Here is a 113,333-nt window from a genome sequence, read left to right as displayed (position 1 = left end):
CCGGGCTGCTGGAACTTGAGGATAGGGTCTAGCTGAGCAGCCGGCGTATTGGTGCAGGCAGTCCGGCCTCCAGAGCATTCTGGCGCGGGAGCCACTGATGACGGCCGTTATCCGAAAGAACGCGCGTTCTGATGGCGGTCAGCTTTACCGGCTGGATCCAGAGGTGATAGTGGCTGAATGTGTGGCGGAAAGGCGCCAGTGTTTCGGGCTCGGAGGTCTGCAGCCCGAGCGAGGTCTCGCAGTGCTCGGGCAGCTCCTCCGGCTGCAGTGCCGGATCAGCCTCCGGGAAACTCATCAGACCGCCCCATATCCCGCTGGGTGGGCGCTGTTCTAGTAGAATCCGGCCCTCGCCGTCTTCGATCACCAGCATCCAGACGCTTTTTTCCGGCTTTTCTTTTTTGGGCTTGCTGCCAGGGTAGGCGTCGGGGTTGTTGCGGGCGTAGGCAAGGCAGCCTTCGCGCACCGGGCAGGCCGCGCATCCCGGGCGCCGGCGGGTGCAGACCATGGCGCCGAGGTCCATGATGGCCTGGGTGTAGGCTTGGATGCGTTCATTCGGCGTGTGGGTCTCGGCATGCTGCCAGAGCTGGTTGGCGACGGACGTGCGCCCGGGCCAGCCCTCCACCGCGTGGTAACGGGCCAGTACGCGCTTGGCGTTGCCATCAAGGATGCTGGCACGTTGAGCATGGGCCTGAGCAACGATGGCTGCGGCGGTTGAGCGGCCAATGCCAGGGAGCTTCTGGAGTTCGTCCTGCGCCTGGGGGAAGGTGCCTGCATGGTCTTCCACAATGGTCATCGCTGCCTTGTGGAGGTTGCGCGCCCGAGCGTAGTAACCAAGACCGGACCAGTAGCTCAGCACCTCATCCGTGCTCGCGGTGGCCAGATCCTGAACCGTTGGGAAGCGTTCCATGAAACGCTCGAAGTAGGGGATGACGGTCGTAACCTGGGTCTGCTGCAGCATGATCTCGGAGATCCAGATCCGGTAAGCGGAAGGGGATCGGTGCCAGGGGAGATTCCTGCGGCCATGCTGGTCATACCACTGAAGCAGCTGTTGCGCGAACCAGTCTGTCATGATCAGTTGAGTAGATTCCGGATTCTGTTCTTGGTCTCGTCGTCCACGCGTTCCTTGATCTCTTCCTCAACGCGTTTGCGGGCCTTTTCCTTGGCTTCTTCTTTCTTGCGGTCGACTTCCTGGCGCGCCATGGACTCGAGCACGTCACCGAAGCGGCGGCCATCAAAACCACAGAGCCCGGCCGGATTATCCCCGAAACCACCCTGGCAGCGCACCGGGATGACCACATTCTGGATGCGTTCGTTCACGCGGCAGGCGTTGTCACGGTGGACCTCGCCCACAACACGCAGGCCCACGCGGTAGTCCAGTATGGACTCAATCAGGTCCACCACACCGTCACCCTCCAGGCGCAGTCCGGCAAGGTCGGCGGTCAGGTTTTCATTTTCCAGTACCCCGCTGTTGATGGTGAAGTTGCCACTCATGTCATTGAAGGGCGTGCTGTCGCCCCAGTCTTCCACGCTCAGCGATTCCCCGTGCGCCTGGCTGATGCCTTTGCAGGCCATGCGCGTCATGTTGACGTTCTCAATGGCGCCTTCCTCGATGCGGAAATCGGCTTTGCCATCGGAATTGTCCAGCAGGGAATCAATACTGTTGCCCTGTGAGGAGGCATTGGCGCTGACATTCACAGCGCCTGACAGCAGGTCCAACTCCGCCAGATCCATCAGCAGGGGCTGGGTCTGAACACCGGAAAGCTGTTTGCTGAACTGCCATTGCGGGTTGTTGCTGCGTGCATCCAGCGCTGCCGTCATGTTGAAGCTGCCCTCGTACAGGTTGGCGCTGAGCTCATCCAGTGATAGACGCCCATCGCCGCCCGTTATCCTGGCAAGCAGGTCAGTGAGCGTGAGATTGCTGGCTACAAGCTCGCCCAGGCTGAGCCGGATATCGAGGTTGAGGCTGCGTAGCGCCTCCAGTGGCAGAAGGTCGCTGTCACCGGCTGTTGCGGTCTGGCTGTTGGGAGCCTCTTTGGCGGTGTTGTCCTCGCTCTCTGTCCTGGGAGGCAGGTAGCGGTCGAGGTTGAGGCGGTTGCCCTCAAGATCCACAACCAGGGCTCCGTTTGTCAGCCCGTAGCCGAGCTCGCCGTTGAATTCAGTGTCGTCCAGCTGCAGGCGGGTTTTCTCAAGATGGACCATGTCATCGCGGGTGGCCAGGGCTGTTTGGAAAGCCGCCCGTGACAGCACAGCCTCATCACTTGTTTTAATCGCCGGCTGGCCAAGCCGCTTCAGCAGCACTGCGGGTGAGAATTCGGCCAGTTTCAGGTTACCGCTGATGTCGGGCGTAGCACTGAACCCCTGCATGTGAAGGTTGGCGGTCACCGCCAGGTTTTCCAGGCTCGCTACCAGATCGCTGACGCGAGCGCTCTGCGCCTCAAGGTCCGCTTTTGCCGAACCGTTCAGTCCGGCACTGATGGTCTCGCCGTTGAAGGCGGCGCCGGCGAGCGTGAAGTCGCTATCAAGGCCGCTAACGCTGAACTGCTCCAGGTTCCGAGCGGCGTTAAGCTGCATGCTGAGCGTGCCATCCACATTCAGCTCAGGCTCATTGAGAGACACACTGAAGCCCAGCTCCAGGGGGAAGTCCTGTCCCAGTGCAATGTCACTGGCTTCAAGACGGGCGTTACTGAGCTGTAATGATTGGCCGGACCGACGATCTTCGACGTTCACCTGAGCGTTGGTGATCCGCACCTGCTGCACATTGAAGCTGATCATCTCGTCGCCGGATTCATCGGTCAGGGTCTGCTGTGTGTCTCCGTTGGTGGCTTCTTGCTGCTGCTCCGCTTCCGGCATGACCCGGGTCCAGTTGCCGGTGCCATTGTCATCCATTATGAGGTTGGCCCTGAAACCATCCAGCTGAAAGGTGTGTACCGCCGGAGCCATCCGGATCAGCGACCAAAGGTCCACGCTGGCGACCAGCTCCTTCAGTGCCACGAAGTCCTCTCCTTTAAGAGAAGCCGTCACATCCGCCACAGACAGTCCCAAGGGCATGAACGACCACTGGATTTCGCCGTTGAGACTGAGTTCCAGATTGGTGTTGTCCGTGGCGGCCTGTTCGATGTGCCCTTTATAGTCGTTCGGGTCGATCACCATCATGGCCGCGCCCACGCCAGCGACAAGCAGGAGAACCAGTGCGACAATGACAATGAGTGCGATGCGGAGGGCTTTCATTCGGCGTTCTCTGACAGTGGCTTCAACGGCTTAAGATAACTCATGCCGGGGGATTGACCAAGGTTATGGAATTGGAGAAGGTGCGCGCACACTGAACAGCTCCGGACCACAACAACAGGAAATCAACCATGTCCATTACAATAGCCATCGAGATTCAGCGCGAGTTTACGCTGGACGCGGACTACGACGCGGTGTTTGAGCTTCTGGCCGATGTACCGCGTTCTGTGTCCTATTTCCCCAAGGTGCACGCGTTGACGGATCTGGGCGACAACACCTACCGCTGGGAAATGGAGAAGGTCGGTGTGGACAAATACAGCATTCAGACGGTCTACGCCTGCCGCTATGAGGCCGACCGGGAACACGGCGTGATCGAGTGGACACCGGTGCGTGGCGACGGCAACGGCCTGGTTGGTGGCCGTTGGGCTATACGCGATGCGGGTGAGGGGCAGACCGCGCTGGCCTTCCAGACTGATGCCGAGTTGACCCTGCCGTTGCCCAGGGTGATGAAGATGGCCGTCTCGCCCGTGGTCAAGCATGAGTTCAACGGCTTCGTTGATACCTATATCGACAACCTCAAGAACGCTTTCCGCGACGCCTGAGGCGCTGAAAGAGGGCGTGGTTTCGGGCTATAATGGCGGCTTTGAACGCCAGTGGATGAATAACATGGCTGATCGGACGGCGCTTGTTGAGCGCGATACGCTGGAAACCCGGATCTGTGTAAGCCTGAATCTGGACGGCACCGGGCGGGCGGTTTTCAGTACCGGGGTGCCTTTCCTCGAGCACATGATGGAGCAGATCGCCCGGCACGGCATGGTGGATCTCAATGTCCAGGCCAGCGGGGATCGTCAGATTGACGACCACCACACTGTGGAAGACATCGGCATCACACTGGGGCAGGCACTGGCCCAGGCCGTGGGTGACAAAAAGGGTATCAACCGTTATGGCCATGCCTATGTGCCGCTGGACGAGGCCCTGTCGCGAGTGGTTCTGGATCTGTCCGGTCGGCCGGGCCTGACGATGGAAGTGCCTTTCACGCGTCCGCGAGTGGGGAACTTCGATGTGGACCTGTTCGAGGAGTTTTTCCGTGGTTTCGTGAACCATGCCATGGTCACCCTGCATATCGATAACCTGCGCGGCACCAACAGCCACCATCAGATCGAGACGGTGTTCAAAGCCCTGGGGCGTGCCCTGCGTATGGCGGTAGCCGAGGACGAGCGTGCTGCCGGGGCCATGCCTTCCACCAAGGGAACGCTCTAAGATGCATGAAGTCGCGATCATCGACTACGGAATGGGCAATCTCCATTCGGTGGGCAAAGCTATTGAACGCGTGGCGCCAGAAGTGCGCGTCTCCATCACGGATCAGTACGAGCGCGTGCGTGCGGCGGACCGTGTGGTTCTTCCGGGTGTCGGCGCCATGCGCGACTGCATGGCCGAGATTCGCCGCTTGGGCGTGGACACCTGGGTGCGCGAGGCGGTGTCGGAAAAACCTGTGCTTGGTATCTGCGTGGGTATGCAGGCGCTAATGGCCTCCAGCGAAGAAAATGAGGGGACCGAAGGCATCGGGCTGTTGCCGGCCAGCGTGCGCTTCTTTGGTCATGACCTCATGGCGGAGGGGCAGCGCCTGAAGGTGCCTCATATGGGCTGGAACCAGGTGTTCCAGACAGCGGTGCCGGCTCTCTGGCGCGATATTGACGATGGCACCCGCTTCTACTTCGTGCACAGCTATTACGTGGAGGCCGAGGGCAACGCCAACCTTGCCGGGCGTTGTCATTACGGCGTTGATCTTGCCGCCGCAGTGGCCGCACCCAACCTGTTCGCGGTGCAATTCCATCCGGAGAAGAGCCATGATGCCGGACTCCAGCTTCTTCGCAACTTCATTGACTGGGATGGTGCTGTTTAATGCTGATTATACCCGCTATTGACCTCAAGGACGGCGAATGCGTGCGCTTGCGCCAGGGCCGCATGGAGGATTCCACAGTCTTCTCCCGGGATCCGGTGGAGGTGGCCGGCCGCTGGGCGGAGGCTGGAGCCCGGCGCCTGCACTTGGTAGATCTCAACGGCGCCTTTGAGGGCAAGCCGGTCAACGGAGACATTATCAATGCCATTGCCCGCAACTACCCGAATCTGCCCATTCAGATCGGCGGCGGTATCCGCTCCCGTGAAGTGGTTGAAGCTTATCTGGACGCAGGCGTGCAGTGGGTCATCATCGGTACCCAGGCGGTACGGGAACCGGATTTCGTCACCGCCATGTGTCATGCTCACCCCGGGCGCATCATTGTAGGGCTGGATGCCCGTGACGGTATGGTGGCCACCGAGGGCTGGGCTGAGACCTCGAGCGTGGAGGCCACGACCCTGGCCCAGCGCTTTGCCAACGATGGTGTGGACGCCATTGTTTATACCGACATCACCCGGGACGGCATGATGGAAGGGGTGAACGTGGATGCAACCCGACGGCTGGCTGAGTCCACGTCGATTCCCGTGATCGCCTCTGGTGGTGTTTCCAGTATGGTGGACGTGCGGGCTCTGGCCTCAGTGGCGGACTCCGGGATTACCGGTGCGATTACCGGCCGCGCCATCTACGAGGGGACGCTGGATCTTGCCGAGGCCCAGCGCCATTGCGACTCGGTGGCCAGGACATGAGTCTGGCGCGGCGTATTATCCCCTGTCTGGACGTGGACAAGGGGCGCGTCGTGAAAGGCGTGAACTTTGTCGAGATCCGTGATGCCGGTGATCCGGTGGAAGTCGCGCGGCGTTACAACGAGGCCGGTGCGGACGAGATTACGTTCCTGGATATCACCGCCAGCCATGAAAGCCGCGATACCACCTATGAGACCGTGGAGCGCATGGCCGGTGAGGTGTTCATCCCGCTGACCGTGGGGGGTGGCGTGCGCCACGTTGATCATATCCGCAATCTGCTCAATGCCGGGGCGGATAAGGTCAGCATCAATACAGCGGCCGTGCATCACCCTGAGTTTGTGCGCGAGGCGGCCGAGCGCTTCGGCTCCCAGTGCATTGTGGTGGCCATTGATGCCAAGCGCGTGAGTAATGAGAGCGAGGCGCCGCGTTATGAGATCTTTACTCACGGTGGCCGTAATGCCACGGGGCTGGATGCGGTTGAGTGGGCCCAGCGGATGGCTGACTACGGCGCGGGTGAGATTCTTCTGACGAGCATGGACCGGGATGGTACCAAAAACGGCTTCGATCTGGGCCTGACCCGTGCCATCAGTGATGCTGTGCCGGTGCCAGTGGTTGCCTCTGGTGGTGTCGGCGATCTGCAGCATCTGGTGGATGGTGTTCTGGAAGGCGGAGCTGATGCGGTGCTCGCGGCGTCCATCTTCCACTTCGGAGAGTACACTATCGTCGAGGCCAAGGATTACATGCGCGACCACGGTATCGTGATGCGCTGAATCAGTCCTGCTGCTGGACCAGGCGTGGATTCGGCAGACTTGGAAAAACGGGCTGGTTGTCATGGCGCATGGACCAGACCGTGCTCACCGTGGCAATGGCGTAACCGTGGCGGTCCAGTTCCGGAAGCACCGCTTCCAGGTAATCCAGAGTTTCCTCATAGGGATGACCAATAGCGATGGCGGTGCCGTTGTCGCGTGCTTTTTTAAGGAGCAGGCGGAACTGCTCGTGGATGCTGGCCGTGTCCCGTCGGTTATCCAGGAAGACATCCCGGCTCATTGCGGGCACATCCTGTGACAGTGCTCTGTCTTCAGCGACCGTGGCCGATGTGGTCCGGCTGTCGATGAACAGAAGGTTGCGCCCCGCGATTGCCTCCATCACCCAGTCCATGGGTTTCCTTACCTGTGTGAGCAGACTTCCCATATGATTGTTGACGCCGGTGGCACCAGGTACTGAGGCGAGGGCCCTTTTAAGCGTGGTATGCACTTGCTTTCGCGACATGTCGGCAGCCAGACCGCCCGGACCCAGGCCGATGCGAGCTTCATTGGCCATGGGGGCGTGCAGAAGAACCTGCTTGCCGTTTGCGGCGGCTGCTGTGGCCTGCTCACGGGTATAGGGCCGGTGTGGCAGGAACGCCAGCGTCAATGGTTGATCCATAGCCAGCAGACGTTCCCCGGCGCCCCGATTGAGGCCAAGGTCATCGATGATGATGGCGATGGTTGGCGGCGGCCCCTGGCCTGCAGCGGTCCCGGAACCGCCCAAAAGCACGGCGCACAGGACGAGGACAAGCACAGACCGCATGGTCGCTTCAGTCCTTCCCGGTATTGCTGCTGCGTTCCGGGTTAAGGATCCGCATGCCTTTGAGCAGGTTCAGAGCCGAACGCAGCTGGTAGTCGCGGCGCTGGGCCTCGTCCTTGCTTTCATCACTGCTGCTGTTATTTGAGTCTTCAGCCTGGCCATTCTTGAGATGGCCGGGCAGATCCGACTCGCTGAAGCGGCGTGCGGCTTCCACGTCGCGCAGCTCCGCGGGCCGTACCTGGATGTCCGGTTCGATGCCCTTGGCCTGGATGGAGCGCCCGTCCGGCGTGTAGTAGCGCGCGGTGGTCAGCTTGATGCCATGGTTGTCGCCAAGCGGCATGACCGTCTGCACCGATCCCTTGCCAAAGGACTGGGTGCCCATGATGACGGCGCGGCGCTGATCCTGGAGGGCGCCCGCCAGGATCTCTGAGGCGGAAGCGGAACCTGAGTTGATCAGCACCACGATGGGTACATTCTCCGCTATGCCGCCAGCGCTGGCGTCGAAGCTCAGCTGGCTGCTCTCAATGCGGCCCTCTGTGTAGACAATCCGACCTTCATTGAGCAGCGAATCCGCAACGTTTACAGCCGCTTCCAGCACACCACCGGGGTTGTTCCGAAGGTCAAGGACCACGCCGTCAAGGTTCTCGCCATGGTCTTTGACCAGTTGCTTGTAGGCGTTACCGAAATCCTTGCCGGTGTTGTTCTGGAACTGGCTGATGCGGATGTAGCCATAACCGGGTTCGAGCATGCGTGAGCGCACGCTGTCGACTTCAATAATGGCGCGCTCAATGGTGACCTCGAGGGGGCTGCTTTCGCCATCACGCCCGATCGTCAGGTTGATCTCGGTGCCCGGCTCCCCGCGCATTTCCTTGACCGCCTCTTCCAGGCTCATGCCTTTCACCGGGGCACCATCGATCTCGATGATCATATCGCCTGCCTGAATACCGGCTTTCTTGGCCGGGGTACCATCAATAGGGGAGATGACACGCACAAAGCCATCCTCCATGCCGACCTCGATGCCTAGGCCGCCGAATTCGCCTGAAGTGCTCTCCTGCAGCTGGGAGAAAGCATCGGGTTCCATGTAGGCGGAGTGGGGATCAAGACCGGATAGCATGCCCTCAATGGCTTTGTTCAGAAGCTTGCGGTCACTGACTTCTTCAACGTAGCCACGCTTGATGCGCTCAAAGACCTCAGTGAACTTGCGCAGCTCGTCCAGCGGCAGCTGTTTCTCCGGGTCCGCGAGCTGGACTTCCAGCTCACTGGTCTGGCCGTCCACGGGCGGCTCTTTCTCGATGTTCTGCGTAGGATTATTGCCGTCGCTGTCGATGGGCTCGGCTGCGATGGCGCTGAGGGCGGTGAGCGCCAGTGCCAGGCTGATACTGACGGCGGTGATGGAGTTCCGGGAGCTGTGTCGCATGGGCGCTGCGTTCCTGTTCAGTGCTGTTCGAGCCAGGCTTCGGGGTTTTCCGGCTGGCCATTATGGCGTATCTCAAAGTAAAGACCGGATTGCGAACGACCGCCGCTGTTACCTGTCCGGGCGATCGTCTCACCGGCCTGTACCCATTCACCCGCCGAACGGCTCAGGGTGTCGTTGTTGCCGTACAGGCTCATGTAGCCGTCACCATGATCTATGATGATCATGAGTCCGAACCCGCGCAACCAGTTGGCAAACACAACGCGGCCGTAATGAACAGCGCTGACGGGCGTGCCTTTGTCCGCGCGGATGCGGATGCCGTTGGCCTGCATGCCGCTGTTACCGACCGCATCGCCGAAATGGTTGCTCACCGTTCCTTTCAGCGGCCATGGCAGTTTAGCATGCAGATCGGCAAATGGCCGGATATCCTCTGGCGCTTCGATGCTTGATATCGACGCCGTCATCTCCTCGATCAGTTCTTCCAGACGTTGCCGGTCCTCACGGAGGGCGGCTAATCGGTTTTCCCGCTCATCGATACGTGCGCGCAGCTCTGTCAGCCGCTGTTCCCGTTCGCGGCGCCGTTGTTGCAGCTTGTCACGCTGCTGACGTGCCTGGTCGCGTTTCGAGGCCAGCTGTTCACGGGTGGTCTGCGCTTGCTGGCGGTTGCGTTCCAACGCTTTCAGAGTATCGGCGAGATCCGCCAGCTGCGCTCGCGTGTGGTCGCCCAGTTGCTGGTGCCACTTCAGCATGCGGGCGGCTTTGCCGGGATCCTGCTGGGAAAAAAACAGTTGAAACGCGGGCTGATCCCCTTGGCGCCAGGCCGAGCGGACGACATTCTGTAGGGTTTCCCGGCCACGCTCGGCCTCGGCTTCAAGTTGCTGATTGCGCTGTTGCAGTTCGGCCAGCTTGCCGTCCAGGTGATCAACCTCGGTGTTAAGCCGGTTGAGTCGCTTCTGGCTTTGGGCGACGGCTTGTTCAGCATCGCGCAGGCGGCTCAGGTGGGCATCCTCGTCAGCGCGGGCCGTTTCGAGCCAGTGTGACACCGACTCGATAGCCTGTTTTACCTCATCCAGTCGCTCGCGGGCGGCCTGCTCATCCTCCTGTGCCGGAGCCGCAAGCGCCGTTCCGAGCAGCATCGCCAGAACGACGCGTCGCATCTCAGGCCCCGGGCTGGATCAGCGTCTGGCCGGTCATTTCCGCGGGCTGTGGCTGATCCATAAGGGACAGCAGTGAGGGCGCGATGTCGCAGAGTGCACCGTCCTCCCGCAGGCTGAGCTCACGCTTGCCGACATAAACCAGCGGAACGGGCAGGGTGGTATGCGCCGTATGGGGCTGGCCGGTTGCGGCATCACGCATCTGCTCACAGTTGCCGTGATCGGCGGTGACCAGAGCCTGGCCGCCATTGGCTTCAAGGGCTTCCAGGACCTGGCCGACGCTTTTGTCCACGGCCTCAGCCGCTTTGGTCGCCGCTTCGATGCTGCCGGAGTGGCCTACCATGTCACAATTGGCGTAATTGCAGATCACCAGGTCGTACTGACCGCTGTTGATCGCCTCAACCAGGCGCCTGGTCACTTCCGGGGCGCTCATTTCCGGCTGGAGGTCGTAGGTGGCGACCTTGGGGGATGGGACCAGAATGCGCTCCTCGCCCGCGAAAGGTTCCTCACGCCCGCCATTGAAGAAAAAGGTGACGTGGGCGTATTTCTCGGTTTCCGCGATGCGCAGCTGTTTCAGTCCCAGATTGCTGGCGTATTCGCCTAGCATGTTAGGCAGCGGCTCGGGCGGGTAGGCACAACTGGTATCAAGGTTGGCCTCGTATTCCGTCAGCATCACGAAGTCCGACAGGCGTGGTTCGCTGCGGCGTTTGAAACCACTGAAATCCTGGTCCACAAAGGTGTGTGCCAGCTGGCGGGCGCGGTCAGCGCGGAAGTTCATGAACAGGACCGCGTCGCCATCATCAATGGTGACCGGCGATTCGTTTTGCGCCGCGATCACGCTGCTGGTGACGAATTCATCGTCCTCGCCCCGCTCATAGGCAGCTTTCAGTGCTTGCACGGCGGAATCGGCGCGGTGTTCGGCCTCGCCCAGGGTGAGCAGGTTGTAAGCCTTTTCGATGCGGTCCCAGTTGGTGTCTCGGTCCATAGCGAAGTAGCGCCCGATAACCGACGCAACACGGCCCACGCCGGCTTCACGCAGCAGCTCGTCCGCTTTTTCCAGCGATTGGCGGGCACTGCGCGGTGGCATATCCCGGCCGTCCAGAAAGGCGTGGATATAGACACGGCGCGCGCCCTGTTCCATGGCCATGCGACAGGCAGCGAAAAGGTGCTCCTCGTGGCTGTGTACGCCGCCAGGGGAGAGCAGCCCCATCACATGAACCGCGCCGTCCGCTGCAATGGCGCCGCGGATGGCGCCGCCCAATGCCGGGTTCTCTGCCAGGGCGCCATTATCAATGTCGCGGCTGATGCGGGTCAGGCTCTGGTAGACCACGCGCCCTGCACCCAGGTTCATGTGGCCGACCTCGGAGTTGCCCATCTGGCCCTCGGGTAGTCCCACGGCGAGACCGTCGGTATTCAGCAGCGTCCGCGGGCATTGCGACCAGAGCCGGTCCCACGCCGGGGTTTGGGCAAGACTGACGGCGTTGTCATCGGTGGGCTCGCGCTGGCCCCAGCCATCCATGATGATGAGCGCGGTTGTCTGACGTCTGTCACTCATGTCGTCGGGTTCCGGGTTGCCTCGAAAGGCCCTGATTCTAACCTGATTACGTACGCCCCGGCCATTGGCGCACCTGTCGTCGCCGCCGGGCCCTGTGTATAATCGCCGCTGAACGAACAGGGCCAGGTTGGCCCGCACACAGGTGTGGCGGAGAATGATCCAACAGATATTCGAATTTGCCCTCAATCACTGGATTCTTGTCAGTGCCTTTTTTGTACTGCTGCTGGCGCTTTTCTGGGTGGAAAGCAGTCGCGCGGGGCGTAAGGTGGCACCGCAGGAGGCCGTGCTCATGCTGAATCGGGATGAGGCCGTGGTGGTCGATGTCCGCGAGAAGAAAGAGTTTTCTGAAGGCCACATCCGTGGCGCCGAGCACATTCCCATGGCGAAACTTAAAGAAAGTGGGAACCAGCTCCGGAAACACAAGGACAAACTGATTATCCTCGCGGACAAGGCGGGCCAGCATTCGGGCATGGCCGTTAAGGAGATTCCCAATCGTGAGGAGCTTCAGGTGGCGAGGCTTACGGGTGGTATGGTGGAGTGGCGGAACGCCAATTTACCGGTCACCAAGTAAACAGCCCGCCGGTGACATAATGGGCCGGATCGGCGGCCCTGGCAGCAACAGCACACAGGAATAACGCAATGGCGGAGAATAACGAGACACAGGCTGGCGCCGCGGGTGCTCAGCAGGGCGATGACAACCAGCCACAATTCGCACTGCAGCGCGTCTACATCAAGGACAGCTCCTTTGAGGCACCGAACACGCCCAGTATCTTCCGGGAGCAGTGGAAGCCCGAGGTCAGCATGGACCTCAATACCAGCCATACCGCGCTGGGAGAAGACCAGTACGAAGTTGTACTGCAGCTGACCCTGACGGCCAAGATCGGTGAGCAAACCGCCTATATCGTGGAAGTGCAGCAGTCAGGAATCTTCGTGGTGCGCAACTTCGACGAGGGTCGCCTGGGCCAGATGCTGGGTGCCTATTGCCCCAACGTGCTCTTCCCCTATGCGCGCGAGTCGGTCGATACGCTGGTCACCAAGGGCAGCTTCCCGCCGCTGATGCTGGCCCCGGTCAACTTCGACGCCATCTATCAACAGGCGCTTGAGCGTCGCCGTCAGGAGCAGGCGGGCGAGGCGGAGCAGCAGAGCCACTGAGCCGCCTGCTCCGAGCCCGCGCACGTCTTCCCCATACCGGTGGCGTTAATGGCGGTCGTTAACTCACGATCGTTATTCAATCCGCCACACGGTTGCCGGCACTTCGCAGCTGGATCCGGCCGTACCAGGCGCGGGTCTGGCCTTTGTGGTTGTCGCAATCAGTCATGATGGCCAGAGCCGTAATGCGCTCCGGGACCTCGCCATGCTGTTCTTTGAAATCCGCCCGAAGGTTCCTTGTGACGGTCTGCCACTGATTCTCTCCGCCGGCTTTTCCTGAGTCGACCGCGATCATCCGGGCACGGGACTGGAAAGGGTTGGTCCAGCTGCTGCCTTCAGGCTCTGTGCTGGCCCATACGTAGTTGAGCGCTCGTGTTTTCCAACGCAGCCAGGTTGGCTCGTGGACCGCGTAGATCCGGGCAGGAAAGTCGTCACCGTCCCGGCTGCGTTCGTCGATGCCGCTATAGACGGATTCCACCCGCCAGCGCCACTCGATAATGGGCGTTTCGTCGAGATTGATCGATTCTTCAAGATAGAGCCCTGATGCCGTGCCAGCTTTGCAGGTCGCGCGCACCGCTTCGCGGCCATCCACTGTTACCAGCTCGTAATCGGTTTTGCCTGCGAAGCTGTGATGCTGCCACCCGGCAATGGCCTCGGGGGAAAAGGTTTGATCCGCCATACTGGGCGTACTGAGTAGAATCAGGATAATCAGTACAGCTCGCCCCATCCTCAGATATGCCCCTGGAGCCAGGCCCAGGCAATCCCCAGGTACTCATGGATGGCGCTCTCACTCATCTCCAAAGCCTGGGCGGAAGGCAGCCAGTAGGCGGGGTCATTCGCCACGGCAGTGCCTGCGGCACGGCGGGCGGTGGGCGCCGGAATCGGGTTAAGGCCAGCCTTGCGATTGAGCAGCATGGCCCGTGGCATATGCGACGCGGATGTGACCAAAAGGAAGGGGTCGTTGCCTGCGGCCTCGCGCATGAATTCAGCCTCCTCACGGGTGTTGCGGGGATTGGGGTGAATGCGCAGGCGCTCCGGATCCGCCCCCATAGCGATGGCAGCACGGCTCATGACGGTGGCGCTGGGGGCGCTGCCGAAGACGCTGCCCCCGGAGAGCACCAGGGTACTCTCGGGCAGTGCGCGTTGCAGTCGCAGCCCTTCGGCAAGGCGGAGACTGGCAATGCCGCTGAGTCGGGTCGTCGGTGGTGCGTCGGCATCCCCAGAGGCGCTGGACCCCAGAACCAGTATCCAGCGGATGTCGCGGAAGGCTTGCGGCTGGCTGACGGGATCGTAGCGGGTTTCGAGGGGCAGGATCAGCCAGCGGGCCAAGGGCTCGACAGAGAACACCAGAAACAGGATGACAGCCAGGCCGGCGGCGGTGGCCGCAAGACGAGTGCGTCTCAGCAGGCGCAGGAGACCTGCCATTAAAAGGATCAGGCAGACCAGTGGCAGGGGGCTTAAAAAGGCGGCAATAAGTTTCGTCAGCAGCATACGGGAAGGGTACCCGATCCTGTTCCATGCGGGAAATATTTGACACTACGGGTGGGCCCATCAGAATTGGGGCATGTCTAAGCCTCCGAACCGTCTCCCCAGCCTCGATGTGCTGCGTGGCCTGGCCATTCTTGGCATCCTCGTGGTCAATGTTCGTACCTTTGCGGAAGTGTCAACCGCCCAGCTGAATCCTGGCGTCACTGGCAGCTTTGAGGGCGCGCAATTCTGGGTCTGGTTCGTCTCCCACCTTCTGTTTGAATACAGTTTCATGCCATTACTGGCAGCGCTTTTCGGGGCAGGACTGGTCATTCAGGGTGACCGGCTTGCCGCTGAGGGGCTTCAAGCGGGTCGTTTGATACGACGTCGAATGGGGGCACTGGGTGTCATTGGGCTGGTCCATCTGGTGTTCATCTGGTACGGCGACATTCTGTTGTTGTATGCCGTTGTGGGGGTCATTGCAGCGCGATTCAGGCATCTGCCGCCCGCCCGGCTCATGGGGTGGGCATTGCTGTTCTATCTGGTTCCTTTCGCCTTTGGGCTGCTGATGAGCGGAATACTGAACTGGATTCCGGCTGATGAGTATCAGGCCTTCCGCGAACAGTTCTGGAGCGCCGACTCCACTCTCGTGCAGCAGGAGATTGAGGCTTACCGGGGAGGTTGGGCCGCTCAGTTTGAGCATCGGCTGATGGTCCTCTTCGAAAGCTGGCCGAGCATGCTGGTGACTGAGTCGGGGTGGCGTGTGCTGGCACTGATGCTGGTGGGTATGGCTCTTTACCGTAGTGGCTTTTTTTCCGGGAGCTGGCCGGAATCGCCCTATCGCCGCCTTGCGCTGCTGGGGTTCGGCCTCGGTCTGCCCTTATGTCAGTGGGGCGTTCTCTACAACATGACCCATGAGTGGCGGATGGCGGAATCGCTTTATGCGGGTCGTCAGTTCAATCTCTGGGCGGGGCCTCTGGTATCACTGGGGTGGGCATCGCTGGTGATGCTGGCGCTCCGGCGGGGGTTCCTGAAAGGGGTTACTGAGCGCGTCAGGGCCGTCGGCAAGGTTGCGCTCAGTGCCTACTTGCTGTGTTCCGTTCTGGGAACAGCGTTTTTCTACACTGGCGGGCGCTTTGAGGCCACGCCCCGGCTGGTTCAGCTGCAGTTCGTTTTAGCGGTCTGGCTGGTGTTACTGGTGCTTGCGCCACTGTGGCTTCGGTACTGGCGCACTGGACCTGCCGAGTGGCTGTGGCGGCGATTCACGTATCAGGTGGCGCGCCGGTAGGCGGGTCAGCCGTGGAACCCCCAGATCTGGGGGATCAGCGTGATGGCGGTGGCGGCAACCAACAGACTCAGTGGCACGCCCATACGCATGTAGTCCGTGAAACGGTACCGGCCAGGGCCGTAGACCATGAGATTGGTCTGGTAGCCCAGCGGTGTAATGAAGCTGGCGCTGGCGGCAAACATGACCGCGATGGCAAATGGCAGGAAGTTCACCCCCAACTGCTCGGACAGAGCGAGAGCGATTGGGAACATGAGTACGGCTGCTGCGTTATTGGTGATGACTTCGGTGAACAGCGCCGTCAGCAGGTAGACAATAGCCAGAGCGACCCAGGGTGAGAGGTCACCGCTTCCCAGAAGGCTGCCGGCCACCCACTGGGCAGCGCCGGTTTCATCCATGGCATTGCCCAGAGCGAAGGATGAGGCGATAACCACCAGCACTGGCAGGTCCAGACTTCGGCGGGCGCGCGAGGCGCTGGTGCAGCCGAACAGGATCATGGACCCTCCGGCCAGAAAGGCCGCTTCCATGATGCTGAGCAGGCCGCTGGCGCTCAGCGCCACCATGCCCGCAAGAATGGCCAGAGCTGCCGGGGCGCGGCTGAAGTCCGGCGGCGTCGAGTCGTTGAGCGCGCTTACCAGCAGGAAATCACGACGGAAGCGGTACTGTTCCACGAACTCGTGGCTGGCCTCAAGCAGCAGGGTATCGCCCATGCGCAGGCGGATGTCACCCAGCTTGCCGGAAACCCGCTTGCCTTCGCGTGAAACCGACAGAATGGCGGCATTGAACCGCGAGCGGAAGCGGCTCTCGCGCACAGTCTGCCCCAATCCTGCAAACTCTGGCCCGAGAACAACCTCCACGAGACAGCGCTGATGGTTGGCCAGCTCCAGCTTCTGAACATTGACATTGGCGGGCCGCAACCCCTGAATGCGGCGCAGCTCGCTGGCACATTCGGGGGCGCCCACGAAATACAGATGGTCTCCTCCCTTAAGGTCGCGCGTGGGTTCGACCGGCGAAATCAGGTGGCCGTCACGCTCAATCTCTGTGAGATAACCATAATTGAGGGCGCGGAGCCCCGCTGAGGCAACTGTTTTGCCGGTCAGCGGGCCCTTTTCATCGACTTCCACCTCGACGCCGTATTCGCGAACGGCGTCGAGGTCCTCGCTGATGCCTCCGCGGTCGGGCAACATACGGTTGGCGAAAAGCACCAGAAACGTGCCGCCGATCAGCAGCAGCGGCAACCCCACCCAGGCCAGCTCGAAGAGGCCAAGCTGGATCCCCAGCCGGGACTGGAGCAGGCCGTCGACCACCAGATTGGTACTGGTCCCGATCAATGTGCAGGTCCCGCCGAGAATGGCGGCGTAACTCAGTGGCAGCAGAAGCCGTGATGCGGGAATGCCCAAGCGCTGCGCCCAGTCCTGGACTGCCGGGATGAACATGGCCACTACAGCCGTGTTGTTCATGAAGGCGCTCATCAGGCCAGTGGGGACAACAAGCCGTGCCTGGGCCCGCCAGGTACCCGAGGGGTGACCCAGAAGGTGGCGGGCCAGCCACTGTATAGCGCCAGTTTCCTTGAGCCCGGCCGCGACGACATAAAGAGTGGCGATGGTGACCACCCCCGGGTTGGAAAATCCGGCGAGCGCCTGGGCCGGGGAAAGAATGCCCAGAATCAGCATGACCGCCATCGCCGTCATCAGCACGAGGTCCGCGGACAGACGAGTGAAGATCAGGGTGCTTAGAACCGTGACCAGGGTGGCCAGGGTAAACGCCGCTTCCCATTCCATAGTGGTCAGGTGTCATCCCTTTGTTTGAGCAGGTCACGCTCTTTGAGGTAGGAGAGCAGGTTGTCAACGCAGGCATCCACGCTCAGGTTGGAGGTGTCCAGCGTGATTTCCGGGTGCGCCGGCGCTTCGTAAGGGGAGTCAATGCCGGTGAAGTCCCGGATCTCGCCGCTGCGCGCCCGCTGGTAAAGGCCTTTGGGGTCGCGTTTCTCACAGGTGGCAAGCGGCGTGTCCATGAAGACCTCGATGAATTCGCCAGCAGGGAACATGTTGCGTATCAGCCGGCGGTCGCTGGCAAAGGGAGAAATGAAAGCACTGAGCACGATCAGGCCGGCGTCCGCGAACAGCTTGCTGACTTCCCCGATGCGCCGGATGTTCTCTTCCCGGTCCTCGTTGGAGAATCCGAGATCACGATTGAGGCCGTGGCGAACATTGTCACCATCCAGCAGGAAGGTGTGATAGCCCTGTTTATGCAGCGCGACGTCCAGGGCATTAGCTATTGTGGACTTGCCTGAACCTGACAGCCCGGTGAACCACAGCAGGCAGGGATGCTGGTATTTGATACTGGCGCGCTCGGTGCGCGAAATCTTGTGATCATGCCAGACAATTTGGTCGCTCACGATGGATCCTTCCTCAACTGATACCGGGGTCGCAAAGGCGAGTATTTTCATCCAGTGTCCATGCTCGGTGCAATGCCGGGGCGGGGCCGAGCCCTGCCGGCATCTGATAAACTATCGCAAAACCGGGTAAACAGGAGCACTCAACTATGCGTGATGTTGTCATTGCCGCCGCAAAGCGTACCGCCATCGGCACTTTTGGAGGGGGCCTTGCGGGTCAGAGCGCGGCCCAGCTAGGCGCCACCGTTATTCGCCAGTTACTTGGCGATACTGGGATTACCTCAGATCAGGTGGATGAGGTGGTCCTGGGACAGGTTCTGACCGCCGGCGTTGGCCAGAATCCCGCACGCCAAGCGGCGATCGGGGGCGGGCTTACTGAGGCTGTGCCCGCCATGACCATCAATAAAGTCTGTGGTTCCGGGCTCAAGTCTCTGCATCTTGCAACTCAGGCGATCCGCTGTGGGGATGCGGACCTGATTATTGCTGGTGGTCAGGAGAGCATGAGCCAGGCACCGCATGTGCTGCCCAACAGCCGTAATGGCCAGAAGCTCGGTCATTGGCAGATGCTCGATTCCATGATTCAGGACGGTCTCTGGGATGCGTTCAACGATTACCACATGGGAGTGACCGCCGAGAATATCGCCCGCGAATACAGCATCACCCGCCAGGAGCAGGATGCGTTTGCCGCTGCGTCTCAACAGAAGGCAGAAGCGGCCATCAACGACGGGCGCTTCAGTGATGAGATTGTTCCGGTCAGTATTCCTCAGCGCAAAGGTGATCCCAAGGTCGTGGATACGGACGAGAATCCCCGACCGGGTGTGACCGCGGAGGGGCTTGCCGGCCTTAAGCCAGCGTTTCAGAAAGACGGCGGGGTGACTGCCGGTAATGCCTCGGCTCTGAACGACGGGGCTGCTGCTGTGGTGGTGTGTTCCGCCGAAAAGGCTCAGGAGCTGGGGCTTGAGCCGTTGGTGACCATCCGCGGTTACGCCAATGCCGGCGTAGCGCCAGAGATCATGGGAACCGGCCCCATCCCCGCAACCCGTAGTGCTCTGGAACGGGCAGGCTGGGGGGTTGATCAGCTTGATTTGGTCGAAGCCAATGAGGCGTTCGCCGCTCAGTCGATTGCCGTCAATCGGGATCTTGGCTGGGATACCTCACGCGTGAACGTCAACGGTGGTGCCGTTGCCCTGGGTCACCCCATCGGCGCTTCGGGGTGCCGGATACTGGTGACCCTGTTGCACGAGATGCGTCGGCGCGAGGTGCAGCGTGGCCTCGCCACGCTGTGCATTGGCGGTGGCATGGGGGTTGCGCTTGCGGTGGAGCGCTGAATGCTGAACATTGCGCTTTATGAGCCCGAGATCCCTCCTAACACCGGCAATATTATGCGGCTGGCAGCCAACACTGGCTGCCGCCTGCACCTGATCCAGCCTTTGGGCTTTCAGCTGGACGACCGGCGAATGAAGCGCGCCGGGCTGGATTATCGCGAGTACGCCAGTGTCCAGGTGCATGACAGCTATCGCACCTTTCTGGAATCGGAATCCATTCGTGGGGGCCGGCTGTTTGGGATTTCCACCAGAGGTACGCAGGGTCACCATCAGGTGGCGTTCTGCTCCGGAGATACACTGATGTTTGGCCCCGAAACCCGTGGTCTTCCGGATGAGGTACTGACCGGCTTGCCGCAGGGGCATGTACTGCGCCTGCCGATGGTGCCTGAGCGGCGCAGCCTGAACCTTTCCAACGCGGTTGCCGTCGTGGTCTTCGAAGCCTGGCGGCAACTCGGTTTTGAGGGAAGTGCCTGATGGCGATCTATGAGGTGGGTGGCGCAGTCCGTGACCTGTTGCTTGGGAACCCCGTGAAGGACCGTGACTGGGTGGTGGTTGGCGCCACCCCGCATCAGATGTTGGAGGCCGGCTACCGGCAGGTGGGGGCTGATTTTCCCGTATTTCTTCATCCAGAGACGCATGAGGAATACGCGCTGGCTCGCACGGAGCGTAAGAGTGGTCATGGCTACCACGGGTTTGAGGTGCACAGCGCCCCGGATGTCACCCTGGAAGACGACCTGCAACGTCGGGACCTGACCATTAACGCCATGGCCCGGGATCCCCACGGAAACCTCGTGGATCCTTTCGGGGGTGAGCAGGACCTTGCGGACCGGGTGTTGCGCCATGTCTCTCCGGCTTTTGCGGAAGATCCGCTGCGTATCCTGAGGACGGCTCGTTTTGCTGCCCGTCTTGCCCCGATGAAATTCGCAGTGGCGGATGAAACCATGGCCCTGATGCGCTCGATGGTGGCAGCGGGCGAAGTGGATCATTTGGTGCCCGAGAGGGTCTGGCAAGAAACCCGTCGAGCCCTTCATGAGCCGTGCCCTCATGTCTTTTTTGAGGTTCTGGACGCTTGCGGGGCCCTGGCGGTGGTGATGCCGGAGATCGTCTCACACGCCGAGGTCCTGGAAGAGGGTCTGGCAGCGCTGGCGCAGGCCGTATGCCTTAGTGACGCCACTGAAGTGCGTTATGCGGCGCTGCTGGCCAGGCTGGATGAGGACACGGCTCAGAAATTCAGTGATCGGCTGCGGGTGCCCAACAGTTGCCGGGATATTGCGGTGAGCGCAGTGACTCTGCCGCGCTGGCCGCAACCACTGACAGCGGACTGGATCGCGCAGTTGCTGGAAAAGGCGGATGGCTGGCGGCGCCCGGAACGATTTGAACAGCTGTTGGTGGTGATGGAAGCCTGTGGTCTGGGCGAACAGGCAGCAGGCCGGGTGCGTGAGGCGCGCGCGTGGGCCGCTGCGGTGGATCCTCAGGCTCTGATGGCGGAAGGGTATCGCGGTAAGGCACTGGGGGAGGCCATATCGGCTAACCGGCGACAGGCGATTGAACGGGTGGTTGATGGAGACGCCGAGGATGAATGAATACCGGGGGGTGGCGCTGGTGACCGGCGCGGCGAGACGGCTGGGTGCCGCTACGGCAAGGGCTCTGCATGAGCGGGGCTATCGGGTGGTGGTGCATTACCGCAGCGGGGCCATTGATGCGCAAGCGTTGGTGGCAGACCTTAATGATGAGCGCGCTGGCTCTGCCGTGGCGCTGCAGGCCGATCTGCGAGACCCGGAGGCGGTTCAGGCGCTGGCTCGCGAGGCCGCAGACTATTGGTCCCGGCTCGACGTTCTGGTGAACAATGCCTCTGAGTTCTTCCCTACACCTGTGGGCGAGTTGAGCATGGAGCAGTGGGGGCGTCTGATGGACACCAATCTGCGTGCGCCTGTGCTCCTGGTGGAAGCGCTTGCCGCAGAGCTGAAACATCAGCATGGCTGTATCATAAACCTGATCGATGTGTATGCTGAGCGCCCGCTGCCGGATCACCCGGTTTACTGCGCCACCAAGGCGGCTTTGGCGTCGCTGACCCGTTCGTGGGCAAGAGACATGGCGCCCGCGGTGAGAGCCAATGGGGTAGCGCCGGGCGCGGTGTTATGGCCGGAGGGTGACGCTGGTGATGCGATGTCAGAGGAGACCAGGCAGACAATTCTCGAGCAGGTGCCTCTTCACCGAACCGGCCAGGCGTGGGACATTGCGAGCGCCGTGGCCTGGCTGGCGTGTGATGCACCCTATGTCACCGGGCAGGTTCTGAACGTGGATGGCGGCCGCAGCGTTTCCGCCTGACGTCTGGTTTCTAGCCCGGCTTGACCTGATCCAGATCCATGGATACCCGGTGCTGCTTCTGCAGGAAGTCGATTAATACCATGGCCCGGGTTTCCCCATCGTATTCCTGGAAAACCGCATTGAGCCCACGAAAGGGGCCTTCCAGAATCTCAAGTTTGTCGCCCTTGTGGATACCACCAGCGTTAGCGGCTGACTCCAGGCCTTTACGGATGCTCTGGATGATCTCGTCGGCGATCGGCGCGGGCTTGTTGCCGAAGCTCACCACCCGCACGACGCCCCGGGTTGAGCGCAGCTTGTGCCATACAGGATCCGTCAGGTCCAGGTTGATGAACAGGTAACCACGGAACAGCGGCTCGCGCCTCAGGCGGCGTTTGCCGCCCTGAATTGTCTCCACGTCGATCTGCGGGAAGAAGCACTCAATGCCCTGATTATCAAGGTTAGCTACGGCGCGCTCGGCCTGCGCGGGTTTGTGCTGTAAGGCGTACCATGCCATAGAAAGAAATCCCTTCCGTTACTGCTTAATACTTCATTCTAGTGTGCAATTGTCAGCAGGTTAAGACGGATATTGATAAAAGGGCCTTTTTCAGGGGCGGTCAGAGCCCTATGGTGGATTATATCCGCCGCAAGGGGCGGGGATATCGGTAGAAAGGAGGTGATCATCATGAGTGTTCTTCTATGGCTTCTGGCGGGGCTGGTACTGCTCTATCTCGGGGCCAACTGGTGGCTCGGTACTGCTGGTCTCGTTATTGCAACGGGCGTTGGGTTCTGGCTGGACGGCTGGCACTGGCTGAGTGTTTTCATCGGAACCGCGCTTTTGTTGGGAACGCTGGTGGTCATTATCCCCTCGCCTGTGCGCCGCAAGCTGATCAGCAGCCCGCTTCTGGGCGTGGTCCGGGGCATGCTGCCAACGCTTTCAGACACGGAACAGCAGGCTCTCAATGCCGGCAGCGTTGACTGGGATGGTGAGTTGTTCTCCGGCCGGCCCGACTGGAACCATCTGTTGAGCTTGCCGCATCCCAAGCTGACCGAGGAAGAGCAGGCTTTCATCGATGGACCGGTGGACGAGCTCTGCGCCATGCTGGACGACTGGTCCATTACCAATGAGCGTTACGACCTGCCACAGGAGGCCTGGCGGTTCATCCGTGAGAAAGGCTTCTTTGGTCTGGTGATTGACAAAAACCACGGCGGGCTCGGGTTCTCGAACACGGCGCACTCCGAGGTGGTGATGAAGCTCGCCTCCAGGGGGGTCTCCGCGGCGGTTACCGTCATGGTGCCCAACTCCCTGGGCCCGGGCGAGCTGATCACCTATTACGGCACGGATGACCAGAAGCAGTACTATCTGCCACGCCTGGCAAAGGGCGACGAAGTCCCCTGTTTCGCCCTGACGTCACCTGTGGCTGGCTCGGATGCGGGGGCCATTCCGGACCGGGGCGTCATCTGCCGGGGCTACTGGAACGGCCAGGAAGTGCTCGGTATGAAGGTCACCTGGAACAAGCGTTACATCACCCTGGCACCGGTGGCTACGCTGATCGGTCTGGCGATCAAGGTCTATGACCCGGATCATCTGCTGGGCGATGACCACGATCTGGGCGTGACCACGGTGATGGTGCCGGCGGAGACGGAAGGTGTGAATCACGGCGCCCGGCATCTGCCTATGAACACCGTTTTCATGAATGGCCCAACCTGGGGCGATGATGTCTTCATTCCCCAGGAGCAGGTCATTGGCGGGCGCGAAATGATCGGACAGGGCTGGCGCATGCTGCTGGAGTGCCTGTCCATCGGGCGCTCCATTTCGCTGCCGGCTTTGGGTACCAGCGGGGGCAAGATGGCCTGCCTGACGACCGGATCCTATGCGGCGGTGCGAGAACAGTTCGGGCGCTCGATCAGTGACTTCGAGGGTGTTCAGGAAGCGCTGGAGCCTATGGCCGGATACACTTGGATGATGGACAGCGCCAGACTCTTCACCTCCGGCATGCTTGATCGTGGGGTGAAACCCTCGGTGCCCTCGGCGCTGCTGAAGTATCGCAACACGGATCTGATGCGCAAGGTCGTGACCAACGCCATGGATGTGGTAGCCGGGCGTGGCGTCATTAAGGGACCGCGCAATTTCCTGGCGCGGATTTACCAGGCCATCCCCATCGCCATAACCGTTGAAGGGGCGAACATCCTTACCCGCAGCCTGATGGTCTTTGGCCAGGGCGCCATACGCTGCCATCCCTACATCGTGCAGGAGATCGAGGCAGCTGGCATGGACAATTCCGGTCAGGCTGTGCGTAAGTTCGACGGTGTCTTCTTCGCGCACATTGCCCATACTAGTCGTAACGTACTGCGCTCTGTGATCCTCGGGGTGACTGGCGGGCGTGTACAACCGACGCCCGGCGAAGGTGGCCTTCGGCGTTATTATCAACAGCTTTCGCGCTTCGCCGCCGCCTTTTCGGTGCTGACGGATGTCAGCCTTCTGACGCTTGGGGGCAGCCTCAAAGGGCGCCAGCGGTTCACCGGTCGCATGACGGATGCGCTGGTCGGGCTCTATTACGCGTCGGCCTCCATTAAGCAGTGGCATGAGGAAGGCTATGACGAAGCCACCCGCGACCTTGTTGAATGGAGTCTGCAGCAGTCGCTTTACGACATCCAGAGCGCGCTTTACGAGGCTGTGACCAATTTCCCAGTCAAGCCTCTTCGCTGGCCGCTGAAAGCGCTGGTGTTTCCGTTAGGCGTGCGCCTGCGCCGGCCTGATGATGAGCTGGGGCAGCGTGTGGCGTTGAGTATCGTGAAAGAAGGCGGTGCCAAGGAGCGGATTCCGCGTGGCGTCTATCACACCGAGGACCCGGAGGATGCGGTTGGGCGCATTCTGCATGCGCTGCGTCTGGCGCGGGAGACAGAACCCGCCCGCCAAAGGATCAATGATGCCATCCGCAAGTCGGACCCGGATGAGCTCCAGGACATCGAGATGCTGCTAGGCCATCAGCGTGAGGAGCTGCTCGATTGGGCTCAGGAGCGTGAGTTGTTGGATGATACGCAGCGTGAGCGCGTTTCCGAGGCTATGGCCGCCATGTACGACACCATCCGTGTGGATGCCTTCTCCAAGGAGAGCCTTGAGGCATTGGCCAAGGATTCAATCGGGCGTCTGGAGCTGGTTGAGCGGCCCAAGGCGGAAGATGAACCCATGAATTAGCGGGCGGGCTCGGGTAGCAGGGTCGCCCTGCTACCATCGTCTAATTCCCGTCGGTCTCCGGAGGCGTTAGGTTCAGGGTAAATGCGACCCGCCAACCACAACCGTTCCGGGGATGATGACCATGACCTCAATCTTCGATCAGAACCTCCCGCAGACAGCCGCTAACCACAGTCCGCTGTCACCTGTTGATTTCATTGCCCGCACCGCCAGCGTCTATCCTCAACGCACGGCCGTTATCCATGGTGAGATCCGCCGTGATTGGCAGGAGACCTTCCGGCGTTGTCGGCGCCTGGCCTCCGCACTTCAGGGTCGAGGTATCAGTCGTGGCGAGACTGTGGCTGCGATGCTGCCGAACATCCCGGAAATGCTTGAGTGCCATTTTGGCGTTCCTGCGACGGGGGCAGTTCTGAACGCGCTCAACATCCGGCTGGATGTGGATGCCATTGCCTATATGCTTGAGCACAGCGAGGCTCGGGTGGTACTGGTGGATCGTGAGTTCACGGCGGTGATCCGGGAGGCTGCAGCAAAACTTGAGACCCAGCCCCTGCTGGTGGATGTGTATGATCCGGAGTTTGGTCAGGGAGAACCGGTCAGTGACCTGAATTACGAGACCCTCCTGAGCGAGGGCGACCCGGATTTTGAGTGGACCCAGCCGGAAGATGAGTGGGATGCTATTTCACTGAACTACACCTCAGGTACTACGGGGAATCCCAAAGGGGTGGTTTACCATCACCGCGGCGCCTTCCAGAACGTGGTTGGCAATCAGATGATCTGGTCCATGGGTGAGAATCCGACGTACTTATGGACCCTGCCCATGTTTCACTGTAACGGCTGGTGTTTCCCTTGGACGGTCACCGCGCTTGGTGGCACCCATGTGTGTCTGCGCAAGGTAGACCCGGAGAAGATTCTCAATCTCATCCGTGAGCATCAGGTAACGCATATGTGTGGTGCGCCCATCGTGCTGAATACATTGCTGAGTGTGTCAGACGGGGCGCGACTGAGTATTGATCATCCGGTACAGGCCATGACCGCCGGCGCTGCTCCTCCCGCAAGTGTAATCGGCGCTATTGAGGCAATGGGCATTGAGGTGACGCACGTCTATGGCCTGACGGAAACCTATGGGCCCGTCACCGTCTGCGCCTGGAAACCCGAATGGGACGATTTGCCCCTGGAAGAGCGGACCGCAATAAAAGCGCGGCAGGGTGTGCGTTACCAGACGCTTGAGGGGCTGATGGTAGCGGACACGCAAACCATGGAGCCGGTCCCGAAGGATGGCGAAAGTGTCGGCGAAATCTGTATGCGCGGTAACACCGTGATGAAGGGGTATCTCAAGAATTCCAAGGCCACGGAGGAAGCGTTTCGTGGTGGCTGGTATCACTCTGGCGATCTGGCGGTTTGGCACGAAGATGGGTACATCGAGATCAAGGACCGTCTCAAAGACATCATCATTTCCGGTGGTGAAAACATCTCAACCATTGAAGTGGAAGGCGTACTCTACAAACACCCGGACGTACTTGAGGCTGCGGTAGTGGCGCGCCCGGACGAGAAATGGGGCGAGACCCCCTGCGCTTTCGTCACCCTTAAAGACGTAGCTGGCGAGGTTAGCGAAGAGGCCATCATTGAGTTCTGCCGTAAGCATCTGGCCGGTTTCAAAGTGCCCAGGACAGTCTGCTTCCAGGATCTCCCCAAGACCTCGACAGGCAAGGTTCAGAAGTTTGTGCTGCGGGATGAAGCCAGAAACGCCTGACGGCGGACTCAGGACGACTGCGCCAGCGGTGATCAGGATCCCGGACGCTGGCGTAATATGGCCTGGCAATTGCTTATTGGGGCATTGGTATGAGAATACTGGTCAGGCTGTTCGCCTTCGGGTGCCTTCTGGGCGCAGTCCAGGGGTGCAGTACGTTCACGGAGCAGCCCTCCTATGAGACCGTCAGACAGCAAGCGCCATTTGAGCTGCGGGATTACGACAGCGTGATCGTTGCCGAGACCCAGATTGAGGCAACACTGGAAGAGGCAGGGGGCGAAGCCTTCGAGCGGCTTTTCGGGTACATATCCGGTGAAAACAGGGTTGAGCAGGACATCGCGATGACCTCACCGGTGACTCAAACTGCTGCGTCAGAGGAGATCGCGATGACGGCCCCTGTTGGCCAGCGACGGGCTGAGGGGGGATGGGTCGTGTCTTTTGTGATGCCTGAGGCGTATACGCTCGAAACTCTCCCCGAACCCACTGATCCAGAAGTGACACTGCGTGCTGTCCCCGAGCGTCGTGTTGCGGTTATCGAATATTCCGGAACCTGGAGCAGCGAGCGCTATCAGCAACATCTTGCCAGGCTGACGGACTGGGTTGAGAAGGAGGGGCTTGAAGCTGACGGTCAGCCCATCTGGGCCCGCTACAATCCCCCCTTCACACCCTGGTTCCTGCGTCACAATGAAATAATGATCCCGGTTAAGCGTTGATAGCGTGAAACAAAGCGCTTGTGCCTTGTAGTTATGCTGTTAGCCTACCTACGAGTAGGTAGTTGGTTCATTAAATACCGAGAGAATTAATGGAGATTAATGCGGATTTTTCACGATCGGCTTTGATCCATACAGAGACTGAGCCCTGGGTCGGATCTCCGATGCCCGGGGTAGAGCGTCGGATGCTCGACCGTGTAGGCGAAGAGGTGGTGCCATCGGACGCCATTGAAATCCTGGTACTGGGGGGATCATTAACGGATAGCGATTACCAGGCAGTTGCGGGTCAGGATGGTGCCAGCCTCTGGATGAAGACAGGCCATCTGCAACGCATTCAGCAGTCAGGGGCGTAACGCATGGCATCTGAAGAGCATGGCGCCGCGTGCAGGAACCACACTCAGGTAGCCGTTGTGGGCGGCGGTCTTGCGGGGTTGGCTCTGGCTGAGCGCCTGCAGCAAGCGGGTTTTGATTTCCAGCTGTTTGAGGCGCGGGAGCGGCTGGGTGGGCGCGTCGAATCCGTGACCTGCATGGGCGTGGGCTTCGATCTTGGGCCGGCCTGGTTCTGGTCGACACAGCCGCGCATGGCTGGGCTTTGTGATCGTTTGGGACTTGCGGTCTTCGAGCAATACAGCACGGGGGATCTGCTGTTTGAAGACACACAGCGTCAGGTCCAACGCGGCAGAGGGTACGCCAGTATGGAGGGATCTCTTCGCATCGAGGGCGGGGCCGGCGCGCTTACTGACGTCCTGGCGTCGCGACTGCCGGAGCAGAAAGTGCATTTGCAGGCACCTGTTCGGAGGGTTTTCGCCAACGGACAGCTGACGTTGGATGACGGATCCTGCTGGCACGCTGATCGTATCGTGCTGGCATTGCCGCCACGGGTTGCCGCTGAGCTGCATTTCGAACCAGCGCTGGGTGCCAGTGAACGCCGGCTTCTGGCTGATACGCCGACCTGGATGGCGGGTGTCGCCAAGTTTCTGGCAGTCTACGATGAGCCGTTCTGGCGACAGGAGGGGCTTTCCGGTGACGTCATGAGTCGCAGTGGGCCGTTGATGGAGATCCACGATGCGACGCCACGCTCGGGCGGTCCTGGTGCTCTTTTTGGCTTCTATGGGGTGCCGGCTCACATCCGCCGTGATCACCCCGATGAGCTCGTCGCTGCTACCCAGGCGCAGCTGGAACGGCTTTTCGGTTCCCAGGCCCGGGCACCGGTGCAGACCTTTCTGCGTGACTGGGCGGTGGCACCCGAAACCGCGACAGAGGCGGATCAGATCCCTCCCACCCAGCACCCGACCTATGGCTTGCCACACTCGCTCACCGGTGCCTGGGAGGGGCGGCTGCTGTTTGGTGCGTCTGAGATGGCAGGCGTTAACGGCGGCTACATGGAGGGCGCTCTGGAGCAGGCTGAGGCCATCACGCGGGTATTGCTGGAGGCGTATTCGGATGGCTGACACTCGAACCCGTCTTCTGGAAGCAGCAGAACAAGCGGCGCGAGAACAGGGCGTTGACGGCTTCAGCTATGCCGATCTGAGTCGTGAGGTCGGCATTCGCAAGGCCAGTATCCATTATCACTTTCCGGCCAAGGCTGATCTTATTGCAGCCCTGGTGGCACGTTACCGGGGGCATATTCAGGCGGAACTGGTACGGATTCAAAGCACCAGCTCTACAGCAGCAGGGGCCATAAACGGGTTCCTGGATCTCTATCGCCAGGCGCTGGGCAATTGCACAACTCTGTGCCTGTGTGTGGCCTGCGCGGCGAATCCTCAGGCACTGGACGAGCGCGTCCAGGCCGAAATCAGCCAGTTCCGGCGCACAATGCTGGCCTGGCTCGAGGCCCGGTTCACTGCCGCCCTATCTGACACCAGTTTGGGGCTGACTCAGGGCAGTGACCAGGAGGCGGCAGGTGCACTGGCAGTCGCTGAAGGCGCTCAGATAGCTGCTCGGCTGGCGGGTGATCTGTCAAGTTATGACCAGGCGGTCGCGTCGCTGCGGTGCCGTCTCAGCTGAGTGGTTTGCCCGGTTCTACGGGCCAGTCCGCCGCATCCACCGTGTGACGCGCCGTGGGCCTGCCAGTGGTGTGGCCCTGCCAGCGTTCGATGAAGCTGCCGTCCGGATCGAACTGCGCCTGCTGCTTTTCCAGATTGAACCAGCGTTGGTCTTTGGCATCCGCACCAACGCCAGCGAGGTACTGCCAGTTACCCCAATTGCTGCCCACGTCGTAATCGACGAGCTGCTCCTGAAACCAGGCTGCGCCATAGCGCCAGTCCAGCTCCAGCTCATTCACGAAACAGCTGGCGACGATCTGGCGGGCACGGTTGGAAATCCAACCAGTCTCACGCAGCTGATTCATACAGGCATTAACCAGTGGCCACTCGGTGGTGCCCTGGGTCCAGGCCTTGTATCGGTGAGGATAGAAACTCGTCTGAACGCGACGACCTCTTACCCCAGAGCCGGTAAACAGTCGCTGATGATGCGCAAGCCCGTACCATTGGAAAAACTCCCGCCAGAGAAGCTCGAACCAGAGCCAATAGGTTGAGTCATTGGCATGATGCTCATCTTCATAGCGGGCGATCTCATTAGCGGTGCGTCGTGGCGATAGTGTGCCGAGAGCCAGCCACGGCGAGAGGCGGCTGGAAGCATCAACCTCATCCAGCGCATTGCGAGTCTGCTTGTAGGTGGTGATGCGATGACTTTCGAACAGGTAGTACCGGAGTCTTTCCTGAGCAGGTCGCTCCCCGCCTTCAAATAGCGGGCATGCGACAGGGTCAACGTTGGGCACTTGCGCGCGATTGTCCTCGCTTAACCCGGGCGGTGGCGGTAGTGCCGTTGGCGGGGCGACCGAGGGTGTATGCTTCAGATTCTGGGTCTCGACGGCTTTGCGGAACTGCGAAAAGGTCCCTGGCAGCTGACCCAGTGAAAAAGGCAACGATGACTCGTTGAACAGGCTTGCCGTCTCAACGGTATGCAGCTGCACTCGGTCTGTTAGGGTCTGTTTCACATACTCTTTTTGGCTGTGCTCCTCAGTCCCTGGCTGTTGGGATACAAATACGTCATGGATACCGTGCTGGCGTGCCAGGCGCGTTATGACCGATGAAGGCTCGCCGATGGCGATGTGAAGACGTTGACCGTATCGGCGCAGATTCAGGTCAAGCGCATGCAGCGACTGCCACAGGAGCCGCCAGCGATGCCGGCCCATGGGCTTGGCTTGCCATTTCGTCTGCTGGAACCAGTAAGAATCAATCACAAACACACACAGCAGCATATCGGCTTGCGCTGCCCGCTGAAGTGCCGGCTGGTCATCCAGGCGCAGATCCCGCGTAAACCACATCATTGATCGCAAGGCGGCCTCCGGTTCGCCAATCCAATGTCATTGGTACGACAGAGCGCCTGACACAGTTCTTCTGGAAACAGCGTCCAAGCATCTGAGCTAGCGGCAGACAGCTCCCATCTACCGGCCAACGTTTTCTTGATTCGGGCCGGCGGGAAGTCATGCAAGTGATCTGGCCCGAGGAATGCTAATCAGGGTTTTCAAACCAGGTGTCGCCCTCCGTCCAGGCTGATGCTCCGGCCCGTGAGGTAAGGGTTGTCCAGAAGAAACTGCAGGGTTTGCACCGCCGTTTCCGCGCCGGGTTCAATGCCCAGAAGCGATTTATTGAGCGTCTTCTCGCGATAAGCGTCACTGTCGTGTTCGTTGAACACGATCAACGAAGGGGCGACGCTGTTTACCTTGACCCCCGGGGCCAACAGACGGGCAAAGGAAAGGGTCAGGTTGTCCAGCGCCGCTTTACTGGCGGCATAGGCGATGTGTTTGGCACTGCCTTTTTCTACAACATAATCGGTCATGTGCACAATGTCAGCGGTACCACCACTGTGTTCCAGCAATGATTGGCATGCCAGATTGATTCGATAGGGAGCCATGGCGTGAATCTGCATCATCGCCGCCATTACCTCTGCGGGATCGGAGTCCGGGTGCTCGGGCAACCAATCTGAGGCATTATGGATAATCGCCCTCAATGATGATGTCTCATCCTTTAATGCGCTGATGAACGCATCAACGCCTTCGTTGGTGGCAAAATCGGCACAGATACAACTGGCCCCAGCCTCTCGCAGGGTATCGATCGCTGGTCGATGCTTGCGGTATGTAGCGATGACGGGTGTGCCATTACTCAGGCAGTGTCGCGCGAATGCCAGCCCGATGCGCTGACCGGCCCCGGTAATCAGAATGGGTGAACTCATTGCATCCTCATCAGACAGTCTGTAATAAACATTTACAGCTACGACGATGACGGCTTGAAAGCTCACCTGCGTCATGCGTAAGCGAGGCTGACCGCCAGCTTCTCCGGTCCAGCTTCGCCTTCCGATCCAGAGCTGACTCGTACTGTGGAGGCTGATCTGGTGGCGTAAAAGGGGTAAATCACTCGGAGCGTTCTCGTTGTATACCCTGCAACACGACACTGCGGCGTATCGGTCGTGATTGTCTGATTTCAGGGTATTATTGAAGCAGCAGCAGTGCTCTGTGGTGGCTGCATGGGAGGGGTGGTGGGCCTGGCTTCCACCTAAAAATTAATTCAAGCTCTTGAAAATAAATGGGTTATTATCGTGCTTATAAAGCCTTGTACCCCTAATTATACCCCCAAAATTTTTTACTCTTTCGCTTTTAGGTGACAGTAATTCTGGCCAGTCGACCACAGCGAGTCTGACCTGTTACCGCTTTTGTGGTAGCGCCCTTGCTATTTGACGTACTGGTAGTTGTCCGGCAACGCTGGGTGATAATCTGAAATCGCCTCCATCCGTTTTCTTACACTGTCATGGATACAGGCACCGGACGGGATGCTCCTTGGATTACCGCCATCCCACGAGTGTCCTGCGAGCCGCGCTAGCAGCTGCCACTTCAAGGTTAGAGAAGTGTGCAAGTCTTCGTGTGGGTTGGAGTGGAACTGAAAGTCCGATCGGTTGAGTACTAGGCCAGCATGCTCGGCTTTGTCGAGCATCCATTCCAGTGCAATATCAGAAAGCCCTTTGCGCGCGTATCCACCTCCAACATCAGAGTGGACGCCGGCAAACCAGACCTGCTCAATTGTCTGATCCGCCTCAGCTTGTTCCTCATCCCATAAGCTTACTGGAAACTGTGGGCGTTTCTCGTCTATTGAGATGGCATGGTAGCCATATCTGACGCCTGAAGTCAGTTTTTGGTTAAAGAAGCGCAGGCGGCTGTACAGAAGACCTAGGCTCGATACGGTATCGAATACGCCAATCATGTGAGGGGTACATGAGAGGGCGAAGTGTTTCTTAAAAAAGGCGGCGGTCTCTTCGTTGTTGGTCTCGTTATATAGCCTGGCCGCATATGGAATAAGGTTTTCGCTTCCTGTCGTCGGGAGGCCGCATTTTTCGAGCATTCCGGAAAGTGCTCGGACGGTGAAAGCACCGCGGCTGAAGCCGAACAGGTAAACGTAGTCACCCTCTTCATAGGTGTTCATGAGATAGCGGTAGGCATCGTTGATGTTTTTCTGGACACCCCAGCCGAAGGCGCTTCCCAGAACTTTTCCTAGCCAGCCGGTCGGGCTTAACCGCCAGGCGCTGAATGTCCCGACGCCCGGATCGTAGTAGGTGCGTTGTTCTAAGTTGTCATCGAGGTATCCGTGAGGTATGCAGCGAAAAAGCCGGACGATATTGGTGTTGTCTTCCTCGATCTCGTTATTGGTGCCGTCGCAGCAGATGACGATGCTTTTGGAAATAGTGACCTCCTCATTGAGTGGTCCGAATCTATAACCAACCTATCAGATCGGTGGAGGATGAGTCATGGAAAATGTTAGGGAGAGGAATTGGCGAAAAATGCCGTGGTGCTACCTTAATGTACTCGGGCTGTTGATGCTCATTGAATGGCAGCGCAGGAGGATGACTCGCCCTACTGATTCTTGGACAGCAGTGTCTCTACCCAAGCACAAACACAACGTCACTGCGCTCCAGTAGGTCGAACGTATCGCAATAGGGCACGCTGAATTCCTGGCAGATGTTTGGAATCTTCACCTTGGTGCTGTTGCTGGCTTCCAGCTTTTCATGGGTCACCAGGGTGGCACCCAGAGTCATTGCTTTGGCGATAAGCCACGGATCAGCAGCATCCAGGAATGAGGCTTTGTGGCGCTCCTGGAAAATCTCGTGGCCTGCAACGAACTCAGCAATGCCCGCGAAATAGGCCTGGGTGTTTTCGTCATCCACTGAAGCGAAGAATCGAGCGTTGTTTTTGGCCCACCCGGAAAGGTCATCTTCGTAGTATTTGAGTTCCTCGAGCACGGGCTTAACGCTCAAAAGTTCCTCCGGGTGGGACTCGCTCGTGAGCCAGTGCCAGAACCCCGGGCAGATATTGAAGCGGTAATAACGCTGTTTGGCTTCCAGGTAGGCGTTTGTATCGAGAAGGTAGGTCAACGCTGCAGTTCCTTTTCAGCGAATTGCCGTAAACGTGCGGGCTTAACACCGGTGAGCCGCCATGCGTCTCGGTAGAGAACGCGACCACTCAGTGTCTCGCTTGTAAGCGCCTTAGCGAAGCGGGGACTAACCCGGTGCTTCTGGAGTAAGCCTGGGGGAGGTGCGCCATCCTGGTTCTTTTTGTTGTTCTGAAAGGCCCGCTGGATCTCTCGTACATAGGGCCAGTACGCATGATCGTTGATCAGACCCAATTCGAGAGCGCGTCGGGCAATAACCCAGTGACTGACATGGAAGTGCTTAGCCAGCTCAGGTACCTGGTCGCGCCAGTCTCTGTCCGGATCACTGTTCCAGAATTGGGAAAACTCATCGGCCGGCGCCAGGAACTCTGCGGCCACCTTATTGCAGAATCGCTCAACGGCCCTGCTGTTCTGAGGGCTCGCATCAGAAACGCCAGACTGGCCCAGCCAGATATGCGCCAACTCATGGAGGAGCGTAAACAGTCTGGCCTGGGGGGCATCCTGTGTGTTTATGAAGATAACCGGTGCGTAGTCATCCGTCACCGCAAAACCCCGAAATTCACTGATGTCCAGCAGGCGGTGAGTATTGTTTCCCACCATGCTGTTGCGCATCACCAGCACCCCAGCGTCTTCGATGTGCTGAATCAGGGTACGGAGGTAATCATCAAAATCGCCATTAGCGCGGCGGACCGTGAGACCGAGGCGGTCTTTAATCGTTCCGGCTGTTTGTTCAGGAGTATGACTTTCCAGAGAGACCGTCCCTACGAAGTCGAGTTGTTCCGTTCCCTGCTCCATGAGGTAATCCCGGTACCAGTCCTGGCGGGCCAGTGTCCCGTGCACGGTGTCCCTGAGGTTGATACTGAACTCCGGGACGGGTTCATCACCTATGGTGCGCAGATCTGGTAATAGGTCATCTTCCTTGGGAGGCTGTTGAAGGAACAAGTACCCGAACGGCTGATAGGTCTTGTGGGCGATGGTCTGGGCCTGCTTGAACGTAGGCTGCTCTTGCCCGTCCTCCCAGCGTTCCAGCTTCTCTTCAGGCTGATTCAGTTTGGCTGCAAGCTCACCCAAGCTGAGACCGGCGCGTTCGCGTGCCCAGCGGATCATCTGTGGATTGATCATTGCTTTGGCCATGGGGCTTACCTGAAAGCGGGGTACTGAAAATTGCTGGCGAAGTTTGCCGGTTCATCCACTGTTTTCCAAGTGAACGACCCCGGTGCATCCTCTTATGAAGATTGCACATGCGGGGTGGACGGTCAATTTATTCCCGATACCGGTGTGATGAACCGGATTATACCCTTGAGGCGGTATGCGTGAGGGGCTAAAGGAAGTGCAGATTCACCCTCACTCTCCTGGGAAGTGTTTCTAACTATAAAATTAGAAACCTAATAGGTAGCTTTAGAGTCGAGTATCTCTCAGACACATATAACCTCTGTGAGGACGGACCAGGAGTCCGTCCACCATCGATCGCACAGAGGAGATGATCATGTCGCTTGAATGTCCGCGCTGTCAGTCCACCCGGATTGGCAGCAACAACTATGGGAAGAAGGGCGCCGGAGTGGTCGGCGCGGGGGCCGGTACTGTTGGCGGCATCAGTGCCGCCTCTTCCGGTGCCGCTTATGGCGCCTCCTTGGGCTTTTTCGCTGGGCCCGTTGGCGCCACGGTCGGCAGCCTTTCCGGGGCCATCATCGGAGGGCTGGTGGGTGGTACCACCGGGGCGTCCGCTGGCGTGGCCCTGGGTAGCGTGCTCGATGAGCAGGTGCTGGATAACTACCGGTGCCTGGACTGCCGCTATTGCTTCCGTAATGCCCCATCCGAAGAAAGCGAGGCATCCGCAGACCCCGGGTAACTGACCGCCCCACCAAGTTCGCACAAGCAAAACGACATAGAGGCCGTGCTGGAGCCCAGCACGGCCTTTTCTATTTCTGGGAGGACAATTCAATGAGTCACTTAGTTGAAGCAATGGCCTACGTCTGCCGCACGCCCTGGCATGGGCTGGGCAACCAACTTGACAGCGGTCAGCCGCTGGACGTCTGGGCGCGCCAGGCAGGTTTGAACTGGTCCATTGAGGAAAGCCCCGTGCAGTTCCCTGTGGTAGACGGGGAAGGGAACGAGGAGCTGGCGAGTGTGCCGGGCAGCAAGGTGCTCTACCGCTCGGACAACCAGGCACCCCTGTCGGTAGTGGGGGATCGCTTCAATGTGGTCCAGCCCGAAGAGGTCCTGGAGTTCTACCGGGATCTGACCGAGATCTCTGGCTTTGAACTGGAAACCGCCGGCTCGCTCAAGGGCGGGCGCAAGCTCTGGGCCCTGGCCCGCACCGGTCAGTCCACAACGCTGAAAGGCGGTGACCAGACGGATGCCTATGTCCTTCTGGCCACGGCCTGTGACGGCAGCATGGCCACAACGGCTCAGTTCACCAGCGTGCGGGTAGTGTGCAACAACACCCTGGCGGTGGCAGTGAAAGGGGCGGGCGGTGCCGTGAAGGTCAAGCACAGCACTCAGTTCGACGCCGAAGCGGTTAAGAAGCAACTGGGCATCTCGGTCACGGCCTGGGACGAGTTCATGTACCGGCTCAAGACCCTGAGCGATCGCAAGGTGAAGGACCGCGAGGCTCAGGACTTCTACCGGGAGCTGTTCACCGACATCCCGGGCCAGCCTGCAGGCAAGACCAACGAACGGGCCATGAAGCAGGCTCTGTCCATGTTCGAGGGCAACGGCACCGGCTCACAGCTGGCCTCTTCCAATGGTACGGCCTACGGCCTGGTCAACGCGGTAACGGAGTTCATCGACCACGAGCGCCGGGCCAAGAGCGTGGATCACCGGCTGGATTCAGCCTGGTTTGGCAATGGCGCCGCCATCAAGGAGCGCGCCTTCGAGAAGGCCCTCGCACTGTTCGCCTGAGCCCACTCAACCACTACTAACGACATAGAAGCCCGTCGGAGCCAAGCGCTCCGGCGGGCTTTTTTCGTCTGGAGGAAATCACCATGGAAATGCAGCAACCCGAACAATCCCACAAGGCCGCCCTGCGGCTGGTCTCTACCAAGTCCATGAGCCGGGATGAGTGGCTCGCCATCCGGAGAAACGGCATCGGCGGTAGTGACGCGGCCGCCGCCGTGGGGCTCAGCCCCTACCAGTCCCCGCTGGAGCTGTGGATGGTCAAAACGGGAAGGGACGCGACGCTTCCAAAGCCCGATCCGGATGACCAGGGCTCCCCGGTGTACTGGGGCAATGTCCTGGAACCGATCGTGGCCGAGCACTACAGCAAGCGCTCCGGCCGTAAGGTCCGGCGCGTGAATTCAGTGCTTCAGCATCCGGATGCCAATAAGGCCTGGATGCTGGCCAACTTGGATTACGCCGTGGTCGGTGACGACGAAGTCCAGGTCCTGGAGTGCAAAACGGCCGGGGAGTTCGGATCCCGCAAGTGGCGCAATGGCGTACCGGACTACGTCCAGTGCCAGGTCCAGCACCAGCTGGCGGTCACCGGCAAGAAGGCGGCGGATGTGTGCGTGCTGCTGTGCGGTCAGGAGCTCAAGATCTATCGCATCCAGCGTGATGAGGAGCTCATTGCCGAACTGATCCGCCTGGAGCGCCAGTTCTGGAGCTACGTTGAGACGGATACCCCGCTGCCGGCGGATTATTCCGACTCGGCTGACCGGGCCCTGCGCCACCTCTATCCCAATGACAACGGTCAGGAGCTGGACCTGCGGGATGACCGGGAGGCCTGCAAGACCTTCGACCAGCTGCAGTCCGCCCGCCGCCAGATGGAGGCACTGAAGCAGGCGGAGGCCCAGCTCAAGCACACCCTCCAGCAACGCATGGGCGAGGCCACCAAGGCGATTTTCCCCCAGGGCACCGTGTCCTGGCGAAAGAGCAACGACAGCGTGGCCCTCGACACCAAGCGGCTGCTGAGAGACCAGCCCCAACTGCTGGATCAGTACCCGGTGACCAAGCCGGGCAGTCGGCGATTCCTGATCAACGACTGATGCCATTCATCCACACCACCGAGGCGGCTTCAGGCCGCCTCACCCTAATCACCACCAGGAGGTAGCCGCCATGATTAAAGGGCTTGCCATCACACCACCGGTACTGGGCCGGATCAGCATTGGCCGGATCGTTGAGAAAAACGGCCAACGCCTGCCCCAGAAAGACAACCAGTTCACAATCACGACCCAAATCCAGGAACAGGGCGAGTGGATACTGCATCCCAAAGATGAAGAGCTGAGGGAGGCCGCCCCCAACAATAAGCTCCGGACGATCCCGGTGCGGATGCTGTTCAACGACGCCGACCTGAACCTGCGGGCGGAATACACCATGTTCGACCGCACCAATGGCCGGCCGGTCTGTGTGGGTGATGGAGAGAGCTGTCGCCGTCTCACAGAATCCGGTGTGCAGTCACTGCCGTGCCCCGGGCCGACACTCTGCGAGTTTGGCAAGGGAGGGCTGTGCAAGCCGTACGGGCGGCTGAACGTGCGCATTGGGGATGACGATGAACTGGGCACCTTCATCTTCCGGACCACCGGCTACAACAGCATCCGGACCCTGGCGGCGCGGCTGCGCTACTACCAGGCTGTCTCCGGCAACCGGCTGGCGTTCATGCCGCTGGAGCTTCGCCTGAGGGGGAAAAGCACGACCCAGAGCCACCGGACGCCGATCTACTATGTGGATCTGACGGTGCGGGAAGGCCAATCCGTGCAGGGGGCGATCCAGGAAGCCAAGGAAGGCGAGCAGACGATGCAGCAAGCTGGTTACGACCAGGCTGCACTGGATGAGGCCGGCAGGCGAGGGTTTGAGAATGCTGAGTTTGAGCACGCTGAGGACGAGACGGCTGCCGTTCTGGAGGAGTTTTACCCTGAACATTCTGCCGGAACGGATCAGCATGCGCCGTCCAGCGTATCTCAGGAATATCAAAGCTCGGGTGTTCAAGCTATCCGGGAACGCTTGGCAGATTCGTAAGGCCCCAGAAGGTGCCCACAGAGGGTATGAGGAGGCCTTTAGGAACTCAGCCTCTTCCATTGGAAGAGGCTTTATTTTTTGTCTTGGGTGTTGCCCTCAAGCCCCGATTAAGGCCTTGAGTGAATAGTGGTATCTGGATTTCTCCTTTCTGGTTTGCCGGGTCTTAGAAGAGGGGGCAGCCACTTGGGGGCAATTCTTCAAAGCGCAAGCGTGCAGGGCAGTATTTGAGGTAGATGGTCCTCAATTTGGAGGCGTAGTATGCTGGCGCCTACAGCCCTCCGCCGGACGCGCTAAAGCGTGCCTCGGAATATTTGCTTTACGCATAAATGGGGTAGTTTTTCATGTATTTGAAATCTGGTCATGAGTACGCTGACACTGAGTTGCAACTATTGTCAGAGCTCCTCGCTACCCTTGATGACAAAGTGGTTGAGGTTACGAATTTGATCTCTGTCTCAGTTGACCCTGAGTCAGCTGGCCTGACTGATCGTGGAGAGTATTTCATCGGAGTTGGATTTTCTGCTATCCAGCAATATTTGACCGATACCCTTACCCTTACCGGCATAAGCAAACGTCGTGCTTTTGATATTGGACCACGCCACTCGGACAGGTTTACTTTCATTGCGGTAGTGAATGCCGCTGCCAATTGGTGGAAACACTCGGCGGAATGGGTGGGGCAACCAACACAAAACGCGCTGGCGCTGAAGACCCAAGAAGTCGTAATTGAGGTGACCGGCACAGAGTACTATCCGTTGAGTAATGTGCTCGCGAAACTGCAGGGCACACGCGAACTTAGGCTAAGTGCGTTGCTGTCAAACCTGGTTTTATGGCGATCAGCAGTAGACGAGGAGCGTCTGCAAAATGAATAACAATTCCCAGCAGTATGCTGCCGTTGGACGTCTTTGGCGGCCCGCTACTTTGCCCTGCATAAGTCAACACATGAGGGCTTGGGATAGATTTGCGGTGAATCAATGACGGACTATTTTAGTGATCGTGAGGGTGGTCCTAGGGCTCGGACGAAGGTTCAAATCGAGGCCCCTGAGTGGGGTGGACTGATTGCGCTCATCGGGAGCTATATTTCCAATGGCGGGTTCGGGGTCGACTTTCCTGAGCAATGCCCAGACGGGCGTGGCCCGACGGGGGCCGACACTCACGCCTTAGGTCTTGCGCTGCGTGCTGAAATACCTGGCGTCGACTGGCCTCTCCAAGCTGACATGGTTCCTCAAACTCTCAGCACACTTGATCTGCTCGAGTTCTGCCACAGTCACGTGGCAGAACCCGTCGAGGACAGTTATCACAGATACTTTGGCCATTCGCATCTGAGCTTCGATCGGTCAAAAGGCCAAGAGGACTTCAGGGATCGAGTAAACCGTATTCTGAGTCGTAATGGTGTGGGTTTTGCTTTGGAATCAGATGGAACTGTTGTGCGATTGGTGTCGCCCATTCTCGACGACGAGATTCGCCAATCGGCTTTCGACACAGGAGACCTCACGCTTAATGCGCTATTGGAAACCGCGCGGACCAAATTTCTTGATCCAGATCCAGCGATGCGTCGGGAGGCGCTCGAGAAACTCTGGGATGCCTGGGAACGATTGAAGACTCTCGAACCAGGGGCTGGCAAGAAGGAATCCGTAACAGCGCTACTCGACAAGGCGGCTGACGAACCTAACTTCCGGCGGGTTCTTGAGGTTGAGGCAAACGCGCTAACGAATATCGGCAACACCTTCCACATCAGGCACAGTGAGGTCTCACAGGTCGAGATACGAAGAGAGGAGCAGGTGGACTACCTATTTCACCGGCTACTTTCCTTGATCCTTCTTCTGGTTCGAGCTAGATAACGCTTCTAACCACCATTTGGATGTAGCCGATGGTAAGCAGTGCTGCCACGACTGACACAGAGAGTCACTTGCTCTGTGATTGTGGTGGGTCGAGAAAGCCTCCCCTACAGCCGAGTACCAAAACACGAGGAACGAATGCACCGCCTAAGCCATCTCGTCATAAAGAATTTTCGCGCTTGTCGCGAGGTATCGTTGCCGTTGGAGGGGTATACCCCTCTAGTGGGCCAAAATAACACCGGAAAATCCACCATTCTTCAAGCGGTTGAATGGGTATTAAAACCAAAGGCATTGTCGACTACTGACTTTGCTGATCAAGACAGACCCGTTGAGGTAGCGGCCTGTATTGACGGTGTAAGTGACGAGGTACTAAATCAAATCCCCGATGCGAATCATCGCAGAGCAATCGCGCCTTATTGCAGGGAGGGCAGGCTGTGGATCCGAGTTACAGCAACCGGCACAAGCGCTAAGGCAATCCGTAAGGAGGTCTGGGATGTAGACCAGTGCGCACATGACGGCCGACCGGAACATTGGCGTAATTATCCCACCGGCCTTCCAGAGGCTGTTTCAGCACTTTTGCCCGAGCCGTTGGTAGTGCAAGCCATGCACGATGTCGGGGAAGATTTAGGGAAGGCGAAGGCAGGGACTACGATCAAAGGCCTACTCGACGAAATTATGGGGCCGTTGCTGGAGGCTCATGCTGAGCTTACATCCGCGCTGGAGACCATTCATCACGTACTGAGTGCTGATGGTGATAATCGGTCCGACTATTTGCAGCAATTTGATACCGACGCCACGGATGCGTTGACTCATTTCTTCCCGGGTCTCGCGCTAGATCTGGATTTGCAGGTGGTGGACGTCAAAGAGTTCTTCAAAGCCGGAGACTTGCACGTTACCGAGAGAAGCACTGGCGATCGGCGGCGGTTTGATGAGATGGGTTCCGGCGCCCAAAGAGGCATTCAGATGGCCTTGATTCGCTACCTGGCGAAGATGCGCACCAGCGAGGCCGATAATCCCGCGCGCCGGCTACTTTTGATTGACGAGCCGGAGTTGTACTTGCATCCGCAAGGTGTTCGGCGGCTCCGGCACGCGTTGGCCAGTCTGTCTGACGCGGGGTTTCAAGTGGTGTTCTCTACCCATTCTCCCTTAATGCTCAGTCGGGACAATGCGGCGGATACGGTTGTGGTGGGTAAAACGGCTGAAGAAGGCGTTGAGACCCACAAGCCTCTGCGTCAGACCGTGGAAGAAGCAATTGAGGGCGCCGAGAGCCAGTCACGGACGTTGTTCGAGTTGAGTAATCTGGCCGAGATTTACTTTGCGGAGCGAGTGGTTATCTGCGAGGGAAAGACCGATCGTCGTTTACTACCACTTGCTTATGAACAACTCTATGGGCAACCTCCGGAGCTTGATCACATTGCCTTTGTATCGCTTGGTTCCTGTGCGGACATCCCCAAGGCGTTACCGGTTCTTACAGCCATGGGTATTCGCGCCTGCGCCGTGGCCGATCTCGACTTTGTTTATACCCATGCCCGTAAGGGCGGCCTGTTGAGGCGGGAGGCACCAGACATGGCTGACGCCCAGCGTGTGCTGGCGCGTCTACAGCCTGAACATGGCTTCGTTCTAAACGGCAACGGTTTTCCGCAGAGTGACAAACAAAATGGGTGGCTAGCTGCCGATGCGTGGGCCTGCTTCGCTGCAGACGGCGAAGGTCGCGCGATTGCCGAGGGCAGCCACGCCCACTTGAAAGAGCAAGGTGTCTGGGCCTGGCCGCAAGGCTGCATCGAGCAGATCACCGGCATTGATGCCAAGGGTGAGGAGGCCATCATCGAACAGGAACAATGGTTGAACGAGATGAGTGCCACTGATATTGAAAACCAGATGCCTGCCTTCAAGGCCTGCTTTGACTGGGTCAGGGCGCTTTAATGCTTAAGCGCCAACAGCTTTTGTGCCCCGTCAACTTGGGATGCCACTCTGTGCGTTGAAGTGAGGGCTCTGCGTAATCCAGTGCTTATGATGGAAAAGGGGTGGAGTTGACCCGTTTTTTAGGAGCCGAGTCTGTCAATATGAATGAACAATCAATTCAGAGCCAAGACATAAAGTTGGCCGATGTTTTCCAGGCTTTCTACACCGTCCCGGATTACCAGCGTGAGTACGTATGGGAGACCGATCAGGTTGAACAGCTGCTAAGTGACATTAACTCTGAGCTCGCAGGAAACGAGCCAACGAGTGCGCCCGAATACTTTATTGGCAGTATTGTTGTTTGCCCAGGCGGTGACGGGGTCTTGGAGCTGATCGATGGGCAACAACGGATGACGTCGCTATTCATAACTTTGTGTGCGATTCGTGACCGCATGCGGGAAATTGGAGAGGCTCCCCCTGGGGCGCTTGGTTACCAGATCGCAGCGACATCCACTGACGCTAGCGGTTGTGATCATTTCCGCTATCGACTCGACCTTCAATATGAGGACAGTGGTGACATCCTTGTGAAGATTGCTGAAGGTTGCACCGAGCAAGCGGATGCTACGAGGACTCGCTCGATTGCAAATATCCTCAATGCCTACCAGGTGACACTCGCCTTCTTGAAGGCGGAGTTTGGGGTCGACACTGGAGCTCTGCGTGCGTTCTACGGCTACTTGAGCAACAAAGTAAAGTTGATCCGCATACAAACCAAAGACGTCGCCAAGGCGCTTAAGATATTCGAGACGATAAATGATCGCGGCGTTGGTCTCGACTCGATGGATTTGTTAAAAAACCTCCTGTTTATGAAGGCCAGTCGCGATGAGTTTGAAAATCTAAAAAGCCAATGGAAAGAGCTTCAAGATACTATCTTCGAAATGGGCGAGAAGCCGCTTCGGTTTCTCCGCTATTTTATTTTTAGTCGATACGACGTTGAAGCTCTGCGCGAAGATGAAATCTACGGCTGGTTTTCTAGGAATGAGAGTGCATGCGGCTATGCCAATGACCCGCTGGGGTTCGCGAAGGAGCTTCTCCGGTCAGCAGAAGCGTATAAGAATTTCTTAAATGGTCGTGATCAGTATGGCGAAAAGAACCGCCACCTCGAAAATCTACAGGTTTTGGGAGGGAAGGCAGCTCGCCAGCATTTAATTTTGCTGCTCGCGGGACGTCACCTGCAAACAGAGCATTTCGACCAGCTTGCGCGGGAGGTTGAAAATCTATTTTTTGTTTTCGTCATCACGCGCGAGCCAACACGTGAGTTTGAGAGAAACTTCGCCCAGTGGGCGATTGAAGTCCGCAAAATATCCGACGAGAGTGATTTGAATCACTTCATCGCTCGGCGGTTTGTGCCAGCCAAGTCTGAGCTTTCGGATCGTTTCGAAGATTCGATCCGCCGGCTCCACATGGGCGCGGTGCAGCAATACCGGCTTCGATATATTTTGGCTAAGTTGACGCAACACATTGATATGAGAGCTTACGGTGTAACTGAGGGTACTAAGTGGCTTACTCGCTATACCGGGGGCGGATTTGAGATTGAACATATCTATCCCCAGCAACCAAGCCAGAAAGCAGAGGATGAATTTGGGGCGTTTGAAGACGTATACATCGCTGAACGGCTTGGAAATCTCGTCCTTGTAGAGAAGTCGATTAATGCATCTCTTGGAAATCGCCCGTATTCACAGAAACGAGATATATATCGCCAATCTCAACTCCTCCTGACCAAGGCTCTTGTCGAGCGCCCTAAGGTCGGCGCGAATACTAAAATCGATATCGCCGTTTCAGAGCTGGATCCATTTGTCGAATGGAATGAGGCTGCTGTGCTCGATCGTCAAGACAAGCTCACCCTGCTCGCTAGAGACGTCTGGGAACTACCAATAGGAGACTATGTCGATCCGTAGTAATGGATGCGCCGTGCATCGACTGCTCAAGGAGGCACCCCCGGTGACAAAGGTAGGGACGCTTATACCCACAAGGGCCCCAGGAACGACCATCCTGGATTCCAGTGTTTCTCCCAAAACCGGCGGTCGGTACGTCCACTTTGGAGCTTACCTTAAAGCAGGTTCTCGAAAATCCGGTTTAGATAGCTTTTATCATTACGCAGGAGCTTTCCTGGATTGCCTTGTTCGTCACGTTTATGCCAATCCAATCGAAGAACTCCGCGGTTAATCATTTCCTCCGCCCTCGTCAGCTCGGGCTCTGTAGGGGCACTTCCTTTGAACCGACCAAGCTCAGATGAGTCCCGCAGCAGAATATAGGAGTGAATGCTCCAGTGACGGCCTGTTTGCTGCGTTAATTGGTGAGCCAAATCCGCGAGTTGGCCGCTGTTGGACAAGCGTACCTTGTCATTCATGGCTCCACCCCCGGAGAGACCAAGATCTCCTCGGTTCATAATCCCGCTTTCCCCTTTCGGGTCGAAAAACGCCAGCGTGGTTTGGTTAGTTTTGTCATCCACGATCCAAAGAACGAAATCGGGGTGAAATACTCTTGTTTCGCCGTCCAGATAAATACCAATGGATTTAAGGCTATCCACATTACGCATTAGATAGAACTGACGTCGGTCGTGGGCGTAGTTGTTCTCGACGAACTCATTGAGGTCCTCTAAGAATTTTCGCTCTCCGTCATTCAAACGGTCAGGGGAAATGCTTACCCGGCGGATCTTCTTGATGTTGGGGTTAGTATGTTTGTGAGGCCGGTTTCCTTCGGCGTCACCGAAAAGAGGCTCGTAGATATGATAATGCCCCGGGCTTTCTTGGAGGTTCATCCGAAGCTGATTCCAAGCTTGGCTGTCGCTTTCGAAGGCTTGGCGATCGGATTCTGTATCGAATTCGCAGGTGATTCGGTAACGGTCGATAAAATCACCGGGCTGCCCGGGAAGACTTTGCGTTACAGGTTCATAACGGTAATGGCGCTTGTCGATGTCATAGCGCACCTTGTGGAATACCTTTTCCATGGTATCGCGTTGAAGTTCTGCCAATAACCGCTCTACTACCGCTGTATCACATGCATTCAACGGCCAGTCGTAGCGAACAGCTCCTACGACAGATAAGAGGTCTCGAAGACTGAGAGGGGTCACTGAGCTATTACGAGCCACGTAAAGCTGTACTTTTTGCTGGCGGCTCCAAGCTCGAAGCTGTTCTTTCAGATGGTCCACATTAAGGAATGGCGCTTGTTTATCGATCCATTTTGCCAACGGCTGGATAAGATCATGCCCTGTCTCCTCTGGTGCTATTCGGTAGTCGAAACGCAACTCCGGCGCATGCAACTGTCCTGCATACACATGGCCATCTATCACATACTCCCAGTGCCAGGAATTGTCAGTGGCGTCTAGAGTTATGCGTAGCAGTGCGTCAAAATCTGCCCCCCCCACTTTGGGAGCGTGAAGCCAAGGTTGGTAGTCGTCGTAGTGCCTAAGCTTGCCTCCTGTACTCACTTTGCGAGGCGTCACGTCCACAGTGAAAGGCCCGGCTAGGGCAGGGATATCCTTTTCAAGCCCTTCCAGGAAGGTCTTGAGCCATGACTGGTTAAGGCTAAAGACGTTCAGTGTTTCCAGGCGCCGTAGGCGGTCTTCCGCCTCATCCCGCCGCACCAATTCATCATAGTCAGGGCAATGATCGCGATAGCGCCGCTTCCCGTCCTTGTTCAGTCCTTCTAGTCGAACCCCGCGCCCGAAGATCTGGATAATCTTGTTTCCTTTATTGGAGCCTAGGTTAATCAAGCCGATGATTGAGACGCGGAAGCAATTCCAGCCTTCAGCGAACTTCCGGCTTCCGACCAGCAGGTTTATAGGCGAGGTTGGCTCGTCAATGGCGGCAAAGCGGTACTGCCGGCTAACAATACGTGCTTTGTCTAGGTCCATAAGGGGAGCGCCATGGTCGTCACGTAACTCCTGATGGGTTTCGCAGTCCCTAAAGAATTTTTCACCATTCCCGACATTGATAAGTCCCCAGAAGTCGCCGTTGCCCCAGGACAACCAGATTTCGTCGATGATCCCGGGTGAGCGTGTAAGCCTAAGGCGACCCTCGGCTTCCCCCCAAACTTTTTTAAAGGCGTAGCGTTCTGATGGAGAGAGATTGGCGAGCCAAACTAAAAGCTTGCGGATGTCGGAGACTTCGTCGCGTGCGCCACCCTCCTTCTTCGGGTCCTCAACCGTACCGCCCATGAATGCCAATAAGGGGCGATCGGGGAAACTGCCGGTAAAGGGGAGTTCCCCGGCTCTCTGGGTGCGGCTAACCGACAGGTTGTCGAACGCTGTCAGCTTCTCCGCTAAGGTACCGAATGTGGCTGTAAAGAAGGGCGCCGTACTCGCTGCAGTGTCGGCGAAGCGATCATCGTTGAGGCTCTGAAAGGCATAGTCCTTGCCGTAGCCGTCACGGAAGAACCGATAGTAATTGTAGTCATAAACGATCTGTTCCTCGTACTCACGCACGTGCGTTTCGGCGATCCCGTGGTAAGTGGCAGAGTATTCGAACAGAAAGCTGTGGGTTGGGTGCAGAAGCTCACTACGAAGTGCTTTGAATGCGCCGGTTTCACTGTCCGTTGATAACCCGATATGTCCCTCATCTACAAGCACCAGACGGTGAATCCTGGGATTTTCCGGCATCTGGAAGAAGCCCTTTTCGCGGTTGAGCAGGGCGCCGGTGGTGTCAGCGATGAGCTTGATACGGTTGTTATGTATGCGGTTGAGATGGCGCACCACCTCGCCGAGCTCACGCTGATGTTGCTCGATTAAGTTGACTCCTGGAGTGGTGAGGATGATTTGTAATTCATCAAATGACTGAGGGCCGCCAATATGGTCAATGTACTGGAGGATGTTCAAGTGCATGAGCAGTGTCTTACCGCTGCCCGTGGCCATCCAGTACGCGAGGGCTTTCTGGTCGTTATACCGTTTGCCACCGCGCTTTTCTTTCAACACATGCTCTGTAAAGTAAAGCGCTAGAATCTGGTAATAGCGCAGTGTGACTGGTGGTCCAGGAAGCAGGCGGTTGTAGGTTTCTAGCCAGCGCTGGATCTTGCGGCTTTCCCTTTTGGAAACACCGCTGTGCGGTTGAGCCGCGTAGCTCTCCACCTGTTTCTGGTAATCAGGATCGTGGCCCTCGCTGCGGCCTGCCAGATCACCTAGAAGCTCGTGTTTGAGGCGGTTGTATAGCTTCAGCTCCATTGCGCGCCCCGCAGGAAATCTTCAGCACTAATAAGCATTGCCTCTATATTTTCTGGAAGGCGTCGAAGATCGGCCTCGTGATTAAGCTCTAGGCGCCTTATACGGGTGACCCCGTGCTCGTTCCGATAGTTGTCTAGTAAGGCGTTCAGGTTGTCCGTATCGACCTCGGCATTGTTGATGTTGCGAAAAACCACCAAAGTGCCATGAGTGGTCTCCACTGCCACATAGTTACGATCGAGGTTGCGGAAAATTCGGCGCGAGTAGATCCAGTAGCCCTGCAGATAGCACCAAGTCTCCATGAGGTCGATGGCACGCCCCTGCCGCGCCTTGCCCACGTGGATGGTTTGGGAAAAGGGCTGACGCAGATCCAGAGAAGTGCTCAGCGCGTTGCATTCCGGGCGGAAAAGGTAGTGTACCGGTATCTTTTCCGGTAGGGCGGCGTCATCCCAAATAGCTTCAAGGTTATCTAGTACGTCCTCGTACTGTTCCAGGTGCTGAACCTTTATTAGAAAGCCCCTGTTGCTGGGCGTTGTAGGGGAGCCAGCTTTCCAGTTGGGCGAGTACATGACCCGTTTGATGCGGGGCTGTAGCACCGTTTCGACATAATTGCCCATCTCAACGAGCAAGAAACGGCGGTTTTGATTACTCCGCAAGACAGCCTCGCCGGTAGGTCCAGAGCCGGCAAAGAAGTCCATTATCCAATCGCCTGAAACAGTAGTTTGGGTGACCAAGCGCTCTATGAGGGTGGTGGGCTTAGGGTTGGGAAAAGAGTTTACCTTTCCCATCAATTCCGTAAGCTCCCTTTCCCCGTCGGTATAATCCTTAACAACTGATTTACCAACTGAAGTCTCTGATTCGTGCAAAAATCGCTTTACTTGGGGGATTTTGTTTTCATTTGGCCCCCAAGCTATCCGGTTATCATTGTCAAGCTGGGTAAAAGACAATCTCCCTGCATGCTGCGCAAAAGGCCAAGCCCACCCCCTTTTCGGCATATTGCATTCTTGCCCTGTCTCTTTATGAACAGGACGATAAAATCTATAGTTTGGATCTGAGGGATCCTTTGTTGATTCGGATTGCTTGCCAGCGGGCATGGAAGGGTCACTCTCACGCCAGACCCAGATTATTGCCCCTTTATCTCGTGCTTCTTCCTCAGGAATATAATTTCCGTCTCTATCTCTGTACTCTGCATTTTTATAGTTATACAAACCTTTCCAAGGATCTAAATCCTGGCTGAATTCGATTCCTTGCTCTTCGAGCTCAGCTCGAAAATTACTTTTATGGTCCTCAAACAGATCTGCTAGCGCCTGTTCGACCTCCGCGAGGGGCGGATACTCCGTGTTCAACCTCTCCACCAGCTTCATGATATCGGTATAACCAGGTTTAGGCTCGCGAAACATGTTCGGCTCCGCTTTAACCCGCTCTAAATCGCGGGCGAAGACTTCTACGTATTCATGATTAGTGGAGTAAGTAGGCGACTGATTCTTGGTAGCGTTCTGCGCCCAGATCAGCTCCTCCACACGGTTGCCCGAACCGAAAACTCGCCTCAACAGCATATCCAGGGAGGTTCGCTCCTTGTCGTCGATGCTGCTGAACAACACACCGTTGTCGGTAAGGAACGGATAAGCTTGCTCCAAGCGGTCGTGCACCATGGACGCCCAGCTCGAATGTCGGAAGGCGTCCTTGTAGAGAAAGCCGTCGCCGCCAGTGTTATAAGGCGGGTCGATGTAGATACACTGGATCTGCTCGCGGAATTTTTCTTGAAGAAGATTTAGGGCCTGCCAGTTCTCAGACGCGATAAGGAGCCCGTCGGTCTGCACATCCAGGTTCTCGAACGTATGGTGACTGAGGAGGTCGTCCTGTAATTCAGGGTCTGAATCCGTGTATAGGCTGGTGTCCACCACTAGGGATGGATGGTCGGTCAGTTGTCTGGAATCCGTAATTTCAATGCCATAGACTTGCCGCCATTCGGTGAGCTGGTCTGCGTTGTTGCACACGCGGTCGTGGAATTCCTCGGGGATCTTGCTAACCGAAATAAGGTAGTGGGTGTCGACCACCTTCTTCTTCATCTCAAACAACCCCTTCTGGAAATCCTCGATAGCGGCAAGGAAGTCGATGAGGGTATCGCTCACCTGATTGAAGGCGCGTCCAATAAGAGTGGTAGCGTTGTCTTCGCCGGCGTGCAGCAGGCCACCAAGATCGGCGAAAATCACCTGCTTGATGAAGCGCTCTTTCTCCCGCCGCAGGAAGCCGCGCAGGTCCTTGTGAATGAAGTAGTCGGCATCATTGCCCACATAGAACCGGTTCAGGTTTTTGTCCAGCTCCCACAGGGCGCGCGCGGTGGTATCCTCCTGCAAGCTTTCTTTGCGGGCAGCAGAGTTGCTTCCACGCCTTTTGAATTCCTCTCGTTTGGCCAGTTCCTCAGTATATTTGCCGAAGTCGAGGCGGAGTTGGCTAATACCCTTTAGCTGGCCTCCCTCGGCCTTGTCGTAGTCGGTGGTTAAGTCTTTGAAGGCAGGCTTGCCCGGCTGCTCTTCCCCGTTGCCGGGCTGCTTGTGGAGGTATGGCGTCAATTCTGTGCCCTCTCCAAAAAGCACTCCCCAGATCTTGGGGTATAGTTCGGTCTTGGGGGTAGATGCGGTGGCAAGAACGAAGTGCACCTGCCAGACGGTGGTATCTGTGCCGTCCGCGCAGGTTTCGTGTACCGACGTGATGTCTACAAATCGATAGTGCTTGATACTGTCGTCGCGGTTGTTGTTGCGTTCCCCCGTTTCGGCTCCCTCTTCTGCGCCAGCGAGACGGAATTCCACCCACTTTCCGCCCAATTCGAACCGTACGGTGTGGAAACCGTTACCAGTCTTTATGTAGTAGCTGTCCTTATGCTTCCAGTGGAATAGGGTGTCCGCGCCGTCGTAGTCAGCTTCGTAAGGCACTTGGAAGGCGGTGGTGGCGCGAGTGTTGTAGCCGAAATCACCGTTCTGGTAATAAAGCTCGAAGAAGTTAAGCAGGTGGTTGTAGACCTTAACGGCCAATTGATCCTGCGACTGCTGGTGAGTTTCAACGTAGGCCTGAAGCTGTTTCTCAGCTTCTTCACGCTCTCCTGCGGCAAGAGCTGGCATGTCCATCAGCCCCTTGAACTGGCTTACTGCCTCAGAATCATCGGGGTCTGCCTCTACCGCTTCCCAAAGAGGGCGGCCCATGTCTCCAAATTTCGCGGCGAAGGCTGCCAGCCAGTTGCTTGCCGTTTTTGCCCTGCTGTTCTGCACCCCGCTGAGGGCTCTCTCTACTGTGGCCCGCAGGCTGTGCTCGTCCTCACCATCGATGAAGTTTTGGATGAACTGGCGTTTGAGGCGCGTGATGCGGTAGATCCCGAAGTCTAGCTCGTGATCCTCAAATTGGAACAAGTCTTTGAGGAAGGCGCGAAGCTGGTTGAATTCGGTCTGCGGGTCTGCCATGCAAGTTTCTCTTTTAGAAATTGGATTCGAGCCAGAAGCCGGGGTGTAGCCGGAACAGGTGCCCATAAAGCATTCCTAACCACTGGGCAATGGATGATAGCGTTTTTAGGCACCCTTCGCCTACGTCGTGTAGAGGATGGGAAATATAACTAATGGTCATATTTTGAGTGGATGAGAGTCGAAAGTTATAGATAAACCTCCGTCTGTGTTGAGCTGTAGATTCAGAGCGGCTATCCGTTAACCAATGGAATTGTTAATGGAATACGGAGCATATTTGAGGGGCCTGAAGTCTTCCTCTGCAGTGAGGGTTACCCAGTGCATCAGCGCTCATTATGGCCAGCATTGATGCCTATAAGCACGGGTGCTTTAATTTCCTCTTGCTAATTTAATGTGTGACGGAAATCCTTATGAGCGGTTTCGGGCTTGAACAGATCATCCTCCACGATAGCTTTAGCAACGTGCGAGGGCGCACCATCAGCATCCCCTGCCGGGGGCGTACTCACCTCGGGGGTGGCAACGGTGCCGGTAAGACCTCAACGCTGTCGCTGATTCCCGCTTTCTACGGCCAGGAGCCGGAACGGCTGGTGTCACGCACCGGTGGGAAGTGGAGTTTTCTCGACTACTTTCTGCCGTCCCTCCAGAGCATGATCATCTTTGAGTATTCGCGCGAAGACGGGCTCTGCTGCGCCGTCATGTTCCGCCATCGGGGCACCAGCGGCGGCCAGTTGCGGTATCGGTTCGTCAAAGCCAGTGCCGAAGCCAGCTTCCTGCGAGAGGATGTCCGACAGGCCATGGCCGACAGTGCAACGGCTCAGGAGGTTTTCGACCTTCTGCAAGAGAGCTTTGACGTTTCGGGTCCAATCCGCACCATTAAGGAATACCGGGCGATCATTCAGCGCACGCCACCGTTAAGCCGTGACAATCCCTCTGAGGCGCGCAATCTTCGCCGGCTCGCGAATCAGTATGGGATGGGTAGAAGCAACAGCCAGATGGCGCATCTTGAGAAGCTGACGAATGTGGTTCTGAAGAAGAATAACCTCATGAGCAGCTTCAAGCAGATGATTTGCGATACACAGTTCCAGGACCTCCATCTGCGCCAGGCACGGAGCGCGATCAACGGCACCGACCTTGCTAAGAATATCCGCAGTCTGTCGGAGTTCGATGCGGAAACCGATCGAATGCGCGAGCTGCTTGAGCGTGACGCGGAGCGCCAGGGCGTCTCCGAGCGTGTCCATGGTACGGCTCGGCAACTTCAGAGTACCATCCGAGCCGAGGGCGATCGCCTCACCGGGTTCAAGCAGGCCATTGAACAGAACGAAGCCCAGCAAAAGGAAAAACGCGAAGCGTTTGAAGCGCTCGATCGCGAACGGGCCCAGGGGATCACCGACGCTGAAGCCCAGCTGACAACGCTCGACCAGCGTATTAAAGCGCTTTACCAGCGCCGGGATGAGTACGAGCGGGATGGTATCGCTGAGTTGGCCGGCGAGGCGCAACACCTGGGGACTTATCGCAAGCGCCTCCAGGATATCCAGCGCGAGTACAACCATCTCACCGGCAAACTGAACGAGATCCGGGATAATCACCAGCGAAACAGGGATGGCGAAATTGAGCACTACCGTCAGACACACCGGGATCTGGAGGCCCAGGTCAGCCAGCTCGATAACCGGATTCAGCAAGGTGATAAGGTGCACGAGTCGGAATTGGCCCGGAAGGACCACGAAAAGCTCACCGCCATTACCGACTATCGCGACAGCCGACGAGAGCAGGAGAGGCTTTTAACGGACCGTGTTGTCGAGCTTGAAACCCGGATCAAGCACGAGGGACCTGATGACGAACAACGCCGGCGCCTGAGTGACAGTAACAAGCGCCTTCACGACGCTGAGGCCACCCTGAAACAGGCCAACGCCGAGCAGCACGAAAGGCAGAGCCAGCTCAATCAAGCTCAGCAATCCCACGTGAGTGCGGTTGAGGCCTATAACGATGCCGTGAAAACGTGCGACCAGCACGCCGCCAAGCGTGATGCACTGCGTGACGAGATCAACGTTGATTCGAGCAGCTGGCTTTATCGCCTGAGATCGCACCCAAAGGAGGAGGTCGCTCAAATTGCGCAGCTTATCAATCCCGAGATTCTGCGGCGAAGCGATCTCTCGCCTGAACAGATCGAGCACCATAGCGAGACAGTGCTGGGTTGGCAGCTTAATCTGGAGGCGCTGCTTGGAGAGCCCACCCCCGAAATCGCCCTGTCGGTAGAGGAGCTCACCAAGCGCCTTGAGGTTATTGATCAGGATGTGCAGCGCGCCGAGCAGAAGATCAAGGACGCGGAGAAAGACGCGGAGAAGGCCCGGGCGCACCTCAACGCGTGTCAAAATGCGCTCGAGACCGCGAAGGTCGCATCCAGGCAGGCGCAGAGCGAATATGACAGCGCACGGGCCCAGCGCGACACGATCGCTCAGCAGATCGAACAGGAAGTCGAACAACGTCGCGCCCAGGCACAGCAAGAGCTTGAGCGCAAACGCGAAGAACTCAGGCATTACAACCAGGTCACCGAAGATACGGTTGTGTCACTGACGGAGCGTTACAACGCCGAGAAGCTGGAGGCCAAAAGCCGGTGGGAAGATGCACGGCAGGATCTTGAGACTCAGCGCTCGACGGTGCAGACCCAGATCAAGGAGGCGGAGACCGACCATAAGCAGCGGTTGAAACGCATGGATGAGGCATTCCATAAAGCATGCCGCGATGAGGGAATTGACACCAAGGAGCTGGAGACTGTTGAGCGGCGCCTGAGTGATCTGAAAGACTTCATTAAACGCGTTGAGGACAGCCAGGACGCCATCGCTGAATACAACCGCTGGCTGGAGCAAGACTGGGGGCGGCTCGAGCAACTTGAGCGTGATTGCAATGCCCAGAAAGCTGAGGTTGATCGGCTAACGCGCGAGCGCGAGGAGGCGACTGCCGCCCATAACCGCGAAGTTGACGCTATCAAACGTGATCGCCAAGACCTCGAAGCCAAGGCAAAGAAGCTCGAGGCGCTTCTAGGTCATGCCCGCAAAACGCTGTTCAACGCCGAGCTCGATATCGACCCGGCCGATGACACAGCCTCCACTGGGGATCTCCAGTCACTGACCGATGAGCTGGGCACGCTGCTTTCCCAGCAGCACAAGCTCCACAAGCAGGTCAAGGAGATGTTCTCCCAGGCGCGAGCGACCATTCAGCGCTACCACGGCTCAGACATCCAGCAGGAATGGGCGAACAAGATGAGCAGCCGGGCCGAGGCCCGCCAGGTTATGGCAGATGATGTGAACTTTGACGAGGACAGACTGGAATATGTCGAGGACATCCGCTCGTTGCTGGATGACACCGTGCCGCACCTTCGCCGCCACCTTATTGAGTCCTTTCGCAGCGAAGCCCAGCATTTCCATGGCTATTACGAGAGCCTGCGCCAGTTCGTCAACGAGGTTGAACGCGTCTCACGAAAGCTGGGATCGAAAATCAACCTCACCATGAACATTGATTCGCTGCAGGATGTGGGTATTGAGTTGATCCCGCGCATCCACGAAGACGAGGCCTGGGCGCCGCTCAACGACTTTGTGCAGGCCTGGGAGCAGTGGCAAATGAGTTCTTCCGGAACGCTGCCGCCAGAGGCATTGGTGCGCCAGTTCCAGCAGGTGGATGATGCGCTCAAGCAATCACGGGTTGGCGATACCATCGAGTCGCTGCTCGATATGCGGATCCACATCCGCGAAGCCCACCGTGATGCGGTCATCAAAAACGACAATGATTTCGTGGATGCGAGCTCCACCGGGCTGACCTATCTGGCGATCATGGGGATTTTCATGTCCATGACGCGCTACCTGTGCCCCGATGACGCGATTCGGATTACCTGGCCGATCGATGAGCTGGCAAGCCTCGACGACCGCAATATCGCCGCGCTGACGGACATGCTAGAGCAGTACAACCTGACCATGCTCTGTGCCTGCCCGAAGCTCGATCACAATCTGCGCAAGTTCTTCGAGAACAAGTACCGCCTGCACAACGGACGTCTGCAGAGCTTCGCGGCCGCCTCCGGCGAAACTCCGGCCAGCAGTGTTGCCGACTACCTGCAGAGCACCCAAGTCCCACAGGAGAGTGCTGATGTCGAATAACCCGCTGTTCCAGCAATGCGTCAAGGCGCTGCTCGAAGGTGAAATTCTTTGCCAGTACCGCCATGAGGCACTTACCAACTATCTGTCGGAGCAAGCCAACCTCGATAAGGTGGACGCCTATCTTGAGCCCCTCAATCGCCAGGTCCGCCAAACGAGCAGCAAAGACGCCTGGCTGTGCGCCTACATTCATCTCGACAGCGAAGAGGCCAAAGCCAACGTGAGGGCCGAGTTCAGTGAGGTGGTCAATCACATGGAGGCGCTGGTTCACTGGCTTAGGCTGGCGAAAAACGCGGACAGCCACGGGATGGTTATTACCCCGGGCGATCACATCACCCAATCGAAGCTGCTTGCCAGCCTGGAGAACGCCCAGGATCTGTGCCGGTCGCTCGATGCGCTGACTGAGAAGGGACTTTTCAAAAGCTCTGCCTCAAAAACCGAGGCAAAACTTGCGGCCGTTTTGAACAAGCTTTCTGAAATGGGCTATCTCAAGAAACTCTCCGGAAGCGGCACGGTCTACCAGGCTACTGGCAAATGGTCTTGGCTTTACGACACCCTATCGTTCATCCAGCGCCACGAGGGTATTGAGGCGGCCGATGAATCGAGCGATGTCGACCAGGTGGAGGCGTTTTAGCGATGGCGTCCAAAGACGATGCCAAGGCGGGGTTGCGCTCACTTGCGCGCCACGCGGACTTTGTGATCGACACATACCTGACCACCGGTTCCGGCGTTGATGAGACAGATGAAAACGCGGCGGCAATCGAGGCACTGCGAAAGCACCGCTTAATCTGGCGGATGGATGCCAGCGAACCCTACCAGCTGAAGAACCCCGTTGTCCGGCTCCTCGACCAGCAGACGCAAGCTCACCGGCGCCAGCTTGCCAACGAGAACATCGCCCAGCTTTGGAGCACGGTTACAGATCGCTTCGAGAGCTACCGGGCGTCCGTCCAGCAGGGTGCCTTTGAGGACCGGGAACGGCTGGAGCGTGAGATCCGGGAGCTGATGCACGAGATCATCGATGACATCAGCACCACAACCGCGAACTACCTGAAATACATCCACGGTGGCTTCTCCTATGTGACTAATCCGGAGCTGCGCATCCAGGAAAATGAGAAGGTGATCCGCCAGGCTCAACGCTTGAATGATCTGCTGGGCACGTTCCGGGTGAGCGATCTGGCCGAGCAGGCAGGCAACACCCCATTTCTGAAACGCCTGTTGCTCAAGCACCTCCAGGCTGAGGTTGAGCAGGCACAGAACACGCTCTCCGTGGCGCTGGAGCACCTCGGTCGCATGCTGGTGCAACAGCGCGAGAGTCAGCGTCTGAACCAGATGATTGACGCGATCGGCGAGCACTACGACAAGCACCCGGGATTCACACCCAGCATCGAGGATATGGACCTTTCCAGGTGCCCGACACCGATCAACCGGGCACGCCCGATGACTCTGAAGGCGTACAACAACCCCGAGGACTTCCGGCAGGACGAGGTGGCGGTACCGCTGGCAGCCAAGGCCCGCCGCCAACCGGCTGCCTCAGCACCAACGCAGGAGTACGAGCCGCAGCCCATCGATGATTGCGTTGAACCGGAGACCGTTAACGAGCAGCATGATCCACTTGATGAGGCGGTGGAGCAGCTGATCTCATTCATCCTCGAGCGGGGTAGTGCCTCGGCGCAGGTCAGCGCCGCCGATTTAGCACGCAATCAGCTTCCGGATCACGATCGTTCGGACTGGCTACAGGCCGTCGCCAGCGCGGTGGACGCACTGCATGTACGAGATCAAGCGAGGATCCACATGTCGTTCGAGGTCACAACCAGCTCGATATTCGATGGCAATGATTTTGTCAGCGATATATGGCTCGGTCCCGCCGCAGAGGCCCGCTGATCATGTTGCAGAAACGCCACTACCAGGCTGCCCGACAGGCCTTGTCGCAAGGCAAGTCGTGGGTTCGTCGCTCAAACGTATGGGACGAAATCGCGGAACATACTGGGATCGGGCGTCTAACCAAGGGCGGTTACAGGATTTCCGAACCTGAGTGGAGCCAGTTGCGCCGCGCCCTGGAGCGCGATACCGGTAGGGATCCGATGCTGCATGAGCTTGGCGGTGATCGAATGGAGCAGGTGCGCTATGGAGCCAATGAGAAGCTGGCCAGGCAGGGAGTTTTTGAGCAGTCAGTGATTGTCTCTACCCTTGGCGAGGCAGCAGTACCAATGGTTGACGGTGACTTCCGCCTTCCGCGCTCGCTGAGCTTTGTTGGCTTGCGTGGTGAGCAAATTGATCTTGAGCGTTTGTCTCAACAGCGGCTGGTGGTCATTGAAAACGGAACATTATTTCACTATTGCCGCCAACTCTCATTCCCCTCACCTTGGGATCATAGCGTTTTGGTATATCGCGGTCATGGAGCAAGTGCTCGCGATGTTCGTAGCTTGATTAACAACCAGCCTGCACAGAACTTAGCGATGTTTTTTGACTTCGATCCTGCCGGCATTGCGATGGCCATCGACGCGGGGAAAGGGTCCATCGTCATCCCGCGGAACTGGTCTTCCATGACTCACCAGTTCCAGGGGAACAAGGTTGATGCGTTCCATGCCCAACAGGAGCAGCTTCAGCGCGCGATAGGTGCAAGTGGCTCTACAGAACTCGGTGACGTGTTGCGCCATATGTCGACCCAACAATTGGCGGTTACGCAAGAGGCGCTGCTTTCCCATAAGGTGGCGTTAACAACCTTAAGCGTTCCTTGAGTCAGTAGGGGACCCATAAACCAATCGGGAATTTTGTCCCTTTCGTGTTTATACAGGTTGGAGTGGCTTTAGCGGCGGTTGGTGTTACGGGCAGATCAGAGTTACTACAAGCTAAGGGGAATAGCTCAATTGCTTCGTAGATCTTGATAGCTCTCATAGGGCTGATATAGCTTATTCCAAAAGTATTCCCTTGCCAGCTCTACTACTTGCTCGGTTGTCGGAATGGAGGGAAGTGGCCTCTCAAGCCCGCCATAGTACACCATTGATAATATATATTGATCGCATGCTTCTAGGTTAAACCAAGGATGTCTTCCGCTAGCAAATACAGCCAGCGCATCACGAGCGACCTCGCCCCGAAGGTCACCAAAGCCCTGCTTGCGTAGATAGTGATGGGCCTCGCCAAGCTTTTTCCTGGACTCCTTTATGCGGTTTTTCGAGAGTTCATGTTTGGCTTCAAGCTGCATAACCAAGGGATCAAGGCCACCTGCTGAGTCAAGCTGTCTTAAACGGTTGAGCAGTGAATCAGCCATCTTTTCAGTGTCTACAGAGCGGTAGCGTTTATCCGGATCATTCAGAAGTTGTCCGAGAAGGCTAACGAGCGCGTAAGCACGCTTTACTTCAGACTCTGCGATTTCTAACGTTCGCCATGCTGCGGCACGCCTCACGGCCAAGGAAATTGTGTCGGAGCCAACGACACTGTTCAGTGCCTGCCAATTTCTGGATCGATCTATCCGACGGTACAACTCCGCATCAGATGGCGCGTTATTTAGCCAGCGACTTTCCTCAAGATCATCATCGCAAGCTTGCAGAAATTCGAGCTTTCGCTTCCACACACCCTCGAACCGCTCTTTCGACAGATTGAAAAGAGCCTCATCCTCTATGGAATGAGCTTCATCCAGCTCCATGAGCTTCTTATTCAGTTGGTTAGCAAGAAGCTCCAGATGCCCATCAGATGGATTTATAGCCAGTAGCGATGTGCAAGCCTCCAGCGGAAAGCGTCTTTCTAGGGATTCTCCAAACAAACGACGTTCTTCGTTTTCGTCGTTAGTTTGACTGCAGCTGTCGACCGTGAGGTTGTACACAGTCTGAAACAGTGAGACCACCTGTATGGCTTGATTCAGCTCCGGGTTTGCAAGCCTTGCATTTCGTTCAGGTACTTCGATCGCCTTGACGAGCTTCCAGTAGGTTGCTTGGAACGCTCTTGCGTATAGAAGGCGCTTTCGAATGGTTTTAACGGAGGGTGTGTGATACCGCTGAGCGAGGAGGCTGCAGAAGTGGCGTTTGTCTTCGGCGCTTGGTTGACCACCTTCAAGAAGCTCTGCTGCCTTCGCCTCTGTAATAGGTATCTCACGTCTCAGTGATTGAGGCGTGAGTTCTTTTTGAATACAGAAATCGAGCGCTCTCCTAAAGTCCTCATCGGTGTTTTCGCCCTTGTTCCAATCGAAAGTGCCACTGAAGTTGAGGTGGATTTGGTTGTTGAAGAATTCCTGGATCTTACTAATTCCAGGCGTCCCAGATACGTTGTACCAGTTCCATAACGTTTTCCGAATCGAGTTCGTGTCGGCAACTGCGTCCTTTTCTCGGCCGGGAATGGTATTTGAGCTTGAAAGCGTTTGTGCCAGCTTATCCAGCGAGCATGAGAGCAGATCGAGAAGCCAATCCATCACCTGCGTTATTGGCATTGTTAGCTGGTCATCATCCTCCTGAACCACGCATGGTAGGTACCAGAAGCGACCTCCTGGCATACCAGGGTCCGTCCTTTGAGCAGAGTCCCAGAAAGCAAGGTGTCTACCCAGACCGGGCGCGTAAACATGCGTTGCCATGAGCCACAGAACGTGTTTTTGGCTGGCACTTGAAACCCAGATGTGGCGCTCGAGGAAGTTGTTAACGCTGTAAAAGGCATCGTAATTACTTAAGGCATGGCGCTGAGCAGTGGGATCGAGGGCTAGCGTGGCCGTGATTTCGTCCAAATAATCCTGTGTGGTTGCCAACTGCTTGTCGCTTTGACGTCGAAGCTCTTCATACTCCTTCCTCTTCTTATCCGCAGGGCCTGCATCGAGGATGTCGCGGATGAACGCGAGGATGGCCTCTTGTGAAGGGATGTTAGCCATAAACCTTAGGAAACCTCAGGGGGTGGGAAACCGTTTTCCACCTGCCGGTCAGCTCAAAAATTATCGTTCCCTCTCAAATCCTAAAACGTTAGAGGGACAACGATGCTGCAGAGTAACGCTCACAATCAGAATCAATTGGTCATTAATTGGCACCTGACAGAAGCCTGCAATTTCTCATGTCGGTACTGCTATGCCCATTGGGAGCGCCATGAGTCCGTAAAGGACCTGATTCGCCAAGACTACCAGATACGTCAGCTGCTGTTGGAGCTCAGAGAGTTCTTCAACCCGAGTAATTCCCGGAATCCGTTGGCTTGGGAATTATCATGGTTTAGTACGCGGTTGAATATCGCTGGGGGTGAACCGCTTCTGTTTCCTTCTGTTGTTGAAGAGACCGTGAGGTTTGCTCGTCGAGTCGGATTCAGAGCTTCCCTGATTACCAATGGAAGCCTCCTGACAGAACAGATCGCACGTCGCATCGGTTCAGGGTTGGAGGTGCTTGGTATCAGCATCGACTCAGCTCAACCGCTCAGCAATCGGCTTATTGGACGTGTGGATTCGCAAGGGGAGTTCCTGGATTTGGAACGGCTGCGAAAGGCGGTTGTAGCTATCAGGGAACGCAATCCGGCGATCAAGATCAAACTGAATACCGTTGTTAACCAGGTTAACTGGGAAGACGACTTTTCGGATCTCATATCTCTGATACAGCCGGATAAGTGGAAGATTTTGAGAGTTTTACCTGTGACGGATCGATCAATGACCGTGACGAGTGAGCAGTTTGCGTACTTTGTTGACCGTCATCGCAAGTACCGGAGTATCAGTGTCGTTGAGGATAACCAGGACATGGTGGAGTCATACCTCATGCTCGACCCACAGGGAAGGTTTTTCCAAAACTCTCCCTGTTCTGCGGGCTATGAGTACAGTCAGCCTGTCTTAGAGGTCGGTGCGGAGAAAGCGTTTAAGCAGATAAGCTTCAACGCCAGCAGGTTCTGCTCCCGGTATTCTGGTGACAGTGGAGGTGCAGTATGAAAATCTCCTCTGATAAGGACGTAGACCTTTTTGCCAAACGGTTAGTCCGTGAGGGATGGAGGTTTAAGCGCGGCCGGAAGCATGGGAAGCTATTGGCCCCTGACGGGGAGGGGATCGTGGTGATTCCTTCGACTCCAGGAAAGAAACGAGCTTTGGTGGAATTGGAGTCGGTCGTGAAACGGGTCGCTAGCCAACGGTAAGAAGGGTAGGGAGCCATTGGTTACAACCATTTCAATGGCTCCCTGCTGTGACGCGGAGTTCGAGAATTATGTTTGGGCCCCTGTCAGTTAGAGACCCCTCTTAGGTTGCCCGTCGTCTCCGGATTCCCGGATCTGATCAAGTTCTTTTTGAAGCCTCTCCGATTCGTCGTGTAGCTCCTGGAGGCGCTGCTCTTGGGCTGACTCCGCTTCTTCAAGGGTCTCGTAGTTGATCGAATTAAAGTTATAGACGATATCGGAACCGATCAGGGAGCGCTTGGTTTTCTTAATCCCATTTTTACTGATCGAATCAATCTCGTTGTGAACTGATGCCTGTTCACGCTCGAGCTCATTGATTTGCTGTTCGGTCTGGCGTTTTTGCTCCTCAGCCTGTTCCTGTGACGCTTTCTGCCTCTCCCGTTCCGTGCGGATCTTTCGCACTTCCTCGTCAATCTCGGCCTGGCGCTGTGCCTTCTTGATGCGAGCTTGGGTTGCGTCTCTAGCCGCGCCACGGCGATTCAGATATTCCCTGTATGTGATGAATTCGACTTGTTCGTAAAAGATCTGAATTCGGTCTGGCACAGAGACACCCCAACCGAAACCCCAGCCACCACCATTATTAACACCCAATTCAAGGTCTTTTTTACTGAAGGCCTTGCCCTTCTGAAAGATGATGACCGATTTGATCTCACACTGGAGGTCGTTGAGAGCGACGAGAAAATCGTCAATTTCTGTCTGGTAGTGGTCGAGACTCACACAGACGGTGGTCCTCTCTTTTGAGTTGGGCGAATCCTTCGTTTCCTTGCTATCCAATACAAACCAACGTGTAAACGTCTCTCGCCAGCAAACGATCTGATTAAGAGTCTCCTCGCTATAGGTGGTTTCTCCGTCGCTCACTGGCATCCTCCAGGCTGATTTTTGGCTAGGGCGGTAAAAGTAGTTCAGGGGCTCAGTCGGCTCAACCTTAGGTCCGGCGCCCCTTTGACCTGCCCCTTTATGTTCAGACTTCCAGGTAGGAGCCTTGATCTGGACCCCACCGGTAACGTTTATGGGGATTACTCTCAGGATCAACATTGAGCCCATCGACGTGCCAATATTGGTTGGCCGCTTTGAAGCGCTCGCTCCAGTGCTTAAGCTGGCCTGTGACGATGGCGCGTTGGGTGTGGTGCAGCTGCTCGACCATCTCCAGAAACCACGCGGGCTCCGGAATAGTCACTCGAGGTTTGGTGGAATAGGAAAGCCGTCTTAACACTTCCTCATCCGCAGATTGGCCTTCCGGGCTCAGTCGCTGGACATCGACCTCCGGCGTGTAATGGACCTGGAGGCACTCTTTCCAGAGTTGAGCCCAGCGCGCTTGGGAAAGGTAATCCTTACCGCCGTGCATCGTCGGTGCCACGAGCAACAAGCAATGGAAGTGCGGGTGCGCTGTCTCCGGGTCGTCCTGGCCCTGATCCACTTCCAGGAACCGGACGGACCCGTGCACATGTCGCAAGGCGTTGCGCTTGATCAAACGACCGAAGGCTTTATGCATTGCCTGGATTTGGGATCTCAGTTCGGTCACTGGGCAATTACGCACTGTCAGTGTCAGGAACAGCCAATGCGGTTTATAGCCTTCTGCGCGCATGGTTCGCAGAATCCACTGCAGACGAACTCTCCATCGGGCTGAAAAGCGGTTCTGGCAAATCGGGCAATGGCGATGCTTGCAGTACCAGGCCGCGCTTGTTGGCTCTTGGGATGGATTGAGGTGGATGCGGACGTTACTGGCACACTCCTGAAGACGGGTGGCCTCCTTGCGGTAGCGGCGGTTTGCTGAGAAAACACCCGCTGTGTCGTCAGCAATTGGTTTGTATTTCTTAAGGCTGATCAGGCTGTTGTTCTCTTGGTGATCGTTGAACTGATTCATTGCGTGGTCCTCTTGGTTCGTCGGTGGCCATTTATCTGGAAACAAGGGTCTGATTCGGTAATGCGACTCTGAAATCGCCCGAATAAACCGGTTAAAAGATGACCTGATGGAAGGGTGTCGAAGGAGTTATGGAGTAGTGAAAAGGTGTCTAATAATAAATATAAAGCAGGGACTTAGATCGCATTAGGACCATGGCTGCCTGCTGTGATGCGGCGGAGAACCCCAAAGCTTTCCATCCACCTGAAAGAGTTCATCTGGGGCATGGCCGTCAGGAACCATCCAGGGGCAGTTGGGGAGGTGCGTGGCCTCAACGCCCGAATCGTGGCGTGCTGAACCTGAGTGCGGACATCCTGTTCGATCGGTTCCACGTTTTCAGGGTGCACCTCGGCAGTGAAGTCCTCCCTAAAGCAATCCCGCCACAGGTTGTTCCAGAGATCCTCCCGGAAGCCGGCTGGATCCTTAGAAATATCCGGCTGAAGTAGCAGAACGCACTCGAATCGAGGGTGAGCGACCTTGGTGTCGCTGAAGCCCTGGTCCACCCGTAAGACACGCAGAGCACCCTGGACGTGACGCGACCAGAATCGTCGACGAGTCATGCGACGGAAAGCGACCTTCATGGCCTCCAGGCATTCGCTGAGCTCGGTCACTTGGCACTGACGGACTGAGAAGGAAACGGCAACCCACTGGCTATCGCCTTGCCAAGGCTTCTCCCGAAACAACCAGTCCATCTGGTGCCCGTGGTCATAGGCCTTCTGGTGCTGACAGATGGGGCAGTGTGGGTGATGGCAACCTGCCTGGCTGGTGTCCGTGGCGCGGAGTGCGCAGTTTTGGATCCGCGCAGCGTCCTTTCGGGTCCAGGGATCCTGGAAGAGGTGTTCAGCGAGTTGCAGCGCGGCGGCTTTAACGGTCTGGGGCGTGGATACAAGCCGAGTTTCTTGAATGACGGTCATCGTGACAACTCCCATGGCAATCGTTGGGCGCAGGTGTGACGGGCATGCGGGTGCAACTGCTTGTGGCAGGGCCACGGCAGGGTGCGCGGGAAGGTCCGCGACAGTGTGTCGTTACACGGCGTTGATCGGGTCTCCGGAACGCAGACGCGTTAGAAGGGGGGTGAATTAGCCGGTTGAGTGGAGTGGTGTTGCTGGGGGGCTGAGGGTGGCGTCTCGCTCTTCGATGCGTGCCATTACCCAGTCCTCTACCTCCTGTTCGACCCAACCAACGGAACGTCCGCCAAGTGGCACGGGCTGCGGGAAGGTGCCTGCTTCGACGTACTTGTAGATGGTGGAGCGCGCCAGGCCGGTGAGCTCCATGACTTCGCGCAATCTGATGATCCTCATGACGGTCTCCTATGGTTATTCCGCTCATGGGATTGGGGAGGGCTGTCTCAGATGAAAATCCGACGCAGGATCCAGGCAATGCGACTCATATAGAAACCTGTCGCGGACTCCTGTGTTGGTTTGCATCCCTTTCGCTAGGGGTGGTCAGGGCTTGGTTTGTGGGCTTTTCGGCTTTGCTGTTCAGTCCTGGCCTGGGTGACTCGGTCGGCGATGGTTTTTCCATCATCCAGGGGGTGGGCGAAGGCAGTAGGTGAGCAGCGGCCGATAAGCGGTGATGAGGCCGAAGCATTGATCAGGGGGCTGGAGCAGCGGTTGGCGTGTCAGCGGATGGCGCTGGAACCGGGTACGCCCCCTATCAAGGCTGTGAGTGGAGGTGTGACAGGGCATGACATAATGATGTTGGAAGACGAAAATATACTGAAGCAGAGTGTAATGCTGCTTATTTTCGTATTTTTTTAAAATTTAATGTCACAACGTCATGCACATAAAAGATTCATTCTCATTCATTCAGAAAGGGCGTTGTCGTCTTTTCGGCCCGCCAGCGCCTCCTAGGCCCTCGGCGCCCACTCGAAGTCAAGGAGATCCCAACATCCCGCAGCAAAGGCTTTATCTGCTTGAATCTTGATCCCAACCCTCTTGTGTTGGCAGGCCACATATCGGTAGAAGCTTCTTTTTCAGAGGGCCTCTTTTCAGAAGAATCCTCCTTTTGGGGGCGATATCTTTCCAAGAGTTCCTTCCACTCGGTGACTGAGAGGTCCAATACTCCCGATGGTTCATCAGCCAGTGCGCGAGCCACGGCAGATGCGACAGGTGATTCTTCTAGCTCGAACTCGCGCCGACCTTGCTGATTGACCCAGAACTGCTGCCAAAACGCATCAGTGTCTTGGTGCAAACATTCTGCCACCAATACCCCTACGCGGCAGAGATCGGCCAAGTCACCGCAATGATCAAACTCTTTGTCATATTCCACCGCTTCCCATCGCGCATTGACGTGTCCGAATATCATTAGCAAGCCGGCCACGATTGCCGGTTCCATGGCTGACATTTGTCCTGGCATGGCGGGTTGAAGATTGTCCTCTTCCACCTCAATGCTTAAGGTCGCATCGGCGAGCTTCGGCGTTGTCGCAACGCTTTCGGTGCTATTAAGCATCACCGGACACTGGGCAGTAATGTCCGCAGCTACCTTTTTGTCCTTCCATTGCCACTGGATTTGCTTACCCCGCATCAGGCTGAAGATATGATCTTGCTGAGTTGGCGTGAGAGTTTCGACTTGATTAAAGCTCAGGAGGTAGTGCTTGAGCGCTAAGTCATTAAATTGTTTGACGTTGCTTGGCAAATCGTTGCGAAAGGCTTCCTGGGCAGGGTCGACCACATTCTTAACAAGGGTGTGCGCGTCCTCAAGAGCCGCAGAAGGCTCTCCAAGCAGCTCTAGCATGACCTGCTTTCTGTCGGGCATCCAGCTTAGTATCATCCACGCGATGAGCAGAAGATTCGACTCCCGACACAATGCGGTACAGTCGAATAAAGCGTTTACCAAACCAGGGTGCAAGTTGCCAATATGAGGCGCCTCGCGAAGGGGGCAGCTTTGGGTGGGTCGAATACGCGGTAGACCTTTATCTACTTGGTAAAATAAAGTGTAATTATCAAACCTAAGGCATCTTCCAGGTGCTGCATCAATAAAGCGTTGCCGACTTAGGGGATTATAACCCGCCCGACCAAAAAAAACCTTGGTTTGCCACGACAAGGATAATTGATCAAAGTGATCGAAGGCCCGCTTGATCTCCGATTTGGAAACTTCGGCATCGTAAGCCATCCGATACTGAGTCGCTAATGGTGCAGAGATGGCATCAACCACCTTATGCATCACCTCACCGGTATGAGTGTCCAGTAACAAAGCACTGTTAGTCTCATTGGTAATTTTTTGGTAGCGGTTTCTTAATAAATCGGAGACACGATCAATACGGCGCTGACGGTATTTTTGAGGGGATTTACTTTCACTGCCCGTCGTCTGCGAGTGGTCTTGTTGTTGGGTAGGTTGTTGGTGGGACGCAGAAAGTGGTGGCGAGAGGGGAGTTGAAGTTGGAATCGAGTTTTCGGGCTGCGCGGTCATCGGCACATTGCCGTTCCGGATAGTTGGCTGTTGCCACGGTGATTGCAGTTGAGTTGAAGGACCCCAGTCTTTGACTTGCTCGTTCATTTGATGGTTAGGCGCGTGCTCTTGCCCAGATATTGCTGTTTGGTTCAGATTAGGCTGTTGGGAAGTCTCGGAGGGGGCAGACTGCGAGGATTGGGGTCCGATATCTTCCCCTGCCGCTACTTGCTTGGCCCATCGAATATGACGTTGCCTCATTTCCTCATCAGCGGACTGAGTATGATCGTCATTGTCATGTACGGCCATAGCGCTACCTCATTATGCGTCCCAAAAAATTTCACCTTAGCAAATTCTGAGGTGGACCCAACCCAAAAATGTCCCTTTTGAGTAAGTGGCGTTTATTTTTGAGCAGGCTAATCCATTGCGATCCGGATCCAAGTGTGGGGCGTGCGGACTGCATAAGCGAGCAGAGCGCGCCAAGCTCACTAATCGTCACCAGCAGGGGACGTCAGCAGACGGGGCAAACACAAAGCCCTGAGCACGGAGCGCCCAGTTGGTCTTTCGTGGCGTTCAATGATTCGATTCCTCCGGATAGAGGGAGAGGCGGTCATCACCGAACATGTCTCGATGAAGAACCCTGTTATAGCCAGAAAGATACAGTATAACGTATCGTTAAGAGAGAATTTCAGTAAATTATTGGTGGCAACCTGGTAATCTCCAGATGTGGTGAATACGTGAGCTTACATTGTGGCACGTCATTGGATTACATCGGAGGCGGGGTCAACCCATAACTCACCAGGGGTGGAACCAAGAGCTTGCATGAGGACTCCGGTAGTGGTCTTATCGAAGCCTGAGAAGCCCCGGCCAGTCCGGGCATCAAGTGCTGGCTAGTCGTTTTAGGCTTGCTTGAGTTCATCCAAGTAGTCAGCCCACTTCTGCATCATTGACTGTCGCTCTTCGATCCATTGAGCGCGGTTGTAGGCTCGACCGTGCACGTCAGGAACCTTGTGGCCGAGCTGCATTTCGACAATGTTCTCGGGGTAACCGAGGCGTTCCACCAATACGGTTCGAGCCATCGCCCTGAATCCGTGAGCTGTCATCTGCCCCTCGAATCCTAGCGCTTTGAGAGCGCCGTTAACGGTGTTTTCGCTCATGGGTCGGTTAGGCCTGCCGGTGCCCGTGAAGACGTATTCAAAGCGCCCGGTGAGCGGCTGTAGTTGCTCGAGGAGCGCAATAGCCTGTTGTGCTAGGGGAACGATGAGAGGGAAGCCGTTTTTCGTCTTGGGAATGTTCCACTGTGCCCGCTCAAAGTCGATTTCTGACCAGCGCATCTTCCGTAGATCGCCGGGGCGCGTGAAAAGCAGCGGTGACAGCTCTAGTGCAATCGTAGTGGTTGGTTGTCCTCGATAGCTGGGGATCGCCTTGAGCAGCGGGATTATCTCTTCCGGTGTTACCAGTGCAGCCAAGTGTCGGGGCGTCGGGGAGGCCAGAGCCCCTTTGAGGTCGCGGGTAACGTCGGACTCGGCTCGACCTGTCGCAATTGCATAGCGGAAGATCTGGCCGATCAGGGTCTTTACGCGGTGGGCGTTGTCCTTGTGTCCTTTCTTTTCGATTCTTCTGAGGGCTTCCAGGACTTCGGGGGTGCGAAGCTCGGCGATCGGTCGTTTAGCGAGCAACGGGAACGCATGATTCCGGAGTCGATTCCAGTTTTTTTGGGCGTAAGTGGCTTCAACCTCGGGTTTGTGCTTGTGCTCGAACCATTCCTGGGCGACGGCCTCAAAGGTATTAGCATTATGGATCGCCCGTTCCTGGTCCAATTGTGCGCGCTGAGCGTGTGGATCGATGCCCTCTGCCAGCAGTTGGCGAGCCTCATCCCGCTTGGCTCGAGCCTGTTTGAGTGACACGTCGGGATATACGCCCAGGGCAAGCGTGCGTTCTTTTCCGTCAAAACGATACTTCATCCGCCAATAACGCCCATGACGTTGGACATGCAGGTACATGCCGCCACCGTCAGAGAGTTTTTTGGTCCTGCCGAGGTGCTCAAACGTTGCTTTCTTGAGCGCTGTATCGTTGAGCTTGTTAAGTGCCCGTGCTGTCACGTTTTTTGGCCATTTGGGGGTATAAGATTTTCAGTTTTTGGCATTATACCCCCAATTATACCCCCAAGTTATCGCGTGTCTATGGGGATCTATGGGTGTCCTCGGAAGTCCATAAATGGTAATAACCTCCTGTCTTTAAAGAGGAAAATGGATCCTCGTGGACTTCGGTGGAAGGATAGGTGGTGGGCCTGGCTGGACTCGAACCAGCGACCAAAGAATTATGAGTTCCTTCCGTAACACTTTGAATCCGTTTTAGGCTACACACAAAACCCTTGAATGACGGGCCTTTAGGTGATATAAAGTCCCCTGTTCATAAGCAGAAAACTACCCGTTTTTTGAAGCCTAAAGTAGCCTATGCGTAGCCTAAAGGGGTGTGGGGATGAGCGAAGATAAGCCGCAGCGTAAGAGTCGAGAGCAGATCGACTGTAAGGTTAAGGCTGTCCAGGATCTGAAGCCGGAGGCCAATCAGTACACCGTCAGATTCCAGAACATGAATGGCTTTGGCGTCAGGGTGTCGCCTGGTGGCCGTAAGACGTTCGTTTACGAGTTCCGCATCAACAGCAAAGTGCGCCGGATCAATCTGGGTGTTTTCGGTGGTGATGCCACGCTGAAGCAGGCGGCAGACTCTTATCGGGCCTACCGCAGCAAAGTCTATTCGGGTATTGATCCAGTCGAGGAAGGGAAACAGCAAGAGCGGGAAGCGATCACGCTGCGTGATGCTGCCGAGGCATACAAGTCTCGTGACCTGAAGGACACCACCCGCGAGGATCTGCGCAAGGCCATGTTAAAGCTGGAGGACTGGCTCGACACACCCATCCGGGAGATCACTCCGGCAATGGTCGAAAAGCGCCATTCAGAGATGACAAAAGAGGCCAGAGGCTCAGGCGCTCGCGCCAATCTCACAATGCGGTTTCTGCGGGCTGTACTTAACCACGCGAGTGAGCATTACGGCTACGACGACGGAACCCCATTCCTTAGTTACAACCCGGTGAAACGACTCTCAGCGGCGAAGAAGTGGAACAAGGTAAAGCGGCGCCGGACGTTCATCGAACCCAATATGCTGGCCGACTGGTGGAAGGTAGTCACCGGCGGATTGATTGGGCTGAAGAATGCGGACGAGATCCGCGATTGTCTGATTCTGTCCATGTTGACAGGGGTACGCCCCAATGAGGCAAAGGATCTGCGCTGGCAGAACGTCAACTTCAAATCCAAAACGATGACGTTCCCTGACACCAAAAACCACGAGGATCACGAGTTGCCCATCACGGAATGGCTTTATGGGATGCTGAAAGGGCGCTACAAAATATCAGGCGCTAACGAGCGGGTATTCTCTGATAGCGAAGGCAACTATCCGAAAGACAACCGCAACGCGCTGAAGCGTATCGACGAGGCGCTAGAAACCCACGTTATTCAGACGGATCTGCGCAGGACGTTCATCACAATGGCGGAAAGTCTGGACGTTGGTTATTACTCGCTGAAGCGGATGCTGAATCACACCATCACCAACGATGACGTAACCAGTGGGTACATTATTCCGACCACCGAGCGGTTACGCGAACCCATGCAGCGTATCGAGGATGCGATTCTCCGCCATGCCGGCGTTAAGTCTGGCGAGGTTGTCGAGTTGAGGGCTGGGGCATGAGTGACAGCAAGAAAACCGCCCATGAGGTAATGGCGGAGATTAGGCAGCGGTACGCGGATAACTACTGGAAAGCTCACCATGAGCACGAATTGAACAAACGATCATCAAAACTGCGCGATATGGGCCGCAAAGGCGGCAGCGTGAGCAAGCGCAAGCTGTGGGCTCAACAGGTCGCGGAGTTTTTAGCGGATGAGTTCAGCGGTTACTCATTCAAGGAGATATGGGCAGCGATCCCCGAAAGCAGCGCCCCCCTATGTATCGAGGGCGACGAGTACGATTTAGGAGTGTATCGCGACGGGCAAAAGCTGATCGCCACCAATTATGAAACCACGGCAGAGCTAGGGGATCTGGGCTACGACACGTTTGAGAAAAAATATTTCAGACCCGCCCGGAATACCGGAACGTAAGCCGGCTTTCCGTCCATAACCCATTGATTTACTGGCCTTGATTTCAAACGAAACGAGGCCAGTGCAATGCAACAGCAAACCAACCAAACCTATATCCAGTCAGCAACACCTGACACCACGCCCGACGCGCAGGAAGTCAGTTCCGCCCCTAATGACTTCACCGTCACCATGCCGAAACTATGGAACCAGAAGAATCTGGCCGCTTATTTGGGCAAGTCCACCTACTGGTGTGAACGAGCAAGGTGGGCAGGCGAGGGCCCCAAGTTCGTCAAAATCGGGCGGTGCATCCGGTACAAGCCGGAGGACGTACTCGAATGGCTGGAAGAGCAGACCCGCCGGTCTACTACGGATAACGGGGGTGCTGCATGAATATCGACACCATCCTTCGCCATGATTTCAAAAACATCTGCTACCACGAAGCCGCACACCTTGCCGCGCTGAAATACTTTGGCGGTGACGGCTTCATTCGCATCAATCCCGAGCCCGACACTTCCGACCCAATAAATCAGAGTTGCTTTAACGGCAGCGTCATCGTTGCAGAAGATGCCGCCACACCCTGGCATCGGCGCATTGTAGGACTGGCTGGAGCCATTGGCGAGATGATGCTCCACGATCCCGAAATGACTGCCGATGACTTCATCGACGCCCATGCAGTAGGTGATTCAGGTCTGAGCCCTACTGACGCTGAAAAGGCTGGCGAGTTCACTGAGATCGACGTCGAGACAACCATCCGCGTGCTGCGCGACCGCTGGGACACCGTGGAGCATTACGCGCATTGCGAACTGTCAAAAGGATTTGAGGGGGCCGAACATGGAGAATGAGAGCATGGCCCCCGCTGCTGGGCTGGCAGTCGAGGGCACAAACGAGACGAGCGGGGCTGCTCAACAACAGTATAGCACCACTACTGCTGTTCAGAAACTGTGCAGCGGCTTTGGGCAATATCACAGCCCCGATGCTAAAAAGAACCCCAAACCCCTGACCACTATCACGCTGGCAGAGATCCAGGACCTGACAGCCGAACCCCTTAGCGTGGCTAAGGATCAGGCGCAATGGATTATCCCATCCACCCTACTGAGTCGCAGCCATGCGGAACAGCACCGGGATGGGGAGTTCTGGGCACTGTGGTCAGACTTTGACGAACCGCAAGGGCTGACGTTCGCCATAATCGTGGAGCGTGCCCGCGCTGCCATTCCCGGCGCGTTCATGGCCTATGCAAGCCGAAGCGCAAACGAGCAACGCCAGAAGGCAAGGCTGATCGTACCGCTGGCGGATGCGGTTTCCGGAGGCGAATGGCTGGCCCTTCAGAAGATCCTGAATGACAAGGTGGAAGAGCAAGGCGTCACCCCCGACCGCGTGACCGAGCGAGCGGGCCAGCTCTGCTATCTGCCCAACCGTGGCGACTTTTACGACCACCACATTGAAGGCGACCCGCTGGGCGAACCATTCGACGCTGCCCAATGGGATGACGAACTGGCGGAGGAAATGGAACGCCAGGAACGGGAAGAGCAGGAGCGCAAAGCCCGCCAGAAACCGGAGCGCGATTTTTCGCAGGCTGTGACCGTCCCTGAAGGTGGCGTAGTGCCTTCCGAGTTCATCCGCACCCATTACAACGTGCGCGAGATGCTGGAGGCTCAAGGCGCTGTATTCGTTTCCGAGACGCGTTTCTATGCCCCAGGCCGTACCCGTGACGGCAACGCGGGCGGAGTATACGAGCCGGAGAATAACCGCTTTTACATCCACCACCACAATGATCCGTTCCATGATGGTTACTGGCACAGCCCCATAGACCTGCTAATGGCCCAATACGGCCTAGACTGGAACGACCCGGAATCATTCGTGGCCCTTTGCCGGGAAGTCGAGATAGAGCCTGGCGTCACCATTGAACTACACAACCGCCGCGCCTATATGGCCGCACAGGATAGCGAGCCAGTAGACGTTAGCGCCCTGACCGAAGAGCCGGAAGAGGACGCAGCAGAGCAACCTAGCCCGTCTGGTGTGGATCTGATGCAACCGCCCGGCCTTGCCGGTGAAATCTGCAAATACATATCCCTGAAAGCCCGTAGACCGCGCCCGGAGCTGTATCCGTTCGCAGCCTTGCACCTGATGGCACTGGTGGGCAAACACCGCCAGAGCGTCTACACCAGCAAGCTGAACCTGATGACACTGGCGATTGCCACCACAGCAGCCGGGAAAGAAGCACCACAGAGTGCCACCAAAAGCCTGGCCCATGATGCGTACTGCTCCGGCCTGATCCACGGCGATTCCGGCAGTTTCAAGGATCTGGTCTACAACCTGCTGGAAGGCGACGGGTCGAGCCTCTACATCGTGGACGAGGTTCATTCGTTTCTGGACTCCATGAAGAGCAAAAACGCGCAGACCTACGAAACCAAGATGGAGGCGGAGATCCTCAAGATGAACACCACGGAACTGTATACCTTCCGTGGGATGGAAAAGCGTCAGCTCCGCAACTTGATAGATCAGGACATCAAGAACCTGGAGAAAAAGGCGGAAGGCATGGAGGAAGGCAGCGAGGATGCCGACAAGATCCAGCGGGCACTAGAACGCAACCGCAAGCGCCTGGATTGGCTGGATAACGGCCTACCAAACCCGTTTTTCAGTCTGATGGGGCACTCGGTACCGCAGAACCTGGATCAATTCATCCAGCCGGACAATATCGCCAGCGGACTACTCGGGCGGACGTTGGTTATGCGCTGCCCGGAAACCCGCGCCAAACTGCGCCGCACCCCCGTGGATGAACAGGCGCTGACGTTCGCAGAGTTCAACATTGAGAACGGGCTAACCAATATCCGGCGCAACAGAAACACCATCGACGTGGACGAGGATGCCGCCGATTACATGGATGCGTGCATTGACTGGTACGACGAGGATGAACAGCTCAACCACTACCTAGTCGGCGGCATCTACGCCCGCGCCCCGGAACACCTGATGCGCGTGGCCTCCATTCTGGCACTGGATGCGGGAACCATCCGGCTGGAACACGTCCACTATGCCCACGCCCTCGTTCGCCAGTCCATCGAGGATATTAAGCATATTCTTCTGAAGGCGTATGCTGAGTCCCAAGGTGCGCAGGAAGAGAACGTGATGGAGCACGCCCGCCAGGTCATACACCGTCACTGTAAAGGCCAGGGGCAACCCATGAGCCGCATTAAAACCATCGTCACCAAGCCCAAGGGCTGGCAGGAAATGCAAAAGCGTGACGTGAAGCGCGACCGATTTCAGGAACTGATAGACCGGATGCTCGACTCCGGGGAACTGGAGAAGGTTAAGGACGGCAAGCGGGAACGATACCTTAGCCGGGCTGAGGTGTGACGAAAGGGGCTCCGGCCCCTTTTTTTTGTGTCCAAACCCGCAACCGTACAACCAACTTACAACCATTCTGGTTGTAGGCAGAGCCCTTGCGCCCCAAGGGCTGAGCCCGAATCTACAACCGTACAACCAAAATCCAGACAGAGAGAATGTAACAGAGATTTGGTTACATTCAGTTACATAAGGGAAGAAGAAGAAAATTGGTGTAATGGTTGTATATTTGCCTTATGGCCCTCTATGGCGGGGGTTTTGCGTACAACCACCGTGGTTGTAGATGGTTGCGGATTCGCCTTCAGCCCTTGTCTCCCAAGGGATTACCGTACAACCAAAGCCCGGCTAAGGGATCAGACAAGTGCTAGGCATGAGAGGGGAAACCCCCGCTCTGAAAACAGGCCCTGTCAGCCACGGTACCCTCTGAATCACCCCTTCATCCGCAATATCTCACTAGACCACAGAATCACTAGTTCCCTGTATACGATTTCAAAGTGTTGTTATATATAGGGTTAATGGTGAGGGTGTTATAATAGGCTACATATAGGCTACTAACGGCACCTAAACAGGCACCCAACAATGCCCAAGCAAACCACAGCGCCGGATCAATTTAGACCCAACTGGATAGAGCAGCTCGACCAGCGTTACGGCTTCGCGCATGAGATCCGCGCCCGGTATCAGCGTTACGCGGATGATCTGGGAGGCGAGGCCTCGTTATCGTACGCCCAACTGTCCCTGATATCCCACGCGCTCTTTATGCAGGTGTGGCTGAACCAACAGGAACACGCCCTGGCGAAGGGACAAGAGATTGATATGGGCCGCTATACGCAGGCAATGAATAGCCTTCAGGGAATTTTCACAAAGCTGGGGCTGGAGCGCCGTGCAAAAGAAGTGCCGTCCCTCAGTGAGTACATCAACCGAAAGGGGGCGAAGGCATGAACCCCCGTGACGTACGCGAGCTGTACGACCACCTCAAAGCCGCAGACGACGCGCTTAAAAAGGCAATGGCCGCGTCTGGTGGTGACGTTCCCATTAAATGGCCCGTGGACATAGCGAAGGCCCACCAGCTCGTTCACCCCATGCGGAAGCGTTCAGAGGCTATGTGTGGTCTGTCGCGTTCGGATGAGGACACCTACGAATGAGCGTCACCATTCGCGACACCATGACCGATTCCGCCCTATTCGGGAACCAGTTTTCCGGCGATTCGTGGAGCGCGTGGCGTGCCCTACTCGCTGGCTTCTACGGCCTGGAACTAGACGAGGCAGAACAGGAACACTGGCAGTCCCTGACAGGCCGCACAGAGCCCACACAGCCGCATGATGAACTGTGGCTTGCCGTGGGCAGGCGTGGTGGCAAGAGCCAATGCGCGGCGCTGCTGGCCGTCTATGAAGCGGCTTTCAGGGATCACACAGACAAGCTGTCTCCGGGTGAAGTCGCGACCGTTGCCGTTTTGGCGGCTGACAGGAAACAGGCCCGGACAGTGTTCCGTTACGTTTCCGGCCTTCTGCGCTCCAACCCCATGACGGAACAGCTCATCATCCGCGAGGATAAGGAAGCGATCGAACTGGCGAACCGGACAGCTATCGAGATCACGACCGCCTCGTTCCGTGCCACGCGTGGTTATACGTTCGCCATGGTAATCGCTGACGAGATCGCCTTCTGGAGATCCGAGGATAGCGCCAACCCTGACAGCGAGATCATAGCCGCCGTTCGCCCTGGCCTTGCCACATTGGGCGGGCCGCTGGTGGCCCTATCCAGTCCCTACGCCCGCCGTGGCGAGCTTTGGGAGCACTACCGGAAACACTATGCCCAGGAGTCCAGCATCCTGGTTGCGCAGGCGTCCAGCCGGTACATGAACCCCGGCCTTCCTGAGCGCGTGGTCAGTGAGGCATACGAGCGTGATCCCGAATCAGCAAAGGCTGAATATGGGGGCGAGTTCCGCACCGACGTTGAATCATTCGTTACTCGCGAGGTTCTGGAAGCGTGCACCCGCCCCAACCCTCTGGAGGCGCCCCGCGATAGTGACCACACCTATCACGCATTCATAGACCCCGCTGGCGGCGGCGCTGATGAGTTCTGCGTCAGCATTGGGCACGTTGAAGGCAACCGCTTGGCTGTGGATCTGGTACGCGGGCGCAAGGGGCAACCCGCAAGCATTACGGCAGAGTTCGCGGATCTGCTCAAAGAGTATGGCATCCGCAAAGCCCAATCCGACCGTTACGGCGGAGACTGGCCGCGTGATGAGTTCCACCGTCACGGCATCACCGTCGAACCCGCTGGCCGTGCGAAGTCTGAGCTATACGGGGACTTTCTAGCCGTGCTCAACAGTGAGCGCGTGGAGCTTCCGCCGGATACCGTGATGTTCAATCAGTTTCTGAACCTGGAACGGCGCACCTCAAGAGGTGGCCGCGACTCAATAGACCATGGCCCTGGTGGGCATGATGACCGCGCCAATGCCGTTGCCGGACTCGGTGCGGCTGTACGGCAAACGCGCCCCAAAGCCGGGGCGTGGTGAGCAACTAACCAACGACAAAGTAAGGGGGAACCAATGGGTTTCTACACAATGAGAGGCGGCTGGGCCGGAGACGGTCAGCCGGTAAACAACTGCGAAGGCGGGCGCTGCCAGTGCGGCACCAGTCCGGCTAAACAACCAACCAAACAGGACCAGTCCAAAGCGGAAGCGGAGTGGCTACAGCAGCGCGTCGACGCGGAGATTGCCCGCCGATTGGGCGAGCCAGTGCCGAAGATGCACAGCCAACCGTCTGGCCGGGACGGTATCGCGCCGCGAGGTGTGATTGATAACCCGCCCTCTGGTGGCGTCGTTGATCGCAGCAATCGGGCACCTGCTGGCCCTCTGGTCCCTCGTGGTGCACTTCAAAAGGAGGCGAAACGATGAGCGCAGCCGAACAGATCGAACCCGCTGATGTTGGCCTTCCGGGTTACATGGCACCAACCGTATCGCAGGCGGATGATGAAACCCTGAAGCAGACGCGGGCCGATGCGTACAAGGCCATTCGCGCAATCCTGGAACAGGACGAGGAAGAGCCCAACGAAAACGGATTCGCGCCGGATCGCTGGAAAGAGTCTATCCCGCGTGGGCGGATCAATAACCTCAACGTGGCAGAGCGTCACGAGCGGTTGATTCAGGCCGTTGGTGTGGAACTGGAGCGCCGGGAATCGGAGCGGGCGGAACAGCGTCAGCAGGAACAGGAGCAGGCACGGCATTCGCTGGAGTCCCTGTTAGCCGAAGCGCCCGCGAAGGCTCAGGCGCTGGTTGATTCAGCCAACGAGGCTCAGGCGTCTGTTGATCGCATCCGCCAGTTACTACGTGACGTGGAGGTAGCCGGACAGATTGCCGGTATCGCTGAGGTTTACGAACAGGTAGCCCGTGGTGCCCACCAGGCCGCAGAGGCCCTTGGTCAGAAAGCACCGAAACTGGCGGAGATGCCCACGGATACGTTCAGCAAGGAGGAACTCAAGGACGTGAAGGCGCTGTTCACCGGACGCAGAGCGGCCAACGGCTGGGACCGAGCGCACAAACCGGGCGAGTTCGCGAAGGTGCCGGACATCAAGCAACGACTGTAACAACCCCTGGCCGCCAACGTGGAGGCGGTTGCACTCGGGCGGGGCCGCCTGACCCGCTAAGTATCCACAATCAGGCAGCAGCCTGCCTCGCCACACTCACCGGGGCGGGCTGCACCTTCCCACCATTGCGGAGTTCTAGCCCATGCTTGATGTCGTTGATGCTGACCCCGATACCGCAACCGAGACGCCTACCCGAACCACGCCAGAACAATCGTTGTGGCTGGGCGCTGTCGAGTGCTACCTGATGGACGTAAGGAATCCCCGTAACGACAACGGCGAAGCCCTCAACGACTTCACCGGGCCGCAGCGCATCCTGAGTTATCTCTGCGAAATGGGCGGCATGGATCACCGGGCACTGGCTCGCGTGGCCGTGGATGACTTGCACGGTGCCACCTTCAAACGGACAGGCTGACGCGGGCTTAGGACAAATCGTTCTGAGTATGGTTATTGCATGGCGAACCCCATAGACCGGCTAGAGTCTGGCGTTAGTCCTTTCGCTTCAGTGCCTTGTAGTGCCATGCAACTTCTGTTCTTGACCATAGAGACATATTCCATATTGATCTAAGGCCCGCGCCTTGGTGGTGCATGATATGAGGCAGCGCCGCTGCTACAGTGGCCATACAGTCAACGCACGCAGAGGAGAAAGTCATGGAGCGCATCTACGCATGGGATAAGCAAAACGGTCAGCCGGTTTATCGTGAGCCGGGTAAGCGCCACGGCGACGGCCAGCAAGACAGCGACGACTCGCCGATCTGGTTACTAGCCGAGGAAACCGACCTGCCAGCCAACGTGGCACCCGAACACCTGCCGGAAATTTAGCCGGATCTTTGCATGCACGTGATGACCCGCCCGTGATGGCGGGTTTTTTGTGTCTGGAAGGTGCCGGTCTCTCCCTGGCAGTCACACCACTGGGCAGGTGTCGCGCCCCGTCGGCATCCGTGCTAATCGCATCCGTGCATAGGGGCATTCACCCGGTGAGATCATGTAAACGATACAGAGCGGGAGCACTGGCCGGTATAGGTGAATTGCTCAGGGGCGTGTAGGAGATCGCTTACGTAGGCTTTTTTTGTAACTGAATATCAGGCTACAACAGGCTTCAACTGTAGCCTATGAGTAGCCTAAGAGGTTGAGGCGAGGCCCTAGATTTTTCCTAAGTGCCTGATTTTAATGGTGGGCCTGGCTGGACTCGAACCAGCGACCAAAGAATTATGAGTTCTCTGCTCTGACCAACTGAGCTACAGGCCCGAAAAGGAAGCAGGCGGACGCCATTCTAGCCGGGGAAGCCGGCGCCCGCCAGTCCCGCGATCAACCTTCGTCGATGAAGCTGCGCAGGTGATCGGAACGGGAAGGATGACGCAGCTTGCGCAATGCCTTGGCTTCGATCTGGCGGATGCGCTCGCGGGTCACATCGAACTGCTTACCGACTTCCTCGAGGGTGTGGTCGGTGTTCATCTCGATGCCGAAGCGCATGCGCAGCACTTTGGCCTCGCGCGCGGTCAGACCCGAAAGCACGCCTTTAGTGGCTTCGCTGAGGCCTTCGGCCGTAGCAGAGTCCACCGGCGACAGAGCCAGGATATCCTCGATGAAGTCACCCAGGTGTGAGTCCTCGTCATCGCCGATGGGCGTCTCCATGGAGATCGGCTCCTTGGCGATCTTGAGCACCTTGCGGATCTTATCCTCGGGCATGTCCATGCGTTCACCCAGCTCTTCCGGCGTCGGTTCACGCCCCATCTCCTGCAGCATCTGCCGGGATACCCGATTCAGCTTGTTGATGGTCTCGATCATATGCACCGGGATCCGGATGGTCCGGGCCTGGTCCGCGATCGAGCGGGTGATGGCCTGGCGGATCCACCAGGTGGCGTAGGTGGAGAACTTGTAGCCGCGGCGGTATTCGAACTTGTCCACCGCCTTCATCAGGCCAATGTTGCCTTCCTGGATCAGGTCCAGGAACTGCAGGCCGCGGTTGGTGTACTTCTTGGCGATGGAGATAACCAACCGCAGGTTGGCCTCGACCATTTCCTTTTTGGCGCGGCGTGCCTTGGCTTCGCCGATGGAGACGCGACGGTTGATTTCCTTGATGTCGCTGACGTCCAGGCCGACGCCTTCTTGAACGTTGGTAAGCTTCTTCTGCAGGCGGACGATATCGTTGGCGCGCTCGCCAATGGCTTTGGCGTACTTGCGGTCGCTGCTGGCCAACTCTTCGGCCCAGTTCAGGTTGGTCTCGTTACCCGGGAATTGCTTGATGAACTCCCTGCGTGGCATGCCGCATTCCTGCACGCAGATGGCCATGACGCTGCGTTCATGCTGACGCACCTTGTCGTTGGTGGATCGCACCACGTTGACCATTTCGTCGAAATGGCGGTTGTTCAACTTGAAAGGCGCGAAAACGCGGCCGAGTTCTTCCAGTGCCTTCTGGGCTTCGTCACTGGAGCGACCGTGCTTCGTTACCGTATCCATGGCGGTATTCAAGCGGTCCCGCAGCATATCGAAACGCTGGCGGGTTTCCTCGGGATCCGGACCACCATCGTTGTCCGAGCTGTCGTCCGCATCTTCCTCTTCGACTTCCTCGGTTTCGCCTTCCGCAGCGACGGTTGTTTCAGGGGCCGGTTCGTCACTGGGAGTGGCAGGGAATTCGGGCTCTTCGCCTTCAGGGTCAAGGAAGCCGGAAACCAGGTCGCTGATGCGACCCTCGTTCTCAATGATGTTGTCGTAGTTGTTGATCACCGCCGCAACGGTGCCCGGGAAGTGGGCAACAGCTGCCATCACATCGCGGATGCCTTCCTCGATGCGCTTCGCAATGACGATCTCGCCTTCTCGGGTGAGCAGTTCAACGGAGCCCATCTCGCGCATGTACATGCGGACCGGGTCGGTGGTGCGCCCGGCGTCGCTCTCCACGGCAGCCAGTGCGGCAGCGGCTTCTGCGGCTGCGGTATCGTCCGCGGAAGAGTCCCCATCGGTGATCAGAAGGTCGTCGGCATCCGGGGCTTCTTCAGTGACCTGAATGCCCATGTCTTTGATCATCTGAATGATGTCTTCCACCTGGTCCGGATCAGCGATATCCTCCGGCAGGTGGTCATTGACTTCGGCGTAAGTCAGGTATCCCTGCTCTTTGCCACGAGCAATGAGATCCTTGAGTCGCGATTTCTGGGAGTTGGCTGACATAGTCACCCTTTGGGCTCGGTGTTGTCTGGGGCAGGATTAATCGAGCATTATAGCGCCGACTCATCCATTCTGCCAGTCAGTGGATTCCGTTATTGGCTATTACTTTGGCCACCAGCTGATCGCCTAAGTTGGGGGCGATACTGGCGGATTTCAATGCGTGTTTCAGTGAGTGTCTCTTAATCGGTCCGCGCGCAGGCGTTGAAGCTCCTGGCGTTCCTCGTCAGTGAGCTCGCTGGGTTTGCGTCCGGCCAGTATCTCGCTGGCTTGCCGGGCTTGCTGGCGTGAGCGTGCACGCCCCAGCATCTGGCGCGCATCCGCGAGCAGAAGGTCGTGCTCGGGAAAGTGTTCGATCCGGTTGAATAGCCCGGCGAAGCGCTCCCGCCCCGTTGCAGAAAATGCCATTTCCTCCAGTAAGGCACTTCGGTTTTCGATTCCGTGTTCCTGAATCCATTGCGCGAAGGCGTGTGCTGAAGGGTAGTGGCTGGCTGCTTCCGGTACAGCCTGTACCTCCTGGGCCAGTGGTGGCTCATAGTACAGAGCCAGCGCCAGGAGGGTATCCCTGTCCAGGGCCATTGCCGGCTGACCGCTTTGTAGTGGATGGGCCTGCTGGGGGTGACTGGCATTATTGCCGTGACCTGCCCCTCGACCACCGGGTGAACGGCGGGTCAGGCGCTGGAGTTCTTCCCAGAGCGCATCCCTGATGGCGGAGCGTGGCATTCGCCGCAGCATGGGCTCAATACGGCTGCGAAGCTCGCCCCGGTGTTCGGCCAGGCTGAGATCCAGACCTTCGCCCTGACGCTCAAACAACATGCGCGACAGAGGTGTGGCTGTCTCCATGCGTCGGCCGAATGTCTCTCCGCCTTCGGTGCGCACCAGCGAATCCGGATCCTCGCCTTCCGGCAGCATCAGGAACTGGATGTGCATGCCGTCTTCCAGCATGTTCAGAAGGTTCTCCATGGCCCGGTCTGCAGCTCGATAGCCAGCGGTGTCACCGTCAAAGCAGAAGATCAGATGATGTGAAGCCCGCAGCAGGGTTTGGAGGCTCTCTTCGTTGGTTGCAGTTCCGGAGGCGGCTACCGCGTTGTTGATGCCCATCTGGGCCAGAGCGATGACATCCATGTAACCCTCAACCACTAGCAGCGATTCCAGTTGGCGGCTGGCCTGGCGGGCTTCATAGAGTCCGTAGATCTCGCGGCTCTTATGGTAGACCTCGGATTCCGGCGAATTGATGTACTTGGCCTTGTCGTCGCCCAGGGTGCGTCCGCCGAAGGCGATCGTGCGCCCCCGCGTGTTGCGGATAGGGAACATCAGCCTGTTGCGGAACAGGTCCCGTACCTGACCGTTACGCTCGGTAAGAGCCTTGACGGTCAGCAGCGCGCTCCGGGTCTCACCAGTGACCCGCTTCGCCAGGGCATCGCCTTCCGGCGGTGCGAAGCCCAGGGCGAAACGCTCGACCATATCGTCGCTGACACCGCGACTGACCAGGTAATCGCGCGCCAGGCTGCTCCAGGGGTGATTGCGGAGTGAGTCCCGGTAGAAGCGGGTAGCTTCCTCCAGGGCACCTGTCAGGCTCTGGCTGCGCTTCATGGTTTCCCGTGTGGCCTGGTCATAGGGAACGTCCAGGCCGAGGTGGGCTGCCAGTGCCTCGACCGCTTCAGTGAAGCTCTGGTTTTCGTATTCCTGCAGGAATGCGATGGCGTCGCCGTGAGCGCCGCAACCGAAGCAGTGGTAGAAGCCTTTGTCGGGGCGTACGTTGAACGAGGGCGTGCGTTCGTCGTGAAAGGGGCAGCAGGCCTTGTAGTTGCCGCCGGATTTTTTCAGAGGGATACGCTGACCAATGATTTCAGCCAGATCAATCCGGTCGCGCAGGGTCTCGATGAAGGTCTGGGGGATCATGCCGGCCATTATTCCGGTCCCCAAAGCAGGGACGCCCGCTCGGGGCGGGCGTCCAGGCGATCAGTAATAGCGCTCGAAACGCTTCTGTTCACGCTGCAGCTTTTTGAGATGACGCTTCACCGCCGCAGCTCGTTTGCGCTTGCGCACCTCGGTGGGTTTCTCATAGTGCTCACGACGACGCACTTCCGAAAGAACCCCCGCTTTTTCACAGGAGCGCTTGAAGCGGCGCAGGGCCACGTCAAACGGTTCGTTATCTCTCACTTTCACAGCGGGCATGCGAAATCACCTACCTTAAAATCCGTTGTCAGATTGATGCTCTAAAGGCACTGCCTTTTCAGGATCAGCAAGTCTACGCATTCGACCCCGCCCTGTAAAGGGAGTGCAGGCCTTTGCGGTGCAGGGTGGTTGCAGGCGGGAGGTCAGCTGCCAGCTCTGGTACACTGTAAACATCCTTTCAGGAAGCGGTGATCATGCGCGTACTCGGTATCGAAACCTCCTGCGACGAAACTGGTATTGCCCTTTACGACAGCAATAACGGTCTCCTGGCTCACGCCCTGCACAGTCAGGTAGCGGCGCATGCAGCCTATGGCGGCGTGGTGCCGGAGCTGGCCTCCCGCGATCACATCCGCCGGTTGCTGCCGCTGTGTGAGCGTGTTCTTGCAGAGGCCAAGTGTGGCCGGGAGGACATTGACGCCATTGCCTATACAGCAGGCCCGGGCCTGATCGGAGCCCTGCTGGTGGGCAGCACTTTTGCTCATGGCCTGGCACGCGGTCTGGGGGTGCCGGTACTCGGGGTTCATCACATGGAGGGGCATCTGCTGGCCCCTATGCTGGAGGAGCGGGCACCGGCGTTCCCGTTCATTGCCCTTCTGGTTTCTGGCGGGCACACCCAGCTGGTAAAGGTTGAAGCACTGGGCCGCTATGAATTGTTGGGGGAGTCCGTGGATGACGCGGCTGGCGAGGCGTTTGATAAGGCCGCGCGAATGCTGGGGCTGGGCTACCCTGGGGGGCCGGCTGTGGCTAAGATGGCAGTTTCCGGAACGCCGGGGCGCTGGCGTTTCCCGCGGCCTATGACGACCAAGCCTGGCCTTAACTTCAGTTTCAGCGGTCTTAAGACATATACTCGCAATACTCTGCGTGATGAAGCCGGCCCTGATGGCCCTGATGAGACCCTGAGGGCGGATGTGGCGTTAGCGTTTGAGCAGGCCGTAGTGGACACCCTGGCCATCAAATGCCGTCGGGCGATGGAGCAGACCGGGGTGCGGCGGCTGGTGGTGGCAGGTGGTGTTGGTGCCAATTGGGCGCTGCGTGAGCGGCTTGCCGCGTTGCAGACCAGCCACAACGCGGCGCTTTTCTTTCCTCGTCTGGACTTTTGCACGGACAACGGCGCCATGATTGCTTACGCCGGCCACCAACGGCTGGTTGCCGGGCAATGTGATGGTACCGAGATGCTGGCTGTGCCGCGCTGGCCACTGGTCGAGCTTCCGGGGCTGGACGAAGTCCGTCATGAAGGGCTGCGCCAGACGGGATGATCTCAGAGACGGTGCTCGCTTCCCTGGGTCAGTCGGATAAGATTGTCTCTGTGGCGGACGAGAAGAACCAGTGTAATGATCAGGAAAAGCCCAGTATGGGCAGGGTTGAGCCAGGCAGCGATGAGTGGCCCGCTGGCGGCGGTGATGACCGATGCGAGTGAGGCTGTGCGCCAGCGCTGGAAAACAAGCAGCCAGATAAGTGCCATGACAACAATAGTACCCGCGGCCAACGCCAAGCCAGTTCCAAAGGTGGTGGCAACGCCCTTGCCGCCGCGGAACCGGGAAAACGCCGGCAGCATGTGCCCGGCAATCGCAGCCAGGGCAACCACCGTCTGAGAGGCGGGGCTGGCATCCAGGTATTGCGCCAGGGTCACCGGTGCCCAGCCTTTGAGGGCATCCCCCAGGAGCGTGAGCGCGGCCGGGCCGGGGCCTGCAATCCGGTAAACATTGGTGGCACCGGGGTTGCGCGAGCCATAGAGGTGCGGTGGCGGTGCATTGAGAAGCTGGCAGACCAGCGGCGCGAACAGGACCGAGCCGCCCAGGTAACCCAGCGCGCAGAGCAGCAGTGCGACTAGCAGTTCCATTGAATGCCCTGAACCGGAACCAATGAAATGTCAGGATAATGGATCAGATCGGGAGTTGGAATGGATAGCGTTTTCATTGAACGGCTGGCCGTTGAGGCTGTCATTGGTGTCCTTGACTGGGAGCGGGTGGTGGATCAGCGCCTGCTTGTGGATCTGGAGCTGCGCTGGGATAATCGCGCGCCGGCTGCCGGAGAAGATCTGACGCTGGCACTGGATTACGCGACGGTGTCTGAGGCGGTCGCCGCATGCCTCAAAGAAGGACGCTTCCGTCTTCTGGAGACAGCGGCAGAGCGGGTGGCAGCGATGCTTGCCGATGATTTCGGTGTCAGCCACCGTAGGATAGTGCTGCGCAAGCCGGGCGCCGTCAGCGGGGCCGAGGCTGTGGGCGTGGTGGTGGAACGGGGAGAGAGTGAATGAGTCGGGTCTACATCAGTATTGGCTCCAACCAGAACACCAAGGCAAACGTTCGGGCTGCGATGGACGCCCTTTCAGCTCAGTTTAGCGAGCTGGTTGTCTCCTCAGTGTACGAAAGCGAAGCGGTTGGTTTTGAAGGGGAGAACTTCCTGAATCTGGTTGTGGGCCTGAGCACTGATGTGCCCGTAGGGCAGCTGGCGGAATGGCTCAAGCAGGTTGAGGACGACAACGGTCGAGAGCGCAATTTGCCGCGCTTCAGTTCAAGAACACTGGATCTGGATGTGCTCACCTATGGGGATGCTGTGGGCACCATCGGCGGTGTTGAGCTGCCCCGCTCCGAGATCCTTAGCAATGCGTTTGTGCTCCAGCCCCTGGCTGAGATTGCGCCGGACGAGCGCCACCCGGTCAATGGCCAGCGCTACGCGGATCTGTGGCAGGCCTATGAGCGTGATCAGCGCTTATGGCCCATTGAATTCGAATGGCAGGGGCAGCGGATCTCACCCCGAGGCTGAAGCCTCGCCCTGCACTGCACGAAAACGGGCAATCTGGCCAGCGGTGGCGCTGTCGAGCGCGCTGTCGGATCCCTGATCGCCATTAAGCGCTTGCAGAATCTGGCCGCCGATTTCCTTGCCGAGCTCAACGCCCCATTGATCAAAGGGATTGATATCCCATAGGGCTGCCTGAACAAAGGTGCGGTGTTCGTACAGCGCGATCAGCGCCCCCAGTGTGGCTGGCTCGAGCCTTTCCATGGTGAGCAGGTTGCTGGGGCGATTACCGGGGATGGCCCGGTGCGGCGCTATCCGCCGGGCTTCTGCCTCCGGCGTACCCTGGGCGATCATCGCCTCACGCACTTGCTGTTCACTGCGCCCAATCATCAGAGCCCGAGCCTGGGCCAGGCAGTTGGCTGTGAGCATGGCGTGATGGCCGTCGACCGGGTTATGGTTGGTCAGCGGTAACACAAAATCCACCGGCACCAGCCGTGTGCCCTGATGCAGCAGCTGGTGGTAGGCATGCTGGCCATTAACGCCAGGGCCACCCCAGATGATCGGGCCGGTATGAGGGCGCACCGGGCTGCCGTCCTGGCAGACGCTTTTGCCATTGCTTTCCATATCCAGTTGCTGGAGGTGCTCAGGCAGGTGGCGCAGGTTGTGGTCATAGGGAATCACCGCGTGGGATTCGGCGCCGAAGCCGTTCAGGTACCACACGCCCAGAAGTCCCATGATCATGGGCATGTTGTGCTCAGGCGGCGCCTGCCGGAAGTGCTGGTCCATGGCGTGGGCGCCGGCCAACAGTTCACGGAAGCGCGGCATGCCCACGGCCAGGGCCACCGGCAGACCAATGGCCGACCACAGCGAGTAGCGCCCCCCCACCCAATCCCACATGGGAAAGATGCTGTTCCCCGCGATACCGAAATCACGCGCACGCTCTGCATTGGCGGTCACGGCCGCGAAATGATGCTGGATCGTGGCTTCACTGCCACCGCCATCGAGGAACCATTGGCGTGCTACCCGGGCATTGGCGAGCGTTTCCTGGGTCGTGAAGGATTTGGACTGGATCAGGAAAAGGGTGGTTGCGGGATTCAGGTCTTTCAGTGTGGCCTGGATGTCCTCACCGTCCACATTGGCCACATAGTGGCAGCGTGGGCGGTCTGACTGAAAGGGCGCTAGCGCGTGCGTGGCTGTCAGTGGGCCCAGGTAGGATCCGCCAATGCCGATGCTGACCACATCTGTGATGGCTTCCCCGCTGACGCCCCGCCACTCACCGCCGCGCACGGCGTTGCTGAAGCTTTCCATCCGCGTGAGTGTAGCGCTGACCGCCGGTATGATGTCCTCGCCCTCAACATGAACAGGCGCATCGCTGCTCTGGCGTAGGGCGGTATGAAGAGCTGGCCGGTTTTCGGTGGTATTGAGCCGTTCCCCTCTGAAAAGAGCCTCTACCCGCTCTGGCAGCCCGCGTGCCCGAGCCAGCGCCGTGAGCAGCTCCAGCGTCTGGTCGGTAACGCGGTTGCGCGAATAGTCCAGGGTGAGGCCAGCAGCCGTGAGCGTCATGCGGGGGTAGCGCTGGGGGTCGCGCTGGAAGAGTTCCCGCAGTGGCAGCTCCTCCAGCTGCGGTCGGTGATTCACCAGCGCGGCCCACTCGGAGGTTTCGGTAAGCGGTGGCAGAGATGGAATTGTCACTGGCTCATCTCCCTGAGCGGTTCAGTTGTCGTCCAGAATCAGGCTGACGTTATCGATCAGCCGCGTCTGTCCCAGCCAGGCAGCGGCGAGAATTGTGATATGGGGATCTTTGAGCGCTGCCGGCTCCAGGGTCTCGCTGTTGACGATGTTGAGGTAGTCCGGGTGAAAGCCCTCGTTGTCGAGGGTCCGGGTGGCCTCGTCGGAAATCGTGCTGTAATCCCTGCGCCCCTCGAGAATCACTTGGCGTGCCCAGCACAACATCTGGTAGAGGCGCACGGCCCGCTCACGGTCGCTGGCGCTCAGGTAGTTGTTGCGCGAGCTCATGGCCAACCCGTCGGATTCGCGGTAGGTAGGGGCGCTTTGGATCTCCACGGGCAGGTGGAGGTCCTGCGTCAGCTTGCGGATGACCGCCAACTGCTGGAAATCTTTTTCCCCGAAAATGGCCACATCCGGATGCGTCATGTTGAAAAGCAGAGTCACCACGGTGGCGACACCGGTAAAGTGTCCGGGCCGGCTGGCGCCGCAGTGCAGCTCTGTGATGGCGGGTACGGTTATGTGGGTGTGGTACTCCATACCATGGGGATAGACTTCGCGCACACTGGGTGCGAACACCAGGTCATTACCTCGGGAATCAAGCTTTTGCTGGTCGTCTGCAAGAGTTCGTGGGTAACTGTCCAGGTCTTCATTGGGGCCAAACTGGAGCGGGTTCACGAAGATGCTGGTGACGACGAAATCCGCCTTCTGACGCGCCTCTTCCACCAGTGCGAGGTGGCCGGCATGGAGATTACCCATGGTGGGGACCAGTGCGATGCGTGCGCCGGCCTCCCGCTGTGACTGGAGTTCGGATCTGAGCTCGGAAACGGTATGGACGGTCTTCATCCGCTGAAACTGTGCCTGCTTTCGGGGAATTTGCCGTTTTTAACGGCCTGATCGTAGGCGCGCACGGCGCCTTCCACTGAGCCACCTTCCTGCAGGAAATCCTTGACGAACCGCGGCTTGTGACCACGGCTGATACCGAGGATGTCCTGCAGCACGAGAACCTGGCCGTCAGTATCCGGCCCGGCGCCGATGCCGATCACTGGCACGCCCACCTCGCGGGTGATGCGGGTCCCAAGGGATGAGGTGACACACTCAAGCAGCACTATGTCCGCTCCGGCCTCAACCAGCCGCTGCGCTTGGGCAATCATGCGCTCAGATGCTTCCTCGCCCTTACCCTGAACCCGGTAACCGCCCAGCTTATTGATGAACTGGGGAGTGAGGCCCAGGTGGGCGCAGACGGGGATACCACGTTGGGTCAGCTGGTGTACGCACTCCGCTACCCAGTCCGTGCCTTCGATCTTCACCATCTGGGAACCGGCCTGCATCAGTCGGGCGGCATTGTGCAGGCACTGTTCGGTGGTGGCGTAGCTCATGAAGGGCAGGTCGGTCATGACCAGCGACTCGGGCTTGGCCCGGGCAACGCACTCGGTGTGGTAGACTATGTCCTCCATGCTGACCGGCACCGTGCTCTCACGACCCTGAAGGACCATGCCCAGGGAGTCGCCCACCAGCTGAACGTCAATCCCACAGTCGCTGAGAAGGCCTGCGAAGGTGGCGTCGTAGGCCGTCAGGCAGCTGAACTTGCGTCCGTGCTCGCGGTGTTCGCGCAGCGACTGGATGGTGGTGCTCATGAGCGGCTCCCGATTCCATTATGGACTCTGCCAAGGGTAAAGCGGCCCCGTGGTTCAGGCAAGTGTGACCAGTGTCAGGCCATTGTCGGGGCATTCGCTCAGCAGAGCATCGAGGCGACGGCCGTCTGGTAGCGCCAGCTCCCTGTCGAGGTCCAGCAGTGGACGCAGGACGAAATCGCGGTTGGGGATTTCCGGGTGGGGGACGCTGAGCTCTGGCTGGGTAATGGTTTCGTACCCGTAGAGCAGAAGATCGAGGTCGAGAACCCGCGGCCCCCAGGTCTGAGTTCGCACCCGGCCCTGCGCGTCCTCGACGCGCAGTAGCTGCTGCAGCAGTGTTGTGGCGGCCAGATCAGTATCCAGCTTCGCTACCATGTTGAGGAAGTCGGGCTGATCTGAGGGGCCGACCGGGCTGCTGCGATAGATCGGCGAGGCATCCAGCAGGGCGGTTTCCGGCAGTTGGTGCAGTGCCTCAAGCGCCAAATGCAGCTGTTGCAGCGGGCTCTGGAGATTGCTGCCCAGCCCGATCCAGGCGGTCACGCTCATGAGTCACTCCGCCGAGGTTTGCGGCGCTTGCGACCGCTGCGTTTTTTGCCGCCGCCGCCCAGAGCGCTGATCATTTCACGGCGCCGATCGGCATCCGCATCCTGATATTCCGTCCACCAGGCGCCAAGGCCCTCGGTGTTCTCGCCAGCTTCCTCGCGCACCAGGAGGAAGTCATAGGCAGCCCGGAATCTCGGGTGTTCCATCAGCTTGTCCGCACGCTTGCCGCTGCGTTTGCCCAGCCTCAGCTGCAGCTCCCAGATCTCGCGCATTGGGGTGCTGAAACGCCGCGGGATGGCAGTGGCCTGGGTCTGGTTCTGGATCGTCTCGCCAGCAGCCTGCTGCAGCGCCTGGTAAGCCGGCTGCTCAGTCTCTGCCTCTTCCTGGCGCCAGGCCTGCTGCAGTGCGGGCCAGAGCAGGGCGGCATAGAGGAAATAGGGGGTGATAGGCTTATTCTCGCTGACCCGGCGATCCGTGCTGGCCAGAGCGCAGTGGATGATGCCATCCGGTTCGCCCTCAGCGATCGCTTTGGTGGGTTCGGGGAACAGGGGGGCAAACAGGTCAAAGCGCTGCAGCATCCTGTAGGTGGTTTCGCCCTGGCCGGCGGTGAACAGTTTAAGCACTTCCTCAAACAGTCTTGCCGGCGGAATGTCCTCAAGCAGGTGGCTCATCTCCAGGATGGGCTGGGCGGTATCCTCGGCGATGGTGAAATCCAGCTTCGCCGCAAAGCGCACGGCCCTCAGCATGCGTACCGGGTCCTCCTGGTAGCGGGTCATCGGGTCACCGATAAGCCGAAGCTGACGGTTGTGCAGGTCTTCTACGCCGCCGGTGTAGTCGTGGATGGTGAAATCCCGGATGTCGTAGTAGAGCGCGTTGACCGTAAAGTCCCGCCGAACGGCATCTTCCTCAAGCGTGCCGTAAAAATTGTCGCGTAGTAGTCGACCCTGATCATTGACGTCGATGTGCGGGTCGTTTTCCGCGTCCTTGGGCGAGCCACGGAAGGTGGTTACTTCGATGACTTCGCGGCCGAACAGTACGTGCACCAGCTTGAAGCGGCGACCGATGAGGCGTGAGTTGCGGAACAGTTCGTGCACCTGATCGGGGGTGGCGTTGGTTGCGATGTCGAAGTCCTTGGGGTGGCCGCCAAGGAGAAGGTCACGCACGCCGCCGCCGACCAGATAGGCTTCGTGCCCCGAGCGGTTGAGCCGGTGCAGAACCTTTTTGGCCGATTCGCTGATGTTCTGGCGTGAGATGTTGTGTTCGTCGCGCGGAATGATGCGGGGTTTATCGGGAGCGGCCCCGCTTTTCTGCCCGCCGAGCTGGCTGAACCAGTTCTGTACCCGTTCCAGGAAACGTCTCGCCATGGAGTCTCTTGCTGATTCTGTCTGAGCCAAAAGCGAGAGTGTAACGATTAACGCCGTCTGGCGCGAGTCCGGGGGGCTAAATGAAAACGGGGCTGCCCGCAGGCAGCCCCGAAACAATGATTCAGTCTGACAGTATTGTTGTTTTTGGGCGTTCGTTATTGTTCTTGTTCTCGACGCTGGACTGCTTCGACGAACGGAACATTTTTGCAACAGAGAGCGGAATGGCCGCTAAAAAGCTCGGCTGCCAAAACACTCAGTTCGAAGGGCGTTCATTATTGTTTTTGAGCCCTTGAGGCAGCTTGTTGTTGTTGTTGGGCTGCTGCCTTGAAAATACGCGTTATTGTTTTTGTTGAGTGCTTGTTATTGTTTGAAACGGGGATAAGCAGGTGGCGTGCCAGATATTTTATAGCTTTTTAATACAGGGGGTTACAGCTTGGAAAGATCTGAAAGAGGGTTAATTCAAAGGCATGAGCTGTTACTCACACTTTGTCTTCTGATGCTGTGCGTTTCCGAGGGTAACAGCAGGTAACAGTTGTGTGGGCGCGATCAGTGACTGGCGCTGGAGCCGTAGGCGCCGGATTTCTTGCGTGGGATTCCCAGTCGCTGACGCCGTTCCCACAGCGATTTGCGGCTGATTCCCAGCTTCTGGGCCAATTCGGTCTCGCTCATGCGGTCCTGATTTTCCAGAACGAAATGCTGGAAATAGTCTTCGAGAGACAGATCCGAAGGAGCCTCCTCATTGCGACCATAGGGCTCGCCAGGTTGATCCGCGCTCACCAGGCCGGTGGATATGGGAGGGTCTTCATCCTCAGCATCCAGGTCCAGAAGGTCCGGGGTGATGACATCACCGTCTGCCAGGATTACGGCCCGCTCAATGGCGTTTTCCATTTCCCGCACATTCCCCGGCCAGCGGTAACGCTGGATCAGTTGCATGGCTTCCGGTGAGAACGTGTAGCCACGGTGCGTCATGCGGTCGCCGATGTGCTCGAGGAAGCGTTTGGCCAGCCCCAGGATGTCTTCCTCGCGGTCCCGCAGTGGCGGCAGCCGGATCTGCATGACGTTGAGGCGGTAGAACAGGTCTTCCCGGAACTCGCCGGTGCGGGTCATTGCCTTGAGGTTGCGGTGGGTGGCGGCAACCATACGGACGTTCACTTTCCGGCTCTGGGTGGAGCCCACGCGCCGGATCTCGCCCTCCTGCAGTACCCGCAGCAGCCGCGCCTGGGCTTCCGCGGGCAGTTCACCGATTTCATCCAGAAAAAGAGTGCCGCCATCCGCAGCTTCAATCAGGCCGGTGCGCGCTGAGACGGCCCCGGTAAAGGCACCTTTTTCATGACCAAAGAGCTCGGATTCGATCAGGGCCTCGGGGATGGCGGCGCAGTTGACGGAGATGAGCTCCCTGGGCGCCCGTCGGTTGAGACTGTGCAGGGCCTGCGCAGCCAGTTCTTTGCCGGTACCGGATTCGCCGATGATGAGCACAGTGGTGTCTGTGGGGGCGACTTTGCGGGTGAGGTGGAATACCCGGTGCATGGCCTGGCAGTCACCATACATGAAGTGGGATGGGTCCGTGTTTGGCCCGCTCGGTTGTATCTCGCTCTGGGGCGCTTCCGTTTCTGGCTGCTGAGCCAGGATCCGTTCCACGCATTCGAGCATTTCACCGTGATCAAAAGGCTTGGCGATGTAATCCACGGCACCCAGTTTCATAGCATCCACAGCCGAGCGCAGACTGGCATAACTGGTCATGATGAGGACGGGCACATCCGGGGCTCGATTAATGAGCTCTGTGCCCGGTTCTCCGGGCAGGCGCAGATCCGTAATGATGAGGTGGAAATGGTTGAGGTCGAAGCGTGTCGCTGCGTCCGCGATCGAGTCGGCACCCTCGGCTTTATAGCCATTGTGGGTAAGCAGTTTTTCCAGGGCCGAGCGGATGACCGCTTCGTCCTCAACAATGAGTATGCGACTCATGATGGCTGATCCATTGTCTCGTTCGTCATCCGGGTTTCGGGGAACCGGAGCACGAACCGGGTCCCCCGGCCGGTTTCGGCGCTGGCAGGGCTTTCGACGCTGATCGTGCCATGATGTTCCTCTACGATGCTGTAGACAAGGGACAGGCCCAACCCAGTGCCTCTGTCGGGGCCCTTGGTGGTGTAGAAAGGGTCGAAGATATGGTCCAGGTCACCAGGCGCAATGCCGTCGCCCTCATCCGTTACAGTTACCTCCACGGCCCGGTCCGAAAGGTGACCATCGACCGGGATCTGCGTTCCTTCAGGCGTGGCGTCGCGGGCGTTGGAGAGCAGATTGACGAAAACCTGCACCAGCCTTTGTTCGTCGCCATAGACGCTCAGTGCTGGTTCGCAACGGTTGATATAGGGGGTGGATGATTCCCGATCGGCCAATGACAGCAAGTGAATGGCCTCGTCCACGCAATCCCGGATCCGGACCAACGCATGGGGGTTGCTTACCCCGTTCTGACCAGCGCGCGCGAAGTTCATCAGCGACTGCTGGATGCTGGAGATCCGGTGAGTCTGGCTCAGGATTTCGTCCGCCGTTTCCAATACCGCTGGTGCGTCAGTTTCCAGCTTCAGGTTTTGAGCCAGGCAGGCGATGCCGGTTACCGGGTTGCCCACTTCATGAGCAACGCCTGCGGCCAGGCGCCCGACTGAGGCCAGCCGTTCGCTATGGATCAGTTCCTCTTCAAGGCGCCGCGTCTCAGTCTGGTCCTCAACCAGAATGACGGTGCCGCCTTCCGGGTGGCCAGGACCGGCAATATCGCTCTGGTGCAGGTTGAACCAATGTGGCTGACCGCCCAGGTCCACGCGCCGCCGGGGCTGATGCTGAGTTTCGCTGTGGTGGAAAGACTCCAGAACCTCCTGCCAGGGGGCTGGCAGGGCTTCCAGAGTGGCCCCTACGGATCGGTCCGCCTTGATGCCGGTCAGAGCCTCCATGGCGTGATTCCACATCAGGATCTCATGGTCATTGCCAAGTGAACAGGCGGCGATTGGCAGGTTCTGCAGGATCTGGCGATAGTGGCGGCGCAGGCTGTCGAGTTCAGCGGCCAGACCGGTCAATCGGCTTTTGTAATCTTCCAGGGCTACTTCCACGAATTGGATGTCGTGCTGTGGCTCCTGGGAATCGCTCTGGGGCTTGAACCCCAGGTGACGCTGGACAATAGCCTGGGCAATGGCTGGCCCCAGAAGGCCTGAGAGGTTGACTTCCAACTGGTCGCGGAGCCGGCGCAGGGGGTAGGGCCTGCTTTCCGAGGTCGGGAGCTGCAGCTGGGCCAGGGCCCGCTCCACTTCGCGGGTGGCCACTTCCGTGCCTAACGGGGCGGTGAGCTGGGACTTGAACTCATCGGATGAGGTGGCTTCAAGCTCTCGTCGTGGCGGGCGTGCCATGGCGCCAATGCTGCAGGACTCAGCAGCTCGGGTTTCACCATTGCTGGTGCTGGTGAGCATGGAGGTCAGAGCAAAGACCGCGACGTTGATGGTCAGGGCAATGAAGGCGGGCACGTGCCAGCTGTCTACATTCGCAGGTTTCATCACACTGATGCCCAGCCAGTCACTTGGCGTCACTCCCAGGGTAAAGGGCATAACGAGCCCGCCAAACCAGACCAGCATGCCCACGATAACGCCGCTGATCACGCCCTTGCGGTTGCCTTCGGGCCAGTAGATGACGGCAAGGACACCGGGCAGGAGCTGGAGGACGCCGGTCAGGGCCATAAGGCCCAGGCTGTCCAGAGCCAGATGGCGGCCGACCAGAGCATGGAAGAGCAGTGCTGCCAGGATGATGGCCAGGATCAGAAGGCGTCGGACGCTTTGAAGCCATGTGTAGATGCTGCGGTTTTCCGGCGGTGAGCGCAGCGGCAGCACCAGGTGATTGAGGAGCATGCCGGAGAGCGCCAGGGTCAGAACGATCGTCAGGGCGCTGGCGGCGGAAAGTCCGGCGAGGTAGGCGAGTGTCGCCAGCAGTGGCGATTCCAGTACCATTGCGAGACTCACCGCGAAAAGGTCCGGGCTGCCGGGTGCTTCCAAAGCGCGCGCGCTCCAGAGGATGATGGGAATCGGTAGAGCCAACAGCAGTAGGTACAGGGGCAGTCCCCAACTGGCGCTGGCCAGGGCGCGGGGGCTGGGGTTCTGGGTGAAGGTCATGTGAAACATGTGCGGCATGACCAGGGCCGCGGAAAAGGAAATCAGGAGCAGGGCACGCCAGTTGCCATCACTGAGGCGCCGTTCCAGGGCGCTGACCTGGTGGCTCTGCTCCTGAAGCCAGGTTTCGAGCCCTCCTGGTCCGCCAAAGACGCTGAACAGCAGGATCGTGGCTATGCTGGCGAGGGCAAGCAGTTTGACCAGAGCCTCGAAAGCCATAGCCATCACCAGGCCTTCGTTGCGTTCAACACCCTGGCTGCGACGAGCCCCGAAAAGGGCTGTGAATACGGCTGCCAGAACGGCAAAAAGAATGGCACTGAACCAGCGGCTGGCACCCGGAGCCAGCGTCTGGATGGCGCCGGCGATGGCCTGCATCTGCAGGCTGAGCAGCGACAGTATGGCAATACCGGAACAGAGAGTGACGAGCGTGCCCGCCCACTGGGAGCGATATCGGAATGCGAACAGGTCCGCAAGCGAGCTCAGCTGGTAGTCGCGCGCCAGCCGTAGTATGGGATGCAGCAGTACAGGAGCGAGCAGGAAGGCGCCACACAGGCCCAGATAATAGGCGAGATACCCGTAACCGAAGCTGTAGGCCATGCCGACGGCGCCAAACACAGCCCAGGCGCCGGCGTAAACGCCCAGGCTCAGAACGTACACCAACGGGTGATGGGTCCAGCGCCGGGGCAGCCAGTTACGGTCCGTGGCATGGGCGATACCAAACAGGATCGCCAGGTACAGGGCGCTGATCAACAGTAGCGTGGGGACACTAAAGCTCATCGCCGTCCCTCCAGTGATCGAGCCAGAACGCCAGCGCGATCAGGGCGAGCCAGAGACCGAACGGCTGATACCAGGCGCTGCCGGGCTCCACCCACCAGTCCATAATGCCGGGCGAAAAAATGTAGATGGCAAGCACCAGCAGAAAAACCAGGCGATAGATGTACATGCCTAGCTGTTCCTGGGTTTTGTCGTATTCCAGGCGTTGATCGCCCATTCCAGTTGCTGGTCCACGGGCGCGTCATTGAGCGCATCAGGTGGACGGTGTGCCAGCGCTGTGAGGGCCCGCGTGGTGTTGCGTCGTGCCATAGAGGTGTCGATGGCGAGGGCACCGGCCTGTTTGCTCAGCTTCTGGCCTTTTGAATTACAGACCACTGGGAAGTGCAGGTAAGCCGGTGGCTGTTCTCCCAGCGCTTGATAGAGACAGAGATGGATCGGTGTGAGATCGGCCAGGTCCTGACCACGGACTACCTGGTTGATGCCCTGGGCGATGTCGTCGACCACCACAGCCAGGTGATAGGCATAGAAGCCTTCCTTACGGCGCAGGACGGCATCATCTTTTTCCTGTTTCAGTCGCAGGGGCTGCTGACCCAGAACCCGGTCCTGCCAGTGGGAATCCTGATCTTCGACGGGGAATCGCAGGGCAAAGGGCTCCGTCTGGTGCCAGTCAGGTTGCTCGCGGCAGTGCCTGGGGTGGCAACCATCGTGGACATTGAGTTCACTTCGTGAACAGGAACAAGGATAGAGCTGGTCGGCCTCCCGTAGGCGGGTCAGCGCAGCCTCATAGCCCTCACTACGCTGGGACTGGTACCACGGGCGTTCATCAGGGATGAGTTGGTGGGCTGCCAGGTCGTCCAGAATGCGCTGTGCTGCGCCAGGTGCTTCGCGCAGCGGATCCAGGTCTTCGATCCGGACGAGCCAGGTGCCGCAATGCGCGCGTGCATCCAGCCAGCTCGCCAGTGCTGCGACCAGCGAGCCGAAGTGGAGTGGCCCTGTTGGCGAGGGGGCAAAACGGCCGCGGTAGGCCATGAGGGCGCCGGAAATGGATCAGACGCCGGTCTGTTTTTCCCGGATCTCAGCCAGGGTCTTGCAGTCGATGCACAGCGTGGCGGTCGGACGCGCCTCCAGCCGCCGGATGCCGATTTCCACGCCGCACTGATCGCAGAATCCGTAATCGTCCTTGTCGATCCGATCAATGGTTTTGTCGATCTTGCGGATCAGCTTGCGTTCACGGTCACGGGTGCGCAGCTCCAGGCTGAATTCCTCCTCCTGCGTGGCACGGTCGCTTGGATCCGCGTAGTTCTCGGCGTCTTCCTGGAGGTGGTGCATTGTGCGGTCGACCTCCTCCATCAGCTCCTGTTTCCAGCCGAGCAGGATCCGGCGGAAGTGTTCCAGCTGCTCCGAATTCATGTATTCTTCGTCTTCGCCCACCTCGTAGGGCTTGAAATCGGCGAATTCGTTGTGAACAGCGGGTTCATTGTTCGACATAACGGTTACCCCTTTCTAGTCGCAGCCGGTCTGTCACCGGCGACTGACCTTCGGCATCATTGCCGCGATTCCGGATTGGTCGCGCCATCCGCCCTTTATAGAGGATGATGGGGTTGGCGGACAAGATTGCGAAACGTAGCAGATAACATTGCAAGGAGCTACCCATGGAATTTGATCCGCCGCTGATACCCGGCACCCTGGAGCGGCGTTACAAGCGCTTCCTCGCGGATGTGACGCTGGACTCTGGTGAGACCGTGGTGGCGCATTGCCCGAATACCGGCTCCATGATGGGCTGCGATGGGCCGGGCAGCCGGGTCTGGCTGAGCCACTCAAGTAACCCGAAGCGCAAGCTGGCCTGGACCTGGGAGCTAGTGGAAGCGGGCTCGGACGGAGAGATCGCCTGCATTAATACGGCGCGCGCCAATACGGTGGTGGGCGAGCTCCTCAGCAGCGCCCGGCCAGCTGGACTGGAGGGCTATGACCGGATTCGCCCGGAAGTGCGTTATGGCAGCGAAAAAAGCCGTATTGACTGGCTGCTGGAGGACAGCGCCGAGCAGCGCCCGCCGGTCTGGATCGAGGTGAAGAATGTCACTCTGGCTGAGGCTGGCATCGGGTACTTCCCGGATGCGGTGACGGCGCGCGGGCAGAAGCACCTGCGGGAACTGCTGGGCCGGGTCGAGGCCGGTGAACGCGCCATGCTGCTGTTCTGTGTCAGCCATTCCAGTGCCCGGCAAGTGCGCCCCGCCGAGAACATCGACTCGGCTTACGCGCGGCTGCTGCGCGATGTGGCTGCCCAGGGAGTTGAATGCCGCGCCTGGCGTATGCTGATGGACCCAACGGGCCTGCGTCCCGGCGAAGAGGTGCCGGTGATTCCTGGGGATTAACCCCGGGTGTGATAGCGCATGCGGGTACCGTGATTGAGCGACATTACAATCTCATCGGCGGCTATGGCGTTGGGAAAGAAGCATCCCGAGATCTTGGTGTGGGCAATGCTGGCGCCTTCCATTGAGGCGCCACTGAAATCAATGCCACGCAGGTCCGCCCCCCGGAAGTAGGCGTGGCGAAGATCCAGATCCTTCGCGTTGAGTCCGCGCAGGTCCAGGCCACGGAAATCGCCGTAAGCAAAGCTTGGGAGCGCGTCGAGCTTTTCGCGGGCCTCGTTGAAGGCCTGGATGTTCTCGTCGCGCAGTGCCTGATAGAGCGGATCGTCGATACTGCGTGCCTGATCTTCTTCCATTGTTCTGTCCATCCAGAGCGTTTCGAGCTTCTGCGTTTATTATAGTTCCTACTCTGCTGGCTGCCACAGGGCACGGATCAGTGACGGTGCGGCCCCGGGTCCAGTGCCTGGACCAGCGCTTCCATGGCCCCAGGGCTGTGGGTGTGGACATGGATGGTGTGGCTGCGCTCGGTTTCGCCAATGGGATCGGCATTGCGCAGCTGGTGCTCAAGTACGGCTTCGTCCGCCTCGGAAACCTCACCGCTGTTTTGGGCCCGCTCGCGGATCCGCTCGCGCAGTACCGATTCCGGAGCCTCACACGCAATCAGGACAAATGGAAGGCCCAGCGATTCCGCCACCCCCGCCAGACCATCCCGCTCCTCCTGGCGCAGTGCTGCTGAATCCACGATCACGGGATAGCCGGCTGTCAGTGCTTTTTGGGCCAGAGTCTCAAGGCGCAGGTAGGTCCGACGCGTGGCGTGCTGAGTGTAGATACCGGCATCCTGCGCGGAATCACTGTTGTCGGTTGGCGCGAGTTCGAACAACCGTTTGCGCTCAACATCGGAGCGCACCCGGATCATGCAGAACTGTTCCACCAGTGCGGTGCTGAAACGGGATTTGCCGCTGGCGGAATAGCCGGTGGTGGCTGCCAGCCAGGGTTGGGGGATCATGGAATAATTGAGGGCCAGGTCGGCATAGCGCTGGTACCGTTCAAGGTTCTGCTGTTGCTCCCCGCTGGAATCCGCAGGGCTGAGGAGCGCGATCTTGGCGCGCACCATGGCGCGGTAGGCACTGAACAGGCGCAGCAGTGGCAGCGCCTCATAGTCGCCGCTGTGCTCCAGGTAACGGTTGAGAACCCGCGCCGACCAGCCAGCATGGCCGCGGCTTTCCAGATCCATGAGCAGGAAAGCCAGGTCGTTGGCGGTGTCGATCCAGCGGAATTCCGGATTGAATTCAATGCAGTCGAAAACCGTAATACGACCCTCGAACAGAGCAATGTTGCCCAGATGAAGATCCCCGTGGCATTCGCGTACCCTGCCATCAGCCAGACGCTGTTGGATGCGTTCGCGCTGCTGCTCAAAGGTGTCCCGGGTCCAGTCCAGCAGTGCCTGGGCCTGCTGGCGATCGTGGGTACCTTCCAGATGATTCAGGGCGTTGGTGATGTTATCCACCATGGCTGCCTTCAGTACATCCGGGTTGCCCATGGGACTGTCCGCAGACAGCGCCGGAATCGAATCGTGGAAAGTGGCGACACGTTCAGCGAGCTCATCCAGATGATCAGGGGCCAGCTCGCCGCGCTCGCTCAACCGGTCGAGCGCTTGTTCCGGATCGAACTGGCGCATGCGCACCGCGTACTCGATGGCCGCACCACTGCCATTAATAACCGGAGATTCAGGGCTGCCCGTGATCGCCACTACGGCCTCATAGACCGGCTCCGCCAGCCGTCGGTTCAGTCTCAGTTCCTCTTCGCAGTAATGCTGGCGGGCGCTGAGCTCGCGGAAGTCAAGAAACCCCAGGTCGAGAGGTTTCTTGATTTTGTAGGCGTAGTCGCCGGTCAGCACAAGCCATGAGATATGGGTCTCAATGAGTTTGATGCTGCTGACCGGGTGCGGGTAGCACGCCGCATTCTGTAAGGCATGGATCAGCCCCGATTCCATTCCACGGCTCCTGTACGGGATGTGGGTTTATCATAACGGGGACGTCATGTTTTGAACATGAATCCAGCCATGACGTGGCGTGTGAGAGCGCTATAATCGCCAGCCATGACAAAAGCAGGCAGAAAGCGAAGCAAGAGCCGGAGCAGAGCCGCCATAGGTCTTATCTGGCGACTGGGGGTCGTGGCGATACTCGTGCTGGCGGGCTGGACCATCTATCTGGATGTTCAAGTGAGCTCCCGGTTCGAGGACCACCGCTGGGAGATCCCCTCCCGGGTCTATGCTCGGCCACTGGAGCTCTATACGGGGGCGTCGGTTAGTGCCGGCGCTCTGACCCGGGAGCTGGATGCTCTGGGGTATCAGGCGGTTTCGCGGCGACCTGATGAGGCGGGTCAGTTCCGGCGCCAGGGGAGGCGGTTCCATCTCCGGACCCGTGGCTTTCGGTTTCCCGATGGCAAGGAGTCGGAGCGCAACCTGCGGCTGGAAATTGCGAATGGGGCAGTTGCTGGCTTCGAAGCCTCGGATGGGGCAGCGCTTGCACGCCTGGAGCCACGCCGCATCGCCAGCATCTACCCCGGGCATGGTGAGGACCGCGTTCTGGTCCAGCTGGACGATCAGCCGGAACTGTTCCGCGAGACCCTTCTGACGGTTGAGGACCGGGGTTTTGAGTCCCATCACGGAGTGGAGCCCACCGCCATCGTCCGGGCTTTCATTGCCAATCTGCAGGCGGGGCGGGTGGTCCAGGGGGGCAGTACGCTTACCCAGCAATTGGTCAAAAACTTCTGGCTTTCCAGCGAGCAGACTTACTGGCGCAAGTTCAATGAAGCCATCATGGCGATTCTGCTTGAGCTGCGCTATTCCAAGGAAGCGATCCTCGAGGCCTATATGAATGAGGCCTATCTGGGCCAGTCCGGAACTCGAGCGATTCACGGGTTCGGGCTGGCGAGCCGGTTCTGGTTCGCCAAACCCTTCAGTGAGCTGCACCTTCATGAGACCGCACTCCTGGTGGGCATGGTACGTGGCCCTGGGTACTACAATCCGCGCACCAGGCCGGAGCGAGCGCGTGCCAGACGCAATCTGGTGCTGGATCTTCTCGCCGATCAGGGCCTGATTACGCACGCACGCGCGAACTCCCTGGGTAAGCGAACTCTGGATGTAGCTGCAGCGCCGGATGAGGGAACCCACCGTTACCCGGCTTTCATGGATCTGGTGCGTGACCATCTTGCCCGTGATTATCAGGACGAGGATCTGCAAACGGCGGGGCTGCGCGTTTTCACCACGCTCGACCCGCAACTGCAGACAGCGGCAGAATCCAGGGCCAGCGGAATGATGGCAGCTCTGGAGCAGGGGCAGGAAACGGGGACCCTGGAAGGGGCCGTTGTCATTACCGGGCGTGAAAGTGGCGAGGTGGAAGCCCTGGTGGGCGGTCGCAATACCCGGTTTCCGGGGTTCAATCGGGCAATGAACGCCAGTCGGCCGATCGGCTCCCTGGTCAAGCCTGCTACCTATCTGACGGCGCTAGAGCAGCCGGCGCGTTACACGCTGATCTCGCCCCTGGAGGATGAGCCCTTCCGTCTGGAATTTGAAAACGGCGATACCTGGTCGCCAGCCAATTTCAGTGGTGAGTCCCACGGCCAGGTGGCACTGCACAGGGCGCTTTCGCGATCCTACAACCAGGCCAGTGTCCGGCTCGGGTTGGATCTGGGCCTGCCCGCAGTGACTGAAACACTGCAGCGCCTGGGGATGGAGCGCGAGCCGCCCGGGTATCCGTCCATGTTGCTGGGGAGTCTGGAAATGACCCCACTGGAGGTGGCACGGATGTACCAGACGATTGCCTCTGGAGGCTTCCGGATGCCGCTGCGCAGTATCCGAAGCGTGACCACCTCGGAAGGGGAGGTGCTTTCGCGCTACGACCTGGAGCTGGAACAGGTGGTTGAGCCAGGGCCGATGCACCTTTTGCATTACGCCATGCAGGAAGTGATGCGCGAGGGCACGGGGAGCTCGGTTTACAATCTCATCCCGCAACGGCTGCACACAGCCGGAAAAACGGGTACGACCAACGAGGGCCGGGACAGCTGGTTTGCCGGATTCACGGGAGACCATCTGGGCGTTGTCTGGGTAGGGGGGGATGACTATGATGCCACCACTCTCACCGGTGGCTCCGGCGCGCTGCAGATCTGGGGGCGGATCATGGCGGATGGTTCAACCAGACCTTTCTCACCTGTGGTGCCGGGGGCAGTTGACTACCACTGGGTTGATACGGCTACAGGGGGCATTACGGCGGAGCAGTGTGAAGGGGCGAGGCGAATTCCCTTCATAAAGGGATCGGAGCCCCAGGAGGAAGTCCCCTGCAGCGACAGCATGGGGGGTCGCATTCAGCGCTGGTTCCAGCAGATTTTCTGAGGAGGTAAGCAGGATGACAATTCAACCCTGGATCCGGTGGGCCAGTATGGTGCTTGCTGTTCTGCTGCTGGCCAGCTGCAGTGTGCGGTTTCAGCCGCCCGAGGACAGCTCTGATACTGAGGGCGGGGTGCCCGAAGTGGAACCCATCGGCAAACGAACAGAGGCGACTGTTGAGACGGAAGAGCCTGCTGACGAGGAACGCGCGACAGTTGAGCCCCAGCGCCAGAGCGGTGGCAAGGTGCCGGAGGCTGCTCGCGGACTGGTGGCATCGGCGGAGTCAGCTCTTAAAGACGGAAAAGATGGTCAGGCGCTGGATATGATCCAGCGGGCGCAGCGCATTGCGCCGGATGCCGCGGCGGTCTATTACACGTTGGGGCGGGTCTACCGGGACAAGGGGAACCCGGCCCGGGCCGAGCAGTTTGTGCTGAAAGGCATCAGCAAGGCGGGCAATGACCCGGAACTACGGCGGACCGGGTGGGCCATGCTGGCTGAAATCCGTGCGGTCCGAGGTGATGCGGAGGAGGCTCGTAAGGCCAGGGAACGGATTTCTGGGTCCTAGAATGAAAAAAGCCCGGCCGAAGCCGAGCTTTTACTCTTCCGGACCATCCTGGTCAGCTTTTGATGGCTACGTTTCAGCGGCTTAATTAAGCGTTGCCATGGCCTTTCTGGCAGCTTCAAGGGTGGCGTCGATGTCGGCATCGGTGTGCGCACCGGAGACAAAACCGGCCTCAAAGGCGGCGGGCGCCAGGTAGACTCCCTCGTTGAGCATGGCGTGGAAGAAACGCCCGAAACGATCCGTATCGCAGTTCATAACGTGCTCAAAGCGGGTGACTTCCGGCTGGTCTGTGAAGAAAAGGCCGAACATGCCGCCAGCGCCCTGAACATGCAGCGGTATACCGGCCTCCCGGGCGCATTCGCGGAAGCCTTCCATCAGACGAGCGGTGCGGGCCTCGAGCGCGTCATGGAAGCCCGGCTCGGAGAGCCCTTCCAGAGTGGCAAGTCCGGCGCGCATGGCCAGCGGGTTACCGGAGAGGGTCCCCGCCTGGTAGACCGGCCCCAGCGGCGCCAGGTGAGTCATGATGTCGCGGCGACCGCCGAGTGCGCCCACCGGTAGGCCGCCGCCAATGATCTTGCCCAGTGCCGTCAGGTCCGGTGTCACGCCATAGCGCTGCTGGGCCCCGCCGGGAGCGACCCGGAACCCCGACATTACCTCGTCGAAGATCAGCACGCTGCCATAGCGGTCGCAGATCTCGCGCAGACCTTCCAGAAAGCCCGGTACCGCGGGCACACAGTTCATGTTGCCGGCTACGGGCTCAACAATGATGCCTGCAATCTCGCTACCGTATTCGTTAAAGATCGTCTCGACACTTTCCAGGTCGTTGAAGGTGGCGGTCAGAGTCTGTTCTGCGAGGGCTTCCGGTATGCCCGGGGAGTTCGGCTGGCCCAGCGTCAGCGCTCCGGAACCGGCCTTGACCAGAAGTGAATCAACGTGGCCGTGGTAGTTGCCTTCGAACTTCAGGATCCGGTCACGCCCGGTGTAACCGCGCGCCAGCCGGATGGCGCTCATGGTGGCCTCGGTTCCGGAGTTGGCCATGCGCACCATCTCCACGGAAGGCACCAGCTCACAGATCTTGCGGGCCATGGCGGTTTCCGTTGAGCTGGGGGCACCGTAACCGGTGCCATGCGTCAATTGCTCTCGGATTGCTTCGATGACCGTCGGAGCGGCGTGGCCCAGAATCATGGGCCCCCAGCTGCCGACATAGTCAATGTAACGCTTGTCATCCTCATCCCAGAGGTAGGGGCCCTCTGCCTGCTTGAAGAAGATGGGCGTTCCACCCACGCCCTTGAAGGCGCGTACGGGCGAGTTGACGCCACCGGGGATGTATTCGCTGGCCTGTTCGAACAGGGTATCCGATTGAGTCATTAAGAGGCTCCTGTGGTAAAAAGTTGGGTGAACTCACGAGCCCGCGCTTCAATATCGGGGGCTGAGAATAGCCCGTGGATGACCGCGACCAGGTCGGCGCCGGCGCGGATCAGACTGGGGGCATTCTCTGTGGTGATGCCGCCGATGGCGACCCTGGGCAGACCCAGAGCGGCTGCCTGGCCGAGCACATCCGCGCAAGCGGAGGGCGCCGATCCCTTGGTGGCGGAGGCGAAGAAGCGCCCGAAGGCGAGATAGTCCGCCGTACCGGTTGCCTGTTCCCGGGCCCGTTCGAGGTCATCGTGGCAGGTGACGCCGATAATGGCTTCCGGACCCAGCTGTTCGCGGGCCTGTTCCGGTGTTGTATCCTCTAGTCCAAGATGAACGCCGTCGGCATCGACCTGCCGGGCAAGGGCAACATCATCATTGATGAGCAGCGGGCGTTGCCAGCGTTGGCAGACTGCCAGTAGTTGTTCGGCAATGCGTTGGCGCTGATCGTCGTCAGGGCGCTTGTCGCGGTACTGGACCATAACGGCGCCGCCGGCCAGGGCCTGCTCAACGGCGTCCACGATCCGGTCGTCCGGCAGCAGGTGGCTGTCGGTGATGGCGTAGAGGCCCTGTTTTGCTAGCGGGTTACTCATCCTGAATACCCCTGTCCGGCACAGGCTGGCCGCGTCCTACATGCAGCGCCTGCCGTATTGCATTGCCGGTAAATCTCTGGGCCTGCTCAATCGCCTGTGGCAGTTCCTGGCCGCCAGCGAGGCCCGCGCTGAGCGCTGCGGCCAGAGTACAGCCACTCCCATGGTACTCAGCGCCGATCCGCTCCAATTGCCAGACGGTCTCCTCCTCATCCTTACGGAAGAGGCGGTTCTCAATAGTGGGGGCGGTGCTGTGACCACCGGTGGCGAGAACGGCCTTTGCTCCCCCATCAAGCAACGCATGGGCGCTGCTTGCGAGCTGCTCGCTCCCTCCCAGCTGGGCCAGTTCCGGGCCATTGGGTGTCAGTACCGAGGCCAGGGGAAAAAGCTCGGAGCGCATGGCCTCGACCAATTGCTCGTCGGCCAGCTCGCCGCCGCCGGCCGCCTTGATTACCGGATCCACAACAAGTGGCAACGGCCCGATCTCCGCCAGTATTGTGTGCAGCATGCGCACGATCCGTTGGTCGCCCATGGCGCCGGTCTTGACGGCGTGAATGGGGGCATCAGCCGCCACACATCGAATCTGGTGAGCTATGAGCTCGGGATCCACCGCCTCGGCGCCGTGGACGTTGCAGGTGTCCTGCACGGTCAGGCAGCTCAATACCGGAAGTGGATGGGCGCCCATTGCGGTGATGGCCTGGATATCGGCCTGGATACCGGCGCCGCCGGAGGGGTCCAGGCCTGATATGACAAGTACCTGGGGGCGTTTATTAGGCATCAGAATGGCCTCACAACGGCAAGAAGAATGATAGCGACTAGTAGCAGGACCGGTGCCTCGTTGATCACGCGGAAGAACACGTGCCCCTGCGTATTGCGGTCATCGCGGAACAGGCGGACATAATAGCCGCACCACAGATGATAGGCGACGAGCACTGCAATCAACACTAATTTGACATGAAGCCAGCCCTGCTGGAGATAGAGGGCTGGGTTGAGCGCGATGAGCCAGGTACCGAAGAGCAGGGTGGCAATCATGGATGGGTTCATGATGCCGCGGTAGAGTTTGCGCTCCATGGTCCGGAAGCGTTCACGCCCGGGTTCGTCTTCGGTCATGGCGTGATAGACGAACAGACGGGGTAGATAGAAGATGCCTGCGAACCAGGTCACCATGGCCATTAGATGAAATGCCTTGATCCAGAGCACTGGACCTCCTTAACCGACTGGATGATCCATGCATGGTACAATGCTCTTTTACAGGCGCCAACGCGAGTAAAGATGAGGAGGCAGGACGTGATCACAGTGGGCATTGTCGGGGGCACCGGCTATACGGGCGTGGAGCTGTTGCGGCTGCTGGCACTTCATTCGGGGGTGGAGGTGGCTTTGATTACCTCGCGTGCTGAGGCCGGGCGTCCGGTGGCTGATCTTTTCCCGAGTCTGCGTGGCCACTGTGACCTGGCGTTTGAGACTCCGCACGAGCAGCGGCTGGCACAGTGCGACATCGTATTCTTTGCAACGCCCAATGCCGTTGCCATGCACAGTGTTGGTGAGTTGCTGGAGCAGGGTGTCAAGGTGGTGGACTTGTCCGCCGATTTCCGGATTCAGGATCCGGGAGTCTGGGAGCACTGGTACGGTACTACCCATACAGCCCCGGATCTTATCCGTGAGGCGGTTTATGGGCTGCCGGAGATTAACCGGGCGCGGATCCGACACGCGCGCCTGGTGGCCAACCCCGGCTGTTATGCTACGACCATCCAGTTGGGGTTCCTGCCCATGATCGAAGCCGGGGTGGTTGATCCGTCGCGCCTGATCGCCGATGGCAAATCCGGTGCCAGTGGTGGTGGGCGCCAGGCACGCATGGGCATGCTGCTGGGTGAGGCTGGTGAGAGTTTCCGGGCCTATGCGGCCTCCGGGCATCGGCATGGACCTGAGATTGAACAGGGGCTGCGTATGATGCAGGCGCGCGCCGCTCCCCAGGTTACCTTCGTACCACATCTGGTTCCTATGGTCCGTGGTATCGAGGCGACGCTCTATGCCGAGGTCACTGATGTGGGGGCGGATTTCCAGACGATCTATGAGGATCGCTTCCGGGATGAGCCCTTTGTGGATGTCATGCCCTGGGGGGCGCTGCCCGAGACGCGCTCCGTCCGGGGGGAGAACACCTGTCGTATGGCCCTGCATCGCCAGCCGGACCAGGATCGGATCATTGTCAGCTCGGTAACGGATAATCTGGTCAAAGGGGCAGCGGGCCAAGCGATCCAGAATATGAACCTGATGTGTGGTTTCGACGAAAGCGAGGGGCTGAAGGCACCCGCGCTGCTTCCGTGAGGATCGATCCATGGCGCGTTCTGATTCCTCGGAAGAATTTATACTGGTCCAGAAGCGGCGCGGGGAACGGCTTCGGCGTTTGGTGATACTGATCGTCTTTTCTGTTGGCTCAGGCGCTGCGGGGTTTATGTTGGGAAGTGCTCAGTACCGGGCACGATACCTGGCGGCTGATGACGGCCTGGAAACGGTACGCAAAGAGCGTGATCGGCTACAGGAACAGGCTACGGAATACCACCAGGAGCTGGTCAGGCTTGAGCGTGATCAGGAGGTGAATCGCCACAGCCTGCGTGAGGCGCAGAAAACGATACGGAAGCTGGAGCAGTCTCTCAAAGAGCGCAAGTCCGAGATCAGTTTTTACAAGAGCATTATGGCCCCTGAGGACCTCGAAACCGGGCTGCAGGTATTCCGGATGGATCTGGACCCCACCACCAGCCCCAACCGCTGGCGCTATAATCTGGTGCTCAGTCAGATCGGTGACAACAATCGGTTTGTCGCCGGTCATGTGAAAGTCCATCTCGTAGGCTATGTTGGACAGGAGCGGCAGCGGCTTCCGCTGCATCGGATTTCGGACTCGCGTGAGGATAATGAAATCGAGTTCCGTTTCCGCTATTTCCAGTCGGTCGATGGGGACATGACGATTCCTGAAGGGTTCGAGCCCAACTCCATTCAGGTTGAAGCGGTTACGGACAACGGTCAGGAAACGTCTGAACGCGAATTTTTATGGCAGGACAAAACAGGGGGCGAGGCGGATGTTTCGCAAGTCCAGAAAAGCCCGTAAGGGTACGGGGCAGTACGACACATTGATTTCGAACAGGATGTCGATAACGGGCGATGTACACTTTTCCGGCGGCCTGCATATAGACGGCCGTGTTGAAGGCACGGTCTATGCCGAGGAGGGCTCGGATGCCGTGCTGCGCATCAGTGACGTCGGAGAAGTGGTGGGTGATGTCTATGCCCCCCACATCATCATCAACGGCACCGTGCAAGGTAATGTCTATTCCTCGGAGGATCTTGAGCTGGCCTCCAAAGCTTCGATTCATGGCAATGTGTATTACCACCTGATCGAAATGGCAATGGGCGCTGCGGTTAACGGTAACCTTCTGCATCAGCGTGAGGGTGGTGTGCCTGGTAGCTCAAGAACGCTGCCCTCAGAGAATCGCCAAGCACAACAGGGTGACGCGAAAAGCGCGACGACTGCAGCGGTCGACGAGGCAGGGCAGGAACCGCATCAGGAGGAAAGCTCCATGAATCGGGCGCCAGGTGTCTGAAGCCGGCATTTTTGAATAATCAGGCTTGTCAGGTCGCCATTCGGCTCTACATAATGATTTAATGATTGAAACAGCAGTTGGGAGTGATCGTATGGGTGCGGTTCAGGAACAGGTATCAATACCGGTGTTTTTCACCGACTCAGCAGTGACGCGCGTGCGTGAGCTGGTCAGCGAGGAAGGTAATCCCGATCTTAAGCTGCGCGTATTCATTACGGGTGGCGGATGCTCCGGATTTCAGTATGGGTTTACCTTTGATGAGAGTCAGGCCGAGGACGATGCCGAGGTGGAGCGCGATGGTGTGAAGCTGCTGGTGGATCCACTCAGCTATCAATATCTGGTGGGTGCGACAGTGGATTACGAAGAGGACCTGATGGGGGCTCAATTCCGGGTTCAGAACCCGAATGCCACGAGCACCTGTGGCTGCGGCTCGTCTTTCAGCATCTGAGGTTTACCGCCTCCCGGGCCATACGCCACCAAGCACCCTCGGTCCCGATGCCCCGGTTACGGAAGGCAGGTTCCCAGGGCTTATCGCCAGCCTCTGGCGTGCCAGCCAGGCGAACGCCGCGCCTTCCACACACTGGGGATCCAGCCCTAATGCCTTAGTGGAATCAACTCTGGCTTTCGGCAGTAAATCGCTAATCCGGTCGGCAAGCATTGGATTAAAAGCGCCCCCGCCTGCCAGAAAAACCTCGTCTGCCCCTATTGCCTGGATATCACGGGTGACGGTGACTGCTGTCAACTCCAATAGGGTTCTCTGAACATCCGCAGCGCCCGGTTGTTCGGGCAGGGCGCTGAGGTGTGCTTCCAGCCAATGCTCATTGAAGTATTCGCGCCCGGTGCTTTTGGGAGGTTGTCTGGCGAAGTAGGCATCGCTCAGGAATGAGGTCAGCAGCGTGTCATTGACTTCGCCGGTTGCAGCCCATTCGCCCTGATAGTCGAAGGGACGGCAGCGGTGGCGCCTGCACCACAGATCCATAAGGCGATTAGCCGGACCCGTGTCGTGGCCATGGGGTGGGCTGTTGTCGGTTGGGATCAAGGTGATATTGGCGATCCCCCCGAGATTGACGAGGCAACGTTCGCGTTCGGGGCACTGGAAGAGCCAGCTGTGGAAAGCTGGCGCCAGTGGTGCACCCTCGCCTTGAGCGGCAATGTCGCGCCGACGGAAGTCGGCCACGGTTGTTATGCCGGTGCGCTCAGCGATCCGGTTGGGGTCGCCGATCTGCAGCGTAAAAGGGGAGGGGGGGTGTATGCGGTGCTGGATGGTCTGGCCGTGGCTGCCAATGGCCATGATGGCCTCCGGGCGTAGCCCTGCCGCTTGAATAACAGCCTGGGCGCAGTCAGCAAAGGCATCTCCCAGTCGCGCATCAGCTTCACCCAGAAGCGACGGGGTACCCCGGTCGCTCGCCAGGTTTTCCAGCTGTAAGCGAAGGTCACCTGGATAGGTGTGGCTGGCGTGCCAGCTTGAGGTGATACCCTCAGGGCCAAACCCCGCGAGAACCGCATCGATCCCGTCCATGCTGGTACCGGACATGAGCCCAATGTACCAGTCAGGCTGCCCCGCCATTCATTCCTCGGCCAGGGCGATCTGGAAGGACTTATCTTCCTCGGAAAGCTGCGCCAGGCGCGGATTGGTCTGTGCCCTGAACTGCGCCATCCTGTCTTCGGGGATGGGGTCAGCGTCCGGGAGGTTTACATGCAGTGGGTTTCGTGGCTGGCCACTGACCCGGTACTCGTAATGCAGATGGGGCCCGGTTGCCAGCCCACTCATTCCTACGTACGCAATGACATCGCCTTGCTGGACGGTTTGGCCCCGGCGGATGCCGCGCTTGTAACTCCGGAGGTGACTGTAAACGGTGGTGATCTCGTTGCCATGATCGATACGCACGGTCTTGCCATAACCGCCATCACGACCGACATAGGTGACGCGTCCCTCTCCGGAGGCCTTCACTGGTGTCCCGGGTGAGGCGGCAAAGTCCGTTCCCTCATGAGGGCGCACACGGTTGAGGATAGGGTGACGGCGATTCATGTCGAAGTGGGACGAAATACGCTGGTATTGCAGCGGCGTGCGCAGGAACGCTTTTCTCAGGCTTTCGCCCTCGGGCGTGTAATAGTCACTATTGCCGTCAGCATCCGTATACAGCGCCGCGGAGTAGGTTTCGCCCCGATTGGTGAAGGTGGCTGCCAGAATGCGCCCATGGCCGATCATTTCGCCGTCCAGGTACTGCTTTTCATACAGCACGCCGAAACGGTCGCCCTTACGCAGATCACGAGAGAAATCAACACGCCAGCCGAAAATGCGCGACAGCTTGTTCCGGACCTTGGTTTTCAGGCCTGCCCTGTTTGCCGCGAGGATGTAAGAGGTCTGGATTTCACCGCTGGCATACGCGAGCTCTATTTCGGGGTCACGCATCTCTTCATGGGTGTGGAAACCGTCGTCGTGACGGACCGCCTTGAGCTTGGTGGTGGGGCTGTTGTGCAGAACAACCATTGCCAGTTCACCGCTGTCATCAAAACCGAATTCGATTTCGCGGCCAATTCGCAGGCGCGCCAGCTGGTCCGGTTTGCCTTCTCCATTGAGGATACGGTACATCGCCCGGTCGTTGAGCCCCGCCTGCCCAAAAAGGGTGGACAGCGAGTCGCCGCGTTCAATTCTGAAGCGCTGCCAGCTAAGATCCTGCTCGCGGATGCCATCGTCCCTGGAGGCGGTTGCTGTGGATGGCTCGTTAACGGGCACCGTCTGTAGGTTGACACCGAGGATGTTCTGCAGGTCTGGAGCCGGAGTCCTCGCCAGGGTCTGGGCTGGCGTCACCATGCTGGTCTGGGTGTATTGCTGGTTTTCAGTCCGGGGCTCGCGGGAGTGTGTCGGGATCGGGGCGACGTCGAATGTCTTTGTGGTCTGGCTTTGGTTGCTGCCGGGGCTGACCAGCAGGGTGAGGCCAACCAGTGCGGTCAGACCGGCAAGTGCGGCGATATGGGTTCCCGGAAATTGTCTGAGCACGGTTACACCCTGTTGTTTCAGTATTGGGGCAAACTTTTTGGGCAAGTTCGCAGAATCATTCGGAGTATAATGAAAACGGCGGTGGGTGCAAAAAAATGATCGAGGTTTCTGTGCGCTAAAGCCCGGTCTGCGCTTTCCTGTTACAATTGTGTTTTATTCAAGTGCCCGCGACACAAAGTGAATTCGTTGCGGTTGTTGTTATGTTAATGACCTGTAAAAAGAGTCAGCGTGTGTAGCGGGCCTACCCCGCCTGAATAGATTGGAGTGGAAAAAGGTCCATGACGAGCATCGATGACGCTATCGCCCAGGTCCACCGAGGTGTGGATGAGCTGATCCCCGAGGAAGATCTGGCTGAAAAGCTGCGCAGTGGTCGCAGGCTACGGATTAAGGCCGGATTTGACCCGACGGCCCCGGACCTCCATCTGGGTCATACCGTGCTTCTTAATAAGCTGCGTCAGTTCCAGGAGCTGGGCCATGAGGTCATTTTCCTGATTGGCGATTTCACCGGGATGATTGGTGACCCAAGCGGTAAAAGCGCCACGCGGCCGCCGTTGTCAGAAGAGGAGGTGGCAAGGAATGCCGAGACCTACAAGGAGCAGGTTTTTCGGGTGCTTGATCCGGAGAAAACACGGGTGGTGTTCAATTCGCAATGGATGAACGCCATGGGTGCGGCGGACATGATCCGGTTGGCAAGCCAGTACACGGTGGCACGCATGCTTGAGCGGGATGATTTCCATAAGCGATACGAGGCCAATGAGTCCATCGCCATCCATGAATTTCTGTACCCGCTGGTTCAGGGCTACGACTCTGTTGCGTTAGAGGCCGATGTTGAACTTGGCGGTACTGACCAGAAGTTCAATCTGCTCATGGGGCGTCACCTGCAGCGCCATTATGACCAGCAGCCGCAGGTCGTCCTGACGATGCCAATCCTTGAGGGTCTGGACGGGGTCCAGAAGATGTCCAAGTCCCTGGGTAACTATGTTGGTATTACCGATTCTCCGGGTCAGATGTACAGTCGTTTGCTGTCGGTTCCTGATGAGCTGGTGTGGCGCTATTTTGAACTGCTTACGCTCAAGCCCATGGATGAGGTGCAAGCGCTGCAGCGCCAGGTGGAAGAGGGGGGGGTTAATCCGCAGGAAGCCAAGAAAGCGCTGGCGCAATGGCTCATCGGCCGGTATCACGGGAAAGAGGCTGCTGATAATGCCCATCGTTCCGCAGGCAACCGGGTAGAGCTTGGCGAGATTCCGGAAAATGTGCCGGAGGTGACCGTGGATGCGAACGGTCAGCTCGAGCTGTTCGTGGTCAGCCTGCTTAAGCAGGCTGGTCTCGCTCAGGGGGGTGCGGCCAAGGATGTGGTCAAGCAGGGTGCCGTTTATGTTGACGGCGAGCCGCTGGGTGATCGTCAGGCACTGCCTGCAGGGCAGTCTTATATCATTCAGGCAGGTAGAAAGAAGATTGCAAAGGTGCATGTCCAGTAACTGGGCGGCGCCTGAAAGTCGATTTAAATCGCCTGTTGACGCAATCGCAATGAGATGTAGAATACGCATCTCATTCGGGGCAACGGCCCAAGGCGGCGACGCTTTGAGGCGAAACGGGTTGTTCCGAGGGTTGACAAAATTCTGAAATGCTTTAGAATTTTGTTTTCCGAATCA

The 113,333-nt window shown here is 58.3% G+C and carries 102 protein-coding genes, 2 tRNA genes and 1 pseudogene (1 of these 105 running past the window's edge); 56 read left to right on the top strand and 49 right to left on the bottom strand.

Going from position 1 to position 113,333, the window contains the following annotated elements; all coding sequences use genetic code 11:
* Positions 1–32 carry the end of a WS/DGAT/MGAT family O-acyltransferase gene (locus AAF659_RS12250; RefSeq protein WP_349752046.1) on the top strand. Its footprint begins 1,330 nt before the window's first position, so the window shows 32 of its 1,362 coding nt (coding positions 1,331–1,362); its start codon lies off the left edge, out of view; its stop codon occupies positions 30–32.
* Here AAF659_RS12250 and mutY read toward each other — a convergent pair.
* Positions 29–1,069, bottom strand: coding sequence for an A/G-specific adenine glycosylase (gene mutY, locus AAF659_RS12245; protein WP_349752044.1), 1,041 nt, complete (start codon positions 1,067–1,069; stop codon positions 29–31). The genes AAF659_RS12250 and mutY overlap by 4 nt on opposite strands.
* A gap of 2 nt (positions 1,070–1,071) precedes the next feature.
* Complete coding sequence (locus tag AAF659_RS12240) at positions 1,072–3,228, bottom strand: AsmA family protein (RefSeq protein ID WP_349752043.1); 2,157 nt, start codon at positions 3,226–3,228, stop codon at positions 1,072–1,074.
* 128 nt (positions 3,229–3,356) lie between these two features.
* Here AAF659_RS12240 and AAF659_RS12235 point away from each other — a divergent pair, with 128 nt between their 5' ends.
* From AAF659_RS12235 to hisF, 5 genes are all read left to right on the top strand, one after another.
* On the top strand, positions 3,357–3,827 hold the full coding sequence (locus tag AAF659_RS12235) for an SRPBCC family protein (RefSeq protein WP_349752042.1): 471 nt from the start codon (positions 3,357–3,359) through the stop codon (positions 3,825–3,827).
* A gap of 64 nt (positions 3,828–3,891) precedes the next feature.
* Positions 3,892–4,485, top strand: coding sequence for an imidazoleglycerol-phosphate dehydratase HisB (hisB, locus tag AAF659_RS12230; protein ID WP_349752041.1), 594 nt, complete (start codon positions 3,892–3,894; stop codon positions 4,483–4,485).
* 1 nt (position 4,486) lies between these two features.
* The gene (gene hisH / locus AAF659_RS12225) at positions 4,487–5,128 is read left to right on the top strand and encodes an imidazole glycerol phosphate synthase subunit HisH (protein ID WP_349752039.1); all 642 of its coding nucleotides are present in this window, start codon (positions 4,487–4,489) and stop codon (positions 5,126–5,128) included.
* Positions 5,128–5,868 carry a 1-(5-phosphoribosyl)-5-[(5-phosphoribosylamino)methylideneamino]imidazole-4-carboxamide isomerase gene (gene hisA / locus AAF659_RS12220; protein WP_349752038.1) on the top strand — a complete coding sequence of 247 codons (741 nt, stop codon included), beginning with the start codon at positions 5,128–5,130 and terminating at the stop codon, positions 5,866–5,868. The genes hisH and hisA overlap by 1 nt, the downstream gene beginning before the upstream one ends.
* The gene (hisF, locus tag AAF659_RS12215; RefSeq protein WP_349752037.1) at positions 5,865–6,635 is read left to right on the top strand and encodes an imidazole glycerol phosphate synthase subunit HisF; all 771 of its coding nucleotides are present in this window, start codon (positions 5,865–5,867) and stop codon (positions 6,633–6,635) included. Before hisA ends, hisF begins: the two co-directional genes overlap by 4 nt.
* A gap of 1 nt (position 6,636) precedes the next feature.
* Here hisF and AAF659_RS12210 read toward each other — a convergent pair whose 3' ends face one another.
* From AAF659_RS12210 to gpmI, 4 genes are read right to left on the bottom strand one after another with little or no spacing between them, the layout of a single operon-like run.
* Positions 6,637–7,434, bottom strand: a complete 798-nt coding sequence (locus AAF659_RS12210) for a divergent polysaccharide deacetylase family protein (RefSeq protein WP_349752036.1) — start codon at positions 7,432–7,434, stop codon at positions 6,637–6,639.
* A gap of 7 nt (positions 7,435–7,441) precedes the next feature.
* Positions 7,442–8,848 (bottom strand): S41 family peptidase, encoded by a 1,407-nt coding sequence (locus AAF659_RS12205; RefSeq protein WP_349752035.1) that lies wholly within the window; start codon positions 8,846–8,848, stop codon positions 7,442–7,444.
* 17 nt (positions 8,849–8,865) lie between these two features.
* A complete protein-coding gene (locus AAF659_RS12200; protein ID WP_349752034.1) occupies positions 8,866–10,002 on the bottom strand; it encodes a murein hydrolase activator EnvC family protein in 1,137 nt (378 codons plus the stop codon).
* Between the two features lies 1 nt (position 10,003).
* Positions 10,004–11,554 (bottom strand): 2,3-bisphosphoglycerate-independent phosphoglycerate mutase, encoded by a 1,551-nt coding sequence (gene gpmI / locus AAF659_RS12195; RefSeq protein ID WP_349752033.1) that lies wholly within the window; start codon positions 11,552–11,554, stop codon positions 10,004–10,006.
* 154 nt (positions 11,555–11,708) lie between these two features.
* Between gpmI and AAF659_RS12190 the strand changes: the two genes are divergently transcribed.
* Both AAF659_RS12190 and secB read left to right on the top strand, forming a co-directional pair.
* Positions 11,709–12,125 (top strand): rhodanese-like domain-containing protein, encoded by a 417-nt coding sequence (locus tag AAF659_RS12190; protein ID WP_349752032.1) that lies wholly within the window; start codon positions 11,709–11,711, stop codon positions 12,123–12,125.
* 68 nt (positions 12,126–12,193) lie between these two features.
* Complete coding sequence (gene secB, locus AAF659_RS12185; protein WP_349752031.1) at positions 12,194–12,706, top strand: protein-export chaperone SecB; 513 nt, start codon at positions 12,194–12,196, stop codon at positions 12,704–12,706.
* A 76-nt stretch (positions 12,707–12,782) separates the two neighbouring features.
* On the opposite strand, the gene AAF659_RS12180 is transcribed toward secB, so the two are convergent.
* Complete coding sequence (locus AAF659_RS12180) at positions 12,783–13,430, bottom strand: DUF3047 domain-containing protein (RefSeq protein WP_349752030.1); 648 nt, start codon at positions 13,428–13,430, stop codon at positions 12,783–12,785.
* A gap of 2 nt (positions 13,431–13,432) precedes the next feature.
* Positions 13,433–14,194 (bottom strand): YdcF family protein, encoded by a 762-nt coding sequence (locus tag AAF659_RS12175; RefSeq protein WP_349752029.1) that lies wholly within the window; start codon positions 14,192–14,194, stop codon positions 13,433–13,435.
* 73 nt (positions 14,195–14,267) lie between these two features.
* Here AAF659_RS12175 and AAF659_RS12170 point away from each other — a divergent pair, with 73 nt between their 5' ends.
* On the top strand, positions 14,268–15,458 hold the full coding sequence (locus tag AAF659_RS12170; RefSeq protein WP_349752028.1) for a DUF418 domain-containing protein: 1,191 nt from the start codon (positions 14,268–14,270) through the stop codon (positions 15,456–15,458).
* A 5-nt stretch (positions 15,459–15,463) separates the two neighbouring features.
* Here the strand turns inward: AAF659_RS12170 and AAF659_RS12165 are convergent, their stop codons facing one another.
* Both AAF659_RS12165 and cysC read right to left on the bottom strand, forming a co-directional pair.
* A complete protein-coding gene (locus AAF659_RS12165; RefSeq protein WP_349752027.1) occupies positions 15,464–17,236 on the bottom strand; it encodes an SLC13 family permease in 1,773 nt (590 codons plus the stop codon).
* Between the two features lie 5 nt (positions 17,237–17,241).
* The gene (gene cysC, locus AAF659_RS12160; RefSeq protein ID WP_349752146.1) at positions 17,242–17,856 is read right to left on the bottom strand and encodes an adenylyl-sulfate kinase; all 615 of its coding nucleotides are present in this window, start codon (positions 17,854–17,856) and stop codon (positions 17,242–17,244) included.
* A gap of 143 nt (positions 17,857–17,999) precedes the next feature.
* Here cysC and AAF659_RS12155 point away from each other — a divergent pair, with 143 nt between their 5' ends.
* From AAF659_RS12155 to AAF659_RS12140, 4 genes are read left to right on the top strand one after another with little or no spacing between them, the layout of a single operon-like run.
* On the top strand, positions 18,000–19,178 hold the full coding sequence (locus AAF659_RS12155; RefSeq protein WP_349752026.1) for an acetyl-CoA C-acetyltransferase: 1,179 nt from the start codon (positions 18,000–18,002) through the stop codon (positions 19,176–19,178).
* Positions 19,179–19,649, top strand: coding sequence for a tRNA (uridine(34)/cytosine(34)/5-carboxymethylaminomethyluridine(34)-2'-O)-methyltransferase TrmL (gene trmL / locus AAF659_RS12150; protein WP_349752025.1), 471 nt, complete (start codon positions 19,179–19,181; stop codon positions 19,647–19,649). It begins immediately after the preceding gene.
* Positions 19,649–20,758 (top strand): tRNA nucleotidyltransferase/poly(A) polymerase-related protein, encoded by a 1,110-nt coding sequence (locus tag AAF659_RS12145; protein WP_349752024.1) that lies wholly within the window; start codon positions 19,649–19,651, stop codon positions 20,756–20,758. The genes trmL and AAF659_RS12145 overlap by 1 nt, the downstream gene beginning before the upstream one ends.
* Positions 20,751–21,503 carry a pteridine reductase gene (locus tag AAF659_RS12140; protein ID WP_349752023.1) on the top strand — a complete coding sequence of 251 codons (753 nt, stop codon included), beginning with the start codon at positions 20,751–20,753 and terminating at the stop codon, positions 21,501–21,503. Before AAF659_RS12145 ends, AAF659_RS12140 begins: the two co-directional genes overlap by 8 nt.
* A 10-nt stretch (positions 21,504–21,513) precedes the next feature.
* Here the strand turns inward: AAF659_RS12140 and rfaH are convergent, their stop codons facing one another.
* Positions 21,514–21,996 carry a transcription/translation regulatory transformer protein RfaH gene (gene rfaH, locus AAF659_RS12135; RefSeq protein ID WP_349752022.1) on the bottom strand — a complete coding sequence of 161 codons (483 nt, stop codon included), beginning with the start codon at positions 21,994–21,996 and terminating at the stop codon, positions 21,514–21,516.
* Between the two features lie 168 nt (positions 21,997–22,164).
* On the opposite strand from rfaH, the gene AAF659_RS12130 reads away from it, so the two are divergent.
* From AAF659_RS12130 to AAF659_RS12105, 6 genes are all read left to right on the top strand, one after another.
* Complete coding sequence (locus AAF659_RS12130; RefSeq protein ID WP_349752021.1) at positions 22,165–24,678, top strand: acyl-CoA dehydrogenase; 2,514 nt, start codon at positions 22,165–22,167, stop codon at positions 24,676–24,678.
* Between the two features lie 121 nt (positions 24,679–24,799).
* Positions 24,800–26,425, top strand: a complete 1,626-nt coding sequence (locus tag AAF659_RS12125) for an acyl-CoA synthetase (RefSeq protein ID WP_349752020.1) — start codon at positions 24,800–24,802, stop codon at positions 26,423–26,425.
* Between the two features lie 89 nt (positions 26,426–26,514).
* Positions 26,515–27,135, top strand: coding sequence for an SOUL family heme-binding protein (locus AAF659_RS12120; protein ID WP_349752019.1), 621 nt, complete (start codon positions 26,515–26,517; stop codon positions 27,133–27,135).
* A 182-nt stretch (positions 27,136–27,317) separates the two neighbouring features.
* Positions 27,318–27,485 (top strand): cupin domain-containing protein, encoded by a 168-nt coding sequence (locus tag AAF659_RS12115; protein WP_349752018.1) that lies wholly within the window; start codon positions 27,318–27,320, stop codon positions 27,483–27,485.
* Positions 27,486–27,488: 3 nt separating this feature from the next.
* Positions 27,489–28,583, top strand: a complete 1,095-nt coding sequence (locus AAF659_RS12110; protein WP_349752017.1) for a flavin monoamine oxidase family protein — start codon at positions 27,489–27,491, stop codon at positions 28,581–28,583.
* A complete protein-coding gene (locus AAF659_RS12105) occupies positions 28,576–29,139 on the top strand; it encodes a TetR/AcrR family transcriptional regulator (protein ID WP_349752016.1) in 564 nt (187 codons plus the stop codon). The genes AAF659_RS12110 and AAF659_RS12105 overlap by 8 nt, the downstream gene beginning before the upstream one ends.
* Here the strand turns inward: AAF659_RS12105 and AAF659_RS12100 are convergent.
* The 5 genes from AAF659_RS12100 to AAF659_RS12080 all read right to left on the bottom strand — a co-directional run bounded on the left by AAF659_RS12100 (position 29,132) and on the right by AAF659_RS12080 (position 34,706).
* Entirely contained in the window at positions 29,132–30,463 is a 1,332-nt protein-coding gene (locus tag AAF659_RS12100; protein WP_349752145.1) for a DASH family cryptochrome, read from the bottom strand. The genes AAF659_RS12105 and AAF659_RS12100 overlap by 8 nt on opposite strands.
* 197 nt (positions 30,464–30,660) lie before the next feature.
* Positions 30,661–31,368: a dihydromonapterin reductase gene (gene folM, locus AAF659_RS12095; protein WP_349752015.1), complete on the bottom strand. Its 708-nt coding sequence runs from the start codon at positions 31,366–31,368 to the stop codon at positions 30,661–30,663.
* A 494-nt stretch (positions 31,369–31,862) separates the two neighbouring features.
* Positions 31,863–32,849: a T6SS phospholipase effector Tle1-like catalytic domain-containing protein gene (locus tag AAF659_RS12090; protein ID WP_349752144.1), complete on the bottom strand. Its 987-nt coding sequence runs from the start codon at positions 32,847–32,849 to the stop codon at positions 31,863–31,865.
* Between the two features lie 214 nt (positions 32,850–33,063).
* Positions 33,064–33,555 (bottom strand): DUF4411 family protein, encoded by a 492-nt coding sequence (locus tag AAF659_RS12085; RefSeq protein ID WP_349752014.1) that lies wholly within the window; start codon positions 33,553–33,555, stop codon positions 33,064–33,066.
* On the bottom strand, positions 33,552–34,706 hold the full coding sequence (locus AAF659_RS12080) for an ImmA/IrrE family metallo-endopeptidase (protein WP_349752013.1): 1,155 nt from the start codon (positions 34,704–34,706) through the stop codon (positions 33,552–33,554). Before AAF659_RS12080 ends, AAF659_RS12085 begins: the two co-directional genes overlap by 4 nt.
* A 352-nt stretch (positions 34,707–35,058) precedes the next feature.
* On the opposite strand from AAF659_RS12080, the gene AAF659_RS12075 reads away from it, so the two are divergent.
* The 8 genes from AAF659_RS12075 (at position 35,059) to AAF659_RS12040 (ending at position 44,211) form a co-directional block, all read left to right on the top strand.
* Positions 35,059–35,421 (top strand): hypothetical protein, encoded by a 363-nt coding sequence (locus AAF659_RS12075; RefSeq protein ID WP_349752012.1) that lies wholly within the window; start codon positions 35,059–35,061, stop codon positions 35,419–35,421.
* A 92-nt stretch (positions 35,422–35,513) separates the two neighbouring features.
* Positions 35,514–36,473 carry a DUF932 domain-containing protein gene (locus AAF659_RS12070; RefSeq protein ID WP_349752011.1) on the top strand — a complete coding sequence of 320 codons (960 nt, stop codon included), beginning with the start codon at positions 35,514–35,516 and terminating at the stop codon, positions 36,471–36,473.
* 83 nt (positions 36,474–36,556) lie between these two features.
* The gene (locus AAF659_RS12065; protein ID WP_349752010.1) at positions 36,557–37,555 is read left to right on the top strand and encodes a YqaJ viral recombinase family nuclease; all 999 of its coding nucleotides are present in this window, start codon (positions 36,557–36,559) and stop codon (positions 37,553–37,555) included.
* A 70-nt stretch (positions 37,556–37,625) separates the two neighbouring features.
* Positions 37,626–38,525, top strand: coding sequence for a recombination directionality factor (locus AAF659_RS12060; protein WP_349752009.1), 900 nt, complete (start codon positions 37,626–37,628; stop codon positions 38,523–38,525).
* A 341-nt stretch (positions 38,526–38,866) separates the two neighbouring features.
* On the top strand, positions 38,867–39,391 hold the full coding sequence (locus AAF659_RS12055; RefSeq protein ID WP_349752008.1) for a hypothetical protein: 525 nt from the start codon (positions 38,867–38,869) through the stop codon (positions 39,389–39,391).
* 102 nt (positions 39,392–39,493) lie between these two features.
* Positions 39,494–40,360 carry a hypothetical protein gene (locus AAF659_RS12050; protein WP_349752007.1) on the top strand — a complete coding sequence of 289 codons (867 nt, stop codon included), beginning with the start codon at positions 39,494–39,496 and terminating at the stop codon, positions 40,358–40,360.
* Between the two features lie 135 nt (positions 40,361–40,495).
* Positions 40,496–42,280: an ATP-dependent nuclease gene (locus AAF659_RS12045; RefSeq protein WP_349752006.1), complete on the top strand. Its 1,785-nt coding sequence runs from the start codon at positions 40,496–40,498 to the stop codon at positions 42,278–42,280.
* A 140-nt stretch (positions 42,281–42,420) separates the two neighbouring features.
* Complete coding sequence (locus AAF659_RS12040) at positions 42,421–44,211, top strand: DUF262 domain-containing protein (RefSeq protein ID WP_349752005.1); 1,791 nt, start codon at positions 42,421–42,423, stop codon at positions 44,209–44,211.
* 152 nt (positions 44,212–44,363) lie between these two features.
* Here AAF659_RS12040 and AAF659_RS12035 read toward each other — a convergent pair whose 3' ends face one another.
* Together AAF659_RS12035 and AAF659_RS12030 are read right to left on the bottom strand one after the other, a co-directional pair.
* On the bottom strand, positions 44,364–47,471 hold the full coding sequence (locus AAF659_RS12035) for a DEAD/DEAH box helicase family protein (protein ID WP_349752003.1): 3,108 nt from the start codon (positions 47,469–47,471) through the stop codon (positions 44,364–44,366).
* Positions 47,462–50,923, bottom strand: a complete 3,462-nt coding sequence (locus AAF659_RS12030; RefSeq protein ID WP_349752002.1) for a site-specific DNA-methyltransferase — start codon at positions 50,921–50,923, stop codon at positions 47,462–47,464. Before AAF659_RS12030 ends, AAF659_RS12035 begins: the two co-directional genes overlap by 10 nt.
* 407 nt (positions 50,924–51,330) lie before the next feature.
* Here AAF659_RS12030 and AAF659_RS12025 point away from each other — a divergent pair, with 407 nt between their 5' ends.
* Genes AAF659_RS12025 through AAF659_RS12010 form a run of 4 tightly spaced genes read left to right on the top strand, consistent with a single transcriptional unit; the run spans position 51,331 to position 57,800 of the window.
* Positions 51,331–55,065: an ATP-binding protein gene (locus AAF659_RS12025; protein WP_349752001.1), complete on the top strand. Its 3,735-nt coding sequence runs from the start codon at positions 51,331–51,333 to the stop codon at positions 55,063–55,065.
* Entirely contained in the window at positions 55,055–55,696 is a 642-nt protein-coding gene (locus tag AAF659_RS12020; protein WP_349752000.1) for a condensin complex protein MksE, read from the top strand. Before AAF659_RS12025 ends, AAF659_RS12020 begins: the two co-directional genes overlap by 11 nt.
* A 2-nt stretch (positions 55,697–55,698) precedes the next feature.
* The gene (locus tag AAF659_RS12015; protein WP_349751999.1) at positions 55,699–56,943 is read left to right on the top strand and encodes a hypothetical protein; all 1,245 of its coding nucleotides are present in this window, start codon (positions 55,699–55,701) and stop codon (positions 56,941–56,943) included.
* Between the two features lie 2 nt (positions 56,944–56,945).
* On the top strand, positions 56,946–57,800 hold the full coding sequence (locus AAF659_RS12010; RefSeq protein ID WP_349751998.1) for a DUF7281 domain-containing protein: 855 nt from the start codon (positions 56,946–56,948) through the stop codon (positions 57,798–57,800).
* 125 nt (positions 57,801–57,925) lie between these two features.
* Here the strand turns inward: AAF659_RS12010 and AAF659_RS12005 are convergent, their stop codons facing one another.
* Positions 57,926–59,911: a hypothetical protein gene (locus tag AAF659_RS12005; protein WP_349751997.1), complete on the bottom strand. Its 1,986-nt coding sequence runs from the start codon at positions 59,909–59,911 to the stop codon at positions 57,926–57,928.
* Positions 59,912–60,013: 102 nt separating this feature from the next.
* Here AAF659_RS12005 and AAF659_RS12000 point away from each other — a divergent pair, with 102 nt between their 5' ends.
* Positions 60,014–60,937 carry a viperin family antiviral radical SAM protein gene (locus tag AAF659_RS12000; protein WP_349751996.1) on the top strand — a complete coding sequence of 308 codons (924 nt, stop codon included), beginning with the start codon at positions 60,014–60,016 and terminating at the stop codon, positions 60,935–60,937.
* A 287-nt stretch (positions 60,938–61,224) separates the two neighbouring features.
* On the opposite strand, the gene AAF659_RS11995 is transcribed toward AAF659_RS12000, so the two are convergent.
* The 7 genes from AAF659_RS11995 to AAF659_RS11965 form a co-directional block, all read right to left on the bottom strand.
* Entirely contained in the window at positions 61,225–62,031 is an 807-nt protein-coding gene (locus AAF659_RS11995; protein ID WP_349751995.1) for a hypothetical protein, read from the bottom strand.
* A gap of 103 nt (positions 62,032–62,134) precedes the next feature.
* Positions 62,135–63,037 carry a protein rep gene (locus AAF659_RS11990; RefSeq protein ID WP_349751994.1) on the bottom strand — a complete coding sequence of 301 codons (903 nt, stop codon included), beginning with the start codon at positions 63,035–63,037 and terminating at the stop codon, positions 62,135–62,137.
* A gap of 173 nt (positions 63,038–63,210) precedes the next feature.
* Entirely contained in the window at positions 63,211–63,987 is a 777-nt protein-coding gene (locus AAF659_RS11985) for a protein rep (protein ID WP_349751993.1), read from the bottom strand.
* 165 nt (positions 63,988–64,152) lie between these two features.
* Complete coding sequence (locus AAF659_RS11980) at positions 64,153–64,374, bottom strand: helix-turn-helix transcriptional regulator (protein WP_349751991.1); 222 nt, start codon at positions 64,372–64,374, stop codon at positions 64,153–64,155.
* A 499-nt stretch (positions 64,375–64,873) separates the two neighbouring features.
* Positions 64,874–66,772 (bottom strand): AICE-type RepA C-terminal domain-containing protein, encoded by a 1,899-nt coding sequence (locus tag AAF659_RS11975; RefSeq protein WP_349751990.1) that lies wholly within the window; start codon positions 66,770–66,772, stop codon positions 64,874–64,876.
* Positions 66,773–67,362: 590 nt separating this feature from the next.
* Complete coding sequence (locus AAF659_RS11970) at positions 67,363–68,565, bottom strand: tyrosine-type recombinase/integrase (protein ID WP_349751988.1); 1,203 nt, start codon at positions 68,563–68,565, stop codon at positions 67,363–67,365.
* Positions 68,566–68,745: 180 nt separating this feature from the next.
* Positions 68,746–68,837 (bottom strand) — tRNA-OTHER (locus AAF659_RS11965).
* Between the two features lie 107 nt (positions 68,838–68,944).
* Between AAF659_RS11965 and AAF659_RS11960 the strand changes: the two genes are divergently transcribed.
* The 12 genes from AAF659_RS11960 to AAF659_RS11905 all read left to right on the top strand — a co-directional run bounded on the left by AAF659_RS11960 (position 68,945) and on the right by AAF659_RS11905 (position 78,336).
* The gene (locus AAF659_RS11960) at positions 68,945–70,207 is read left to right on the top strand and encodes a tyrosine-type recombinase/integrase (protein ID WP_349751987.1); all 1,263 of its coding nucleotides are present in this window, start codon (positions 68,945–68,947) and stop codon (positions 70,205–70,207) included.
* Positions 70,204–70,614: a hypothetical protein gene (locus AAF659_RS11955; protein ID WP_349751986.1), complete on the top strand. Its 411-nt coding sequence runs from the start codon at positions 70,204–70,206 to the stop codon at positions 70,612–70,614. The genes AAF659_RS11960 and AAF659_RS11955 overlap by 4 nt, the downstream gene beginning before the upstream one ends.
* A gap of 66 nt (positions 70,615–70,680) precedes the next feature.
* Complete coding sequence (locus tag AAF659_RS11950; RefSeq protein WP_349751985.1) at positions 70,681–70,983, top strand: helix-turn-helix transcriptional regulator; 303 nt, start codon at positions 70,681–70,683, stop codon at positions 70,981–70,983.
* Positions 70,980–71,435 (top strand): hypothetical protein, encoded by a 456-nt coding sequence (locus tag AAF659_RS11945; protein WP_349751984.1) that lies wholly within the window; start codon positions 70,980–70,982, stop codon positions 71,433–71,435. The genes AAF659_RS11950 and AAF659_RS11945 overlap by 4 nt, the downstream gene beginning before the upstream one ends.
* A gap of 4 nt (positions 71,436–71,439) precedes the next feature.
* Positions 71,440–73,944, top strand: coding sequence for a hypothetical protein (locus AAF659_RS11940; RefSeq protein ID WP_349751983.1), 2,505 nt, complete (start codon positions 71,440–71,442; stop codon positions 73,942–73,944).
* A 567-nt stretch (positions 73,945–74,511) separates the two neighbouring features.
* Entirely contained in the window at positions 74,512–74,871 is a 360-nt protein-coding gene (locus tag AAF659_RS11935; protein ID WP_349751982.1) for a hypothetical protein, read from the top strand.
* Positions 74,868–75,074, top strand: a complete 207-nt coding sequence (locus AAF659_RS11930) for a hypothetical protein (RefSeq protein ID WP_349751981.1) — start codon at positions 74,868–74,870, stop codon at positions 75,072–75,074. Before AAF659_RS11935 ends, AAF659_RS11930 begins: the two co-directional genes overlap by 4 nt.
* The gene (locus AAF659_RS11925; RefSeq protein ID WP_349751980.1) at positions 75,071–76,447 is read left to right on the top strand and encodes a terminase large subunit domain-containing protein; all 1,377 of its coding nucleotides are present in this window, start codon (positions 75,071–75,073) and stop codon (positions 76,445–76,447) included. Before AAF659_RS11930 ends, AAF659_RS11925 begins: the two co-directional genes overlap by 4 nt.
* 33 nt (positions 76,448–76,480) lie before the next feature.
* Complete coding sequence (locus AAF659_RS11920) at positions 76,481–76,828, top strand: hypothetical protein (RefSeq protein WP_349751979.1); 348 nt, start codon at positions 76,481–76,483, stop codon at positions 76,826–76,828.
* Positions 76,825–77,517, top strand: a complete 693-nt coding sequence (locus AAF659_RS11915; protein WP_349751978.1) for a hypothetical protein — start codon at positions 76,825–76,827, stop codon at positions 77,515–77,517. Before AAF659_RS11920 ends, AAF659_RS11915 begins: the two co-directional genes overlap by 4 nt.
* 142 nt (positions 77,518–77,659) lie before the next feature.
* Complete coding sequence (locus AAF659_RS11910) at positions 77,660–77,929, top strand: hypothetical protein (protein WP_349751977.1); 270 nt, start codon at positions 77,660–77,662, stop codon at positions 77,927–77,929.
* Between the two features lie 236 nt (positions 77,930–78,165).
* Positions 78,166–78,336 carry a hypothetical protein gene (locus AAF659_RS11905; protein WP_349751976.1) on the top strand — a complete coding sequence of 57 codons (171 nt, stop codon included), beginning with the start codon at positions 78,166–78,168 and terminating at the stop codon, positions 78,334–78,336.
* Between the two features lie 349 nt (positions 78,337–78,685).
* Here the strand turns inward: AAF659_RS11905 and AAF659_RS11900 are convergent.
* From AAF659_RS11900 to rpsU, 4 genes and pseudogenes are all read right to left on the bottom strand, one after another.
* A tRNA-Ile gene (locus tag AAF659_RS11900) sits at positions 78,686–78,762 on the bottom strand.
* Between the two features lie 60 nt (positions 78,763–78,822).
* Positions 78,823–80,688, bottom strand: a pseudogene (gene rpoD / locus AAF659_RS11895) (RNA polymerase sigma factor RpoD); the annotation flags it as partial.
* Positions 80,689–80,841: 153 nt separating this feature from the next.
* Positions 80,842–82,584, bottom strand: coding sequence for a DNA primase (gene dnaG / locus AAF659_RS11890; protein WP_349751975.1), 1,743 nt, complete (start codon positions 82,582–82,584; stop codon positions 80,842–80,844).
* A 51-nt stretch (positions 82,585–82,635) separates the two neighbouring features.
* Positions 82,636–82,851 (bottom strand): 30S ribosomal protein S21, encoded by a 216-nt coding sequence (gene rpsU / locus AAF659_RS11885; protein ID WP_077529332.1) that lies wholly within the window; start codon positions 82,849–82,851, stop codon positions 82,636–82,638.
* A gap of 194 nt (positions 82,852–83,045) precedes the next feature.
* Here rpsU and tsaD point away from each other — a divergent pair, with 194 nt between their 5' ends.
* Complete coding sequence (tsaD, locus tag AAF659_RS11880; protein WP_349751974.1) at positions 83,046–84,107, top strand: tRNA (adenosine(37)-N6)-threonylcarbamoyltransferase complex transferase subunit TsaD; 1,062 nt, start codon at positions 83,046–83,048, stop codon at positions 84,105–84,107.
* 2 nt (positions 84,108–84,109) lie between these two features.
* On the opposite strand, the gene plsY is transcribed toward tsaD, so the two are convergent.
* Positions 84,110–84,691: a glycerol-3-phosphate 1-O-acyltransferase PlsY gene (gene plsY / locus AAF659_RS11875; protein ID WP_349751973.1), complete on the bottom strand. Its 582-nt coding sequence runs from the start codon at positions 84,689–84,691 to the stop codon at positions 84,110–84,112.
* A 60-nt stretch (positions 84,692–84,751) separates the two neighbouring features.
* Between plsY and folB the strand changes: the two genes are divergently transcribed.
* Entirely contained in the window at positions 84,752–85,108 is a 357-nt protein-coding gene (gene folB / locus AAF659_RS11870) for a dihydroneopterin aldolase (protein WP_349751972.1), read from the top strand.
* On the top strand, positions 85,105–85,617 hold the full coding sequence (gene folK / locus AAF659_RS11865; protein ID WP_349751971.1) for a 2-amino-4-hydroxy-6-hydroxymethyldihydropteridine diphosphokinase: 513 nt from the start codon (positions 85,105–85,107) through the stop codon (positions 85,615–85,617). The genes folB and folK (AAF659_RS11865) overlap by 4 nt, the downstream gene beginning before the upstream one ends.
* Here the strand turns inward: folK (AAF659_RS11865) and pgi are convergent.
* Genes pgi through pcnB form a run of 5 tightly spaced genes read right to left on the bottom strand, consistent with a single transcriptional unit; the run spans position 85,603 to position 90,856 of the window.
* A complete protein-coding gene (gene pgi, locus AAF659_RS11860) occupies positions 85,603–87,282 on the bottom strand; it encodes a glucose-6-phosphate isomerase (protein ID WP_349751970.1) in 1,680 nt (559 codons plus the stop codon). The genes folK (AAF659_RS11865) and pgi overlap by 15 nt on opposite strands.
* A gap of 21 nt (positions 87,283–87,303) precedes the next feature.
* Complete coding sequence (panC, locus tag AAF659_RS11855; protein ID WP_349751969.1) at positions 87,304–88,161, bottom strand: pantoate--beta-alanine ligase; 858 nt, start codon at positions 88,159–88,161, stop codon at positions 87,304–87,306.
* Positions 88,158–88,952 carry a 3-methyl-2-oxobutanoate hydroxymethyltransferase gene (panB, locus tag AAF659_RS11850; RefSeq protein WP_349751968.1) on the bottom strand — a complete coding sequence of 265 codons (795 nt, stop codon included), beginning with the start codon at positions 88,950–88,952 and terminating at the stop codon, positions 88,158–88,160. Before panB ends, panC begins: the two co-directional genes overlap by 4 nt.
* Positions 88,953–89,006: 54 nt before the next feature.
* On the bottom strand, positions 89,007–89,495 hold the full coding sequence (folK, locus tag AAF659_RS11845; RefSeq protein ID WP_349751967.1) for a 2-amino-4-hydroxy-6-hydroxymethyldihydropteridine diphosphokinase: 489 nt from the start codon (positions 89,493–89,495) through the stop codon (positions 89,007–89,009).
* The gene (pcnB, locus tag AAF659_RS11840; RefSeq protein WP_349751966.1) at positions 89,492–90,856 is read right to left on the bottom strand and encodes a polynucleotide adenylyltransferase PcnB; all 1,365 of its coding nucleotides are present in this window, start codon (positions 90,854–90,856) and stop codon (positions 89,492–89,494) included. Before pcnB ends, folK (AAF659_RS11845) begins: the two co-directional genes overlap by 4 nt.
* Before the next feature lie 80 nt (positions 90,857–90,936).
* Between pcnB and AAF659_RS11835 the strand changes: the two genes are divergently transcribed.
* Positions 90,937–91,149, top strand: coding sequence for a hypothetical protein (locus AAF659_RS11835; protein WP_349751965.1), 213 nt, complete (start codon positions 90,937–90,939; stop codon positions 91,147–91,149).
* A 253-nt stretch (positions 91,150–91,402) separates the two neighbouring features.
* Here the strand turns inward: AAF659_RS11835 and AAF659_RS11830 are convergent, their stop codons facing one another.
* Genes AAF659_RS11830 through dksA form a run of 5 tightly spaced genes read right to left on the bottom strand, consistent with a single transcriptional unit; the run spans position 91,403 to position 97,260 of the window.
* The gene (locus tag AAF659_RS11830; protein ID WP_349751964.1) at positions 91,403–92,818 is read right to left on the bottom strand and encodes a sigma-54-dependent transcriptional regulator; all 1,416 of its coding nucleotides are present in this window, start codon (positions 92,816–92,818) and stop codon (positions 91,403–91,405) included.
* Positions 92,815–95,775, bottom strand: coding sequence for an ATP-binding protein (locus AAF659_RS11825; protein WP_349751963.1), 2,961 nt, complete (start codon positions 95,773–95,775; stop codon positions 92,815–92,817). Before AAF659_RS11825 ends, AAF659_RS11830 begins: the two co-directional genes overlap by 4 nt.
* Entirely contained in the window at positions 95,765–95,941 is a 177-nt protein-coding gene (locus AAF659_RS11820; RefSeq protein WP_349751962.1) for a hypothetical protein, read from the bottom strand. Before AAF659_RS11820 ends, AAF659_RS11825 begins: the two co-directional genes overlap by 11 nt.
* 2 nt (positions 95,942–95,943) lie before the next feature.
* Positions 95,944–96,801: a tRNA glutamyl-Q(34) synthetase GluQRS gene (gluQRS, locus tag AAF659_RS11815; protein WP_349751961.1), complete on the bottom strand. Its 858-nt coding sequence runs from the start codon at positions 96,799–96,801 to the stop codon at positions 95,944–95,946.
* An 18-nt stretch (positions 96,802–96,819) separates the two neighbouring features.
* On the bottom strand, positions 96,820–97,260 hold the full coding sequence (dksA, locus tag AAF659_RS11810; RefSeq protein ID WP_502949210.1) for an RNA polymerase-binding protein DksA: 441 nt from the start codon (positions 97,258–97,260) through the stop codon (positions 96,820–96,822).
* 164 nt (positions 97,261–97,424) lie between these two features.
* Here dksA and sfsA point away from each other — a divergent pair, with 164 nt between their 5' ends.
* Complete coding sequence (sfsA, locus tag AAF659_RS11805) at positions 97,425–98,144, top strand: DNA/RNA nuclease SfsA (RefSeq protein WP_349751960.1); 720 nt, start codon at positions 97,425–97,427, stop codon at positions 98,142–98,144.
* Here sfsA and AAF659_RS11800 read toward each other — a convergent pair.
* Together AAF659_RS11800 and AAF659_RS11795 are read right to left on the bottom strand one after the other, a co-directional pair.
* Positions 98,141–98,497 carry a pentapeptide repeat-containing protein gene (locus AAF659_RS11800; protein ID WP_349751959.1) on the bottom strand — a complete coding sequence of 119 codons (357 nt, stop codon included), beginning with the start codon at positions 98,495–98,497 and terminating at the stop codon, positions 98,141–98,143. The genes sfsA and AAF659_RS11800 overlap by 4 nt on opposite strands.
* Positions 98,498–98,574: 77 nt before the next feature.
* Entirely contained in the window at positions 98,575–100,134 is a 1,560-nt protein-coding gene (locus tag AAF659_RS11795; protein ID WP_349751958.1) for a bifunctional aminoglycoside phosphotransferase/ATP-binding protein, read from the bottom strand.
* 105 nt (positions 100,135–100,239) lie between these two features.
* On the opposite strand from AAF659_RS11795, the gene mrcB reads away from it, so the two are divergent.
* Both mrcB and AAF659_RS11785 read left to right on the top strand, forming a co-directional pair.
* Entirely contained in the window at positions 100,240–102,534 is a 2,295-nt protein-coding gene (gene mrcB, locus AAF659_RS11790; RefSeq protein ID WP_349751957.1) for a penicillin-binding protein 1B, read from the top strand.
* Positions 102,535–102,547: 13 nt separating this feature from the next.
* On the top strand, positions 102,548–103,093 hold the full coding sequence (locus tag AAF659_RS11785; protein WP_349751956.1) for a tetratricopeptide repeat protein: 546 nt from the start codon (positions 102,548–102,550) through the stop codon (positions 103,091–103,093).
* Positions 103,094–103,174: 81 nt separating this feature from the next.
* On the opposite strand, the gene hemL is transcribed toward AAF659_RS11785, so the two are convergent.
* From hemL to hemJ, 4 genes are read right to left on the bottom strand one after another with little or no spacing between them, the layout of a single operon-like run.
* Positions 103,175–104,458 (bottom strand): glutamate-1-semialdehyde 2,1-aminomutase, encoded by a 1,284-nt coding sequence (gene hemL, locus AAF659_RS11780; RefSeq protein ID WP_349751955.1) that lies wholly within the window; start codon positions 104,456–104,458, stop codon positions 103,175–103,177.
* Entirely contained in the window at positions 104,458–105,096 is a 639-nt protein-coding gene (thiE, locus tag AAF659_RS11775) for a thiamine phosphate synthase (RefSeq protein ID WP_349751954.1), read from the bottom strand. Before thiE ends, hemL begins: the two co-directional genes overlap by 1 nt.
* Positions 105,089–105,871: a bifunctional hydroxymethylpyrimidine kinase/phosphomethylpyrimidine kinase gene (thiD, locus tag AAF659_RS11770; protein WP_349751953.1), complete on the bottom strand. Its 783-nt coding sequence runs from the start codon at positions 105,869–105,871 to the stop codon at positions 105,089–105,091. Before thiD ends, thiE begins: the two co-directional genes overlap by 8 nt.
* Positions 105,871–106,293 (bottom strand): protoporphyrinogen oxidase HemJ, encoded by a 423-nt coding sequence (hemJ, locus tag AAF659_RS11765; protein ID WP_349751952.1) that lies wholly within the window; start codon positions 106,291–106,293, stop codon positions 105,871–105,873. Before hemJ ends, thiD begins: the two co-directional genes overlap by 1 nt.
* A gap of 87 nt (positions 106,294–106,380) precedes the next feature.
* On the opposite strand from hemJ, the gene argC reads away from it, so the two are divergent.
* The 4 genes from argC (at position 106,381) to erpA (ending at position 109,128) form a co-directional block, all read left to right on the top strand.
* On the top strand, positions 106,381–107,415 hold the full coding sequence (gene argC / locus AAF659_RS11760; protein ID WP_349751951.1) for an N-acetyl-gamma-glutamyl-phosphate reductase: 1,035 nt from the start codon (positions 106,381–106,383) through the stop codon (positions 107,413–107,415).
* A 10-nt stretch (positions 107,416–107,425) separates the two neighbouring features.
* Positions 107,426–108,193: a DUF6776 family protein gene (locus AAF659_RS11755; RefSeq protein WP_349751950.1), complete on the top strand. Its 768-nt coding sequence runs from the start codon at positions 107,426–107,428 to the stop codon at positions 108,191–108,193.
* Positions 108,165–108,683, top strand: coding sequence for a bactofilin family protein (locus AAF659_RS11750; RefSeq protein WP_349751949.1), 519 nt, complete (start codon positions 108,165–108,167; stop codon positions 108,681–108,683). Before AAF659_RS11755 ends, AAF659_RS11750 begins: the two co-directional genes overlap by 29 nt.
* A 91-nt stretch (positions 108,684–108,774) precedes the next feature.
* On the top strand, positions 108,775–109,128 hold the full coding sequence (gene erpA, locus AAF659_RS11745; RefSeq protein WP_349751948.1) for an iron-sulfur cluster insertion protein ErpA: 354 nt from the start codon (positions 108,775–108,777) through the stop codon (positions 109,126–109,128).
* Positions 109,129–109,131: 3 nt separating this feature from the next.
* Here erpA and AAF659_RS11740 read toward each other — a convergent pair whose 3' ends face one another.
* Both AAF659_RS11740 and AAF659_RS11735 read right to left on the bottom strand, forming a co-directional pair.
* Positions 109,132–110,247, bottom strand: coding sequence for an anhydro-N-acetylmuramic acid kinase (locus AAF659_RS11740; RefSeq protein WP_349751947.1), 1,116 nt, complete (start codon positions 110,245–110,247; stop codon positions 109,132–109,134).
* Positions 110,248–111,681 carry a M23 family metallopeptidase gene (locus AAF659_RS11735; RefSeq protein WP_349751946.1) on the bottom strand — a complete coding sequence of 478 codons (1,434 nt, stop codon included), beginning with the start codon at positions 111,679–111,681 and terminating at the stop codon, positions 110,248–110,250.
* Positions 111,682–111,959: 278 nt separating this feature from the next.
* Here AAF659_RS11735 and tyrS point away from each other — a divergent pair, with 278 nt between their 5' ends.
* Positions 111,960–113,159, top strand: coding sequence for a tyrosine--tRNA ligase (gene tyrS, locus AAF659_RS11730; protein ID WP_349751945.1), 1,200 nt, complete (start codon positions 111,960–111,962; stop codon positions 113,157–113,159).
* Positions 113,160–113,333: the final 174 nt, after the last annotated feature.

It is taken from the genome of Salicola sp. Rm-C-2C1-2 (assembly GCF_040196175.1).
In the GTDB taxonomy this organism is placed as follows: Bacteria; Pseudomonadota; Gammaproteobacteria; order Pseudomonadales; family Oleiphilaceae; genus Halospina.
This window is presented reverse-complemented; position numbering and strand designations above follow the sequence as displayed.

What these genes read in the sequence shown, in the direction of transcription:
- mutY (WP_349752044.1), bottom strand. Translation starts at nt 1,069, where the DNA reads ATGACAGACTGGTTCGCGCAACAGCTGCTTCAGTGGTATGACCAGCAT.
- AAF659_RS12240 (WP_349752043.1), bottom strand. Translation starts at nt 3,228, where the DNA reads ATGAAAGCCCTCCGCATCGCACTCATTGTCATTGTCGCACTGGTTCTC.
- AAF659_RS12235 (WP_349752042.1), top strand. Translation starts at nt 3,357, where the DNA reads ATGTCCATTACAATAGCCATCGAGATTCAGCGCGAGTTTACGCTGGAC.
- hisB (WP_349752041.1), top strand. Translation starts at nt 3,892, where the DNA reads ATGGCTGATCGGACGGCGCTTGTTGAGCGCGATACGCTGGAAACCCGG.
- hisH (WP_349752039.1), top strand. Translation starts at nt 4,487, where the DNA reads ATGCATGAAGTCGCGATCATCGACTACGGAATGGGCAATCTCCATTCG.
- hisA (WP_349752038.1), top strand. Translation starts at nt 5,128, where the DNA reads ATGCTGATTATACCCGCTATTGACCTCAAGGACGGCGAATGCGTGCGC.
- hisF (WP_349752037.1), top strand. Translation starts at nt 5,865, where the DNA reads ATGAGTCTGGCGCGGCGTATTATCCCCTGTCTGGACGTGGACAAGGGG.
- AAF659_RS12210 (WP_349752036.1), bottom strand. Translation starts at nt 7,434, where the DNA reads ATGCGGTCTGTGCTTGTCCTCGTCCTGTGCGCCGTGCTTTTGGGCGGT.
- AAF659_RS12205 (WP_349752035.1), bottom strand. Translation starts at nt 8,848, where the DNA reads ATGCGACACAGCTCCCGGAACTCCATCACCGCCGTCAGTATCAGCCTG.
- AAF659_RS12200 (WP_349752034.1), bottom strand. Translation starts at nt 10,002, where the DNA reads ATGCGACGCGTCGTTCTGGCGATGCTGCTCGGAACGGCGCTTGCGGCT.
- gpmI (WP_349752033.1), bottom strand. Translation starts at nt 11,554, where the DNA reads ATGAGTGACAGACGTCAGACAACCGCGCTCATCATCATGGATGGCTGG.
- AAF659_RS12190 (WP_349752032.1), top strand. Translation starts at nt 11,709, where the DNA reads ATGATCCAACAGATATTCGAATTTGCCCTCAATCACTGGATTCTTGTC.
- secB (WP_349752031.1), top strand. Translation starts at nt 12,194, where the DNA reads ATGGCGGAGAATAACGAGACACAGGCTGGCGCCGCGGGTGCTCAGCAG.
- AAF659_RS12180 (WP_349752030.1), bottom strand. Translation starts at nt 13,430, where the DNA reads ATGGGGCGAGCTGTACTGATTATCCTGATTCTACTCAGTACGCCCAGT.
- AAF659_RS12175 (WP_349752029.1), bottom strand. Translation starts at nt 14,194, where the DNA reads ATGCTGCTGACGAAACTTATTGCCGCCTTTTTAAGCCCCCTGCCACTG.
- AAF659_RS12170 (WP_349752028.1), top strand. Translation starts at nt 14,268, where the DNA reads ATGTCTAAGCCTCCGAACCGTCTCCCCAGCCTCGATGTGCTGCGTGGC.
- AAF659_RS12165 (WP_349752027.1), bottom strand. Translation starts at nt 17,236, where the DNA reads ATGGAATGGGAAGCGGCGTTTACCCTGGCCACCCTGGTCACGGTTCTA.
- AAF659_RS12155 (WP_349752026.1), top strand. Translation starts at nt 18,000, where the DNA reads ATGCGTGATGTTGTCATTGCCGCCGCAAAGCGTACCGCCATCGGCACT.
- trmL (WP_349752025.1), top strand. Translation starts at nt 19,179, where the DNA reads ATGCTGAACATTGCGCTTTATGAGCCCGAGATCCCTCCTAACACCGGC.
- AAF659_RS12145 (WP_349752024.1), top strand. Translation starts at nt 19,649, where the DNA reads ATGGCGATCTATGAGGTGGGTGGCGCAGTCCGTGACCTGTTGCTTGGG.
- AAF659_RS12140 (WP_349752023.1), top strand. Translation starts at nt 20,751, where the DNA reads ATGAATGAATACCGGGGGGTGGCGCTGGTGACCGGCGCGGCGAGACGG.
- rfaH (WP_349752022.1), bottom strand. Translation starts at nt 21,996, where the DNA reads ATGGCATGGTACGCCTTACAGCACAAACCCGCGCAGGCCGAGCGCGCC.
- AAF659_RS12130 (WP_349752021.1), top strand. Translation starts at nt 22,165, where the DNA reads ATGAGTGTTCTTCTATGGCTTCTGGCGGGGCTGGTACTGCTCTATCTC.
- AAF659_RS12125 (WP_349752020.1), top strand. Translation starts at nt 24,800, where the DNA reads ATGACCTCAATCTTCGATCAGAACCTCCCGCAGACAGCCGCTAACCAC.
- AAF659_RS12120 (WP_349752019.1), top strand. Translation starts at nt 26,515, where the DNA reads ATGAGAATACTGGTCAGGCTGTTCGCCTTCGGGTGCCTTCTGGGCGCA.
- AAF659_RS12115 (WP_349752018.1), top strand. Translation starts at nt 27,318, where the DNA reads ATGCTCGACCGTGTAGGCGAAGAGGTGGTGCCATCGGACGCCATTGAA.
- AAF659_RS12110 (WP_349752017.1), top strand. Translation starts at nt 27,489, where the DNA reads ATGGCATCTGAAGAGCATGGCGCCGCGTGCAGGAACCACACTCAGGTA.
- AAF659_RS12105 (WP_349752016.1), top strand. Translation starts at nt 28,576, where the DNA reads ATGGCTGACACTCGAACCCGTCTTCTGGAAGCAGCAGAACAAGCGGCG.
- AAF659_RS12100 (WP_349752145.1), bottom strand. Translation starts at nt 30,463, where the DNA reads ATGATGTGGTTTACGCGGGATCTGCGCCTGGATGACCAGCCGGCACTT.
- folM (WP_349752015.1), bottom strand. Translation starts at nt 31,368, where the DNA reads ATGAGTTCACCCATTCTGATTACCGGGGCCGGTCAGCGCATCGGGCTG.
- AAF659_RS12080 (WP_349752013.1), bottom strand. Translation starts at nt 34,706, where the DNA reads ATGGCCAAAGCAATGATCAATCCACAGATGATCCGCTGGGCACGCGAA.
- AAF659_RS12075 (WP_349752012.1), top strand. Translation starts at nt 35,059, where the DNA reads ATGTCGCTTGAATGTCCGCGCTGTCAGTCCACCCGGATTGGCAGCAAC.
- AAF659_RS12070 (WP_349752011.1), top strand. Translation starts at nt 35,514, where the DNA reads ATGAGTCACTTAGTTGAAGCAATGGCCTACGTCTGCCGCACGCCCTGG.
- AAF659_RS12065 (WP_349752010.1), top strand. Translation starts at nt 36,557, where the DNA reads ATGGAAATGCAGCAACCCGAACAATCCCACAAGGCCGCCCTGCGGCTG.
- AAF659_RS12060 (WP_349752009.1), top strand. Translation starts at nt 37,626, where the DNA reads ATGATTAAAGGGCTTGCCATCACACCACCGGTACTGGGCCGGATCAGC.
- AAF659_RS12055 (WP_349752008.1), top strand. Translation starts at nt 38,867, where the DNA reads ATGTATTTGAAATCTGGTCATGAGTACGCTGACACTGAGTTGCAACTA.
- AAF659_RS12050 (WP_349752007.1), top strand. Translation starts at nt 39,494, where the DNA reads ATGACGGACTATTTTAGTGATCGTGAGGGTGGTCCTAGGGCTCGGACG.
- AAF659_RS12045 (WP_349752006.1), top strand. Translation starts at nt 40,496, where the DNA reads ATGCACCGCCTAAGCCATCTCGTCATAAAGAATTTTCGCGCTTGTCGC.
- AAF659_RS12040 (WP_349752005.1), top strand. Translation starts at nt 42,421, where the DNA reads ATGAATGAACAATCAATTCAGAGCCAAGACATAAAGTTGGCCGATGTT.
- AAF659_RS12035 (WP_349752003.1), bottom strand. Translation starts at nt 47,471, where the DNA reads ATGGAGCTGAAGCTATACAACCGCCTCAAACACGAGCTTCTAGGTGAT.
- AAF659_RS12030 (WP_349752002.1), bottom strand. Translation starts at nt 50,923, where the DNA reads ATGGCAGACCCGCAGACCGAATTCAACCAGCTTCGCGCCTTCCTCAAA.
- AAF659_RS12025 (WP_349752001.1), top strand. Translation starts at nt 51,331, where the DNA reads ATGAGCGGTTTCGGGCTTGAACAGATCATCCTCCACGATAGCTTTAGC.
- AAF659_RS12020 (WP_349752000.1), top strand. Translation starts at nt 55,055, where the DNA reads ATGTCGAATAACCCGCTGTTCCAGCAATGCGTCAAGGCGCTGCTCGAA.
- AAF659_RS12015 (WP_349751999.1), top strand. Translation starts at nt 55,699, where the DNA reads ATGGCGTCCAAAGACGATGCCAAGGCGGGGTTGCGCTCACTTGCGCGC.
- AAF659_RS12010 (WP_349751998.1), top strand. Translation starts at nt 56,946, where the DNA reads ATGTTGCAGAAACGCCACTACCAGGCTGCCCGACAGGCCTTGTCGCAA.
- AAF659_RS12005 (WP_349751997.1), bottom strand. Translation starts at nt 59,911, where the DNA reads ATGGCTAACATCCCTTCACAAGAGGCCATCCTCGCGTTCATCCGCGAC.
- AAF659_RS12000 (WP_349751996.1), top strand. Translation starts at nt 60,014, where the DNA reads ATGCTGCAGAGTAACGCTCACAATCAGAATCAATTGGTCATTAATTGG.
- AAF659_RS11990 (WP_349751994.1), bottom strand. Translation starts at nt 63,037, where the DNA reads ATGAATCAGTTCAACGATCACCAAGAGAACAACAGCCTGATCAGCCTT.
- AAF659_RS11985 (WP_349751993.1), bottom strand. Translation starts at nt 63,987, where the DNA reads ATGACCGTCATTCAAGAAACTCGGCTTGTATCCACGCCCCAGACCGTT.
- AAF659_RS11980 (WP_349751991.1), bottom strand. Translation starts at nt 64,374, where the DNA reads ATGAGGATCATCAGATTGCGCGAAGTCATGGAGCTCACCGGCCTGGCG.
- AAF659_RS11975 (WP_349751990.1), bottom strand. Translation starts at nt 66,772, where the DNA reads ATGGCCGTACATGACAATGACGATCATACTCAGTCCGCTGATGAGGAA.
- AAF659_RS11960 (WP_349751987.1), top strand. Translation starts at nt 68,945, where the DNA reads ATGAGCGAAGATAAGCCGCAGCGTAAGAGTCGAGAGCAGATCGACTGT.
- AAF659_RS11955 (WP_349751986.1), top strand. Translation starts at nt 70,204, where the DNA reads ATGAGTGACAGCAAGAAAACCGCCCATGAGGTAATGGCGGAGATTAGG.
- AAF659_RS11950 (WP_349751985.1), top strand. Translation starts at nt 70,681, where the DNA reads ATGCAACAGCAAACCAACCAAACCTATATCCAGTCAGCAACACCTGAC.
- AAF659_RS11945 (WP_349751984.1), top strand. Translation starts at nt 70,980, where the DNA reads ATGAATATCGACACCATCCTTCGCCATGATTTCAAAAACATCTGCTAC.
- AAF659_RS11940 (WP_349751983.1), top strand. Translation starts at nt 71,440, where the DNA reads ATGGCCCCCGCTGCTGGGCTGGCAGTCGAGGGCACAAACGAGACGAGC.
- AAF659_RS11935 (WP_349751982.1), top strand. Translation starts at nt 74,512, where the DNA reads ATGCCCAAGCAAACCACAGCGCCGGATCAATTTAGACCCAACTGGATA.
- AAF659_RS11930 (WP_349751981.1), top strand. Translation starts at nt 74,868, where the DNA reads ATGAACCCCCGTGACGTACGCGAGCTGTACGACCACCTCAAAGCCGCA.
- AAF659_RS11925 (WP_349751980.1), top strand. Translation starts at nt 75,071, where the DNA reads ATGAGCGTCACCATTCGCGACACCATGACCGATTCCGCCCTATTCGGG.
- AAF659_RS11920 (WP_349751979.1), top strand. Translation starts at nt 76,481, where the DNA reads ATGGGTTTCTACACAATGAGAGGCGGCTGGGCCGGAGACGGTCAGCCG.
- AAF659_RS11915 (WP_349751978.1), top strand. Translation starts at nt 76,825, where the DNA reads ATGAGCGCAGCCGAACAGATCGAACCCGCTGATGTTGGCCTTCCGGGT.
- AAF659_RS11910 (WP_349751977.1), top strand. Translation starts at nt 77,660, where the DNA reads ATGCTTGATGTCGTTGATGCTGACCCCGATACCGCAACCGAGACGCCT.
- AAF659_RS11905 (WP_349751976.1), top strand. Translation starts at nt 78,166, where the DNA reads ATGGAGCGCATCTACGCATGGGATAAGCAAAACGGTCAGCCGGTTTAT.
- dnaG (WP_349751975.1), bottom strand. Translation starts at nt 82,584, where the DNA reads ATGGCCGGCATGATCCCCCAGACCTTCATCGAGACCCTGCGCGACCGG.
- rpsU (WP_077529332.1), bottom strand. Translation starts at nt 82,851, where the DNA reads ATGCCCGCTGTGAAAGTGAGAGATAACGAACCGTTTGACGTGGCCCTG.
- tsaD (WP_349751974.1), top strand. Translation starts at nt 83,046, where the DNA reads ATGCGCGTACTCGGTATCGAAACCTCCTGCGACGAAACTGGTATTGCC.
- plsY (WP_349751973.1), bottom strand. Translation starts at nt 84,691, where the DNA reads ATGGAACTGCTAGTCGCACTGCTGCTCTGCGCGCTGGGTTACCTGGGC.
- folB (WP_349751972.1), top strand. Translation starts at nt 84,752, where the DNA reads ATGGATAGCGTTTTCATTGAACGGCTGGCCGTTGAGGCTGTCATTGGT.
- folK (WP_349751971.1), top strand. Translation starts at nt 85,105, where the DNA reads ATGAGTCGGGTCTACATCAGTATTGGCTCCAACCAGAACACCAAGGCA.
- panC (WP_349751969.1), bottom strand. Translation starts at nt 88,161, where the DNA reads ATGAAGACCGTCCATACCGTTTCCGAGCTCAGATCCGAACTCCAGTCA.
- panB (WP_349751968.1), bottom strand. Translation starts at nt 88,952, where the DNA reads ATGAGCACCACCATCCAGTCGCTGCGCGAACACCGCGAGCACGGACGC.
- folK (WP_349751967.1), bottom strand. Translation starts at nt 89,495, where the DNA reads ATGAGCGTGACCGCCTGGATCGGGCTGGGCAGCAATCTCCAGAGCCCG.
- pcnB (WP_349751966.1), bottom strand. Translation starts at nt 90,856, where the DNA reads ATGGCGAGACGTTTCCTGGAACGGGTACAGAACTGGTTCAGCCAGCTC.
- AAF659_RS11835 (WP_349751965.1), top strand. Translation starts at nt 90,937, where the DNA reads ATGAAAACGGGGCTGCCCGCAGGCAGCCCCGAAACAATGATTCAGTCT.
- AAF659_RS11830 (WP_349751964.1), bottom strand. Translation starts at nt 92,818, where the DNA reads ATGAGTCGCATACTCATTGTTGAGGACGAAGCGGTCATCCGCTCGGCC.
- AAF659_RS11825 (WP_349751963.1), bottom strand. Translation starts at nt 95,775, where the DNA reads ATGAGCTTTAGTGTCCCCACGCTACTGTTGATCAGCGCCCTGTACCTG.
- AAF659_RS11820 (WP_349751962.1), bottom strand. Translation starts at nt 95,941, where the DNA reads ATGTACATCTATCGCCTGGTTTTTCTGCTGGTGCTTGCCATCTACATT.
- gluQRS (WP_349751961.1), bottom strand. Translation starts at nt 96,801, where the DNA reads ATGGCCTACCGCGGCCGTTTTGCCCCCTCGCCAACAGGGCCACTCCAC.
- dksA (WP_502949210.1), bottom strand. Translation starts at nt 97,260, where the DNA reads ATGTCGAACAATGAACCCGCTGTTCACAACGAATTCGCCGATTTCAAG.
- sfsA (WP_349751960.1), top strand. Translation starts at nt 97,425, where the DNA reads ATGGAATTTGATCCGCCGCTGATACCCGGCACCCTGGAGCGGCGTTAC.
- AAF659_RS11800 (WP_349751959.1), bottom strand. Translation starts at nt 98,497, where the DNA reads ATGGAAGAAGATCAGGCACGCAGTATCGACGATCCGCTCTATCAGGCA.
- AAF659_RS11795 (WP_349751958.1), bottom strand. Translation starts at nt 100,134, where the DNA reads ATGGAATCGGGGCTGATCCATGCCTTACAGAATGCGGCGTGCTACCCG.
- mrcB (WP_349751957.1), top strand. Translation starts at nt 100,240, where the DNA reads ATGACAAAAGCAGGCAGAAAGCGAAGCAAGAGCCGGAGCAGAGCCGCC.
- AAF659_RS11785 (WP_349751956.1), top strand. Translation starts at nt 102,548, where the DNA reads ATGACAATTCAACCCTGGATCCGGTGGGCCAGTATGGTGCTTGCTGTT.
- hemL (WP_349751955.1), bottom strand. Translation starts at nt 104,458, where the DNA reads ATGACTCAATCGGATACCCTGTTCGAACAGGCCAGCGAATACATCCCC.
- thiE (WP_349751954.1), bottom strand. Translation starts at nt 105,096, where the DNA reads ATGAGTAACCCGCTAGCAAAACAGGGCCTCTACGCCATCACCGACAGC.
- thiD (WP_349751953.1), bottom strand. Translation starts at nt 105,871, where the DNA reads ATGCCTAATAAACGCCCCCAGGTACTTGTCATATCAGGCCTGGACCCC.
- AAF659_RS11755 (WP_349751950.1), top strand. Translation starts at nt 107,426, where the DNA reads ATGGCGCGTTCTGATTCCTCGGAAGAATTTATACTGGTCCAGAAGCGG.
- AAF659_RS11750 (WP_349751949.1), top strand. Translation starts at nt 108,165, where the DNA reads ATGTTTCGCAAGTCCAGAAAAGCCCGTAAGGGTACGGGGCAGTACGAC.
- erpA (WP_349751948.1), top strand. Translation starts at nt 108,775, where the DNA reads ATGGGTGCGGTTCAGGAACAGGTATCAATACCGGTGTTTTTCACCGAC.
- AAF659_RS11740 (WP_349751947.1), bottom strand. Translation starts at nt 110,247, where the DNA reads ATGGCGGGGCAGCCTGACTGGTACATTGGGCTCATGTCCGGTACCAGC.
- tyrS (WP_349751945.1), top strand. Translation starts at nt 111,960, where the DNA reads ATGACGAGCATCGATGACGCTATCGCCCAGGTCCACCGAGGTGTGGAT.